This window comes from Paenibacillus sp. MAEPY2 (genome assembly GCF_000499205.1).
GTDB lineage: Bacteria > Bacillota > Bacilli > Paenibacillales > Paenibacillaceae > Paenibacillus > Paenibacillus vandeheii.
The window spans coordinates 1-115,343 of the sequence record NZ_AWUK01000026.1 but is presented as its reverse complement, the minus strand read 5'-3'; the positions used below and the strand labels follow the sequence as shown (position 1 = coordinate 115,343).

The following is a 115,343-nucleotide window of genomic DNA, read 5'->3' as shown; positions in this document are numbered from 1 at the left end:
AATAAGGTTGGAAAAGGGATTGTTTGCTGGCTGAATGAACATCCGGCTGAATTCACTTTATCCAAGGCAGGGGCTGATCGGTTGCGCCAATCCGTCAAAGAAACGATGGAGACCCTTCACGGACCAGAACTAGAGTGGAAATTGAAGCCATATTTCAAAATTAGAAGAGGTCCTTATCTAATCGTATCGATTCTGGATGAGTCGGTCAGCGAAGAGCAGGTGGTCATTTCAGGTCCGATGGTGGATTTGTTTGATTCAAAGCTCTCCGTTCTGAGTCAAGTGGCTCTAAAACCGGGAGAGCAAGCCCTGCTTTACGATATTGAAGCGGGCCGTCCAACAGATGGAGAAGTATCCGTTATTGCTGCTTCCTCCCGAATAGAAGGTCTGTCACAGTCTGCCGCAGGTTTTCGATTCATTGCGAAAGGTCCTGCCAATATGAAGGCAACGGCAAGGTTGTACTGCAAGGCCAGACCCTTTTCTGCCCAGTATGTCGTTCAAGAGCAGACGGCACCCGTTGTGTGGGAATGGGACCCGGATTCAAAGACCGTTCTTCTTCAGTACGAACATGGTGATGAGAACAACGCAGAGGTTTCTGTCCGCTGGACTTCCTGATTTTATATAACCTGATTGATGTAACAGAGAGGAGTACACTAGCATGCCATACGAACCGATAAGGCCTGAACGGTTAAAACAGATGTTAAACAAACTTCGGGAAGCCATATATGAGCCGATTGCCGAGTTGGAAGTGACGGCATGGGTTACCCCAGAGCCCGTATCATACGAGGAACGGATGTCCGGTACAAAAGTGACTCTCACGCAAGGAGAACAATGGGGAGATTTATGGGACTGTGCCTGGTTCCGCTTTGCGGGCCGTCTACGGGCAGGCGAACGACATCAGAATGCAGTCCTCTTGCTGGATGTCAGCGGTGAGCTGTGTCTGGTTGACCATGAAGGCTCACCGATCCAGGGATTAACTACCATTAACTCTGAGTTTGATTTTTCACTAGGTCTTCCTGGTAAACGAGTCGTGCAGCTCCAGGAGATGTCTGTGAATGGGCAGGAAGTTGAAGTGTGGGCAGATGCAGGCAATAATGATCTGTTTGGCAAGTATCGGGGAGGAACATTGAAAGAGGCCGTCATCGCCTTCTGCAGGGAAGATATTCGGGATCTCTATTATGATACCGAGGTGCTTTTGGAAACGGCAGAGCAGCTCCATGAAGGTTCCGCTCGTAAGGAGAAAATTTTTCAAACGCTCTATGACATTTCATTGCAGTTGACAGAATTATCCGAAGATCATGTCCAGCAAGCGAAGAAACGACTGAATGAACAGCTGAGCATGAAGGGAGGCGATCCGGTCTTAACCCTAAGCGCTGTCGGTCATGCCCATATTGATTTGGCCTGGTTATGGCCGATCCGTGAGACGATCCGGAAAGGAGCTAGAACGTTCTCCACAGTGCTCCGCATGATGGAGCGTTATCCCGATTATGTGTTCGGAGCAAGCCAACCGCAGCTGTACGATTGGATAAAGCAGCATTATCCCAAGCTGTACGATCAGATCAAGGAACGGGTACGTGAAGGCAGATGGGAACCGCAGGGGGCCATGTGGGTGGAATCGGATACCAATGTGCCTGGTGGTGAATCACTCGTACGCCAGATTCTGTATGGCAAGCGTTATTTTCAACAGGAATTTGGTCTGGAAATGAAATCACTCTGGATGCCTGATGTATTCGGTTACTCGGCAAGTTTGCCTCAGTTGTTAAAGAAATCAGGTGTGGATTATATGATGACCCAGAAGTTGTCCTGGAGTGAGTACAACCGACATCCCCATCATTCCTTTCTGTGGGAGGGGATTGATGGTTCAGCGGTATTAACACATATGCCGCCTGAGGATACCTACAATAGTCCGGCAGCTCCGCGTTCGATCGTCAAAGCTGAGCGGGAATACCTGGACAAAAATGTATCCAGCCATGCACTGATGCTCTTTGGTATAGGAGATGGGGGCGGCGGGCCAGGTGAGGAACATTTGGAGCGGCTGAAACGGGAGAAAAACCTGCTTGGCTTGTCTCCTGTTATACAGGAACCTTCGTGGAAATTTTTCGAACGACTTAATGAAGAGCGTGAGCGATTCCAAACGTGGCGCGGGGAGCTTTACTTGGAAAAACATCAAGGAACGCTGACCAGTCAAGCCCGAAGCAAACGATATAACCGAAAGATGGAGAAGGCGCTGCGCGAATTGGAGTTCGCCTCTGTACTGGTGACTGCCCAGATAGGTAAGTCTTATCCGTCGGAGACACTGGAAACGATATGGAAGGAAGTCCTCCTGTATCAGTTCCATGATATCCTTCCGGGGTCTTCAATCAAGCGAGTGTACGATGAGTCACTCCTACGATACGAAGAACTTTTGGAGCAGACAGAAAATATGATCAACGCAACCTACAGTCATTTGGCAGACCAGATCTCTTCAAATATCGATTCCTTATCCAACTCCTCCATGGTGATATTCAATTCATTGCCTTGGGAGCGGCAGGAGTGGCTTCACACGAATGGAAGATGGCGCAAAATCCAGGTTCCATCCATGGGATACACCGTGATAGCTGATCATGTGGGCCAGGATGCTATGGATGAAATTGCATCCTCCACTGAGGTGGTCCCGGGAATGCGGGATTCGGGATTTCAGGTTTCTGCTGATGAGCGTGTCGTGGAGAATGACACCTTCATCGTAAGGTTTGATCGGAACGGAGCTATCATCTCCATGCGGGACAAGGCAGAAGCTCGAGAAGTCATTCCGCAAGGTTATCCGGGAAATGCACTTCGTGTGTATCACGACGAGGGAGATGCTTGGGATTTCAGTCATGACTATTCAGCCCATACGGGTATGCCATTAACACTTCATAACATTCACGAGCTTCGTGATAGTCCCAAAGTTGGGTTGATTTTCGAGTATCACTATGGAGAATCCGCTCTGATCCAGACTGTCGTTCTGACAGAGGGAAGCAGACGCATTGATTTTGAGACGACTGTCGATTGGAGGGAGCATGGGAAAATGCTCCGTACTTCATTCCCGCTGAATATCCGTACAGACCAGGTTCACTGTGAGATCCAATTTGGCAGTTTGACCAGACCGACCCATCGGAATACCATGTGGGACTTCGCCAAGGATGAGATATGCGCTCATCAGTGGATTGATTTATCGGAGCCGGATTATGGAGTTGCCCTGCTGAATGATTGTAAATATGGTCATCGAGCCATTGATAATGTGCTTGATCTGAATTTGCTGCGCAGCAGCTCATACCCAGACCCCGAAGCAGATCGCGCGGAGCATAAGTTCACCTACTCGTTATACCCGCATCAAGGCAATCATGTTCAGGCTGAGGTCTATCGAAGAGGTAATGAACTGAACATCCCGCTTCGTACGGTTTCCTTATCATCTGGATCTGCGAAGCAGAACGGCAAGCTCCCGTATTCCAAAGCATTTCTTCAACCAGATCATCCGCACATCATGGTGGAATCGGTCAAAAAAGCCGAAGAGGGTGACGACATCATCGTCCGTCTATTTGAAACTTCAGGAACCCATGCCTCCACAGCATTACACCTTGGATTTCAGGTAGCAGAGGCTTGGACGACGGATCTTATGGAAAATATGATTTCAACCGTTCCAATTGAAGAAGCATCCGAGATCGCTCTGTCCTTTACACCATTTGAAATCATTACGATACGACTGAAGTTAAGCCAGGTATAGCTGGGGCGGTTCTCCGTCCCTTATGAGAAAGGAGAGGTGGGAATGTGATCAAGACACGAGAGAGCAACAATCGATTGATGAAGCGAATCTGGCAGCATAAGCTCTTTTATTTGTTCATGCTGCCCGGCATCGTCTGGTTTTTCCTGTTTTCTTACGTGCCGCTATATGGAATCCAGGTTGCTTTCAGGGATTACAACTTCATTGGCGGTTTCACGGGAAGTCCTTGGGCTGGCCTCAAGTATTTCGAACAGTTCTTCAATTACTACCAGTCCGGTGACATCATCCGTAACACGATTATCATTAGTCTGATGAAACTTCTGATTGGTTTTCCGATGCCGATTATTCTTGCACTCCTGTTAAATGAAGTCCGAATGATCAAATTCAAAAAGACGGTTCAGACCCTTTCCTACTTGCCTTATTTCGTATCCTGGATCGTTGTGGTCACCCTGATGCAACGGCTCCTAACGCCGTATGGGGGTCCAGTCAACGACTTATTGGGGTCATTTGGAGCGGAGTCGATCCAGTTCCTGAACAATCCAACGTGGTTCTATCAGATGATCGTTGGTTCGGACATCTGGAAGAATATCGGTTGGAATTCCATCATTTTTATGGCTGCTATTGCGGGTATTGATCAGCAGCTTTACGAAGCTGCCAAAATGGATGGTGCAGGACGCTTCAGGCAGATGTGGCACATATCGCTTCCGGGTATCCGCAATGTAGCCATCATATTATTCATACTCGCCGTGGGCAGTCTTATGAGCGCGGGGTATGAACAACTGCTTCTCCTGAATGGACCGGCGACCGCAAGTCTGGGCAGTGTACTGGACGTACACGCCATTAACTCCGGGATCCGGGAAGGGCGTCTCAGTTACGCTGCAGCTGTCGGACTATTCCAAAGTGTTATCGCACTCATTCTGGTTGTAACCGTCAATCGCATCGCCCGCAAAGTCAGTGATGTATCCCTGTTCTAAGGAGGTGACCTTATGGAACGAAAATGGTCCTTATTCTCGGTGCTTAACTATACCTTTCTCGCTTTAGTTGGATTCTCCATGATCTACCCATTTATTTACATTTTGGCTTATTCACTGAATGACGGTAAGGACTCGATGCAAGGGGCAATTTATTTTCTTCCTCGCCAATTCACGTTGGATAACTATGCCCAGGTATTCGATAATGCACGAATCTGGAAGGCATATCAAATTACGATTATGCGCACCGTGCTGGGTACTTTCCTTCACGTTGTGTTGTGTACACTCATGGCCTATGCACTTTCCAAAAAATCATTGCCTGGTCGCTCCTTTTTTACCTTTTACATCTTTTTACCCACGATTTTCAGTGCGGGATTCATCCCGTTCTTCATTACGCTCCAAAAGCTGCATCTGATCAATAGCTTCTGGGTGTACGTTCTGCCTATGCTGTTCAACTTCATGCACATCATTATTATTCGAACGTTTCTGCAAGGTATACCGGAAGAGCTGGAGGAATCCGCCCGAATTGACGGGTATGGTGATTTTCAAATTTTTATACGAATCATTCTGCCTCTCTCCGGACCGGTACTGGCAACCATCTCGCTCTTTATTGGGGTAGCCCACTGGAATGACTGGTTCTCGGGCGCTTATTACGTATCCAACAAAGATTTGATCCCGGTGCAGACCCTATTGCAAGAAATGCTGACAGAAGCAGAGGCGCTGTCCAATTCGATGCAGCGTGCAGCACAGCAGGGTGGTCAGACCGTTGGTGGTGTCGGCGGGGCAGGAGCAACTCCTGAATCCCTTCGCATGGCATTACTGGTCATAACGGTTTTCCCGATCTTATGTATATATCCGTTTCTGCAACGATATTTCGTGAAGGGGGTTATGATCGGTTCGGTTAAAGGTTAGATCATCTTGGCCTGAAATTGCTAGAGCTTGACCAGATCATATATTCAAGGAGGCGATTGGTTTGAACAGCATTTGGTCAAAAGGTGTATCCATGTTGCTCGTGTCCATCATGGTTGGAGGTTTACTGAGCGGCTGCACGAGTTCATCCGGGAACGGGGAAGGTGCAGAAGGGGAGAACGGTAGTAAACTCAAAATATTGCATAATTGGAATGGCTCAGGCGGATCGGATAATGGAATGACACCTGTGGAGGAAGTGATCAAAGAGAAAACGGGTGTTACCTTGGAGTGGGAATATACAAAAGGCAGCGAGACGGAGAAAGTGAACCAGATTTTCGCTACACAGGATTTGCCGGATATCTACACCGGGCCTGCATGGGGAGGCGAGCTGGACGGAATCATCAAGGCTGCCAAAGAAGGGCAGCTGGTTGATATATCCGATAAATTGGGAGATTATCCGAACCTGGCCAAATCCATTGCCAAAGAGAATGTACCGCCAGCACTCTATGAGAAAGCAATAGATGCGTATGACGGTAAGAAATATTTACTCTTACAAAATCAGCCCGCGACGAACGAAGATGGCATGGATTGGTTGTATGGCTTCTATGTTCGCAAAGACATTGCCGAGAAAGTCGGCGTTGATCCACAGTCTGTCGTGACCAAGGAAGACTTCTATAACTTCCTCCAAAAAATTAAAGATGCCAATCTGAAGGAGAGCGGTCAGCCCGTATTTCCACTGGGCGGCTTCAGTAACGGATGGTCCGTGGGTATCGGCAACACCATGTTCTATTCGGGCGCAGGCTATGTAGACAAAGGTGACGGAACGGTAGAGCATAACTTTTTCACCAAAGGTTATGAAGAATACACGCTGTTCTATCGTAAACTGGTTGAAGAAGGGCTGATGGACCCTGAAGCCTTTACTCAGACCGATCCCATCGCCAAGGAAAAAATCAATCAAGGACGCATTGCTATCCTTGCTGCACATTACCCGGCCATTTTGGACGCCTCCAAAGAATATGTTACTTCCCATCCTGGAAGCGATTACATCCCAATCGGACCGTTGGAACGGGCAGATGTTGAGCCGAGCCGGCCTGTCGATCTTGGCATTCAAGGAAACAACGTCACGGCTATCACCAGTAGCTGCAAGGGTGCGTGTGTAGATGCAGCACTCAAGTTCCTCGATTACATGGCATCTGACGAAGGCTTCATGCTGGCCCGGTACGGAGTTCAAGGGGTTCATTGGGATATGAAGGATGGCAAACCCGTACCGAACCAGGAATGGTTCGACAAGTTTACAGCAGATCAATCCGGTAAAGCTCGCAAGAACGAGGGCATTACCATCGGACTGGAATCGATCACAGGACTTGATCGCATCAACTCGGCAGCAGGCGGAGACATCTGGGCAGATCAGGATCGGCTCGATGCCATGGAAAATGCCCGGAAAATCCTGCGTCCCAATGGTATCCACGTAATAACAGCCTATAACCCGGGCGATGTGATTACCAAGTCACCGGAATGGGAAATGCTGAAGCCTTCCATGGACCGGATGGGAGATGCCTGGAAGGAAGCCATTTTCGCAAAATCAGATGAAGCGGCCCTTAGCATTATCAACGATCTCAGGGATCAGCTTCGGAAGACCGGATACGATCAAGCGATGCAGTTCACCAATGAGAACCTGAAAGGAAAAGATATCGTAACTGTTCAAATGCCGAACTAATACCGAAAGGGCAGGTTACCGATTAGCACGGGAATTACATAGGCTTTGCAGCGCCTTGGTCAACAAGTCGAGCAAAGCCTATCCCTTTTGAATCAGGAGCACACTTTATGTTGGAAAAAATGAATTGAAGGAGATGTAACCAATGACGACGTTTAGACCACCATCGGTTCCGTTGATCACGGTAGACCCTTATTTTAGCGTATGGTCTGCTGCCGATCACCTCTATGATGATACCACTCGGCACTGGACGAATCATCCGCAGGGCATGGTCGGCATGATTGCCATTGACGGCAAAATCAGAAGGTTTATGGGGAAAGTAGGTGTTCGTGAAGATTCAGCCGTTGACGAGCCGGATGCGCTCATGCAGACGAATCTTACCGTTGAGCCTGTAACTACCCGTTACACCTTTGAAGGAGAGGGCATAGAGCTTGAGGTTCATTTTACCACGCCACTATTGCTCGATGATCTGGAGTTGTTATCCAGACCAGTGACGTATGTTACGTTCCATGTTAGAGCGATAGACGGTCAGGGACATCACGTGAAAATCTATTTTGATGTGACAGGTGAATGGTGTGTACATACCCCTGATCAGCAAGTTACCTGGGCATCTCATGTAATCAATGAGCAGTTGCTTGCATTGTCCATGGGAACAGTGGAACAGCCTGTATTAAAACGTGCCGGCGATGATACGAGAATTGACTGGGGACATATGTATCTGGTGGTTCAGCAGACTTCTCAATGTCAATTGGTCATTCATTCGGTATCCAGCCGTGAACAGTATGCCCGAACGGGTCGTTTGAAGACAGAAGATGACTCTCGTAAGCCGCGGTCCATCACTGGCGATATGCCTGTTATGGCAACCGAAATGGATATGGGATCTATCCATGAAGAGTCAGCCTCACGCTATTTGATGCTCGCCTATGATGATATTCATGCGATTGAATATTTTCACAAACCGCTAAATGCGTATTGGAAGAAAGATGGTATGACATTCCATGCAATGCTGGCAAAAGCAGCGGAGCAATATGAAGAGATTGTACAGCGGTGCAATCGCTTTAATCAGGAGCTCTTAGCGGAAAGTCAGGCCGCAGGCGGGAACCAATATAGAGACATCCTGGCACTGACCTATAGGCAAGCGATTGCTGCACATAAATTGGTTGCTGATGAAGCTGGAGAAGTATTATTTTTCTCCAAAGAGAATTTCAGTAACGGCTGCATCGCTACGGTGGATGTGAGCTACCCGTCAATTCCATTGTTCCTCAGGTATAACACCGAATTGGTCAAAGGCATGATGCGTCCAATCTATAGGTATGCGGAGAGCACGGATTGGACGTTTGATTTTGCTCCGCATGACGTCGGAACTTATCCTCAAGCCAATGGTCAGGTTTACGGAGAGAACAAGCTTGAATATCAGATGCCTATCGAGGAATGTGGCAATATGCTCCTGATGGCAGCAGCGGTATGCAAATATGAGCAGCAGGTGGAATTTGCACGTGAGCATTGGGGGCTTCTTACCACATGGGCTTCGTATTTGCTGCAGCATGGTCTGGATCCGGACAATCAGCTGTGCACAGACGACTTTGCTGGACATCTTGCGCACAATGCGAACCTGTCGATTAAAGCGATTTTGGGTATTGCCGCTTATGCCTACATGAGCGCTGAACTTGGTTTGCCCGATGGTGTCGTTTACCGTGAAGCAGCTGAAAAAATGGCAGATGAGTGGGCATCCATGGCAAGTGCAGAAGATCACTACAAGCTGACTTTTGACAGCTCTAATGAGTCGTGGAGCATGAAATACAATCTGGTATGGGACCGTCTGCTCGACTTCAACCTTTTCCCGAAAGAAGTAGCTGCCAAAGAGTTGGCATATTATCAGCTAAAACAGAATCGATACGGCATACCGCTGGATAGCCGTGAGACGTATACCAAGTCCGATTGGCTCGTATGGTGTGCCTCCATGAGTGAAACGCAAGCCCAGTTTGAGCAGATGATCTCACCACTTTGGGATTTTATGAATGAGACACCGAGCCGTGTACCGGTAACGGACTGGTATGATACCATCACCGGAAAGCAGTTGAATTTCCAAAATCGTTCGGTCGTCGGTGGATTTTTCATTCCATTGCTAACAACAGCATCTGCATCAGATCAACATGAGAACAGGTGATGAATGTGAAATCGGAAATCACGGACATTCACAAATTACTGCAACAATTCAAAAATCCTGAGGCGACGTATCGGCCACAACCCTTTTGGTTTCTAAATCATAAGTTCATCAAGGCTGAGCTTGAAAGCCAAATTCAATCCATGCATGAAGCGGGTGTGGGCGGCGTTGTCTTGCATGCGCGTCATGGAATGCAGACCCCGTACCTGTCCGAAGAGTTCTTGGATACGCTGGAATTTTGCACAAAGGAATGCGAGAAGCGCGATATGATGGTCTGGCTGTATGATGAGGACAATTGGCCGAGCGGAACGCTTGGCGGTAAGCTGACAAGGCAGCATCCCGAATATCGGATGAGATACTTGAGGGTGGAGGAACGAAGATACTTACACAAAGCACAACGGGGAACGTTACCTCTCGATTTTGTCTCCTACGATAACAATGAACTCATCGCTATTCTCGTTTATCGTGCCATCCAGCAAGATGGGGAATGGCTGATATTTGATCAACCGGAAGATATTACAGCGTTATATGGGCAGGAATGGAAACCGGATACGGACGATGATTATATCATACTCGCCTGTTGGTCTTGTGAAATTGCCGAAGGAATCACGTTTGCAAAAGGCTATTACCTGGACACCTTGAATCCGGAAGCCGTTCAGGCTTTCATTCAATTGGCTTATGAGCCGTTTCAGCAATTACAGTCACACTTCGGTGCGACCATTCAAGGCGTATTTACGGATGAACCTGGACTCATGATCCACGATGGTTTTTTTGGCGTAGAAGCCATTCGAACGTCGGTTCAAGATGTGAACGCAACTTTGCCCGGAATGGTGTTTGCCTGGACACACGGGATGGCGGAACGGTATCAACAGGAGAACGGATATGAGCTGATTCCCTGCTTAGGCGCTTTGTTATATGGGATGGCTGATGGTAACAGATCTGTGAGGCAGGATTATTATGATACGATTACCCGTTGGTATGTCGAAGGGTATCATGCGGCTATTCGTACGTGGTGCGAGTCACACAGTCTGCTGTATATTGGCCATACACTGGAGGAGCCAGTGTGGGGGCAGGCTCGGTCGCAGGGCAATCAAACCCGCGTATTGCAACAATTCCATTATGCAGGTGTCGACTACCTGACACACGGGATCGGCACAAGGGAGAATCCGCATCGTATCGTATCCGTAAAGACCGCAGCGTCTGTCGCTCAGCTGAATGGGAAAAAGAGAGTCATCTGCGAGTCCTTTGGTGCGAGTGGTCATGCCTACGCGATGCGACAAAGGAGGCTTGATGCCAATTTCATGGCATTTCTGGGTGTGAATCTGTTTATTCCGCATGCATTCTATTATTCGTTTGCAGGATATCGAAAAACGGATTTCCCGCCTACTGAATTCAAGCATGCTCCGCACTGGCCTCATTATCGGGCTTTTGCCGATTATCTTGGGCGGCTGAGTGTACTGGGGGCTTCCACGAAGCGCACGCCGGAAGTGCTGCTATTGTCACCGATCCATACGGTGTATGAGCATATGTTCGTATCCGGTGAATCGAACCAGCATCCAACTGCGGATCAATTGTTCTCCTTATTGTCTGATCGTATGCTGCGCAGCTCCATCGATTACGATTATGTAGATGAGTGCCAGTTGAGAGAGGTAAAGAATGCTCATGCTGACAGATATCCGTATGCTGGTAATCTAAACGCATATTCGATTTTGATTTTGCCTGAAATTACGGTTATGTCCTCGGATATCGCAGAACAGCTTGTATCCTTTGTCAACAATGGCGGAACGCTGATTGCGGTTGGGGCAATTCCTCGTGATAGTGAAATCCTGCGGCAAGATCCGGAAATATTGAAACCTATGAATGTACTATTTGGTTCCAGTCCTCAGCACGGAAAATTACAAGCAGTCGGCAAAGGGCACAGCCTATTCTATTCCATCAACAATACAGCTCATGAAGATGAGGGAGTGGAAGAAGAAGCGGAGGAGGACCCACATCATAATGATACGCTTATGAAGTTTTGTGTTCAGTTAAGAGAGTTAATGACAGTACAACCGACCATTGCTTGGACACAGGTTGAAGGGCACGCCGAGGATCTAATTAGCGTTGAACGCAAATTCGAAGTCCATGTGTATACATGGCTGATGAATTGGTCGGAGCAGCCCGTGTCCATTCAATTCGATCCGATTCGAATGAACGGTTACATGGAAGAATGGGATTTGGAAAACGGGAGTGTGAACCCGCTAAGTCATGATGCTGTTCTATCATTGGTACCGGGGGAGCTTCGTGTATTATCGGTTAGATATGATCAAGCAACCGATTCATTTGACCCCGATGATCATAGATTTTCCTTACCGCAAGAGCACGTGAAGGGTAAAGCTCAGTGTTCCACCGAGGTGATGGTTTTAGGTGATTATTGGCAGTTTCAGACCGTAGAACCCAACGTACTTGTGCTGGATCAATGGCAGGTAACGTTGAATGACCGCAAGTCCAGGATGAATGCAGCGATGCCAGGTCAAGTCAATACGTACCGTACAACATTTGTCGTGACAGAGAAATGGATCGAGCTTATGAACTCGCAGAAGGGTTCAGAACATGCAAACGAATCAGGAGAGGAACGTCGCTTCATCAAGATGGAGCTGATTCTTGACGAGATTGAGCAGAAGATTCCATCCCATATCGGTTTTCTGCAGCGCAGACGTAATGTTGAAATCTTTGTTAATGGAGTAAGGATGGAAGCACTCCGGCCATCACCGTGGCAAGATATTCATTACAATGGTGTGGACATTAGCAAATACCTCGTGAAAGGCGAGAATGAGCTTGAAGTTCTCACGGTTTCATTGCTGGAGCCTATGCCTGCCATTTCCTTTCCTGCTTACCTGATTGGTTTATTTGTTATAGAAGATCAGACTACGTTAACCGTGGAATCGGAACAACTGGCAGGGGTATGGAATGCCGCCGGTTATCCATTTTATTCGGGAGCAGCATCGTACTCGCAGCAGGTGGACTTGTCCAATGTCAGCTTGAATCCGGCAGATGAACTGTGGCTGGAAGCGGAAGATATTAGAGAGACGGCACGGCTGTATGTGAATGGGGAGGATGCTGGCATCCGCTTATGGCCTCCCTATCATTGGAATGTCACGTCTTATATTTTGCCGGGGATTAATGTAATCGACATTCAAGTGGGCAATACACTGGAAAATGTATACGGAAAGTCATCACAGCCTTCAGGCATGAACGGGTCAGTAAAACTGGTGGCTAGAACCTTAAAATAATGCAATATTCCGGTTCTGGGCAAGTAACTGTTGAGCAAGAATACGCACACATAAAAGTCGCCATATTGGCGGCTTTTTTGGCATTGAACAGGAAAGACTGAAGTTTGCTGCGCTGGAAATAATTATATTTATAGCAGGTTATTCATTAAATCCTTGGACCTCACACGTTATGAAAGCGATTTAAATATGTGTTGACGAAAACCATTTTCATAATTATTATGTAAATGAAAATAGTTTTAGAGAGGTGGATATCACAGTGAAGCAATATTTTGAGAAGGCTCAGAAGTTTGGTAAATCGTTCATGCTTCCTATTGCTGTTTTACCTGCGGCGGGTCTATTACTGGGGATTGGAGGCGCCTTATCCAACGCCAATACAGTTAATTCGTATCCGTTTTTGCAGATCACGTGGCTGCAGCAAGTGTTTACAGTGATGAGCAGTGCAGGAAGTATTGTGTTTGATAATCTGGCATTGATCTTTGCCATTGGTGTGGCGGTTGGACTTGCCAGAGCGGACAAAGGTACAGCAGGTTTGGCTGCAGGTCTTGCCTATCTGGTGATGAATGCATCCATTAATGCGATGTTGGTCAATTCGGGGAAACTTGCCGCAGATCATTTGGCTAGTGCCGGTCAAGGTATGGTACTCGGAATCCAGACACTGCAAACCGGTGTGCTCGGAGGGATCGTCGTAGGATTGGTTACCGCATGGCTTCATAATAGGTACAACAAAATAGAACTTCCACAATTCCTTGGCTTCTTTGGAGGTTCACGTTTCATTCCTATCGTTTCATCTTTTGCGGCCATTTTTATCGGTATTGCTTTGTTCCTGATCTGGCCAACCATCCAGTTCGGCATAACGCAGCTTGGAGGTTTGGTCGATAGAACTGGGTATATCGGAACACTGTTGTACGGATTTGTTTTACGGATGCTGGGTCCACTTGGGTTGCACCACATCTTTTATCTGCCTTTCTGGCAGACTGGAGTCGGAGGAACAATGGAGGTTGCGGGAAAAGTTTACGAAGGAACACAGAATATTTTCTTTGCTCAACTGGGAGACCCTGCAACCGAGAAATTCTTCTCGGGTACATCCCGATTTATGTCAGGACGTTTTATCACGATGATGTTTGGTCTGCTGGGTGCCGCACTCGCTATTTATCATACAGCCAAGCCTGAACGTAAAAAAGTAGTCGGCGGACTGATGTTGTCTGCGGCGCTCACCTCGTTCCTGACAGGAATTACAGAACCACTTGAATTCTCATTCCTGTTTGTTGCTCCAATCCTGTATGTGATTCACGCTGTATTTGATGGTTTGGCATTTATGTTATCGCATATTTTCGAGATTACAATCGGTCAGACTTTTTCAGGCGGATTAATCGACTTTATCTTATTCGGGATACTTCAGGGTAATGCGAAAACCAACTGGATTATCGTTCCTATCATCGGTGTGGTCTGGTTCTTCCTGTATTACTTTACCTTCCGAATTCTGATCGTTAAGCTCAATTTAAAAACTTCAGGACGTGAGGATGAGGGAACAGCGGAGCCAGAAGCCAAAACACAAAGTCAGCAAACGAATACACCGTCATCCGCAAAAGGGGCAGAACGATCGATAGCCATCCTGAATGGATTGGGCGGTGCAGACAATATCAATGAATTGGATTGCTGTGCAACGCGGCTTCGCGTATCCGTGAAGGATATCGAGAAGGTTCAAAAGGATGCACTTACAGCTACGGGGGCCAAAGGGGTCGTCCTGGTCGGTAACGGAGTGCAGGTTATTTACGGCCCTCAGGTAACGGTGATCAAAAATGAAATCGAAGAAATTATGGAAACGGAGTAATTGCAATGAATATAGATAAATTGGGTTTACAAAGCGGTCTCGTCGTATCATGTCAGGCATTGGAGCATGAGCCGCTTCATAGTTCGTTCATCATGGGACGCATGGCAATCGCAGCAAAAGAAGGTGGAGCCATAGGTATTCGCGCCAATACGGCGGCTGATGTGAAAGAGATTAAGGAACAGGTTGATCTTCCGGTCATAGGTATTGTGAAGAGAAATTACGGAACCAATCCGGTGTTCATTACACCAACGATCGTGGAAGTGGATGAGCTTGCCGAGGTGCATGCGGAGATCGTTGCGGTTGATGCGACGCTGCGAGCACGGCCGGATGGTAAAACACTGGATGAATTCGTGCATGAAATTCGTACCAAACATCCTCAACTTCTATTAATGGGGGATATTTCGACCCAAGAGGAAGCAATAAATGCAGAACGGCTCGGCTTTGATTTGATTTCTTCTACATTAGTCGGATATACAGAGGAGACAGCAGGGGTTAAGCTGTACGATAATCAATTTGCGGCCTTGAAGGAAATTCTGGCAAGTGTGCAAACACCTGTTGTTGCGGAAGGGAATATCATGACGCCGGAGATGGCAGCAACGTGTCTCGAAGCTGGAGTCTATTGTGTTGTTGTCGGTGGGGCCATTACGCGTCCTCAACAAATTACGGAACGTTTTGTCGCTGAAATTGCAAAATTGAAGGAGTCTTCTGCTTCTGCTAAATAAAAGGAGAAAACATGAAAACAGCCAACGAATCAAGTTGGCTGTTTGTTTATTCAGCAGAATAAAGAGCTTTTAACGTTTGCTGCCGCGCATGGAGTAAATGTTCATCCTCAAGTAATAGAAGCGAGATTACATCCAGGATGTAAATAATGGCCAATTGGCTGTTAATGAAGTTCACATCTCCGTTTCGCCCGATATCCGGGGTGAAAATACACAAATCCGAAATTTCAGACAGGGGTGTATGATCAAAATTAGTAATTCCCACGACTTTGCTTCCTCTTTTTTTGGCCGTGTTTAATGCGTCGCTGACTTCTAATGTTCGTCCGGAATTAGATAAACCAATAACCAGATCGTCTTCGCCCAGAAGAGAAGCACTCATGATCATCATGTGAGAATCGGTTACCGCATCGATTACGATATCCATCCGCATGAGCCTGTATTTGAATTCCAAAGCAGACAAGCCTGAACTTCCCAAACCATAGACATAAATCTTGCGAGCTTCTTTTATGTACTGGACCACTTGTTCAATTTTGTCGGTATCCAGCATTTCCGCGGTCGCATTTATAATATCATTGTGAATCTGTTGTGTTCGTATAAAAAAATCCGTTTCATTGCGGGGTTGGTGCACTTCGCGGCTAAGCCGAATTTTAAAATCGACAAAGGTGGAACAACCTACTTTTTTGCAAAATCGAGTAATGGTGGACATGGAAGCATTGGTGTACGTAGCCAGATCCCTAATATTGATGTTATTAATGGATGATTTATTGCGCATAACATAATCGGCTATTTCCTTTTCTTTTGCTGAGAAGCGCTGGTATTCAAGCTGTAGCATATCAATGACACTGGAGGACATTCGGATTCTCCTTTCCCAGAACGTGTTAACTTCTATATAGTCTATCCTCATTAGTCTACTTCCTAAAAGCCAATTCATCAAACCTTTATCAATAGACGTATCGTTTCATTCGATGATGTTAAAGACCATATTAATTATTATGTTAACTTAAAAGTATCATACGTGAACAGAATAAATAAATGTCAGAGTTTACATACGTTTTACTTCAAGCTGACTGGATGCTGATTTCCACTTGCTATGCTTGGCCTGTTTGGATTTTGATAATCCAACTAATCATACATAAAAAGGAGAGAATTATGATCAGTCACCTCTACAAAAAGTGTTTACCCATCCTGTTATCGCTTTCTTTGGTATTCGGATGGTTCGCGGGATTTGGGGGAGTCAATTCAGCCCAAGCCGCATCGTCTTCCGAGCCGGATATTCTGTTACAGCGCAACGCCGAATGGAATTATTTTGATCAGGGTCAGGATTTAATGACAGAATGGCGTACCTACGATGATTTGTCCTCCTGGAAAACGGGACAGGCTCCTGCTGGGTACAAAGACAACGGTAATGGCATAAGCACTTCCTATTTTGGAGCTCTCAAAACAGAAGTTAGCTACGGTCTGGACAAAGAATTAAAACCACGCACTACTTATTTCCGCACAAATCTAAATGTTAACAAAGATCAAATCAACAGCTACGGACAAATTCTCGGCACATTCGGCATTGATGACGGGGCAGTTATCTATGTCAATGGTGTGGAAATTGGCCGATTTGGCATGCCGGAAGGCGAGGTTCAGTACTCTACCAAAGCAGCATCGAGTCAGGACTTGCCTGTAATGTATGAGAATATCGACCTGACTGAGCCGATGAAAGCCAATTTGCATGATGGCTCAAACGATATTGCCGTCGAAGTACATCAACAGAGTGACGGCAGCTCAGATTTGTATTTTGATATGGAACTTAAAGCGCTGGCCAATGCACCGACGCTGGATATCAGTAAAGTAACGGTTACTTTCTATGGTGATGCGACAAGTGCCAAAGGTTTCACTTGGTATACTCCTCTTGCATCTACACAGAGCACTGTTCAAGTGGTACCTAACCAGGGAGGTATTGCAGATTTCAGTCAGGCTCAAAGCTTCAACGGACGTGAATCCGTAGCCTCTAACTCCCCGGGAGAAATGGTGCATAAGGCGGAAGCGACGGGTCTTATGCCAGATACCGCTTATTATTTCCGCGTTGGTGATCAGAGCCTGGACATATGGAGTGAGGTTGGAACGTTCAAAACGGCTCCGGTTGATGGAGATTTTACCTTCATTGACCTGACGGATACGCAAGCAAAGGAAGAAGATGAGGCGATTCTGTCCGGCTCTACACTTGCCAAGGCACTCGCGACTGTTCCGAATGCTGAATTTGTCGTCCATAACGGAGACGTTGTAGAGAATGGCACGTCAGAGCAAGAATGGAACTGGCTGCTTGGTCACTCACAAGACAGTCTGATGAACACGACCATTGCACCATCCGCTGGTAATCATGAGAACAAGAATTATGCGTTCTACGAGCATTTTAACGTAAAGCAGCCAGAGGGTGCTGAAACAAAAACAGGCGCATATTACTCTTATGATTACAGTAAAGCCCACTTTATCGTACTGAACTCCAACGAGAATTCAACCGAGTATGCCAATTTCTCAAACGAGCAAGTCGCATGGATGAAGCAGGATGTAGCGGAGGCGAAAGCCGCAGGAGCCGAGTGGATTATCGTTAATATCCATAAAGGTCCGTACACGACATCGAATCACGCCACGGATAGCGACATTATTGGTGCAAACGGTGAACGGAAAAAAATTGCCCCACTCATGAACGAACTGGGAATTGATCTGGTCCTCCAGGGACATGACCATATATATGCTCGCACCAAGCCAATCAAGAGCGATGGCACCGCTGAAGAAGTGTCCAAAATAACGGAGACCTTTAATGGTCAGAGTATTGAGTACTCGGTCAAACCGGATGGAACCATTTATATGATTCCCGCAACCGCAGGGGCCAAAGTGTATTTCAAAAACGTAAAGCCAGAACTGGGTGAAGCATATTTCAGCTTGTTCGAGCGTGCGGAAGAAAACCATGCACGGCAATATGGCGACACTACAAGTTTGGCCAGAGGTCATGTGCAGAACTTTGTCTCCTTGACCATTAATGGAGGCAAGCTGTCCGCCATAACATATGAGATTGACCAAAATAAATATAATGCAGAACCATTTATTGTGGATACTTTTGGAATTATCAAGGAATCGGACACGGTACCTGTTCCTGAGAAAGTCAGCAAAGTAACGGTAACGTTCCATGGAGATCCGACCAATAGCAAGGGTTTTACGTGGTATACCTCTGATCAAGTGACAGAGAGCAACCTTCAAGTTGTGGAGAAAACAGCTGCAGCACCTGATTTTACACAAGCTAAATCGGTTCAAGGGCGCTCTGCCCAGCCTGCGAATGCTCCATCGGAGCTGATGCACAAAGCGGAAGTGACGGGACTCAAAGCGAATACGACCTATTATTACCGGGTAGGGGATGCTTCCCGGCAAGTATGGAGCGAGACAGGAACCTTCCGCACGGCACCGGAAAAAGGCAAATTTACTTTCATCGATCTGGCTGATACACAAGCCAAGGAAGAAGATGAAGCCATCCTTTCCTCCGAGACACTGGCTAAAGCGCTCACCACTTTACCGGATGCACAGTTCGTCGTACACAACGGTGACATCGTGGATAATGGTATCAAAGAGGAACAGTGGAATTGGCTGCTTGGGCATTCGCAGGAAAGCCTGTTGAACACAACCATCGTTCCATCCGCAGGAAACCATGAAGACAAGAACTATGCGTTTATTGATCATTTTAATATCCAGTCACCAGAGGATTCAGCAACGGAGACAGGAGCGTACTATTCATATGATTACAGCAATGCACATTTTGTTGTGTTGAATTCGAATGAGGATTCGGACGAGTATGACAACTTCTCAGTAGAGCAGGTCGAGTGGCTGAAGAAAGATGTCCAGGCTGCCAAGAAAAATGGAGCCCAATGGATTATTGTGAACATTCACAAGGGCCCATACACGACCTCCAATCACGCAACGGATTCCGACATCATGGGAGCAAACGGTGTACGTACCAAGATTGCACCGATCATGGCGGAGCTGGGCATTGATTTTGTTCTCCAGGGACATGATCATATCTATGCCCGCACAAAACCGATCGATCAGAATGGAAAAGCACGTCAGCCAGAGATCATCACGGAGATGCAAAATGGAGAGAAAATCGAGTACTCAGTGAATCCGAATGGCTCAATCTATCTGATTCCGGCAACAGCGGGTCCAAAAGTGTATTACAAAAATCCGAGCCCAAGTCTCGGTGATGCCTATTATAGTCTCTTCGAACTGGCAGAGGAGAATCATGCAGCCAAATATGGCCCGGATCCGAACGACGACCGCCGTCCAAAACGTAGTCAGGTCCAGAATTTTGTGGGCATTACGATTGACGGCAGTAAACTGACAGCTATCACGTACGAAATCGACCAAAATCTGAATGAAGCAACCCCGTTTATTATTGACCAGTTCGGTATCGTGAAGAAAACGGGAACGACAAATCCAGGGACTGATCCATCCAATCCGGGAACATCCAATCCGGGTTCTGGCTCAGGCTCCGGTAACGGATCAGGCAGCGGTAATGGCTCCTCAGGCACTGGCGGCAACACGGGAACCGGTAACGGTTCAAACAACGGTACCGGTAACGGAACTGAGTCAGGCAATGAGCCGGCTACTGGATCAGGCAATAACGGGAACGCAGGGACTACGCCAACGATAAAAGATACAGCCGGGCACTGGGCAAAATCTGCAATTGATAAAGCCTTGGCGGCTGGATTTGTAAATGGCTACGGCGATCAGACCTTCCGTCCGAATCAAAAAGTCACACGGGCCGAGTTCATAACGATGCTGGGTCGTGCCCTGAATATGAATACCGTAAGCGAGAGCATTCACTATACGGATGATAACAAGATTCCTTCATGGGCGAAGTCATATATTACAGCAGCGGCATCTGCTGGCATTATTAATGGTTACGCTAATGGTTCGTTCGGTCCTGGCAAGACGCTGAGCCGTGCGGAGATGGTGACCATGATTGCACGCGCTGGCGGGATCCCAACGGATTCCAATGCGAAGCTGGATTTCAAAGATGCAAAGGATGTTCCGGCATGGGCAGTATCCCATGTAGCTTCTGCCGTGGAGGCAGGTCTGGTAGGCGGTGTTGGTGGCAATCGATTTGCCCCAATGCAGACAGCCACCCGGGGTGAGGCCGTTACGCTTATTATCGGTCTTCTTGAACAAACAAAATAACGTCAAAATAATGCCTCCTAGAAACCAATGTGGAACTTTCCGCATTGGTTTCTTGCTTATTTAGAAGACTTGGAGATAATAATGAAGACGTTGCAAAAGAATCAGAGTCCCTGTACAGTGGATGGATCGTTAATTGAACTTGTAAATCTGATTTCGAACTAAACAATAGTTAAGATAAGGAAGGACATAAATGAAATCTCAAACCTCTGCGCGCATCAAACTCCCGGCGGGATTTTGGACAGGTTTACATCAATTAGGGATTGTCGCCCACGATGTGGCTCGGAAAGCACAACTGCCGCTCACCATCATAACTGAACCAAGCGTCACCACCGCTCAATATTTTGCAATCTGGCAGGCTTATTCCGATCTGGTGGGTGACACTGCCGAAGGGATCATCAAGCTTGCGACTATCTTTGAAACGTCGAAATATCCGCCGAGCGTTTTAGCGACTTATCATGCTCGTGACTACCGGGACGCATTAAATCGAATGGCTCGCTACAAGCAGCTTTGTCCTCCTGAAAGCCTGCGTATTATAGAAGAAGGAGATGACTGTTCCATTGAACTGAATTGGTTGTCTGGTGAGCAAACAGGTCCACCTTTATTGGTTGGCGTCACACTGGCATTTCTTCTGGAACTTGGACGCCGGGGAACAGGTCAACCCTTAACAGCGCGGCTTGTTGAATTTTCGCTCCCTATGGGTGATGTAAAGGCCCTGGAGGATTATTTCGGTTGCCCGATTCGGATGGGTGCAGCATGTAATCGGCTTACGCTGGATCGTAAAGATTTGGACCGGCCTTTTCTTTCATATAACGAAGAATTACTGGAGATCCTTACTCCCATTCTGGACCGATCGCTGGATGAACAGCAGGGCAGTCGCTCCATTTCCGAGATGGTCAAATGGATTATGAAACGCAGTCTCACAGGTGGTCGCCCCGACATTCAGATTATAGCCAAGGAATTGGGTATGAGCGATCGTACCTTGCAGCGCCGGCTAACAGATGAAAACACAAGTTTCAAACATCTGTTGACGCAAGCCAGACATGAGCAGGCACGAGCTTACTTGGCGGACCCCACACTGGATATTAAAGAAGTAGCTTTCCTGATTGGATATGAAGACCAAAACTCGTTCTACCGAGCCTTTCGTTCATGGGAAGGGGATACGCCTACGAATTGGCGTACGGCATATTTGGGAACGAATTCCCTATCCGAAGGATCATCAGAATCATCAACGCTTCATGAAATGAATGCTTTTTAACATTTGGCGTGTTATGCAAGAACTTTGGCGGAATACGCTAGTTACTGAACCATGCGGACCCTGTAATATAAACCTATCCGGAGCACAAGACTGTTTTATAAATAACTACGAATCAGCTTGCCGCTACAAGTAAAAATAAAAGGAGTAGTGTGATATGGATATGGGCTTACACGGTAAAAAAGCATTGGTTACAGGATCGACGAAGGGGATAGGAAAAGCCATTGCCATTGAACTTGCCAAAGAAGGAGTAGATGTACTCATTAATGGACGAAATGATGAGGACGTAGAGCGCACGGTCAATGAAATCAAATCCGATTACCCGACTACCTCGCCCCAAAAGGCTACAGCTGATCTGGTAGATAAGGGGCAAAGAGAAGCATTATTTGAGAAATACCCCCAGATTGACATTCTAGTGAATAATATGGGGATCTATGAAATCATGTCATATGATGACGTAGATGATGAGGTATGGGAAAAATACTTCCGTACGAATGTGCTCGCTGCAAACGGATTATCCAAATTTTATCTGCCTAAAATGGTGAACAATGATTTTGGTCGCATTATCTTTATCGCGAGCGAAGAAGCGGTCATGCCTTCAGGACAAATGCCGCAGTATTGCATGACCAAATCCATGCTATTATCCTTGTCCAAAAGCTTGTCCAAGTTAACCATAGGAACAGAAGTGACCGTCAATACGATCATGCCAGGACCAACCCTCTCTGAAAATGTGCAACAAATTATTGAGAGCATCTACCCTGATGAATCGTTGACTTTTTCAGAAAAAGAGAAGGATTTTATGAAGAAAAACCTTCCACAATCCGAAATACAGCGATTTATCAAGCCTGTGGAGATAGGCAGATTGGCTGCGTTTGTGTGCAGTCCTTATGCATCCGCATTCAAAGGCTCCCCAATTCGCATGGATGGTGGAATGGTGCCAACCATTTTCTAGTGTTACTTTCATTACTGAACGCAAAGAACCTTGAGAACTTATCTCAGGGTTCTTTTTTGTTATAACGATGCACATTTTTATAGAAGGGGAAAGTCGACAGTCTTGTCACTACATATTTTTTCTTACGGTATATATACAGTTTCTTCCGCCTGCCATAATATACTCTCCCCGTTCAATATGAACATGATCTCCAAGCACCGTTTTAAATAAATGTAATTCGTTCTTACATAACCCGGTACATACGGCGGCGGCTTCACAGATGGGACAATGCTTCTCTATAAATAAGAGGCTACCATCGCCTTGATCCCTGACCTCGGCCATATAACCTTCATTTGTTCGGATTTCAGCCAGTTTCTCCAGTCTTTCCTTCACGCCAGTGACATCACCGATGTACTGAAGATATTGGTCTTGCATGTTCTTATTTCGAACACTCAGCAGCTTGTCCAGCCCTTCATTTCCAAAAGCTTCTCTCATGGAATTAATCAGACTGACGGATAACTCTGAATATCCACTAGGAAAAAAACGATCAGCCGCGGGGGTTAGTCTCCATAGCTTGGTTGGTCGACCCATGGGACGAGCCTCTTCTTCGAAAGTAACTAATCCTTCTTCTTTCAGTGCATTTAAGTGCTGCCTGATAGCCATTCCAGATAACGCAAATTGGGAGGAGAGTGCCACAACGTCCATTCCACCTTGCTGCTTAAGCAGGTTAATGATTGCTTTTCGGGTACTGGTTGAGGCAGCCTTTTTCGTTTGGTCCTGGCTCATGGTGAACCTCCTTTTTAAGCAACAGAATTTGCATGATTTCATACATTTTAAACAAAAATATTGACAAAGTCAAAGGCGAGCTGTAGCTTATACTTTATAAATAAAAATGTTTACTAAGTATCCGGTATCCTATACAAATCATGTATGAATTTACCCTCAACGGCGCCGCTCTAGCCGCTCTCATACCCTGTTTGATGGACTGGTGTACTAAAAACATGAATTTAGAAAGAGAAATATCCTGCGATTGCGATCATTTATCCGGAGGTTTTCTGAATGAACCATGTGTTAGTCTTGTCAAATACGCATCACATCGTTAAAAGTTTAAGTTTGTTGATTCGAACCGAGCCCTCCTTGCATGTCCTGGACGCTACGCGTGATGTGGTCTGTGACATTAACCATCTTCCGGATAATACTGTGATCATCGTAGATATGAATTTGGAGAATATTGAGCCGTTTATAGAACAATTTTCCGGGAAATATAGGATCGTTTTATATAGCGGATCTCTTGAAATCATGGATATTCCTAACCATCTGCAAGCAGCAGAATATCGATGTTTTAATGCTTATACGAGTCCTGAAGAAATCATTAGAATTTTAATGGGCAGCGTTTGAACAACACCGATCTAACCCAAAATACGTTTCAAGGAGGTATAAACGATGATTCAGGTCAGTGAAACAGCATCCGAAAAGATCGTTGAAATTCTGGCAAGTGCGGATAGCCGGAATTCATTTCTTCGAGTAGGGGTGGATGAGGGGGGCTGCAGTGGTCTGTCCTATACCCTTATCGTAGATGAACAGCAAGCAGAAGGGGATATCTTATTAGATAAAGGTGTATTTCGTATATTGGTTCACTCAAATACGGTTCAATATATTGAAGGACTTGAGATTGATTACGAAGAAAGCGGGATGTTGGGGGGATTCACCATGAATAATCCTAATGCAAAAGTGTCATGTGGCTGCGGGGCCAGTTTCAGAATGGCGAATTACCGTGGCGAGGTTAAAAAATGTGATTAAATGATATGATGTTCGGAATAATTCCAAGTAAAATCTCATATTAAACATACAATGAAGGAGTTTTCTGTTCGCCGATTGTGCAATCACGTCTTTTCAACTCAGGGAGAGAATGTCATGAATATTTTTGAGAATCACATACCTTTGGAAAAATTGAAATTGAATGAGCCATTAAAGGACCATACCTATATAAGACTAGGTGGTAAAGCAGACATACTTATTCATCCTACTACGAAAGAAGAAATTATTAACATAGTTAACATTGCAAAAGTACATCAAATACCTCTGACTGTCATTGGCAAAGGATCAAACGTCATTATTAAAGATCAGGGGCTGCGTGGAATTACGCTCTCTCTGAGCCAATTCGATCAAATTGAGGTTTATGGTAACAAGATTGTCGCTCAAAGCGGTTCCAATATTATTGACGTTTCACGGATCGCTTTGGATAACAGCCTAACGGGTCTGGAGTTTGCATGTGGAATACCAGGGAGCACAGGTGGTGCTTTATATATGAATGCGGGAGCTTATGGCGGTCAGATGGAAGAGGTCGTCGAGCAAGCGCTGGTTGTTACTAAACATGGAGAACTGGTTAACATGGCCCGAGATGATATGCAGCTCGGTTATCGAAACAGTATCTTCCGAACAGATCAATACATCATACTTGAAGTCGAATTTAATCTCAAAAAAGGCAATAAGGATGTTATCTCCAGTGTCATGCAGGATTTAACGTTCAAACGGGAATCCAAACAACCGCTTGAGTACCCTTCTTGCGGAAGTGTATTCAAACGTCCAGAGGGACATTATGTCGGGAAACTTATTCAAGAATGTAATTTACAAGGCACTCGCATTGGGGGAGCTGAAATTTCGAAGAAACATGCGGGTTTTATCATTAATGCAGATCACGCCACTGCTGAGGATTATTTGGAATTAATTAGATTAATTAAAAAAAGAGTGCACGATCAATTTAATATTGAATTGGAGACGGAAGTCATTATTTTGGGAGAGTAGGCAGAAAACTTAACAGATGACTAAGACTTATTGGAGGTTATGTTGTGAAATTAATAGGATTGTCCGGGTCGTTGATTGGATCAAAGACACCAGTGGGTGTGGATGCTGTGCTCCAATTCGTGAAAAATAATCATCCAGAAATTGAAGTTGAACTCATAGATTTAAGAGATTATAAAGGGATCGAATTTTGCGATGGCCGCAAATTGGAGGATTATAATGAAGACACCCAGTCGGTGATTCAAAAATTGATGGATGCTGACTTTTACGTAATCGGCACACCAATATATCAATCCTCTCTGACAGGTGTACTAAAGAATGTATTTGACCTATTGCCTGTGCAGAGCATTTACAATAAAGTGATGGGTTTTATAGCAACCGGTGGCACCTATCAGCATTATTTGGTTGTGGAAAATCAGTTAAAGCCCATTGCTGGCTTTTTCCGCTCCTATGTCGCCCCAAGCTATGTATATCTGAATAGCGATCATTTTGATGCTGAGAATAACATTAAAGATACGGAAGCCCTGAGTCGGCTGGAAAAATTGGCTGAGGAACTGGTCTTCATGCAGACTCAATTAAAAGCTTCATCCCACTGAACAAGGAGTCGCCAATTGGGCGACTTTTTTGTTTTGAAATCTATTTGAATCGTTTAACAAGAGTGTAACTATTAAGCAATTCAATGCGTTATATTCATAAGGATTATAGGCGATAGCTCTCTAGAAATACACATCTATTAAGGTAACTAATGTAGAAACCATTACAATGGAGGGTAATATGCTCAAAACGAAAAAGAATCAACAGTTTACGAATTGGAAAGGACAACTATTCCGCTGTATCGTCGCAAGCTTTACAGCTGTGGGGCTTCTTGCTCTGGGGATGAACGCCGTAATTTTGTCTCAGGCACATGCAGACGCACCTGATGTTTCGGTACGCAACTGGTATTCCTATATGGGGATATCGGTACCCGAACTTAAGCCTTCCTGGACTGCACAAGTGGACAATTATTTGAATATGAACGAACCTTATATTGGTCATCATGCAGTAGCAGAAGAGGGTAAGGTATTCACTTTCGCCGATAGCAAACTGATTTCATTGGATGCAAAGACAGGTAAACGTCTATGGTCTTACGGAAAAGGATTAACACCCTATGTTGTTTATCATAATAATGTCATTTACGGTCTCACTGGGGATCATAAGCCTTATGCTTTGAACGCGAAGACAGGAAAAGCGATATGGCTATCAGGCTCATCCACCTGGATCGATACACGGAATCGTACAGAAATGTTAGTTCCAACTGGTGATACGCTTTATATTATCCAAGGCAGTACAACATTTGCTTTTGATATGAAGACGGGAAAGCTGAAGTGGAGGGCTGATGAGCCGCTTGGTGAAGGAAACGGTACCGACTACCTGGAGGAATCTAATGGCGTCGTGCTTCGAACCTTTTATGTACAGGGGGCACTTACGTCCATCCAACTAAATGCATATGACAAGAAGACAGGCAAAAAGTTATGGGACGATTTCGGTCAAGGAGAAGCACTTCAAATTAAAGACGGTCTCGTGTATTCGGTTGATTATCATTCTTCCAGACTGACAGAATATCAATCAAAACCGGAACGTAAAGTGAGTGTAAATGCCTATAACCTCAACACTGGCGTACAAAAGGGGAGCCTTGAATATAACTGGAAAATGAACGGTGATCCACCATATGACTATGGGTATGGGAGTGTATTTGCAAGCAATGGAAAGTTATACATTGAACAAGGAGATCGGGTAGCGGAATACAACTTCGACAAATATACATCTAATGCTGATCCACTTCGGACTTATCCTCGCCCTTTTTATAAAGAAAACGGGGTGTCGCTTGGTATCGTGCAGGAAAGGCTGATATACAAAAATGAAACAACGGGTGAACTAGCGGGCATCAAGCTGGTGAATGGACAGGAAATCAAGTGGTATGGCGACGCACCTGTTGCTCAGATTAGCGTGTACGGCAAAGGAATGTACCGGACGCAGCGTAACGGAACAATGTTCGGGATTAATATGTTGACTACTACACCAGTCTTTCGGGTAACCACCGGGGCAGATTTACACGAAGCGACACTGAAGACAGACGGTATGATCATAATACAGGCGGAGGGTAAACTCCTCGGTGTAAAGCTGCCCGCATCGCTGAGATAAGCAAAGACTAGTTGTGTTTCCATAAAAGAAAAGAATAAAGGTAGCCGGTCAGTGCGAACGGTTGCCTTTGTTTGTTTTTCATCTTCATAAAAGCAGAATTCATACTAAAGCGAAGAAGAAGCCAAAAAAATTTTTCCTCATGCGTGGCTTTTTCGCTTCCTCCGGTGTCTAATTAAATGTAAATCAAGAGGAGGTTCACCACCATGTCAGGAGCTCATGACACGAAACCTGTTTATCCGGATGAACAGGAAAGCATCACCATCTTTGAGAACACGTATGAACAATATCGTCAAAGAATCAGTAAATATTTCTCACTGAAATTGAATCCGTTGGTTGCAGATGATTTGACCCAACAGGTGTTTTTGAAAGCGGTCGAAAACATTCATAGCTTTAAAGGGTCCTCAAATTTATTCACCTGGATCTTTAAGATTGCTCAGAATACGGTGAAAAACGAATATCGCAGGTTATCGCGACAAAAAGAATCTCCTTATGATTTTACAGATTATGAATCCCAATCCATCTCCCTTGAATTTACGAAACATGTTGATATCCGAATTGATATTGGCTCCGCGTTAAAAAAGCTGGATGAGATTGATCAAGAAATTATTGCTTTACGCTTTTTCGTTGACTGCACCTTGCCTGAAATATCCAAGATTGTTGGAAGACGGGAGAGTGCAGTAAAGAACAGACTATACCGAGCTTTGGAGAAATTAAGAAAAGAACTGAAAGAGTGGGGGGACATTGCCATCATGTCTATTCAAGACCTGATTTCTATTGTAAATAAAGGTGTAAGCCACGAAACGAATGATCGTACAAAGAAAATGCATCAAGATTTGTTCGATGAGCTCAACAATAGTGTTGAACGAGTGTCGGCCAAATATAAACATCATCCATCACAAAAGGTAGTTATTGAAATTTATCCTGATTTGCCAACGTTCCATCAAGCTGTCGGCGAAACAGATGCCCCCAATTGGTTTATGGGCACATATGAAGGGCGCATTCTGAAAATTGTATCTCCGTTGAACCCGGGACCGGAGCATACGTATCAATCCATTCTGAAAGGCACAGTCCACTTGTTCGCCATGTGGCTAATCAGCGATATTAATCCTGCAGCTCCGAAATGGATCAGACAGGGTATTGGTGGATATGAAGCTAAACAGATGTCCCAAGATTTCATTAAAGGTTCGACGGAAGATAGCATTCGCAACCAGACCATTCCATCTTTTGATGAATTAAATAACGATACGTGGGATTTTGAAACGATGAAAGGCTTTCAATTCTCTTATATGATGGTGGAATTTGTGGTTGAGCGATACGGAATAGAGGCATTAAACAAACTGATACGTAATCCTCAAGATTTCGAAGGGATCTTTCAATGTACTAAGTCTGAATTATATAAGCTATGGGTGGAATATATCAAAATATAATTTGAATACCTTTGAAATGTTAAGTCCGGTGATGAACCGGGCTTTTTTGTGTTGAGATGCCTTTTGAGAGAAAGCTTCTATGTAATAGATGTTTTATAATCGTTTGTTATATATGCCTCCAATGGTCTATTCCGTATAATTCGTTGTAGCTTGGATTCGCTTGCGGATATTTATGGAGGAGGCCAATGATGACATTTTTTCAAAATGGAACGAATGAGGAGCTACAATTACTGCTCGTTCAGGCGAGAAGTGTTTGTCTAAGGGCATTAGATCAGTATGAATTAGCATGGGATTGTATACATTTCATTCAGTTGTCAGATACCATCACGTACAAAATCGATACAGCTCCATCGAAAAGCTATTTACTTCGCATTCATTCCAATCGGCTAAGTAAAGAGGCTATCCGTTCGGAACTTACTTTGCTTCAATCACTGGGCACATCCAATAATCTCTACGTACCTCAGGGTGTAGTGAGTCGCGATGGCTCGTATGTTTTGTTCATGGAGGCAGAAGAAGCGGGAATGTACTTTTATGTTACGATGATGAAATGGGTAGACGGAGAGCATATGGACGGAAATGAGGTTAATGAACGTTGTGCATACCGTATAGGCTCTATGGCCGCAGATCTCCATGAAGCAACAGCCCGTTTTGTACCATCTGTTGATTTTGCTCGGCCCACATGGGGCGAAGAAAGTTTTAAAGTTGATATGGCCAAGCTGAGACGTTATTACACAAGGTTTTTATCCGATCAGGCATGGAAGACGTATCAGAAAGCATCCCGTAAAATATTATCCCAACTTGCAGACTTGGATCAGAATCCACAGCATTACGGAATCATCCACGGAGATTTACATATTGGTAACATCGTATTCAACGATGAACAACCTAATCCAATTGATTTTGGCCGATGTGGCTATGGATATTATCTTTACGATATAGCAAACACGATATTAGGGCTTTTTCCCGCACAGCGTTGGGAGTTCATCAGAGGTTATGAAAGTGTAAGAACACTGCCAACAGATTATGCTGAGGTTCTGGAAAGTTTCTTTATCATGTGCATGATTGAGAACTACAGCCATCATTCGTCCGACCCTAGAGAAACATCACGAATAATAGATGAGCAACCGTACGCACAAGCATGTATCAGAGAATATTTAATGAATGCTCCATTTCTCTTCAATGGGATAGAAGTGCAGGAAGTCACCTAAATGGTGGCTTTTTTCATAAACAGATCGTTACGGAGCAATACAAGATAGACAACTATCACCGAAATGAATATCCTGAAATCAGCGCATCAGCTTCTTATATTGCTCGATTATATCCTTGTATTTATGAAGTTATAAGAAGTAACAGATTTAATTTTTAGTGTAAGGTCCTACTTGTTTCTGTGAAAATGGATGACTGGAGTTCTTGTTTTTAAGCCACATGTTACCTTTCACAATTAATATATACACAGCTACGACAAAATAAATGGTGCTCAAAATCCAATTTGTTGGTGTTAATATATTTTGTTCATAGGTATATTTAATGTACCAGATCCCAATGGGCAAATGCAGAAATATCGCTGAAAACAATCCGGGATTGTACAGGCTTCTTGTTTTTATATTAGCGAAGATGCCATGCCAAATAATCTGAAAAAAACCCATCAATATAGGCGCCAGACCCAGCCAAACAATGGAAGGGAAGAATACACCCGGCAAATAAAATATATAGGCGATAATCAGATTAATAATCATAGCTGATTGCTGATTTAGCGGATATCTCTCAGGTGCATCACTATGGAACAAAGCTTTATTAAATAAGCCTGCAAAATAACCCGGCCAACGGTATTCTTCGAATTGATGCAGGAGTATGGCAACAAAACTTAACCATAAAATGCTGTTAACACGCGGCAACGTTCCCCAATTCATAGTGACATAAATGCATACAAGTAATGCAATGATCAATCCCAAGTCCTGCCAATGTTTTCGTAACATGTTCATCTGAATGACCTCCAAAAATGTTTTTTAATGAAAGTATTTTTCAAAGAGCAAGTCAATTTGTTCATCTATCGGTGCGATCTTCACAGAGGCTCCTTTTTCCAGAATAGGACTCATTAGTGCTGGGAGAAAAAGCGCTCCAAAAATTTGCGTCATCATTGTGGTCAGTCGCTCCGGTTGTTGTTCTCCGGTTAACTCTTTTAACGTATTTTGAACCTTGGGGAATCCCATTACATTTAAAATTGAACCGTACTCCTGCTGAGAATCGAGGTCTGCTGAACCCATGAGAATAATTCTGGATAACAATTCGGGGTACTCACGGATGACTTGCAAATAATTCACCAAAAATTGCTTTAATCGTTCTCGGGCGGGGATGGAAAATTCGTCAAGTATATCAAAGGTATGCTGAAAGCTACTCAGAATCATTTTAATAGATTCGCTAATCAGATTTTCTTTGGAGCCGAAGTAATAGTTAACAAGGGAGACATTTGTACCGGAAGCTTCAGCAATTTTCCGTATGGTGATGCTTTCAAAGCCATTTTGTTTGGTGAACTCCAGCGTAGCTTGCATGATCTTTTCTTTGGTTTCACTTTTTTTGTCTGGTTCCATAGTAACCCTCCTACAAGTGGTTTAAACAATGTTTTAAACGTTGTTTAAACTCATATTAGCACTTATTCTCAATATTGCAAGACATAACTTTCACGTTTTGTTGAACTAAAAGCGCTATACCTGTGGTATGTTTTACCTAGGGATATCCCGCTTTAATGTGAGAGGAGATTGTATGCCACAAGTGAAAAAGGTAATCCGAAGCAAGTGGTTCCTATGGATAACGGGTGTTGTCGGTATTTTGATCGCTGCATTTTGCGTACTATCCTTCATCCTCGTAAATTCGGTATCGGCTACTTTCGAAGTCGGAAGTGTTGAAGAAAAATATGCTCTATCCGGCACATACGAGGTAGATACACTGGAGATCAAGGACAAACAAGGCGAGAAGCTCTACAGGGTTTATTCTCCGCAATCAACGGATGTCTTGCACCCGCTCATCGCTTGGGGCAATGGAACGGGGGCATTACCTGACAATTATGATCAGTTGTTAAGACACCTGGCCGGTTGGGGATTTATTGTCATCGATACATATAGCCAAACCACGGGTACAGGAAAAGAAATTATGGCTGCGATTGAATATATGCTCAGTGAAAATGAAGCGACGGTCAGCCCGTTCTACCACAGGATCCAAAAAGATCGAGTTGGTGCGGCAGGGCATTCGCAGGGATCAACGGGTGTGATTAACGCTCATACGAATTTTGAGAATGGGGATCTCATCAAAACGGTTGTATCGATTGCTCTGCCTGATCTGAAATATTGTGATCCAGAGGATGTGTATGATACATCAGCGCTGAAGGTACCATTTTTTGTTATAGGGGGAACCCGAGATTTTATCATCTCCCCGTCAGATTCCAACCAATTGGCCTTACGTAATGCCAAACCGGATCTTCCGGCCTTAATGGCTATGGCTAAGGGCGCTGCACATACAGCGATAGAGCAGGATGGCGGTCAGCATCGAGGTTATTTGACAGCTTGGATGAGATATCAATTAATGGATGATTCGGAGGCAAGTGGTGCTTTTGTTGGCAATAATGCTGAAATAGAAGCGAATGATCATTGGAAGGACGTTACTTCCGCAAATTTGCAATAGTTATCGTTCACATCATTCGAAGGACCCTTCCCATTTCGGGAAGGGTCCTTCTTCAATAAATGAACTGAACATCATGTAGAGACAATAAATCGCAGTTTAATACACACTGCAACTGTCAAAAAAGTAGATTTCATTCGTTTACTATAAACGTTTTCAGAAAATTGAGCTTGTTTAACTTCAGGCGAAGGTTTCTATGATTTCGCCTTTGCTGTTGACTGTCTGGGAATAAGCATCGTGGGTAACTTAACCTGAAGGTACTCGCTGCTAGGATTCTCTACTTGTTTCAGGATGACTCTGCCCGCTTCTCGTCCAAGCTCAAGTTCCTGCTGGACCACAGCCGTAGGCGGAATAATACAGTAGTCCGGAAATTCCACATCATCGAAGAACACGACGGATAAATCTTCCGGTACAGAGATTCCCATCTGCATCGCCGCTTGAATAACATGAGGGCTGAAATTGGAGGAAAGAAGGGCTGTCATCTGCGGATTCGCCTGTAAAAACTTCTGAATCATCATGATAACCTCTTCATCACTGTCACTCATGGCCAGACGTGTCATCTGTATACTCCGATCAATCAGAATATGACGGTCCTCCAAGGCTTTCTCATATCCATGCAATCTATCCTCAATACTCGATGTGCCCTCAGCTAGAGTGGAAATAAAGCCAATTCGACTATGTCCAAGTTCATGAAGATGGTTAACTGCCTGAATAGCCGCCTCATGGTTGTCCGAGCTGATAGAGTTGGTCTCCACCCCTTTTAGATTGCGGTCCAACAGGACAAGGGGGAAGCGATTTAGCGTAAGCGCAAGAATCTCATTATTATAGTGCTCACCCTCAACGGGATAGATAATTAGTCCTTTGACACCTGCCTGTTTCATTTCCTGGATTTTGATAATCTCCGTCTCTTGTGAATCATTTGTTTTGGCGAATAACAATTGATAGCCATTCTCTGAAAGGGTGTCCTCAATTCCGCTCAGCAGATTGGCGGTAAACCGATTGTCGAGACGGGGGAGAAGGAACCCGATTGTTGGCACAGTGAGCTGCTCTTTAACCGCTGAAGTGATGTTGCGAATTTCCTCCGGGCTGTGATCGTTAACAAAGGTGCCTTTACCTTGAAGTCGGTAGACCACCCCTTTATCGACCAGAGCGGTAAGCGCATTTTTCACCGTTATACGGCTCACACTGAATTGTTCAGCCAGTTCATTTTCGGAAGGAATTCTACTCTCTGGTTTCCAATTCCCGCTTCGAATCTGGTCAATGATATATGTCTCGATTTTCTTGTACATTGGCTTGAAGGTTCTCACCATCGCATTTTATCTCCATTCACTATTAGTTCGTTCTAAATATATTATATTAATACAACATATACAAGTGCTAAAAATCAATATCAAGTGAGTAAGACAAGAAGATTTAAATTACAAACAAATATGATAAAAAAACCTTATGAACAAACAACTTATTAGGAATATTCCATCTAAGGTTGTATCTAAAAATAAACATTTACAAGTAAAAGTATGTTGTTTATATTGTTTTTAAAGTTTGTTGGATGAAGCGTTTCCAACGATCCTTCACAATCTTATCCATGCCAAAAATTTTATCTCACATGTTCCTGAATTCAAAAAGGGGGTGCAGCGTTTCTTAATGGCAATTGGTAGCCGTGAAATATTCATTAAGCTAGGAATGATCAAAATTCAAAGATAAGGGTGGTTGCAGGATGAAAAAAAGAGCAGGCATGATCGTTACTTTGTTAACTGTTTTCTCACTCATTGTAAGCGCTTGCGGTGATGCGCAATCCGGAGGAACAGAATCCAATTCGAGTAAGGAGCTTACGATGTGGACGTGGAAGGTTGCTTACACGCCAGGAATTGAAGCTGCAGCAAAATTGTATGAAGAGAAAACGGGGATCAAAGTGAAGCTGGAGACCTTTACACCAGATGATACGTACCGCCAAAAGTTCCAGGCAGCAGCGAACTCCAAAAATTTGCCGGATATCGTCAACTGGTGGGCAACGGCGGGAGATTCCATTGAGAACTCGGTGCTTGAACTGTCTGGTGAAGTGGATGATGAGCTGTTGAACAGTTACTACAGTGCTGCAATGGACCCGATCATTGTTACGCAAAGTCAGGTTGACTCCTGGAAAGAAGACAAGAATGCCACTACGATTCAAAAGTCATTGAAAACTGGTCAGTTCTACGGACTGCCGCTCGATATCGGAGGATTCTTTACTTTCTATGGAAACAAGAAGCTGATCGAAGAAGCAGGGCTGACAGCGGAAGCACCAAAAACGTGGGAAGAATTCGTCACAATGATGGAGACCGTCAAAGAGAAAACAGGCACTCCTGGGCTTGTATTTGGTGCAAAGCTGCCTGACCTATGGGAAAACTGGGCCGGTTCGGCACTGTCCATCATGCTGAACGAACCTCAGGGTTATATTGATCTGCTCGAAAGAAAATCCAAACTAAGCGACCCTTCCAATCTGCCGGTTGTGAAAGCGATGGAGACATTGGCAAATAAGGATTTGCTTATGCCGGGAATTTTATCAACGGATATTGATGGAGCAGACCAGGCTTTTGCTGCTGGCAAAGCCGCTTTCGATCTTGGTGGTTCCTTCACGATGTCTACGTTACTCGCTATGGGAATGAGTCCTGACGATATTTTCACCTTCCCTGTACCACCGCTTGAAGGGTCGAAAATGAACAGCTGGACGACTGATCCATTCACATTAACGATGTTGTCGGTGAACAAGGATTCGCAGAACAAGGCTGAAGCGCTTGATTTCATTAAATTCCTGACGGGTGATCCGGATGCTGCTGTTGCTTTTGCCAATGCGGCATATACCGTACCTGCTCTGAACTTGGGTGATCGTGCCAAGGATCTGGATCCGAACCTGAAATCAATTTCAGATGCGTTCGCTGCCGAACCTGGTCCATTCAGTCAAGCTTCACCGGCGATTAATACGTATCGTGGCAAGCATAAAGAGTGGGAAGTGTACGCCCAGTCCATGCAATCCATGATCGAGAAAAAGATGACTGCTGAACAAGTCGCCAAGAAGTTCGACGACACCATGGAAAGTTTGAAAGCGAGCGGGAACTAGTACAACCAAAGTAATTGGCGAGACCCGCAAGGGTCTCCCGATTGCCAAATTGAGAGCAAAAGGTGATTGATCATGATAAAAAGTCGAAATAAGTGGATGCCGTATCTTTTTTTACTGCCCGGTGTGCTTTTGTTTCTTGCCATCGGCGTGTATTCGGTCGGATTCTCGATCATGCTCAGTTTTTATAACTGGTCCGGGATCGATTTTTCCACCGCACGGTTTGAAGGTTTGGCGAATTTTCGTCAGTTCCTGCTGGGTGATGATCCGATTGTAACCCGAAATTTCTATAATGCCGTTCTGCACAATCTGATCATTGCGGTTTCACAGGTTGTGGTTGTCGTTCCGATCGCACTTGTGCTGGCATTTGTACTGCAAAATACAAAAGCAGCCACTTGGTACCGGACGATTTATTTTCTGCCGATGATCGCATCTGGCGTAGCTATCTTTTATGTATGGAAAGGCTTGTTTGAACCAAGTGGAGCATTCAACTCTCTCTTCCTATGGATGGGCTTGGATTTCCTAGCGGTACCTGGTGGGATGCTTGGGAGTTCGTCCACTTCTTTACTCGGTATTATTTTGACATCGATATGGGGTGGTCTGCCAGGAACACTGATTCTGTACTACGCTGGTCTGACTTCCATTGATCCAACACTCTATGAAGCGGCAAGTGTAGATGGTGCCAAGAAAACAACCATGATATTGAAAATTACTTGGCCGTTACTGAAGCCAATCACACTGATTGCCGTCATTCAGATGGTGAACGGGGCATTCCAGGCCTTTGAGAATGTGTTCATCATGACAGGCGGCGGCCCGGCTGGCAGTTCGGAAGTTATTGGTACACTCGTGTACCGTACCGCTTTCCTCAACAATGATTATGGTCTGGCCAGCGCAATCGGGTGGGTTTCATTCCTGATTACAGGTGCCATCGCCATATTCAGTATTCGCTCATTCAAGGCAGACATCTAAAAGGAGGAGCACATGGTCAAATATATTAAGCATATCATTCTAATCCTGTACGGATTGACCTGCTTGTATCCTTTTGTCTGGATGATCGGCACTTCGCTGAAGACATCACAGGATGCATTAGCCAATCCACAGAGTCCGTTTCCACAAGCCGCACCGATGTGGTCCACATTCGGGGACGTATGGAATAAATTGAACTTCTATCAGTTTTTTATAAACAGCGTGATCGTAAGTGCAGTCGTAATTATAGGTGTCATTCTCATCTATACCATGATGGCCTATTCGTTTGCCAAATTTGTCTATCGGGGCAAAAAATTTATCTACTATACGTTTATTGCATTACTGCTCGTTCCAGGTGTAACGACATTGATTCCGCTTTATATCAACATGACTAATCTGGGTTTGCAGAACACGTACATTGGTATGATCCTGCCCATGATTAACGGTGCTGCACCATTCGCCATTTTTCTATTCACCAGTTATTTCCGCACGATCTCACATGAGCTATATGAGAGTGCCGTGCTGGATGGATGCAACAATTTTAAAATCTACTACAGAATCTATTTGCCATTGGCCTTGCCTGCGATCGGAACCATTGCCATTCTGAACTTTATCGGAAGCTGGAACAATATTTTGTGGCCGATGATCATTGTGGATAGCCGGGATATGTTTACGTTGCCGATGGGACTCATGTATCTGGATTCTTCTTCATTCAAGAAATGGAATGAACTCATGGCAGGGGCTTTAATTACAGTCATTCCAATCCTGCTTGCTTTCCCGTTCATGCAGAAGATGTATGTCAAAGGAATGACGGTAGGTTCTGTGAAAATGTAATTTTTTGATGGTGCGTTATAGCAAATACACAACAACTAAATCATACAAGATTGGAATGAAATGAATGACTACAAAAACCGCGCATATTGTCGCACATTCTCACTGGGACAGGGAGTGGTATCTATCCTTCGAGAAGCACCGAATGTTACTCGTTCAGCTTATGGAGGATTTAATTGAGACGTTTGAAAAAGACCCGGAATTTACGAGCTTTCACCTAGATGGGCAATTTATTGTGCTGGAGGATTACCTGGAAATTATGCCGCACCGATCGAATCAGGTCCGCAAGTTAATTGAACAGGGCAAGTTGATCGTTGGTCCCTGGTACATCCTTCAAGATGAATTCCTCGTCAGCAGTGAAGCTAATGCGCGGAATCTGTTAATTGGTATTCAGGCCTCTGAACAAATGGGGGGATATGCCAAAATCGGATATTTCCCGGATTCCTTCGGCAATATGGGTCAAGCACCACAGCTCATTAGTCAGGCGGGCATTGAGGTAGCTGTATATGGACGGGGAGTAAAGCCGGTCGGGTTCAATAACGAGATTCAGTCTGGCAACGAACATACCTCCAAATACTCGGAGATGTATTGGGAATCACCCGACGGTACTCGTGTACTGGCGATCCTGTTCGCCAATTGGTACAACAATGGCATGGAGATCCCGGTGGAACCTGGGAAGGCGAAATCTTACTGGGCCGAACAGCTGGCTGCGACAGAAGAGTTTGCTTCAAGTTCGGAACTCTTGTTCATGAACGGATGTGACCATCAGCCGCTCCAAAAGGATCTGACACAAGCGTTAAAGACGGCCGCCGAGATTATGCCAGATGTGACGTTTCGTCAATCCAGCTTTCCTGAATACATTCAGGCTTTGCAAAAAGCGAAACCACAGTCACTGGACGTCATTCGTGGTGAACTTCGAAGCCAATGGGATGACGGCTGGATCACACTTGTAAATACAGCTTCAGCAAGGGTATATATCAAGCAGCAAAATGTAAAAAGCCAGACGTTACTGGAGAAAGTGGCTGAGCCGCTGGCAGTCATGGCCTCTCTGTCCACAGGCACTTATCCACGCCATGAGCTGTTATATGCCTGGAAAACGCTGCTGAAAAATCATCCTCATGACAGCATCTGCGGGTGCAGTGTGGACGAAGTCCACAGGGAAATGATGACTCGATTTGCCAAGTCGCAAGAAGTGGCTGAAGCTATATCGGTTCAGAGTGCTCGTAGTATAGCTGAATCCGTGGATACCTCTGGCTTTACCGCAGATGTTGCGCTGCCTTTTGTAGTATTTAACACCTCGGGACATCTTCGATCCAATGTAATTGTAGCGAGGGTGGACGTTGAGCGACGTTACTTCGATCACCAGCCTCCGCATGAAAAGTATCAGGAATTCAAGCATGAATATGAAGCCTTTAACCCGAACGAATGGGTGGTATTGAACTCGGAAGGCAAGCAAGTGGAAGCCGTAATCACATCTGTTGGACCGACATTTGGATATGATTTGCCGGATAACCGGTTCCGTCAACCATACTGGGCGTATCAAGTGGATGTGGAGCTTCACGTCCAGAACATCCCGGGTTTTGCATATCACACTTTTGCGCTTGTGCCTCAGAGTGCCGTTGCAGATGCTGTGGCAAATGAGTCAATAACCCCTGAACTTGTTGCAGGAGAGCAAGGGATGGAAAACGCTTATCTGCGTGTCGAGATTGCGGGGGATGGATCGTTTACTATGTTGGATAAAGTGAACGGTCGTAATTATACAGGGCTTGGCATTTATGAGGATACCGGGGATATCGGAAATGAGTACATGTACAGACAACCGGATCAGGAAGCACCGCTGACTACGAAGGGATTGCCTGCCCAAATTAAGCTGGTGCATCATACACCTCTTAAAGCCGTTTATGAGATCGTGCATAATTGGAAGCTCCCGGTCGGCGCAGATAAACTGCTGGATGAAGAGATCCGCTCCATGGTTCCGTTTCGTTACCGGAAATCCCGGCGGCTTGATGAAACAAGGGAAGTGACCATTCGTACAGAGCTGAGCCTTGAAAAAACGGGTCGTTCCGTTGGCATTAAAAGCTATATCGATAACACGGTTCAGGATCATCGTATTCGCATGCTGTTCCAAACCGGACTCGAAGCAAGTCACGTTACCGTTGACTCTATTTATGAACTGGCGCAGCGTCCGATACAGCCGGAAGCAGCATGGAGCAATCCTAGCAATGCACAGCATCAAAACGCGTTTGTCAGCATCAGTAATGGTCGTGAAGGGCTGACGATTGCGAATAAAGGTCTGAATGAATATGAAGTGTTGGCTAATCAGAGCACCATAGCTGTGACACTGCTTCGCGGTGTTCGTGAGCTTGGAGATTGGGGCGTATTTGCAACACCTGAGGCCCAATGTCTCGGACAGCATATGCTGGAAATGGAGCTCATCTCACATGATCTGGATGTTATTCAGTCCGATGCTTATGTGCAAGCGTACCAATTCCCGGTACCCTGGACTGTTCAACAGACAGGTGTACACGGCGGCACGTTACCCGCTACCCACGAGTTTTTGCAATGGGAGGGCGATCATCTCGCATTTAGTGCACTTAAACGGGGCGAGGCCAATGATGACCTGCTGTTCAGGGTGTTCAATGTATCATCTGAGACCACTTCACTGAAGGTAACGCCTACGTTTAAAGCTAAGGAAGTGTACGAAAGCACCATTGTTGAAGAGCAAGGTGGAGCCATAAAGGCAGCTGATAATGGACGTTATGTTTTGGGAGTGGGATCGGCAAAAATTCAGACGATTGGCATTCAACCCACAACAAGTTTCATATAAGCAAGCCAGTTTAGAGAGTTCTCTCCACTGCTGCGGATTGAAAACGGATGCATCATGTTCCACATACGACAACCCTGTTTTCGTGCAGCTTGATTACATGATCAAGTTAATGGGAGGTATATTGTGAACAAACGATTAAGGTCAGGTGCCAGATGTACTATTTCAGTGCTGTTGACGATTGTCATGCTATGTTCGGGACTTTACATCACACCAGCAACCACACACGCGGCAGCAGAGAGGGAAGATCATATTGAACAAGGAGATGTTCCTCTAAATGATGTGTCTTCTGACTCGGTAAGTATAACGCTCGGAGAAGCCCCTGTTCAGCAGGGTATAGCTGCTCGTCCCGGCGATGGACCTCCAGCAGGTCTTCAAGTGGGGGCGCTTGACGGTAAGGCGTATTGGAAAACCAATCAGACGGTGAATCCATCGAATCCGGCGGGTAATATCCTGTATTTTTACTTCAATGTTGCAGATGAATATCTGTTTGAAAATACCGATCAGGACGTATTCGTCACTGTTGAATATTACGATACCGGTAGTGGCGCTATGGTTCTCCAATACGATTCGAAGCAATCCAGTTTCAAGGATGCCCCTTTGTTCCGGTATGAAAACACGGGAACGTGGAAGTCGCATACCTTCAAGCTGAGTGATGCCAATTTCGGTAACCGCACGCATGAAGCGGATTTTCGAATCGGGGTTAGCGGCGCAGGCGCGCCAGCCAACAATCCGGAACTTCATCTGGCCAAAGTAACCGTCCATAAGCAACCTCAGCAGCAGGCGGGTGCTCAGACCAAGGTCTATGAAACGGAATTCCCTACATCAGATATCGTCATTGCAGATCGGAGCGTAACCGATTATGGAGCAATAGGGGACGGAGTTTCAGACGATACTCAAGCGTTCAAGGAAGCGCTGGCAATAGCGGGAAATCAAGGCGGCGGAGTTGTGTTCGTGCCATCCGGAACCTATAAATTAACCGGAGAGCTGGTTATTCCAACAGGCGTTACGCTTCGCGGAGATTGGGGGAATCCCGATGAGCATGACGGATTAGTCAAAGGAACGATCCTTGCTGTATATGGTGGCAAAGGTCAATCTAACGGGAACAGCTTCATTAAGCTGGAGCCTTCAAGTGGGGTAACACATTTGTCTATTTGGTATCCCGAACAGAATATGAATAATCCGGTGGCCTATCCATGGACGATGGAGCAACTACCTGGTGACAGTGCCACGGTGAAAAATGTAACACTCGTCAATGCGTACCAGGGGATTAAGATTGGCCCGGAGTGGAACGAACTTCATTATGTGAAGGATGTATACGGCACTACACTGAAAACCGGTATCTTTCTGGATTTCACAACAGACATTGGGAGACTGGAAGAGCTTCACCTGTCCCCGGATGTATGGGCGAACTCAGGTTTGCCAGGAGCTCCTGAACGGACACAACTGCGTGAATATATGACACAGCAGTCAGAAGGCATCGTAATGGGACGTTCGGATTGGGAGTACATGTCGAATATTCATATTTCGGGTTATAAAATAGGTATACGAATTACGACGAGAACAGGCAGCCTCGAAACAGCCAATGCGCAGCTGTACAAGATCCAGATCGACGATTGCAATGTAGCGCTGAAGATTGAAGGTGTCAATGATTATGGATTGCTGGTGACGGACAGTCAATTCGAAGCGAGTGCTGGTCAGAATCCTATTGCCATTTATGCAACGGAAGGTTTTCACTCCATTGCCCAGTTTAACAGCGTTACGGTGGGTGGGGAGCCCAAACATGCGGTTGTGAATGAAGGGCGTGGAACGCTGTCTTTTGAGAGTAGTTCCTTCGAGAATTGGGGTGAAGGAAGCGGAGATTATGCCATCGTTGCCAAGAGTGGTTCGCTTATACTGGGCAGTTCTACCTTCGCCAAGCCAGATCGGCATCTGCTTCTTCAGGGAGATGTGGCAACAATTAATGCCATTCATTCCGGATATGAAGGGAATCTTGCGGTGAACGACCAAAGTACATTGGCGGAACTGAACATCCATCAGGAAGAAGGTTTGGTATTGGAAACCATCCCTGACGTTCCTTCTGTGGACATTGCTGCACAACCCAAGCCAGGTACTCGTGAATTGTTTAACGTGGTGAGCCAGCCCTATCTGGCTGATAACACAGGGAGTGCTGATTCATCCCAGGCGATCCAACAAGCATTAAATGATGCGGAGGCGGCAGGTGGGGGAACAGTTTATATGCCGGCTGGCATATACCGCGTTGAGCAGGCATTGGTGGTCCCAACGGCTGTGGAACTGAGGGGTAATTATGATGTGCCCCATCATACCATCGGTAATGGAACGGTAATTTTCACGAATTATGGAGAAAACGACCCCGATGCCGATGCATTCATTCAACTGGAGGAAGCAGCAGGGTTACGCGGATTATCTGTTTATTACGATCAGCAAACATGGTCTGATACCCATCCAGTGAAGCCATATGCCTGGACTGTGCAAGGCCAAGGGAAGAACATATATCTGATCGATACAACCTTGGTTAATCCATATCAGGCTGTTGACTTCGGAACTTATGATACAAGCGGTCATTATATCGATTATGTAGCTGGATCTCCGCTCAAGGAAGGCATATACCTTGGAGGCGGGTCTGACGGGGGATATATGCGGAATGTGCAGTTCAACCCGCATTATTATGGTCGGAACAATTATCCGAATCATCCATCCAATGATGAAGAATTTAATCAAATTTGGAATTATCAAAAAGAGAATTTGGACGCCTTCCGTATTGGTGATGTTACCAATCAGGTTATTTTCAATACATTTGTGTACGGTTCAAAGTACGGTATTCATTTTGAAGAACAGAATGGAAGAAGGCCCGAAGCTGTCGTTATTGGTCATGGCACCGATGGCAGCAAAAAGGGAGCCGTATTACAACATGCGGGATCAGCAGGTCTTTCGTTTATCAACACAGAGCTTGTTTCCATGAGTACAACAGACAAGGTTTACGTGGAGGTTGGGCCAAATTTTGGATCGAAAGCAGTGTTCTTCAATACGTCCATGTGGGGAGACACAACAAGGTCCTTTGATATTCACGGAGGAGATATCCGCATACAGCAGGGCAACTTCACGAACGTTGGTGAAATCGGCATTAACGCCATTGGTGGTGATATTACCCTCTACAATTCCTATTTTCAACAGCCTCGTACGAATCATGTGGTTGCAGGTCCAGATATAGAGAAGATGGTGATATCCAACAACCTGTTTAATGGCGGTTTTCAAATTGAGAATGAGGCACCTCCTGGAAAAGTGACGGGTACAAATCTGTTTCCTTTAGGGCTCAAGTTGAACCAGCTGGGGTATGATCCATCCAAACCTGGTGAACCTGGAAGCACGCTGACTTTGACGAATATTGCAGGTGCGGCTTTGCTGAAAGGGCAGATCGAATTGATTGAGCCGAGTGGGTATCATGGGATGTTTAAGCCAGTTCGTTTTGAAGGACTCGGTATTGGAAAAAGCATGGATGCGGCGCTTCCCTATATATCAAGTGACTTGCTCAAATTCAGAGTAACGCTTGAGAACGGGTTCCGTTATGACACTTCAGTCAAGCTTTCACAATCCTTTGCTGCGAAGAAGGATGCTGTTGGAACGTTGCCGTTCATTGAGGTGTCCAGTCCGGAGCATTACAACAGCGTCGGTGGAAGCTGGGGAGGACCGAATGATCTCAGTATTCAAGCTAAAGCAAGTTGGGATTCGGAAAATCTGGTACTCAAGGTAGACGTCAAGGACGATGTTCACCATCAATCCAATACTAATGGCGACATATGGCAGGGGGACAGCTTGCAGCTGGGTATTGATCTTGGCAAAGAAGATGGGGCCGCAAGCAAACAGGTGAATGAGCTTGGTTTTGCAGTGAATCAGGAAGGTGTCATCACGAAATGGAGATGGAGAGCTCCGGAAGGTGTTGCTACAGGTATATTGGAATCCGCTTCCGCTACCATTATCCGGGATGAGACGACCCATATTACGCATTATGAAATTACGTTGCCTTTCGCTGCACTTCATCAGGAAGGGTACACGTTCCGACCGGATAAACCCATAGGCTTTGCATTGCTTGTCAATGAAAACGATGGGGAAGGGCGATCAGGCTTTATGGAGTTTAATGGAGGAATCGGTACAAGTAAAGATGCACGATTATTCGGAAACTTGTACCTGCTCACGGGTGATTATGTGACATTGCTGGAGAAATCGGCTGAGGTGAGTGTTCGTACTGCGGAGCAAAAGAAAGATGTTACCTCTTTAGATACAGCATCCAACTTTGTCAATCTGCTACCGGGTGGAACGTTGAAGTCATCATTACTTGCGAGACTCGCTGCTCTTACATCAGGTTCCAATCCAAACCCCGGGGGACCAAATCCACACCCTGGCTCGGGTTCGGGATCAGAACCAGGCGCTGGGGCAGGCTCTACGACTGGAGGGAAGAAAGAAGAAACACCTGCCACTCCTAAGGCTACATTGCAGCTCCAGCCCAAGCTGGATAAGTCTGCTACATTGGCAACAGCCGAGCTCACCAACAAGATGATGGAGGAAGCCTTCCAGCGCATCACTCCTGATCAGGACGGGAAAAAGAAGCTGATTGTGGATTTGGAATATGTGGATGGTGCTCAAGGTTATGCTCTGACACTTCCATCGAGCTTTTTGCAGGAAACATCGTCTACTCAGTGGCTGGAAATTCGAACAGCATTGGGAGGACTTCTGGTTCCGAGCAGTTTGCTCGTCAATACCAAAGAAAAGCTTGGAGAGAGTATTACCTTGGAACTAAGCAAGGCGGACCAAAGCCATTGGAGTGCCAAAATGAAATCAGACTTCGGAGAGAAGCCTGCGATTACATTATCTGTGATATCGAATGGCAAATCTGTTGCCTGGCAAAATCCCATGACGCCAATCACAGTACGTTTACCTTATCAGCCTAACGAAACTGAACTTCTGGACCCGGAAAAACTCGCAGTGCGACGTATAACGGAGGACGGACAAGTGATCTCCGTTCCGAATGGGAAGTTTGATGAAAAATCGGAGCAAATGGTATTTAAAGCACGGCAAAACGGGGTTTACACAATTACACATGATAATCAAACATTCCAGGATATCCGGCAGTTATCCTGGGCCCGCCATGCCATCGAAGTTCTGGTGTCCAAAGGGGTCATTCGTGGAATGTCAAAGGCAGAATATCAGCCTCAATCCATGATCCGCCGAGCGGATTTCATAACGTTGCTCACCAATGCCTTGGAACTATATTCAGAGCAGGCAACAAACGTGAAACGCTTCGTGGATGTTCCTGAGCATGTTTATTACGAACAGTCCGTGAATACCGCCAGAACACTGGGTATCATTCAAGGATCAGGGGCCAATCTATTCTCGCCAGCGTCTCCAATTACCCGGGAAGAAGCAGCGATTATGATCTACCGAGCTATGGAAGTTATCGGGATGCAGCCTCTTCCTGAAGGTGAATCCGGTCTGGATGATTATAAAGATAAGCACTTGATCAAGGCTTATGCCCGCGATGCCATTGATTCGTTAACCAGATCAACCATTATGGAAGGGAGTAATGGCCATTTCCATCCGGAAAATACACTGACTCGTGCTGAGACAGCAGTGCTACTGTATCGCTTATACAACCGTTTGCCTTAAATCTTTCAGGAGGATCGAAATGGAGCAGAGGAGAGTGAACGCATGGCTAAAATTACACGGATAGAATGTATACGCACAAGGCACGACGGAAGCTGGACAATTGTGAAGATTTCGACAGATCAGGATGGTCTTTACGGACTGGGGTCTGCTTCTGATCTTTATAACCCCGAAGCGGTGGTACAGGTCATAGAACAATTGCTGGCACCATTACTCTTGGGGAGGGATGCATCTCAAATTGAAGATTTGTGGCATCTCATGCATATGAGCGGATATTGGAGAAACGGGGCAATTCTTCATACAGCCATTGGTGGAATTGACATGGCTCTGTGGGATATCAAGGGCAAGGAAGCGAATTTGCCGGTTTATCAATTGTTAGGAGGCGCCTGCCGTGCGGCGGTTCCCTGTTACGGCCATGCCGGAGGCGCTGATATCAGCGAGTTGAAAGAAGATGTATCTCGTTTTATGGAAGAAGGGTATACGGTCATTCGAGTGCAGATGGGAGGCTACGGTGGCGGGGGATTTATCAGCGGCAAGGAAGCGAATTTACCACGCGAGCCATGGAGCAGCGGTCCTGTATTCGATGAACATGCGTATCTGCATGCCATCCCTGACATGTTCGAGAAGCTTCGTCTGGAATTTGGCAATGGGATTCAGTTTACCCATGATGTGCATGAACATCTGTCTCCCATTCATGCCATTCAGCTGTCGAAACGACTTGAGCCCTATCATCTTTTCTTTTTGGAGGATGCACTTGCTCCGGAACAGATCGGATGGTATCGACAGCTTCGTCAGCAGAGCGCGACGCCGCAGGCAGTGGGAGAATTATTTGTTAATCCCGAGGAGTGGACCGGTCTGATTCAGGAGAAGTTGATCGATTTCATTAGAGTTCGCGTATCCAAGGCAGGCGGAATTAGTGCTTGCCGTAAGATTGCCACGCTGGGCGAATCCTACGGTGTACGAACAGCCTGGCAGGAGGGCGGGGAGAATGATCCCGTTAACCAGGCGGCAGCTGTCCATCTGGATATGGCCCTGTGGAACTTTGGTATTCAGGAAATCAATCATTTTAAATCCCATGAGCTGGAAGCTTTCCCGGGACACGTCGTGAGAGAAGGAGGATATCTCTACCCGTCCGAGAAGCCGGGGCTGGGCATTGATCTGGATGAAGTGAAAGCCAAATCGCTGCTGAACGACTCGTGGGATCCTAACAAATACTATCGGCCGTATCCTCTGGACCGCAAAGCAGACGGGACATTGGTGCGACCATAACCAAGTGACAAGAACAGACAGGAGAGATATAGGAATGAAGACGATTGCAGTTACAGGCGGAGGCGGAAAGCTGGGTTCACAGGTCATTGAGAAGCTGCAATTACAGGGTCATGATGTCGTATCGCTGGATAATCATCTGTCTGATCGGGTCCGTTGCAGGCAGATCAATGTCGATCTGAACGATTACGGTCAAGTCGTGGGAGCGCTTGCCGGAGTGGATGCCATCATCCATCTGGCCGCGATTCCTGCGCCGCTTCACTACCCTCACACCTACATTTTCGCCAATAATACTCTTTCCGGATACCATGTGCTGGAAGCAGCTTCTATGCTCGGTATACAAAAGGTGGTCATGGGCTCCAGTGAATCATCCTACGGATTTGCCTGGGCAAACAAACGTTTTTCGCCCGATTATTTCCCGGTGGATGAACAGCATCCGCAGCAGCCACAGGAATGTTACGGTCTGTCCAAAATCGTAAATGAGATCACTGCCGAAATGTTTCATCGGAGAAGCGGGATGCAGGTGATTTCACTCCGTTTTTCGATGATTGTTGGACCGGGAGAGTACAGACATCTGGCTATTGCGAAGGCCGAAACGTTCAAGCATATATTGTGGAGTTACATTGATATCAGGGATGCGGTTGATGCTTGTCTGGCTGCTCTGCATGTCGATTATGATGGGGCTGTTCATGTTAATGTTACCGCTAATGATACGTTAAGTGATCGCCAAACGGCAGAACTGCTGGGCACCTTTTATTCCGATGTAAACGACCTGCGGACAAAATTCCCTAATCGAGAAGCCATTGTCAGCAATGGACTGGCGAAAGAGGTTCTATCTTGGGGTCCGAAGCATTCGTGGACAGATGATCAACAGGAGTAACTCGCACGCAACTAAAATGAATAGGGGGATATTATGCTAAATTTCATGCAAAAAAGCAAGAGAGTATTGGCTTTTGCAAGTGCGGCATTATTGATTCTTACGTTGTGTTTGTCTATTTCTCCTTCCATCGTGTCGGCAGCATCCGCTTTTAATCAAACGCAGGCTTCCAGCTACAACAGCCAATCCGGAGTCCAACTGGAAAGCTCCAGCGAGGGCGGGCAAAACGTCGCATTTATAGACAATGGCGATTACATCGTATTTAACAATGTAGATTTTGGCAGCGGTGCCAATTCGATCGACGTGAGAGTGGCCAGCAACAACAGTGGCGGTACCATTGAGGTTCGTCTGGATAGCCTTAATGGAACACTCGCAGGAACTGTTGCTGTTCCGAGTACGGGCGGGTGGCAATCGTGGCAAACCAAGTCGGGGTCGATCAGTGGTGCCACTGGTGTCCACACGGTCTACCTTAAATTCACTGGAGGAACCGGGAATTTGTTCAATCTGCTCTGGTTCAAATTCAGTGCCTCCGCCGCTGGCGGCGGAGGAGATGTCGTAGGCAAACTGTATGCCGGGTATCAAGGCTGGTTCAACGCAGCGGGAGACGGTTCGCCGAACGGAGGCTGGGTGCATTGGTCCAAAAATAGCAGTGCTCCATCAGCAAATAACAATGTGAATTTCGAACTGTACCCGGACCTTCGGGAATATTCCAAGCTGTATCAGACAAGTTTGGCGAACCTCGGCAATGGTTCTCCTGCCAAGCTGTTCTCCACATATGATCAGGAGACGGTCAACAAGCACTTTGAATGGATGCAAACCTACAATATTGACGGTGCAGCATTACAACGGTTCGGCGCAGATGAGAGCGACACACCTAACAATTGGAAGAGCAACCGGGACAGCGTAGCCGTCAAGGTTAAGAATGCTGCGGAAGCTTACAATCGCAAGTTCTATGTCATGTACGACATTACAGGAATGAATGCGAGTAATTGGGTGCAGGCGGTTAAGCATGACTGGACGACCAATGTCGTGAACAACATGCACCTTCCATCATCATCCGCCTATGCGAAGCAGAACGGCAAGATGGTTGTCTGTATTTGGGGTATTGGGTTTACGGATCGTCCTGGTACTGCTGCAGAAGCAGCCGATTTGATCGGTTGGTTCAAAAATCAGGGAATCTATGTCATTGGTGGCGTGCCTACGTATTGGAGAACGGGCAATAATGACTCCCGATCTGATTTTATGAATGTCTACAAATCATTGGATATGATCTCGCCTTGGTCTGTTGCCCGCTTCGGCACGATTCAGCAAGCGGACAGCTTCAAAACCAATCAGCTTCAGCCCGATCTGACCTTTACCCAGCAGAATGGAATTGACTATCAACCAGTGATCTGGCCTGGCTCAGCTTGGTCAAACATGACTGGTGGCCCAAGAAATGAGAACCCGCGTCTGCATGGGGACTTTATGTGGAGGCAGGCCTACAATCTGAAGAGCATCGGTATCAATACCGGATATATTGCAATGTTTGACGAATACGATGAAGGTACAGCCATTGCCAAGATGGCAGAGAACAGCTCCATGATTCCAACCAATCAATATTTTCTGACGTTGGATGCCGACGGTGTTTCCGTATCATCGGACTTTTATCTCCGACTTGCAGGGGATATTAACCGTATGTTCAAAAACCAGATTCCATTGACGGCAAATCATCCAACGAGTCATCAATAGAGCAAAGTATGCATGATTTTAACAAGGAAATATACGTTCAGGAGGATTTAAAATGACTACGAACCATACAGGCTTTGAAACCACACGCCAAAAGACGACATCCCTGAATCCAGTAATTACATCCATATATACAGCGGACCCGTCCGCTCATGTATGGAATGACGGTAAAATTTACATTTACGCATCTCATGATATGGACCCAGCCAGAGGATGCGATCTCATGGACAGATATCATGTATTCTCCTCGGAGGACATGGTTAACTGGGTAGACGAAGGGGAAATACTTCGTTCGGATGATGTTTCCTGGGGCAGGCAAGAGGGAGGTTTCATGTGGGCGCCAGACTGTGCGTACAAGAATGGAACCTATTACTTCTATTATCCGCATCCGAGCGATTCGAACTGGAACGATTCCTGGAAAATCGGGGTTGCCACGAGCAGTTACCCCGCACATGGATATACGGATCAGGGGTATATCGAGGGTCTTGGCGGGTTTGCATTGATTGACCCGTGTGTACTTGTAGACGATGACAACAGTGCTTATATCTATTATGGTGGCGGAAGTGTCTGTCTGGGAGGCAAGCTCAATGAAGATATGGTGTCCCTGGAAGATGGCATGACAGGAATGCTAGGGCTCGAGGATTTTCATGAAGCGGCCTGGGTGTTCAAGAGAAACGATCTGTACTATCTAACCTATGCCGATAATTTGGAAGGTAACAACCGCATGAGATACGCAACAAGCGAGAATCCGCTTGGTCCATGGACGTACAGAGGCATTTTTCTGGAGCCGACCGGCTGTTCTACAACCCATGGCTCTGTAGTGGAATTCAAAGGACAATGGTATCTTTTTTATCACAATCAAGCTATCTCTGGTGAAGGTACACTTCGCAGCGTATGTATTGACTATCTGGAGTTCGATAAGGATGGTTCCATCAGACCTGTGGTTCAGACAAGGGAAGGTGTGTCCTCCGTCGGTCCAGCTCCGGTCCCTGCCCAGCAACGGAAGGTTTATGCGGGTGCAGCCAGTCAGGTTTTTGGAGGAGCTGAAATCAGGGAATTGCAATCCGGTCAAACTGTGGTTGGGAATCTTCAATCCGCAGAAGCGTATGCTTTATTTAAAAACGTGGATGGAGGCGAAGGCGGCAGAGCATCCGTTGAGCTTCATTATGCAACAGGCGAGCGACTGGCTAAATTGCATCTGACGATCAATGACCAGGACTATTCCTTGCTGAACGCGCTATCTACTGGCGGTTTGCAGGAGTTTGGCGGGATTACGAATATTACCGTTCCTTTGGAGCCGGGAAATGTCAACACAATCAAAATATCAGGTGGACATGGGGAGATCAACCTTTTATGCCTCACTGTCAGCCCGCTCGTGGATTAATACGTAAGTAACTGGATAGACGTCAAACCCTCAGGAGAGTTCTCCTGAGGGTTTTTTTGTATGTATGAACGAGCGAGCTCTAAATTAAAGATAAGCACTTTTTTCCAACAAAATGCCAAATAAATGACAACGAAATGTTATTTCTATTTGTAACGGCTTACTTTATGCTAGATTTTAACACCGACTGAAGAGTCTGAATTTTCTCTGCTAATACTGCTATGACGGTTAATCAATGGTAGATGAGAACAAGACCTTCAGACGTAAGAATGCAAACGCACGTAAAGAGTTTTGATGTATTTGTAAGGATAACAAAACACGGACTAGGAGGAAATAACGTGAGGAAGAGTCGATTCATGTTCACGCTGATGGTCATTTTATTAATGGTTTCTTCGGTGCCGATCACTGCCACAGCGTATCAAAATCCACAAACGTTACCGGATGAATGGGGACAATACGGATTGGGAGATCCCTATGTATTGAAATTTAATGGATACTATTATCTGTATGTAAGCACAAGAGATACGGACGATGGTGTCAAAGTATGGAGCTCCAAAAACCTGGTGAATTGGTCGTACCGCGGCTTGGCTGCAACAGATCCCATTACGCATGGAGCTTATGCTCCTGAAGTCGTTTACTGGAACGGAATGTTCTACATGTATACATCACCTGCCGGAAAAGGACATTACGTACTGAGCAGCACGAGTCCTACCGGACCTTTCAATGTAGTGACTGGCAATCTTGGAAAGTCGATTGACGGTAATGTGTTCATTGACGATGATGGCTCGTTCAGCTTCTATCATGCCGCGCAAGGCCGCATAGATGCTGCACCGATGAGCAGCCCCACTCAGATCGGAACGAGTGCGTCAACAGGAGTGGGCATGGGAGGCTGGACGGAGGGCTCGACCGTCTTCAAACGGAATGGAAAATACTATATGACCTATACAGGCAACCACGTATTTAGCAAAGGATATCGGGTGGATGTGGCGGTTAGTACCACAGATCCGAGATCCGGATATGTAACTGATAGCACCAACCCGGTATTAATTCGTACGGAGGGCCCAACCGTGGGATTGGGACACAATACCGTAGTAACGGGACCCAATCTGGACACTCACTATATGATGTATCATAATTTGGAAGGTAACGGAATAATTGGACCGCTGCGGCATCTGAACATGGACCGAATTGTATGGAACAACGATAAGATGATCGTGCTTGGTCCAACTTCTACGGATCAACCCAATCCGGAAATGCCTGTTTTCTACGACTATTTCGACCGTTCTGCCATCGGGAGCAATTGGAACAACGTGAACGGTGGTAATTGGGGCATCTTCAATCAAGAGCTCATGTGGCAAAATTCATTGGGCAGCTCAACTTGGTACAAACAAGTGACAGCTTCGACCAGCGCATCCGATTATACGGCAGAATTTAACATGAAGGAAATGAATCGGGGAACTTCCACCAATCCGAGATATGGCGCTACATTCTCCTATACGGATGAGAACAATTATGGTGTTGCACTGATCAGTTCAAAGAACAAGAGACTGGAAACATTTTTCCGGGTTAACGGAGTGGATCAGGCTTGGCAAACATTCAATTTGCCCGCGGACTTCAATTATGCGAAATGGCATAACATACGCATAGAGAAGTCGGGATCAACGTTTAAATACTATGTAGACGGCATGTTCAAAGCTACGCGTTCAGCCAATGTAGGAGCAGGCAAAATCGGTGTGCTAACAGAGGATACGCATGCGGATTTCGGCTACACTGCCTTTAATAACGATGTGAATGGAAGCAGTGCATGGAACGCTTCCAAGCCGATTCCGGGCACGATCGAGGCTGTTCATTATATGAAAGGTGGCGAAGGTGTCGCTTATCACGATACAACGCCTGCTAATCTTGGTGGGGCTTATCGGACTGATGCCGGTGATATTCGCTTGAATAGTGAAGCACTGTTTAATTTAGGCTGGAATCAGACCGGAGAATGGTATAAATACAAAGTAAACGTGGAGACAAGCGGATATTATGATATTGATTTTCGTATGGCTACCGCGTTGGACGGGGCTCAAATCCGGCTGTGGGATGGTGCGACTGACTTGACAGGTATCGTCAATGTACCTAATACGGGTGACTGGGAGAACTGGAGAAACATATCCAAGAAAAAGGTCTATTTAAATGCAGGGCAACGGGAATTAAAGGTTGAATTCGTAACAGGTGAGGCCGACTTCTCAAGAATGACGTTTCATAAAAATGTCGATGTGACCAGCGTAAGCGATAATTTTAACGACGGGGACGATAATGGATGGACCCGGTTTGAAGGAACCTGGGCGGTAGAGAACGGTGAATACAGTGCAGCGAGCACTGGGCCTGCCAAATCTACAATCGGGGATTCGCAATGGGCAGATTATACGGTGGAGTCCGATATCAAGATGATCGATACAGGCGGTGACGGTGGCTTGCTTGTCAGAGTGTCCAATGCATCCCACGGTACGGAGCGAGGGCAGAACAATTATGATGCTTTACAAGGATATTATGCCTATCTGACTACAAGCGGAGTCAGTCTGGGCAAGATGAATTATAATTGGGCGCTGCTCAAGAGCAATGCGCAATCGTATTCAACCAATACCTGGTATCATATGAAAGTTGTCGTTAAGGGCACCAACATCAAGGTGTTTGTCGACGATATGGTCAATCCGAAGATCGACTATACCGACAACAGCTTGAATCCGTTCACGCATGGCAAAATCGGTGTCAGAACGGCAAATAAACACACGCATTTCGATAACGTATCCGTTTCTCCTTGAGGAAGCAGCATGAGAATCAAGAATGAAACGGTTGTTCTGAGAATTGAGGTGTATAAAAGAGTCGCCAATCGGCGGCTTTTTTGCCTTCCTCTGATCTCCTTCACCACCGCCATTTCCCATTAGCCAATTCATCAAATTTCACTGATAATGAAATGATGGAATCCAAGGAGGAAGTGGTTGGTAATGAAAAGGTGTGATCTGCTCATTGGATCTCATGTATCCTTTGGCGGGAAAGAGATGCTTCTGCAGGCGAGTAAGGAAGCCGCTTCTTATGGGGCATCTACTTTTCTGATGTACACAGGTGCACCGCAGAATTCGAAACGAAAACCTATTTCGCAATATAATATAGAAGCAGGCCATATGCACATGAAGCAGCAGGGCATTTCCAACATTGTTGTGCATGCTCCGTTCCTGATAAATTTGGCTAATAGCTACAAACGAGAGGTATTTGATTTTAGCGTACAATTCCTGCGGGATGAGATTGAGAGAACGGCTTCACTTGGATCAAATCAGCTTGTTCTTCATCCCGGTGCCCATGTTAACGCTGGGGTAGACATCGGCATTCGGCAAATTATCCAGGGATTAAACGAAGTATTACAGGACGACAATTACCCTGAGGTCCAGATTTCGTTGGAGACGATGGCCGGAAAAGGAACAGAATGCGGAACAAGCTTTGAAGAACTGGCACAGATTGTCAATGGCGTGCAACGGAATGAACGACTCTCCATATGTCTGGATACTTGTCATGTTCATGATGCAGGATACGACATCGTTCATCATTTTGACGGGGTACTGGAGCAGTTTGATAAGGTCATTGGCCTAGAGCGATTGAAAGTACTGCACATCAATGATTCCAAAAATGTGCGGGGATCGAGGAAAGATCGCCATGAGAACATCGGGCACGGACATATCGGGCTTCAGGCTTTGGATTATATCGTGCACCATCCCCAGCTCGTGTCGCTTCCGAAACTACTCGAGACGCCGTCGATTGGCAAAATAAAATATAAAAATGCTCCTTATCGACATGAAATTGCGCTATTAAGAAGAGAGTGCTCCGAACCTGTGCAAAAAGAAGAGGATTCTATAGAAAGCAGTCAGTAAAGAGTGCTAAAAACATTCGCTCACTCATTCCATGTTTATTCTCACGGGACATATGTTAAAATGGTTGTAGCACGTTACTTTTTACTCAAAAGGAGGCCGCCATGCAGCCAATAGAGCCTCAAGACATCCAACACCGGATCAATCAACTTCTCGATCAGGACCTATATTTACACCTCGAACTCACGTCAGGTGCTTACGCCAGTCACTTTGATAGCACCAGGCACCCGGGGTCGGCATTCATTTCCAATGCGGTCATACGATATACGCAAGGATCTATATCGGGCACGGGCCCATACCGAGTTGGCTTAAAGACTACTCACGGCTGGATTTACGCTGAGGGACTTACACACATTGACGAGCTGGAACAAGAACGACTCATTCTGGCTGGTCACGATAGTCAAGGAAAGCTGGTTGTAGCCTTACAACTTAGTCGGGAATTGTTCTGATGAAAGCGGAGGATCAAATAAGCATGAATAACAAACAGATTGAACATCAACGCATTTTAGTTGTGTTTCCCCATCCTGACGATGAAGCGTTCACTGCATCGGGAACGTTGGCGAAATACATAAAAGGCGGTGCTCAAGTCACTTATGCTTGCCTGACTCTAGGGGAGATGGGACGTAATATGGGCATCCCTCCATTTGCCAACCGTGTCACCTTGCCAATAATTCGTAAGGATGAACTCATAGAGTCCTCCAACGCAATTGGCATTCAAGATTTAAGGATGCTCGGTTTTCACGATAAAATGATCGAGTTTGAAGACCCTGAACTGCTAGATGGCCATATCTTGGCGCTGATCAAAGAGCTTAATCCGTCACTGGTCATTACTTTCTATCCGGGGTATAGTGTGCATCCCGATCATGATGCAACCGGAGCTGCGGTTACGCGAACGATTGGTCGATTACCCGCTGAAGAGAGACCTATTGTATACTGCTGTGCATTCTCCAACAATCATGAGGAGAGCATCGGGAAAGCGGATGTGATTGAAGATGTGAGCGGATTCCTTGCCGAGAAAATGGCGTCGATCCGAGCTCACCGTTCGCAATTCCAGGCGCCGGAACTTGTCGGCAAGCGGGAATTGGATGATGAACAAATTCGGAATCGATTTGGAAGAGAAGCATTCTGGACGTATAAATTCAATTAATTTTACTACAGTTTGCCAACATCTAATTTGCCTAAAAGTCGCCATTATGGCGACTTTTTTTGTTATAAGCAGGGTTTGTTCTCCCAATAGAGTCTTTCCGCAAGTGGTGAATGGAGAAGGAGGGGAGAGTCATATCATGAGAATAGGGAGATGTTTGCGATATTTTATAAGTAAGTTAAAGGGATTTACAGTATGTGTATAAATCTATAAAGTATAAATACGGGTTTCCAGCCGCTTCCATGGGTAATAACGTATTAACAATTAACTTGGAAGGAGTACTACAAATGAATGAATTTCGTTCTGTTTATATGAAGATCCCGATGTTTGTCATGTTACTTGCACTTACAGCTTGCTCTGGGGAAACAGAGCCGTCGGCAAGCCCTGAACCATCCGCAGTAACCAATGAGTCAGTTTCAACTCCCACGACAGAAAATGAGGTAACCTCTGAAACGCCGCGACCGGAGACTGAACGTTTTGATTTGATGACAGGGGAGGGGAATACATCACAAACGGCAACGTTGCATCAAGGAGAAGGTTTTTCACTGTACGTGTTCGAGAAATTTTCTTTTGACGCTGCCAAAGGCCGCTTGTCGCTGACAAGCAATTCGGACTACTATGTGGATATTGAACCACTGCCCTCTGATTATGATCTAAAAAAACTTGAGACAACAGGGCGAGAGGATTTGGAAAAAGCGGGAGAATAGTAATTAGCGTTATCTGAAGGAGTGGACGTAGTAATGCAAACAATGCGAAGCAAACGAAGCATTCGAATTACAGCAATAGTCATCTTACTTTTCCTCATAGTGTGCATCGCATTTATTTATGTTAATGACAAGGCTGGTGGATTGTCCGATTGGCGTATGTCCAAGGCAATGGGAATGAGTGAAACCATGCATATTCCTATAGGAAAAACTCCTGAAGAAGCGATTGAGCGGTTTAGAGGTCATAATGATTCATTACAGATCATTCATCAAGAACCGGTAGACGGGGGAATGGTTTTGTTTAAACAAAAAACGAGTCAGGCAAATAGCAGCAATCTTCAGATGGAGTATGCGCGTAAAATAGTATTCGGCTGGAAGTGGGCGTGGGGTGGCGGATATTCCATTGGTGAATCATCTCAATTCACGTCAGCGCTGGATTATATGAGCATACCTCAATTGAGTCATATATCGAAACCTTTCCCTATGATGTTCGGACATATATTAGACCCCGCTATTAAGCGTGTTACCGTCGAGTTCAAAGAAAATGATAAACCGGTAGTTACCGAAGCCAAGCTGGTGGAGGTGGGCCCGGAAAGCATAATCTGGTTTGTATTCCTGCCCTCCTCTGCAACTATTCCGTATGAAATCAAGGGATTCAACGACAGAGGAGAGCTTATAAACCATAAACAAATTGAAGATTCGAATGATATGGGTTCCATGGTTCTTGGAGAGAGTTAAGGAGTGGACGTACGGAGGGTAATAAAAAGGGAACAACCCATTGTATAGAGGTTGTTCCCTTTTACGTTACATTTAGCTCCTGTTTTACAAAAAGATAAGTAAAAGAATTCCGACTACGAAGCAATAGTATGAAAAATAAATCAAGTTCCCTCTAGCCATAATTCCCATGAACCATCTCATTGAAAAATATGTAACGATAAGCGTAGTGATGAACGCTAAAATGTAAGGTATAGCCAATTGCGTACGGTGCGGATCGGTTACGATATCAGATGCACCTAATATTACCCCGCCGATGCTAATCGGAATATAGAGCATAAAGGAAAATTTCAATGCCGTTTCTTGTTTCATCCCGACAGCGATAGATGCAATGACTGTTGCACCAGAGCGGCTTATCCCCGGAATAAGAGCCACGGCCTGAGCAAGACCTACCAGTACTGCGTCTTTCACCGACAAATCGCCATCTCTTTTCCGCCCGCGAAGGTTTCGAATGAGCCACAGAGCAACCCCTGTGATCAGTAAACTAATCGCAACCGTATAGACAGAAGTGAATATTTCTTCAATTTTATCCTTGAATAGCACAGCTCCGATCGCAGCAGGGAGAGTACCAATGATTATGTATAGACAAAACATGAAATCTGCTCTGTACGCTGCATTGCGAGAGATTAGGAATCGCCAGCCTCCGACAATAAGTTTTTTGATATCTTCCCTAAAGATAAACATAATGGCAATCAGTGAGGCTGTGTTTGTCAAAATTTCAAAGGATAATCCATTCTGCTTCATGCCAAGCAATCGTTGAGCAATAATTAAATGTCCGCTTGAAGAAACCGGAATAGGCTCAGTAGCCCCTTGTACGATACCTAATAATACATATTTCAACCACAAAATAATGTCTTCCATTGTATCCTCCTACTCATATTTTCTTCATTTACCAACTCAGCATTCCATACAATCATAACGGTTATCTTTCAGAACTTGCAAATGTATAGAACCTATTTTCGATTGGCTTTGACATATTTAAGCTGGGCAACAATGATGACACTAATAATCACGAGTAGGAACCACGAACTGATTTTGCTAAAACTAACCAGCTGCCAGGAGTCATGTTGATCAGGGTATTTCCAGCCATTAAAAAAAGTAGCTATATTTTCAGCTGTCCAGATGAAAAAACCTACGATGATGAAAGCGAGCGTAAGCGGCATTCGATAGGTCGTCAATCGTACCCGATAGATAATCCATGTTTTCCGAAAAACTATAAATACAAGAGCCGTCAACCACCAACGAAAATCGGGAATAAAATGATGTGTAAAAGAGTTGATATAGATGGCTCCTCCTAACAGAACCGAAGATGCAAACCCGGGCCATCCAGTCATGTCCATACGCAATCTGCGCCATATTTGACACATAAAGCTTGCTACACTTGCATACATAAATCCACTATAAAGGGGAACACCAAAGAGCTTGGTATATCCAGGCTCAGGGTATGACCAGGATCCCATCCACACTTTATACATCTCCAGCACCAAACCAATCACGTGAAATATACATATGACTTTGATTTCATCACGTGTTTCCAATCCGCTCCGGTACATAAGGTATTGCACTGCTAATAAAATCAGCAGAATGGCATCATAGCGATAAAAAAAGGGGATCTGAATTACGCTAGAGAGGGCCAACGTTCCAAAGATCGCCACAGGAAAAATGCAACTCATCGCTTGATGATAACCAAAATGCAGCAGCTGTACTAAAGGTTTCAAGTTATGTTTATCTCCTTCCCAAGCCTTGTTCATAATAATATAGATATGATCCGTTTGTAAAAAGAGAAAAAAAGCTATATATATGTTCTTATTTTCAATTATAGCCGTATTCAAAGACTAACAAGGCCCCTCGTCAATCGGAGGGACCTTGTTTTTTGCGCTATTTCATTTATGCATTTTCAGATAGCTTATAGGCAGATTTAATCGTATGTTCGATGAGCGTTGCAATTGTTACAGGACCAACGCCGCCCGGTACAGGTGTAATGGCTGAAGAAGGAACAAAGCAAGCTTCATAGTCCACATCTCCGACATTCCCTTTGTTATAACCTGCGTCAATAACGACAGCACCCGGTTTAATCCAGTCTCCTTTGACAAACAGGGGTTTACCCACGGCTGCAATGACGATATCACCAAGCTTCACGATCTCTTCCAGATTCATAGTTTTGGAGTGGCAGGTCGTCACCGTTGCATTTCGGTTTAGCAGCATGGCTGACACAGGCTTGCCCAGGATGGGACTTCTTCCGATGACAACCGCGTGTTTGCCCTCAATTTGAATATTGTAGAAATCCAGAATACGCATGATAGCCTGTGGTGTACAGGAAGGGAATTCGGCTTCTCCAAAAGCATTAAGTGCAAAACCGAGGGTCGTTACACCATCAACGTCTTTTTCGATACGAATGGCGTCAAAAGCTGCTCTTTCATCGATATGATTCGGGACAGGGTGCTGAAGCAAAATACCGTGTACGGAAGGGTCATCATTTAGTTTGTTAATTTCTTGAATCAATTCATCCGTGGTGGTATCCGCAGAAAGAACGACCTTAATGGAATGCACGCCTAAGCGAGCACAAGCATTTCCTTTCATACGCACATAGGTCGCTGAGGAAGGATCATCTCCGACGAGAATTGTAGCGAGACAAGGCTGAATGCCTTTTTCCTTAAGGATGCCAACCTTTGTGGCCATGTCTTCCTTCATAAAATCTGCTACCGTTTGTCCATTCAAGATCAGTGTGTCTGTACTCATTTTCACATCGCCCTTTCAACATAAAAAAGAGGCAAGGAAATAAATATTCCTTACCTCTGCCCAGGCGTACGGCTTATTACAAACCATATGCTCCCTCACGGTTCACCGTGTTCGCCAGTTACATATGATCATTTGAATTGTTTAAATTGATAGTACTTGAAAAAGAGCAAATGTTCAATAGGTAATGGATCTCTCTAAAATCCCAAATTTCCATGGCCAGAGTTTAAAGTTGATAACCGTTATCACTCGTGATATATTGTTAACAGGTAAACTATTTAAGATTAAATTAGTGAATAAGATTTATCATTTGAGGTTTTTTTATTGTTTACAAGTAAATAAGGAGCGATAGCAGAATGGATTCAAAAGATCGAACAAAACAGTTACTGTATGACCAATTTATCCGGTTTTTACATGTATATGAGAATCACAAGGATACGGAAATTGAACATTTTCTAAGTATCGCCCAGCGGGAAAGCATCGACAAAATCCCTCAGCATTTGACCGCTGTTCACATGATAGATTGCATCGGCAGGCATGAGCCCATTAACAATACGGGCATTGCCGAGGCGATGAATTTGTCCAAAGCAAGTATTACCAAGATCGGCAACAAACTGCTGGAGGAAGGATTCGTTAAACGCACGAAAATGAATGACAACAAGAAGGAGAGCTACTTCCGGTTATCCCCACAAGGAAAGAAGATTTTTGAACTGCATGAACGTCTGCATGTACATGAGGCTGAACGTTTCTATCGTTCCATGGACAAATATTCGGAAGTGGAGCTAAAGATAATTCATCAATTTCTTCATGACAACAGTATGGATATGGAATCCAGATAAACCAAAGGAGAGTGAAGCGCTTGAGTCTGGCGGAATTGATTAGGGAACGCAGAAGTATTCGTAAATGTAATGCAACCCCAGTGGAACAGGAGCTGGTTGTTGAATTGCTGCACAGGGCCACACGGCTTCAACCAATCGTTGACGCTGGTTCGTGGCGTGTTGTATATGCCGGAACTCCAGAAGCACGCAAACGGCTGGTGGACTGCATGCTGGAACAGATGTCGCAGAGCAAGCTCGGTAAGCTGATTCCGGGAAAACTGCTGGATGTGTTTAAAAAGAGATTCACTGATATTCCTGCCCATGTCATTGTTATGTCTGCTGTAGGGCCGGATCGTCTGACTAATGACCGCAATTATGCCGCTGCCTGCGAAATGATGCAGAGCTTCCAACTGCTGGGATGGGAACGAGGGTTAGGCATGCTGTGGGATACAGAGTCCATGATTCAGCATGAAGGATTTTTTAAAGGAATTGGACTGCGCGAGAATGAAAGATTTGTTGGCATTCTTCATATAGGATACTTTGACAAAGCGCCAAGAAGCCGGAAAAGAACACCCGCTGAGCAGAAGTGGACTGTTTTGCAGGGCCAGACTACGTAAAAGGGGAAGGTGTAAAAATGAAATTGTCTGAGCTGGAAGAGGATCTGGGCAGTCCGAGTGATTTTTTAGATCGACCGGTATCGCAAGAGTTAATCCTTGAATTGCTCAATCACGCCGTATGGGCACCGAACGATGGGCTCCGTGAGCCATGGCGGTTTATTTTTGCCGATAACCATAATGGGATACTCATGCAGGGTTTGCAGGAGCACGCGCCAGCGTATCTTCTGGTCTTAGTGAAGGAAGAGGCGGATCACCATAAGCGGGAAGAGGACTTTGCAGCCGTATACTGCCTAATCCAAAATTTTCGCTTGCTTGCCTATGAACAGGGACTTGGTGTACGCAGCACGTTGCATGACTGGATGTACGACCGGAGCCGTGCTGAAACGTTTGGCGTACTTGGCAACGAGCGTATTGCTGCGGTTCTGGAATTGGGATACGCTGCTGAACAGCCCAAAGGGAAAGCTCAGGTACCTGAACCTCAGCTTCAGTTCGAACTGCTGTAGTGGTGAAGATGTAGGGAAGAGAATTTAAATGAGTGAGGAAAGACCATGCCTTGAAAGGGATTGTCTTTCCTTTTTTTATGCGCTTGTCAAAATAATTATACATCTCCGAGCTATCATAAGCGCAGAACAACATTGATTCTTCAAAAGATCAACCTTGGATGAGGTCTGATATCTGATCTTTCACATTTACATGACTTAATCCCCCGTGGAAACAAATCACGGATGTGATGTCTAGATCTAAGTACTTTTTCAACGAGAGCCTTGCTGAATCCATGTCCGGTGTGGTCGGTTCATGAATTCCCCCAAGCATTCCGTCTACACTATACATCGAATCCCCGGCAATCAGCGTTTTACTTTCCTTCAAATAAAGACTGATATGACCTGGCGTATGCCCAGGCGTGTGAATAACACGAATCCCGCCACAAAACGGTAATTCCTGACCATCTATTAAGGTATTGTTCACTGTACCCGTCGGGGGATTTTCCAGGTGACCATCTTTTAAAAGAGGTAGTTCTCCCTCTATGTACGGCTTATCCAGTTCGTGTGCATATACTTTAATTTCATTTCCACACGTTTGCAAAATCTCCGGAAGATTCCCTATATGATCGACATCCTGATGGGTCAAAATCACCGTATTTAGTTTGACTATAGGAACGCCAGCCATGTCCATTGCCACACATAAATCCTTGAATTGACCTGGAAAACCAGTGTCTATTAGAATAGTCATTTCTTGATCCTTTAAAAGAATGGGGTGGATGACATTCCCGTGATAATCCAGATGAAGCATTTCGACTCCCTTTGAAATTTCCATATTATTAGTCCTCCATAGAAAGAAATATATAAATAAGGTATCTCTTTGTAAACGAACCAAGTACGTAGAAAGATACGGGGGTAGAAATTTTGCGAACGGTTTGTTAAATTTTGTGTTTTCTTGTGAACCAAACCAAGTATAGGATGATCTAATGGATAGAAGGAATGAGAAGAAAGGGGGAACCACTAGTGGATTTATCAGAAAAAGCAGAACTTGCAAGCCATGGGGATAAGGAAGCTTTTGTGTATTTAATACATGCTGTCCAGCAAAGCCTATTTGTTATAGGAAGATCAATCGTTAAAACAGATGAAGATTGTGCAGATGCGATACAGGAGACCATTGCCAAAGCTTTTTCTAATGTACATACACTGAAAGAGCCCGCTTATTTTAAAACTTGGATTATTCGGATTTTAATTAATGAGTGTAATCAAATTATTAAGAAAAAGAAGCGAGTATCCCTTGTCCCTTATGATCTGAGAAAGACATCATATAAGGGGGATTTTGAACAAATTGAGCTGTTTGAGGTGATTGACGAATTGGATGAACAGCTTCAAACTATCGTAACACTTTTTTATATCGAGGATTTATCGGTCAAAGAAATAGCAAGAGTGCTTGAAGTTTCCGAAGGAACAGTAAAATCACGGTTATTCAGGGCCAGACGGCAATTATCCGAGCTGGTTATAGGGAAAGGAGAGGGCAAATATGAATTTTCATGATCCGGTTGACCGTGAGATCAAGCAATTATTTAATGCTAAAAGAAAAGACCTGATCATTCCTGATACAGTACAACTTGCTATGGAGAACGCACTTTCTTCCCTTTCTGAGCAGAATACAAAAAAGAGATATCCCCATAAACGATGGAGGTGGGTAGCAGCTGTCATAGCCCTCTTTTTCATCCTAGGAACAGTTTCGGTTTATTCAGTGCCCACATTTGGTGAAATGATCCGGTCTTTATTTGCCAAGGATAACCCAGATATTGGACTTATGCGGGCACAAGAATTGGGACTAGTTCATAATCCTCATATCAAAGTAAGGGACAAAGGTTATACGCTGGTAATTGATGAAGCTGTTGCAGACCCTACCCGAGTGACGCTGGCTCTTCAACTCTTTGATAAAAAGGGGAAGCACAATCGTGATAAGTTACTTCTTGGAGATCTGAACAACATTACGATTAAAGATGATAAAGGTAACGAATTGGATACCATGTACGATATGGGGTACACAAATGATTTTTATTATATGGTTGCTTTCTTTAATGAGCCATTGCAAACAGACAAGATTACAATAGAAGGAAATATTGGCACGCTTGGTAACAGGAACGAGCCTTTCATTGAAGGAGATTGGGACTTTAGCTTTGATATAGATATGAGAGAGGCTAACCAGCAAACAAAAATAGAGGAACTGTCCGGTAGCTATTCTACGCCACACGGAATGACTGTCACTTTAAAAAGGTTAACGAGAATGGTACAAGGGGTCCGTTTTGAACTGGAGACTGAACTTGATGCCGCTGCAATGGCAAGATCTCCCGGTGATTTATGGAAAAAGCAGATGTTGAGCTTTCACTTTGAAACTATAGAGAATGAAGAGATTCATTCGGTTAACCCGAGGAAAATGGGTTACATGGATAGCTTGATGTCAACTGATCATGCAGTGATTGAAGAAGGAAAGATTCGTTGGAGTTATATTTTCAAGTACCTGCCGGAACATGAACCGTATCGTTTTATCTTGGATGGATATTCGATCGCGGAAACAGACGGCAGCAGAATTTCCTTTAAGCCTTCAGAGCTGATAGAACCCAAATCTTTTCAAATATTAACAGATCGCATAGAGGTGGTTGGGACTACGCTTAAGGACTCACAAAACCGCGATGGCACATATGAAACGGCCGTATCGTTCTATGGGGAAATGGATAATGAAATACGAAATGAAGAATGGAAAGCATACGATTCAGAAGGCAAGCAGTATGAAGTTAGTAAGAGAGGAGCATCATCCTTAGAGGGTGCGCTTGCAGATAATTGGAGAGAGGGAGTTATTAGCATGGGGGATCGCAGTATGCGGCAGCCTTATGAATACCGGATCACGGGATTAGACTACATCCCGGACGAACTTATCCTGATAAGACAAGTAGTCGATAAATGGTACAAAGACCCTGACTGGTCTGTATTGTTAAAATAACTTATTAATATGTAGTCTAAAGATCACCAATACCCTCATTATAATTTCCATGCCGCCCGAATGGGCGGCTTTTTGCATATTTGTTTCTTGTAGATACAAGTCGATTTTTAGAATACAAGCAGAACATATATAAACATATTAGAGATTATTCTATAGTTTGTCAGGTTTTTATGTAAACGCTATCATTCTATAATTTAGTCAGAAAGGAGGTAAAAGTAAAAAAAAGTCCAATGAGTAAACCGGACCGGACACATCCCAGAGAATCAAACTAAACGAGTTTTATAGTGAAAATACAATCATATCGGGAGGTAGAGTATGTTTAAATTCAGTAAAAAATTGTTGACGGTCGTTCTTGCGGCTTCTATGAGTTTTGGTGTGTTTGCAGCAACTTCAAGTGCGGCAACAGATTATTGGCAAAATTGGACCGATGGCGGCGGAACAGTCAATGCTGTTAATGGATCAGGCGGTAATTACAGTGTAACGTGGCAGAATACAGGGAATTTTGTAGTTGGTAAAGGTTGGAATGTCGGATCTCCAAACCGGACAATTAATTATAATGCAGGTGTCTTTGCACCATCTGGCAATGGGTATTTGACCCTTTACGGATGGACGAGAAATGCACTTATCGAATATTACGTTGTGGATAGCTGGGGTACGTATCGACCAACCGGAACGTTTAAAGGTACCGTAACCAGTGACGGGGGTACCTATGACATCTATACAACCATGCGATACAACGCACCTTCCATTGACGGGACACAAACCTTTGCGCAGTACTGGAGTGTAAGACAGTCGAAGAGAGCGACCGGGGTTAACTCCGCTATTACATTCAGCAACCATGTGAACGCATGGGCAAGCAAAGGCATGAATCTGGGTAGCAGTTGGTCTTATCAGGTGTTAGCGACAGAAGGATATCAGAGCAGCGGAAGTTCCAACGTAACGGTGTGGTAACCAATCCACGGTAAGTCTTTCTATGAAAGTAAAACAGATTTTTATACATTAGGGCAGGCCCATGGCCTTCCCCTCAGATTCAGCCAGTCCGTCCTAATTCGTTGAAGGCCGTTTCTTATCGAGCAAATGGCCTTCAACGTTAACGGATGGCAGGTATCATAGCCTGTTATTTTCCCATTAGCTTAAAGGAGATCGTTCAATGAAAAAGCTATTAATGTTCTTTTTAATAGCAACAATGGTAGTAATCAGCGCTTGTTCGCAGGATAAACCCGAACCGAAGGATAACCTTGTATTCGTGCAAGGCGGGACGTTTAAGAACAACAAGTCTAATTTTGCTGGAAGAAATGTGACCCTGTCGAACTTTTATATCGGGAAATATGAGGTAACTCAAAAAGAGTGGGAGGATGTCATGGGAAATAATCCTTCCGGATTCAAAGGAGATCAATTGCCAGTAGAAATGGTGAGTTGGTATGACGCGGTAGAGTTTTGTAACCAAAGAAGTATACAAGAGGGCTTGAAGCCGCATTACAACATCGATAAGGATACCCAAGACCTGAATAATAAGAATGATAACGATAATTTAAAGTGGACCGTAACCATTAATGAGGGAACCAACGGTTACCGACTGCCTACAGAAGCGGAGTGGGAGTATGCCGCAACCGGAGGTCAGGAGAGCAAGAATTACACATACAGCGGCAGTAATAATGCCGACGAAGTAGCATGGTATTGGAAGAACGCCGGGGACAAAATCTTAACTGGAGATTGGAACTGGCCTGCCATAGAGAGCAACAAAAACAAAACCAAATCGATTGGTACACAAAAGCCGAACGAGCTTGGAATCTACGATATGTCCGGTAATGTAAGAGAATGGTGCTGGGACTGGTACATCGACGCGGAGAGTCAAATTGCTTCCTTCCGGGTTGTGAAGGGCGGAGGCTGGATCGGTGGTATCAACAATAACGAGATCGCTTTTCGAGGGAAATTTGATGCCAATGGGTTTGGTCCCGATCAGGGTTTTCGTGTTGTTCGCGGAGAATAGCTAAGGAACAAGGGAAACTGCCTAAAACAATTGCAAGCCCTATCAAAAGAAACAGGTTAAGCACCAAACGTTAAGACAAGAACGGTCAATCAGAAAGTCGCCTAATAGCGGCTTTTTTCTTCGTTTTATAGCAGGATCAAAAAGTATCCTACGACACAAAAATGATCGGATCATACAAAAAAGTGCGTACTACTCAACCATCAGAGAACCTGATAATCTAACAATCGAACGGTAAGTTGAATTGTCGTTCAATATAAAATCGTACTGATGGGGTGGGAAAAATGGCAGAGTATCAACTTCATTTGAAAGATAAACGTATCGTATGGGGGAAAGCAATAGATGTAGAGTCTCTCATTGGCACATATCCACAGGACTCAATTAGACCAGGCGAGAATGCGGTTTTGGATTGGAAATTGCCTGATGGCATATATAGAGCAAAAGAGGTCGTCATTGAGCTGGATAAACTGCTTGAGGCGATACTTGTTCAGCTGGGAGGACCGATAAACGGTAATCCTTCGGTGTTGTTGGACAGTCTTCAGGCCAATTTGGCGATCTCTGGCGATGTGTCATCGCTACCACTTGGACCGTTGGCTTTGAAGGATAAGGCAGGCGTCGAACTTACAGCACAGGCGGCACGCATTGGTGAACAATTGGTTTTCTGGGCACGAGAGATTAATTCAGAAAAGAGGGCACTCGCACAATATGGACGGGAAACTCTTGGTGAACTGGAATTTAGAAGTCATTGCTACGGTCATACCCTGATACCAGAAGCTATTGCTCAGGTTTTGGGACCTGTTGGGGGACCAAGGGTCATGCAGTTGTATAATGAATACCTGCACCAGTTTGTATTGCTGCGAGATGCATTACTTCCCTTTGCCAATTGGGAACAAGTACCGTTTGAAGTCATGGAACACACGCAATTCAAAGGACTACGTTTTCTAGAGCCTGCCCGTAAGGTATTTCTAACTCAGTTGATTGGGAAGGAATTAACTCACAAAGCGATTGTCCAGTATGCACAGAGTGTGCTTAGCTCGGGTTTGACCTCTGCGGGTTATGGTTTTCAATACCTTTTGGGGACCGTGTTGCCAGCTGGATTGGGAGAGTCGGCCGGTTCAGCCGCGCGCTATCTATTGAAATGGCATCCTGTACAAACCATTCAGGCAGAAGATACACAAAATATAGTTGCTGTCTCGTTCGAATATGAATATGACGATTATTATGCTGCACCGCGTAACGAAGCAGGAGCGGGTATATCGGGTAGCAAGGATCATCTTCAATTTTCAGGAGAGCATACGGATTTTCCATCCATCGCAAGGTTGGTGCCGAATACAGGTACTGATCGAACAACCGTGCTTTTCAGTCTGGAGAGGGAGGGTCATGCATTTACTGTAGATCTCGGTCAGCTCTTTAGGGGACATCGATTTTCATATCGGCCTAAAGGGGAAAACCATTCCAACGGTGCAAAGGTGAATCGCACAGCTATTAGCTTGCACCGGGTAACAGACATTCTGTCCCATACCGGATTGGTAACGAACACGGATGATGGAATTCACTTCATTCCGACCAGAGGCAATGAGCTTGTACTATGGGCTTTGTTAGGGAGGTTGTATCCCGAAAATGTGGTTTTACTGGAGAAGGAAAATGAAGAGGAACTGGAATTAGCTTTTCGTTCGGGAAAGGGCTTTGGCACGCAATTTTTAGTGCTATAATTCTTTAAACCTTCCATGTCACAATATTGACGGCAGGGCTTTGGGTGTAGGGCTGCTGCCGTCAAATCATGCCAACATTGCTTGATTAATTTATTGCGATAAAACGGTTTCTCAAAGAGAAGAGAGCTAGGGGCATCGGGTTTACCGCATGTTAACGGTGTCACGGCGAGAGTCATCATTGTCGCATGATACTTCGTCGGGAAATTTCTCGATATAGGTCGATCCAAACTTGCACAGCATCTGGAGCATGGGAGCCAGTTCCTCCCCCAGATCGGACAAATAATATTCTACTTTTGGTGGGGCAACCGGATAGACCTTGCGAATAATGAGACCGTCGCTTTCAAGCATTCTAAGCTGCATCGTAATCATGCGTTGGGTTGCGTCAGGCAGAAGTCGCTGCAGCTCATTAAACCGAACGGGACCTTTAGTTAAGTGATTCAGTATAGATATTTTCCATTTACCACTCAGTAAGCTCATAACAATCTCGGAGGTGCAGCGATACGTTTTATTTCTAAAGTTAATCATTCTCGAGCACATCTCTTTCACTTTGATTTTTAACTCCCCACTCACATAAGCCTTCCAAAACGGGCAGTAACGTTTCCGCTTTGTCTGTCAGCCTGTACTCCACTTTAGGAGGAACTTGAGGATACTCTTTCCGTTCGACCATACCATCCGCTTCCAATTCTTTGAGTTGTGAACTCAATGTTTTAAACGTTATCGCTCCAATTTGTCTTTTCAGTTCATTAAAGCGCACCGGTTGATTTTCTGCCAAAAGATAAATAATGACCATCTTCCACTTGCCGCCAATGACAGACAATGTGTAGCCAAAAGGCGTATCTTGAATATGTTTAACCTTACCTTGATATTCAGCCATGCTCATATTTATGCTATCCTTTCGGGTAGTACCTGTCATAATAGTGCGTACTACTTTTTGATTTGGGTTCAGTTTATACTAACCTTACTTTGAAGTAAAGGAGAGAAAAACATGAATCAAAAAACAATACGTCTGTTAATGCCACAATGGCAGGGGGGAAACAATCCTAATTACTCTTTTGGGGCGGAACTGCTTGCCTGGCTGGCTCCTGATAATGATCAACCACTGATTCAAGTGCCTGTACAAGCATATGATGGAACTCCACTGGAAAACGAGAATGGTGTACATGGCAGAAAACAGCTCATTGAACAATTGGAGGCGGCCCAACATATCATTGATGCTCACAAGCCGGACCGCATCGTCATGTTTGGTGGGGACTGCTTGGTTGAACAAGCCCCGTTTGCCTATTTAAACGAACGATACGACGGGGAATTAGGATTGATCTGGATTGATGCGCACAGTGATTTGGTTGGATATACGGGGTATGATAACGGACATACGCTACCCCTGGGGAACCTTTTGGGAGAAGGGGATGAGGAGTTTGCAAAACATGTGAAAATCCCTCTCAAACCTGAAAATATCTTTATCGCGGGGTTGGCAACGCCTACGGAGCAAGAAAGCGAAGTCATCTCAGAAGCATTAGAAAGATTAGGTATAACTACTGCAGAGTCAGATACAGAAATGATTCAAAGACTCGGCATCAGAACAGCCGGAGCCGAAGAATTAATGAGAAGTACACAATCCATAAAAGAGTGGATCAAAGAAAGCGATATTAAGCATTTGGCTATTCACCTTGACTTGGATGTGCTGGATCCTAAAGCTTTTCGTTCTTTATTATTTGCGAATCCTGAAGGACCTTACACCTTTTCTCCTGCGGGAGCCTTGCAAATTCCTCAGCTTCTTCATCTGCTCAAAGAGCTATCGGAAGAAACAGATGTGGTTGGTTTGGGTATAACTGAGCATATGCCATGGGATTCGATTAACTTGAAGAATTTGCTTGGAGAGATACCTATTTTAAATAATCGATAATGTCATTTACGTTCCCGGAAAATGAGTTGGCGGGTTTCAAAGCACCAATAGTCATTCACCTACATACATTATCTCAGGACAAATGACTATTGAAGTCAGCCATGGAGGGAATCTAATGTCAGTTAATAATCATTCCAATACAACACATCCTTATTGGATCGAGAATATGGGGGGGAGAGAAAGGGAAGCCGTGATGCCTCATCCTGTTATTGTGGAGGTTAGGCAAGTTGCATCCAATCAAATTGTAGTGACGTATGATCAGCCAGCGGATTTAGCATCAGCAACAAACATTTCGAATTATTGGATAAGAAGTAATATGTCTAGTCCATCAGACATAGCCAGTGTAGGAATGGGAGAGGCCATTTCTAAAGAAAATACGATTCGTGCTGATCGGGGAATGATAACTCCAATCAATAATTCCAAAACGAGATTTGTTATAACCTTCAATGTTAACGCGACGATGGGTGTTCTTTATATTTTGCTTCCATGCTTTGTGAACTTGGAAGGGAGATCCGGATACACTGGTGGAAATTGGGGACCGTTTAGCAGAAATATGTTTATTGGATTGTAGTAAACAGTTTATCTAACGTCTTGAGTATCCTCTGGCGTTATACTGGATAAAAGGGCATAAACATGAAAAAAAGTCGCCAGAAATGGCGACTTTTTTATATAAATAGCCAATCCTTAAAGCGGATCGAAAGAAATAAGCTTGCTTCTTACAGCTTGACCCAGGCCACCAGCCCATCGGGTTGATCCGGGTTAATCCCATGGCGTTCAGCATTGGCCAGAGCAGCGATCTGCGAGATGAAAATGAAAGGGATACCTCGTACCGCTGTATCAAGTGGGCGATCTGTCGTGATCTCAAGGTCAAAGAACTCCTGCGGAATGTCCTTCGCCCGATCGGCAAACGTAATAATGGTGGCTCCGCGCTCCTTAATATCCCTCAACAGATTGCGCTGATGCTCAATACCGCTGTCCGACAAGGCTGCGATCACTAACGTATCCGAATCCACTGTGACCATCGGCCCGTGCCGTACGTCAAGAAGATGGTATGCGTGTGCTTGTGTCTTGGCAATTTCGGTCAAAGCGATGGCGCCCTCGGCTGCCATTCCTTGTAGTTCACCATCTGCAAGCAGGACCACGTTCGTCCAATTGAAGTCGGAGACACGGCGGATGCTGTCCTCTACACGTTCCATGTAGGCTTCGCCTTGATGAATCGCCTCCTGCATGTCGATAATCAGGTCCTCATCTCCAGCAAGAAAAGCGGCAAGAAGGAGATTGGCTGCATACAGATTGGTTACTGTGCGGGTCTGACAAACGCTATGATCGAAAGCCCAGGGCAGTTCCAAAGGGAAATCGGCGCTTTTAGATAATGGCGAGTCTGTTACACAAGAAATTGTTAATAAAGGAATGCGTTGATCCGACTGAAGTAAACGCAGCGCTTCAACCACTTCACTGGTGCTGCCAGATCGAGACGGCGCTATGATCAGGCTGCGCTCCAACATGGGACGGTACCGATCTGCATGGAGCATGAGATCACCAGCGGCAAGTGACATTGAGGGTAGGCCAGCACGCAAACGGAAGGAAAAAGCGGCCGCTTCGCTCAAGCAATAGCTGGACCCGGCGCCAACAAAGGTTACGGAGGTAATTGCTTGAGCTTGGACAAAGGCCGTAAATTCCGTGCGTTTGGCCAGTAAATAGTTGTAAGTCTGCTGCAAGGCCTTATATTGTTCTTTTACTTCACGATACGTCAAACTCATAAAAATACCTCCCGGGAATGTTTTAGATTGATAACATCAGTTTGTGATCTTTTTGATCAAATATATAGTTGTATGATTGTGTTAATCATAATTATGCCGTTATAACTCTCTAAATTGCAATAGTTTTCCAAAATAATGATTGATTTAATCAAATAAAAAGATTATTATGATCACAAGCAAGAAAAGTTCAAATGTTTTCCAATCTCATCTGACCCGTGAAGGGAGGTGCAGGATCGTTCTAATCGTCGCTATGTAGCCTGCTGATAGAGGATAACCATTGATTCCTAGAAGCAGGGAGCGGCGCAACCTTTTAAGGGGGAATGGATATGCCACTGATCTCGTCCACTGAACTGCTGCAAACAGCTCGCAGGGACCATTACGCCATTGCTGCATTTAACGTACACACTCTGGAGATGCTTCAGGCTGTCGTTGAAGCAGCAGTAGAAACCGAATCACCGCTGATTATTCAAACCACGGTGGGCACAGTCAACCATTTGGGTCCGGAATACATCGCCCATGCGGCTAAAACCGCAGCGGACTTGACGGATATCCCCATCGCACTTCATTTGGATCACTGCACTGATTTTTCGACAATTATTCGATGCATACGAGCAGGCTATACATCCGTTATGATCGATGCATCCATGTACCCTTTTGAAGAAAACGTGAATCTAACTCGTAAAGTGATGGAGGTTGCCCAAGCATCTGGTGTAAACGTGGAGGCGGAGCTTGGCAAAGTCGGAGGCGTTGAAGACGATATTGTCGTTGAGGAACAGCATGCGTCCTTGGCTGATCCCGAAGATTGCGTACAGTTTGTTGAACGTACCGGCGTAACTACCCTTGCTCCGGCAATCGGAACTGCGCACGGTATATACAAAGGCCTGCCGAACATTGATTTCGAACGAATCGAAACCATTGCGAATCGTGTAGCGGTTCCTCTGGTATTGCACGGTGGTTCGGGCATTCCAGCCGAACAAATTCATCGGGCGGTCGCGTTGGGGATGTCGAAGGTAAACATAGCTACTGAGCTGCGTATTGCGTTTTCCGAAGCCATCAAGGATGTATTCTTAATTCACCCGGAAGAGGATGATCCACGCAAATACATGGCTCCGGCGAAGGAAGCAGTTAAACGGCTTGCCATGGAGAAAATGCGGTTATGCGGATGCACTGGCAGAGCCGGCGTGGCCCGATGATTACCACAGTCACACTCCATGCGGCCATTGACCGGACGTTGTACCTTGATAAGTTTGGCGTAGGCAAGGTGCATCGGGTTACACGGGAGGTTAATGAACCGGGTGGCAAAGGTAATAATGTAGCCAAAGTGATTCGGCAGCTTGGCGGTCAAGTCACAGCTACAGGCATTATTGCAGGCAATAACGGCGGATTTATTGAGAGCAGTCTGACTGAACGGGGGATACGAACTGCTTTTATCCAATCCGCAGGAGACTCGCGAGTCTGCTTTAACATTCTGGACGATTCCAGTGGGAGCTCTACCGAGCTGCTTGGGCAGGGTCCAACCATGTCAGAAGCCGAAGTTGAAGCGATCAAGAACAAAGTACAGGAGCTTGCCATCCAGTCCAGTGTGGTCGTCATGTCTGGGAGTTTACCCCCAGGCGCACCGAACACATTGTATGCAGAACTGATTCGCATTGTCCGTTCAGCAGGCGCGAGAGCTTTTCTGGATACAGGTGGAACAGCTTTCAACATTGGGTTGAGTGCAACGCCTCATTTCGTGAAGCCTAATGAGCACGAGCTAGCCGAATGGCTGGGACAGAAGCCGAGAGACGTAAGTGAGTGGACTCGAGCAGCACATATGCTGGCGGATCAGGGAATTGACGAGGTGTGCATAACACTAGGCAGTAACGGTGCTCTGGCCATTCTAAACGGAACAGCGTATATGGTGAAGCCTCCAGCCATTCAACCTGTAAACACGGTAGGATGCGGGGATGCCTTTGTTGCTGGCATGGCATATTCGGCAGAGCGCGGCGATTCGGCTGAGTCCAGGCTGCGAACAGCTGTCACGGCGGCAGCGGTCAATGCCATGTCTTCCAAAGCAGGTGACATCGACTATGGTCTTTTTGAGGAGTACGAACAACAGGTGCAGATTATACTTTTATAAAAGTTGAAGGTTGTACAAATCAGCTTCACATCCCGCATGAATAATCGCCAGAGAGATGCTTTTCTGATGGAATGCAGTTCACGTCGGCATATTGCAATCCATCCTTTCATCCTACACAATAGAGCTAGCACGGGCTGCAGTTAACGGATTCTTACAAGCCCAGACATAATAAAGGAGAGACTTATGCAATATTCAAAGGGTGAACTGCGCAGAGCACAAACATTGGAACTGATTAAATCGCATGGGAAAATATCGCTGCTAGAGATTGTCCAAACGGTCGGTTGCTCGGAAGCTACCGCAAGACGGGATTTGGATGCGCTGGAAAAAGCGGGCGAGATTATTCGAACAAATGGGGGAGCCATTTATGAAGGGAGTCTGACGTCGGCGGTATCGGAGCTGCCTTTTGCAGCAAAACGCGATTTCAGACGGATGGATAAGGAACGGATCGCCGCCACGGCCGCCGCCCTCGTTGAAGAGGGGGACATTATCTGCCTGACAGGAGGTACAACGACGTTCTTTATTGCGAAAGCACTCAAAAAGCACCGTAATATTACGATTGTCACGAACGCGGTGAATATTGCTTATGAACTGGCTGATGCCGAAGATATTCAGGTCGTGGTTATTGGCGGCGTTATGCGGTCCAAAAGTTACGAATTATGCGGTCCGCTGGCGGAAAGTGTAATTGATAAAATTAACATTACGAAAATGTTCCTCGGGGTGGACGGAGTAACGCAGAATTTCGGCTTTACGATGCATTCCGAGCTTGAAGCCCGTATAGCCCAATTAACAATGGAACGTTCCAGCGAGGTTTATGCTGTATTCGATCAAAGCAAGGTTGAGAAAAGTGCTTTGTTTACCATTGCTCCCTTGAATCAGGTGACAGGAGTAATTACGAATAAGCAGCCGGAGGGATGGTTTGAGCAAGCGTGCAGGGAGCAGCAGATTGCTATACATACAACTACAGATCACAATGCTTCTATATAAGTACGCCTGATTCTCAAACGACCCTCTCTTCAGATGCTGGCTAATTTGCAGAACAAGGGAGGATATGCGAATGCATTTTTCCAAGTTTATGCTGATCCTTGCGATGATTTGCGTTGTAATCGCTGAAGCGGGCTGTTCCAGTTCTTCCACTTCCGGCGGCGAACCATCTGCAGACTCGCAAGGCAAGGTGAATCTGGTCTTTTGGAGTCATCAGGAAGACGCTATAGTGGGCGCTTACAAGAAATTAATATCCAAATATCAGAGCTTACACCCCGATGTAACGATCGAGTATCAGACCTTTCCGTATGATGTGTACAGCCAGAAGCTGAAAGCTTCATTCTCCGCGAAGAAACCACCCGACATTGCCGAATTCTTCGGCACCTGGGTGCCCGAATATTCCAAGAACAACCTGCTTGTTGAAATTCCTGATAGTGAAAATGTAAAAAAAGCATATTATGATGCCCCCCTGGGGGGATATTTGCGAGACAACAAGTTATATGGGCTGCCGCTCGAATACAACATTGAGAACGGTGGCATGCTGATTCATCCGCAAATGCTCAAAGAACAAGGCTTGGATCATCCACCTACAAGCTGGACAGAACTTGTGGATTACGCCCAAAAACTAACCGTACGTGAAAGCGGTGTCATCAAAGTGAAAGGCTTCGATTTTGTATCGGCAGACAATATTACGTTCACTTTCCTATCGCTCATTTTACAGCAGGGCGTAAGTTTTATGGGTGAAGACGGACATGTTAATTTTCACACGCCGGAGGCTCAGAAAGCGATGTCCACCTTGGTTTCGCTCGTGGCTGATGACAAAGTTGCGGATTTAACCACTTTCGGTGGTGAGCTGGATACCTCTGACTATTTTTTTCAGGGGAAATCAGCGATGACCTATCGCGGCCCCTGGACCATTGCTGCGGGGCAGAACAACTATAAGGTAGATGATTTTGAATATGTTTCCGTGCCTTCCTTTACGGAGAATCCACCTGTTTTTGCTGCCGAATCCGGTTGGGGGCTCGCAGTATCTAAGCAAAGCAAACAGCAGGAGGCTGCACTTGATTTCATCCAATTCATCTCGGAGAAGGACAACCTTACGACATGGAATACGGACACCTTTACCGTTCCAGCCAAAAAGGAAATTGCTGAAAATCCGGAATTCCTGAAGAACAATCCCCATTTAAAGCCTTCACTGGCTATATTGGCGTTAGGTCAATGGATTGGTCCTATAGCAGACCGGGATTTCTTCTTCAAGCAGATCAACGACAATTTTCAACTGATGGCTGGTGGACAGCAAAGTGTTGAAGACGGATTGATGAACATTGAACGGACGATCAACGATAATCAGGATCAACATAAGTGATAGGGGTGCTGGGGCATGAGTACTGCTATATCTACCAAAAAGGCCGAAAAGGGTAACCCAGCGGTAAAGTCGACAGCTTACAGGGCAAAACGAAGGTTCATCATCATTTCACTTGTACCGATCTTGCTTCTGTTCGGGGTGTTTGCTTTCCTTCCCATCGCATGGAGCCTGGGCTTGTCCGCATTCAAGTATGACCCGCTTAGCTCAAACGCGATATTCGTGGGGGCGGAGAACTATATCCGTATGTTCCAGGATTCCATATTTCTGAAGTCACTATGGGTAACCTTCAAATTTGTATTTATCGCTGTACTGATCAACATTGTCATTACGCTTTTGATCGCTTCAGCGATTCAGCGAGTCCGCATCCCGTGGCTCAAAAATGGCTTTCGAACTATATTCTTTCTTCCCACAATCGCTCCGCTGGCGGGAACAGCCATCGTATGGAATACCATGTTCAATTACAATGACGGCTTGTTCAACATGATTCTTGCCAAGCTGAATATGGCTCCAATCCAGTGGCTCAGTGATCCACATTATGCGCTCTATTCCGTCATTATGATGACCTTGTGGGCTGATATTGGGTATAACATCGTTCTTTTCATTGCCGGACTGGATTCCATCCCGGATATGTACTATGAAGCAGCGACACTGGAGGGGGCGGGCCGATGGCATGTCTTTCTTCACATCACACTGCCTTTACTGCGCAGAACGACGCTATTTGTTTCTATCACGACAGTTGTTTCCTATTTTCAGGCCTTCCCGCAATTTCAGATTATGACCAAGGGCGGACCCTTCAACGAAACACGAGTGCTATCCCTGCAAATTTATGAGCAGGCATTCTCCAGTTCCAACATGGGGTACGCCTCCGCTATGGCAACAGTGTTTCTAATGATCATCCTGCTTGTGACACTGCTGCAGCTGCGATGGGGACGCACACAATGGGAACATTGAGGAGAACAGGAGGAGAAGCCGATGCGACGTAAAGTAAGTCTATGGGAAGGCGTCACGATCGCAGTTCTTGCAGTCATAGCCTGTATTATGCTTTTGCCTTATGCCTGGATGGTGTTGTCATCTCTGAAAAGCAACATGGACATCGTCTCGGGTTCTGGCGGGTTGTTTCCAAGCAAGCCGAGCCTCGACGGATACCGAACGGTTTTTAGCGAGGCGCCATTTGTTACGTGGCTGCTTAACAGCCTGATGACATCTGTCATCATAACGGTAGTCACCTTATTTACCAGTGCTCTAGCCGGATATGTATTTGCCAAGCATCAGTTTAAAGGCAAGAAACTGCTGTTCATTCTGATCCTGGCAACGATGATGATTCCCTTTCAGGTTATTATGATTCCAACTTATCTGATTACCGCTGAGCTTGGACTGGTTAACCATTTGCTCGCGATCATTTTGCCCAATCTGGTCAGCTCCTACGGTGTATTTCTGGCTAAACAATTCATTGAAGAGATTCCACAAGAGCTGCTGGAAGCAGCCAGGATGGACGGTTCAGGCGAATTCAGGCTGATGCTTCGCATCGTTATGCCGCTTATTATGCCCATGCTGTCAGCCTTGGGGATATTCACATTCATGAACTCCTGGAATAACTACCTGTGGCCACTGATTGTATTAAATGATGAGAGCAAAATGACCGTTCCGCTGGCATTGGTCTACTTTAACGGAACGCATCAGGTCAACTACAACGTCGTCATGTCAGCTGCGGTGCTGATTACGATACCGGTTATTATAATATTCCTGATCTTCCAGAAGCAATTCATTAAAGGCCTGGCGATGACAGGCATGAAATAACGGGCGAGGAGAAAAGTGATGACTAAAATCTCAATTATCGGAGCAGGCAGTGCATTTACGCGCGAGATCGCTATGGATATTCTGCTGATTGAAGGCTTGGAGGGTGGTACCATTGCCCTGGTTGATATTGACGAACGTCGGCTTGAGTTGGCACGCAGGCTTGTACTTCAGATCGTGGAAATGACAGGGAAAACGTGGGAGGTGCTTGCCTCCACGGATCGCAGAGAAGTAATCGGCGGTTCACAGTTCGTAATTAACCAAATTGAAGTGGGCGGGCTGGAGACGGTTCGTTATGAATATGAAATTCCGCTGAAATACGGGGTAAAGCAATGTATTGGCGATACGTTGGGACCGGGAGGACTATTCAAGACACTCCGAACCCTTCCCAGTTGGGTAGAGATTGTTCGGGACATTGAAGCGCTCTGTCCAGACTGCATCATTCTGAACTATACTAATCCGATGTCTGCGGTTACACTCCTGACTTCCCGCATTACGGACATTCCGGTAGTGGGATTATGTCACTCCATCCAGAACACATCGGCTCAACTGGCCGAATATGCCGGAGTTCCTTATGAAGAGATGTCATGGAAAGCCGGAGGTATTAACCACATGTCATGGTTCGTGGAGCTGTCTCACGAGGGGAGAGATCTGTACCCTGTTCTTTTGGAGAAAATACAAACCACTCCTGAACTGCTGCGACAAGACCCGGTCCGCTTGGATGCCATGAAGTATTTAGGCGCTTTTGTCTCGGAATCCAGCGGCCATTTCTCGGAATATATCCCGTATTACCGAAAACGCCAATCGCTTATCGATCAGCACTGCAGCTCAGGTTATAACGGAGCCACAGGGTTCTATGCGGATAACTGGCCGATCTGGCGGAGAGAAAATGATGAGCAGATCGTTTCGCAGCTTGAAGGTACGGTACCGCTTGAGCTTCAATCGAGTAATGAATATGCAGCCATTATCATCGAAGCGGTATTGAAAAATGAGCCGAAGGTCATTTATGGTAACGTTCCAAATCGAGGGTTGATTGAAAATTTGCAGCCTGACGGTGTGGTGGAAGTGGCCTGCCTCGTTGACGGGAAAGGCGTTCAGCCTTGCCGCTTCGGAAGACTGCCTGAACATTTGGCTGCCTTGTGCCGCTCGAATATGGCTTTTTTTGATCTGGCTGTGGAAGCTGTACGGAGAAATGACAAGGAAATGGCACGCCATGCACTGATGCTGGACCCGCTAACTGCTGCCGTATGCTCCCTGGAGGAGATCGGAAGCATGTTCGATGAACTGTACGAGGCGGAACAGGGATTTGTTCCGGTATTGAAATGATGAAGAAACAGGAAACAAGTCCCGTTGTTGTCATTGCTGGTGAGCTAAATGTAGACGTCATTGTATCCGGAAGGGACGTGATGCCGGAATGGAATCGGGAAAAAATGGTCGATGGCTTCGAGGTGGTACTGGGCTCCTCATCGGCAATTACCGCATGTGCTCTGGCAAGCTTGGGAGCGGATGTGAGATTCGTCAGCGTCGTGGGGGATGACGATTTCGGAAAGTTCTGTATAGCTGAGTTACAACGTATGGGCGTAAATACAGAGCATGTAACCCGATTGTCTCGCATCAAAACAGGTGTAACCCTATCCCTCTCCACACCTGTGGACCGCGGACTGTTAACGTACGCTGGCAGCATCCCGTTGTTGACACCGGATTATATACCAGAATCACTGTTGCAGCAGGCCACGCATCTTCATTTTGGTTCTTATTATTTACAGGATGGAATGAGACCCCATTGGGCTGGGCTTTTTGCAAAGCTGCGGGCCAATGGGATCAGCACATCTTTTGATACAGGCTGGGATGTATCCAATCAATGGGACCGCGAGGGAATAAGTGCACTACTGACGGTAACTGATTTGTTTATTCCCAGCGAGGATGAACTACTGCACATTTACCCTGCGGATGGGGTAGCCGATGTGCTTGACTCCATGCTTCCTGCTGTGGCGGGAATTGTAGCAGTCAAACAAGGGTCAAAAGGTGCTACACTGCGCGACCTGGACGAAAGTACAATATCTGCTGGATCTTACACTTTGTCTCCTATCGATACGACGGGAGCAGGCGACTGTTTCAATGCTGGGATCATATATGGATACTTACTGGGAATGCGAGGGGGCGAACTGCTGCGCTTTGCCAATGCATGTGGTGCATTGTCCACGCTTGGCATCGGTGGCACAGGCAGCCTGCCGACGATGGAGGCTGTACTTCATTTACAAGAAGGGCTTAAATCGTAAAGTCTGGCTTTATTCTGCGCAACCCATTAATCAAAGGGAGTTGAGGGTATGTTGAAATTCGGTAAAACATTGCTGGTAGGATTAAGTATGGCAGTAGGTATAGGAATGGTTTCAGGGATTGAATGGTCCTCATCCGCTGCCGCAGCAGGCACGGATTACTATGTGGCGACAAGTGGAAATGACTCCAATGCGGGCACGAGCAGCGCGCCGTGGAAAACACTTCAGCACGCAGCTGATGCTGTTCCTGCAGGCAGTACAGTGCATGTTCGTGGCGGTGTTTACAACCAGAAGCTGAAGATCACCCGCTCTGGCTCTGCTTCACAGGGACCGATTGTATTCACTAACGACGGCACAGAGACTCCAATCATTGACGGCACCGGACTTTCCGTTAGCGGGATTGAAGGGTTGATTGACCTGACCGATGTAAATTACGTTACCATTCAGGGTTTTGAGATTCGCAATTATACCACGGCAACCAAGGACGTTATGCCCGTAGGCATCTATGTTCACGGATCAGGCAGCTTTATCAATTTGTCCAGCAACAAAGTTCATGATATCAAAAACACAGCCACCCCAACCGGTAGTGATCTGCTTGGACGTGACGCACATGGGATCGCCGTATATGGCACAAAAGCGCCGGACTCCATTCACGATATTACGATTAACGGTAATGAACTGTACAATCTCGTTCTCGGCTCCAGCGAATCACTGGTTCTGAATGGTAACGTAGATACCTTTTCGGTGACCAATAATGTCATTCACGATAACGATAACATCGGTATTGATCTCATCGGTTATGAGGGTAAAGCGCCAAATACGGCATACGATCAGGTGCGGAACGGACTCGTGAAGGGTAACCGGGTATATAATATTTCTTCTAATAATAATCCTTCGTACGGGAAGTCACTTCCGAATAACAGTAATGCGGCCGATGGTATCTATGTCGATGGCGGCAAGGACAGTATTATTGAGCAGAACTACAGCTATAACAACGATATCGGTATCGAGATTGCATCCGAGCATGCCGGTAAGTCCACCAGCAATATAACGGTGCGCAGCAATGCAGTCTACAACAACCGACTCACCGGCATTGCTATGGGTGGCTATGATACCAAACGTGGCTCCACAGTAAACTGCAAGATCGTCAACAATACGGTTTACAAAAATGACACGCTTGGCGATGGCAGCGGCCAGCTTTACGTTCAGTTTGATACACAAAATAATGTAATTAAGAACAACATTTTCGTAGCCAGTTCCACAGATGTGTTGATTTACAATGAATACACCAAAAATTCTGGAAACGTTGTGGATTACAATCTCTATTTTGCTCCTGCGGGCAGCACTGGGGCGAACTGGACTTGGAAAAATAAAGACTACACCGGTTTCTCCGCTTATAAAGCGGGAACAGGCAATGACGCACACTCCTTGTTCGTCGATCCCAAATTTGTGAATGCTGCAGCTTACGATTTCCATCTCCAAACTTCGTCTCCAGCGATCGATGCCGGGAACACGGACAATGCAATCATTGGAACACTGGACATTGAGGGGAAACCGAGAGTACAGGGAGCTGCTGTAAATATCGGCGCCTACGAGTGAGACGTATAATTTAACGAAATATTCTTCCCTGAAGATCCAACAAAGGCAGCTGATTACTCAGCTGTCTTTGTTCTATTTAAATATAAATAACCCTCTTTATATGGCTGTGCCTGTGTTAGACCCTACCTAAACCACAATATTTAGGTAAGGAGCTGCATTTCCATTTCGATCCATGGATAGTAAAATTGGTATAGCATAATTAATGCTAAGGTTAATTCATAACTGTAACAAAGAAAGGAGGATATATGAAATGAAAACCAGTTTGATCAAGCACTGTATGCTCATCTATTGGAGCATAATCCTGATGCTAGTCTTGGCAGCGTGTTCCGGGTCAGAGCAAAGTGGAAATCTGTCACCCCCACAACCTGCTCATCCTATACAACAGTCAGGTGAATACAAGTCGAACCCCGATGAACCTGCATGGAAGCTTGATACCACGCCTGTGGATTTGACCTGGTTTGTTGGCGCGAATTGGTATGGTCACACCTGGGGTGAAAGTATGACCTCCAAGTATGTAACAGAAAAAACAGGCGTTCATATCAAATTTGAAGTGCCATCCGGGGAAGCGGGCGAACAAATTACGCTGATGATGACCTCCGGCAAAATGCCGGATTTGATGACAATGGGCTCGTGGGAAAGTGCGATTAATAAGCTGTTGGAGAGCGATCAGGTATATGCTTTAAATGAATTGGCGGAGCAGTATGATCCCTACTTTTTCAAGGTCGCAGGCGATGGTACATTGAAGTGGTATCGGCAGAAGAACGGAAATACATATGGCATTCCAAATGATTCATACAGTCCCAGCCAGATGCAAGCAACTGGTTTGACGGCTGCCAACCAAACCTTTTTGGTGCGAAAAGATCTGTATGAAGCTATGGGCAGACCGGATTTGAGTACTCCGGAAGGCTTTCTGAACGCATTGCAATTGTTAAAGGATCAGTATTCCGTGTATAAAGGCCAGCTCATCAGTCCCTTCTTTGCTCAGGGAACTGTCTCTTACGGGATGACCGAGTACCTGCAGAACCTGCTGGCTATTCCACATGAAAAGGACGGCAAATATAACGACCGTATGACCGACCCGGACTATATCACCTGGCTGAAAACTTTTCGCACAGCCTATGAGAGTGGCTTGATTAATGTAGATTTTCTGGTGGACTCGAATGCTCAGGTAGAGGAAAAAACCAGTAATGCCCGCTATTTTATGATGATTCGTGAGTGGACTGGCATGGCGGCGATCAATCCGATATTGGCCGCAGGTGCATATCCGAATTCGTACTACATCGCTGTGGATGGCCCGCAAAACAGACACGGTGATTCCGCAACACTGTTCCCGGGCAATATGGACGGCTGGATGGTTACGATGATTAGCAAATCCACCAAAAACCCTGAACGAGCCATCCGCTTCCTGACCTATCTCGCCAGTGAAGAAGGCCAAAGGGATGTATTTCTGGGCAAAGAAAGCGAAACATGGGTGATGAGGAATGGTAAGCCGCAGTTGAAAGCCGAGATGGTCCAATTGCTTGATACGGACAGAGAGAGGCTGGAAAAGGAGTACGGCATCATGGATACCTACTGGATGCTGCGAAACCCTGCCTTCGTTAACCCATGGAGACCAGAGAAGGCCCCATCCGTTAAGCAAATGGAGGAGTTCGCTAACAAACAGGCCGATATGGACAGCGGCATCTATAAGGGAATAGATCCTGTAGGAGATTCCGATATAGCGTTAGCCTGGTCCCGTATTTCACAGAATTGGGAGGAAGTACTACCGGAATTGATAACCGCCAAGGATGAAGCTGCTTTTGATAAGATATTCGAAAATTTCCTAGCCCGTCGTGTGAATTACGGATTTAATCAGGTAATGGAATACCGTCAGGCCGAGCTAGATGCGCGAAAAGCCAAGATGTCGGAATAACCATTCCCTATCAGCCTCGTTACCTATCAGACAACTTGTAATATATGGTATAACAAAGGTGGGGAGGGCATCAGAATGAAATATTTACGGACTAGACTGAGGAAGCTTTACCGTAATTCCCGTATTTCCCAAAAGCTGTTTCTTGCGTTTAGCCTGATGATTGCTATACCTGTTATTTTGGTATCCTTTTTATATATTCGGATGCAGGAAACCCAGCTATACAAGGACGCTATGGCGACGGGCAACAGCCACGTTTCATGGCTAAACGAACAATTACGCAGCAGAATGGACATCATTGAGAGCGCTTCCACAACTGCACTTACTCAAAAGGCATTTGTGGATTTTATTCATTCCAACATGATTGTGGATGGCCTGCGACTGGTGAAATTCAAACAAAACCAATTTGAGCAGATGCAAAATATCATTCAAAGCAATGCGATGATCAGTGAGCTCAGCTTTTACGTGGATAATCCGAACTTATATGAAATCTGGCCTGAAATCTATCATTACAAGAAATTTTGGCCGCAGGATTACTGGGCAAAGCTTCGGGATGAAGGCGGGGCCGCTTACCGTTTGTTTTCCTTTAAGGATGGTGAACATACGTTATCCTATTACCGGCTGGTTCGCCTACAGGGACAGGAGCAGAAGCGTCCCAGTATTATGGAAATTCGTGTTCAGCACAGTATGTTTTTCAGCGACCTGCTCCAGGAGAGCAAGGGAGACTTCTTCTCTGTTTTGATGAATGAAAGCGACCCTCCGCAATATGTATACAATTCCCAGCATGAGTTTTCTCGAAAGGCCGGGGATGGTCTGGACGAGATCCTTGGCAGTATTCATCGTCAACTGGATGTACTCCCGCAGGAAAGTCCCGTTAAGATTAAGGTAGGTGATCAGAGCTACTATGCACTATACCGCTACATTGCTCCGCTGAACACTTATGTGGTTGATATTGTCTCCCATCAGGCGTTGATGAAGGGGCCGCGCAGCTGGTATGCATTTGTAGTAACGATTACATTGTGTGTACTGCTACTGCTGATGTTACTTGTATCACATACAACTCGGCGCATTTTCCGACGATTGGATAGCGTACTGGCTTCAATGCGTCAGGTACGGAAAGGTGAGCTGGATGCAATGATTGATACAGGCCTTGATGAGAACGAAAGAGGGGATGAAATCGACGAGGTGGCTGTGAGCTACAACAAAATGTTATATGAGGTCAAACGTCTGATGACACAGGTCGTGGATAAACAGTTAATCGCGAAAAACGCGCAGCTGCACTCCCTTCATTCCCAGATCAACTCTCATTTTTTGTATAACGCACTGGAATCTATTCGTATGCTCGCTGAGGTTCAACGGCAACCCGCTATTGCCAATTCTTTGGTATCGTTAGGTTCGCAACTTCGCTACAGTATGCAATGGCGCAGCGATACGGTTGCCCTTCGTGAGGAGCTTGCTAATATCCAAAACTACATTCAATTTATCAATCTAATGGAAGGCGGCAGCATCCAATTGACGTCAGATCTCCCACAGGAAGTGCTCCGCTATGCTATTCCGAAGATGTGCATGCAGCCCATCGTTGAAAATGTAGTTCATCACGCAGCGCCTTCGGGCGGTAAGGTGTGTATTCAGATTACGGTTTCAGTGGAGAATGACCACGTACTCCTTATTAAGATACAAGATGATGGAGTGGGGCTAGATCCTGAGATGTTAGTCCGACTGCAAGCGGCACTGCGGGGAGATTTGGATACGCCTATTGTTACCAGTAAGAACGGACTAGGTCTGGAAAACGTGAATAAGCGGTTGCAGCTTCATTACGGTAAGGATTGCGGTCTTTGGATTGATAGCACGCAGGGCAATTATACGTGTGTCACAATACGGCTGCCTTGGGAAAATGTAAATCTTGGAGGGTGGTAGGAAATGATGAATATTCTGATTGTGGATGATCAAAAGCATATACGTGATGGTCTGCAGGCGATGCTGCTTCAATTTCCTCTGGAACTGAACAACATTTACTGTGCCGCGAGCGGAATTGAGGCGCTAAACCTTTTGCTCCAGCACAGCGTCCACATCGTTATAACCGATATTAGGATGCCGGATATGGATGGACTTGCTCTCATGGCAAAAACCAAAGAGGAGCGCATTGAGGTGGAATACCTCATTATTAGCGGTTATAGTGATTTTACATATGCCCAAAAAGCTATTGAACTGGGGGCAAAGGGGTACTTGCTAAAACCCCTGAAACGGGAGGATCTGCAAACTTCGTTAGAGCATATATGGCAAGAACTCCAAACACGGCTGGTACTTAGGCATAATATGCAGCATGTATCCCGTCTCGCCCGAGAGACAGATCGTAAAGAATTACGAATGTTTATGCAGGGAGCATTAAACGAGGAGACTTGGATTCTGCAAATCCAGGAACAAAATCCTTCCTTATGGTCCAATTATCGTCTATGCCTGCTGCGGGAGAAATGTTGGATTAATCAGCCCGGGGCGAGCAACGTCCATAGCATGGAAGCTATTGCCTATGGTGTGTTCGGTAGACAAGGTTGTATTTGTCTGCAACACAGCCCTTATCTGATCCTCGCAGTGGATGCAGCCATAGACCCGGATGCTTTGTCAGCGGCGCTTAAGGAAGGAATGATCGATGCCGTAACCATTATGACTGACCCTCAGCAGGGATTAAAGGTGCTGCCAGGCAGCTATACACAAGTGCTTGAGCTATACCGCCATAGTTACCTGTTTCCAGATCAGTACAGCATCCTGCCAGCACATATTGAGCATATGGAGCAGCAGTGGCAGCTTCCCTATGAGGAGCTCTATGATCTGTTCCAGTCCGTTGGGACCGACAACAGTGGTAAAATCGCTCAGGGCATTTCCATAATATTTCACAAAAATGTGCTGCAGCGCTATCATATTCGCTATACGCAGCAGCTCTGTGGCGCTACCGTGCAGATGATGGAAGAATACGAGCGTGTTATTCGCCCCTATATGGGGGAGGAGGCGCTGGATCTTGAGTCTTTGCGTAATCTCTTTGATTATCCGGGGATGCGCGATTATATTCAAGCATTGCAGCAGCAGCTGCTTCGGTTAAATCAGTTCTATTTTGAATATAAATGCAGCTATCGCAATTCGCAGGACTTAAATGAAGCCATACGTTTTATACATGAGAGCTACCATAAGCCGCTGGACCTCGCAATGGTATCCAATCATGTGTCACTTAATTATGCCTATTTCTCAAATCTGTTCAAGAAGAATGTTGGCAAAGGCTTTGCCGAATACTTGCGAGATGTGCGTCTGGATAAAGCGCGGCGGCTCCTAGCCGAAACCGATTATAAAATTGTTGAGGTAGCTTCTATGGTAGGCTACGAAAGCTACAAAAGCTTTACACGGGCTTTTCGCCTCGTGATGCAGATTCAACCCTCAGAGTACCGACAAATGATGAGGCGAAAGGCAGAACGTGAAGTGAAGTACCACAGCTCAACACCCTGAGGCAGCATGCTTACTTGGGAAATACCATGGGGTGAGTATGCATATGCATCAAAACCCAAAAAAATGGGATACAACAAAAATAAATGTACCTTTTCAGCAGATTATCCTATTCGATAGAATAAAGATATTCCCCCATGTAAGCGATTTCCTTTATACGCATAGATTGGGAGAAACTATGATTCTATCAAAGGAGGGCAATTATGAAACCATCTCACTTTGCGGAGAAACGGTTGATGAAGAAGGTATTTGGTTTATTCTTAGTGGTTGTGATGCTGGCTAGTGTTGGCATTTTGCCAACTTCGAAAGTTCAAGCAGCTGGAACCACAGTTACTTCAATGGAGTACTTTTCACCAGCAGATGGACCTGTTATTTCAAAATCTGGAGTTGGCAAAGCTAGCTACGGATTTGTTATGCCTAAGTTCAATGGAGGCTCCGCTACGTGGAACGATGTATACAGTGACGTGGGTGTCAATGTGAAAGTGGGTAACAACTGGGTTGATATTGACCAGGCAGGTGGTTATATCTATAACCAAAACTGGGGGCACTGGAGCGATGGCGGCTTCAATGGCTATTGGTTCACGCTTTCTGCAACAACCGAAATTCAACTGTACTCCAAAGCCAACAATGGTGTTAAGCTAGAATATCAACTTGTATTCCAAAACATTAACAAAACAACCATTACGGCTATGAACCCAACACAAGGGCCGCAGATTACAGCAAGTTTCACAGGTGGTGCAGGCTTTACATATCCAACGTTCAACAATGATTCTGCGGTAACCTATGAAGCCGTAGCTGATGATCTGAAGGTGTATGTAAAACCTGTAAACAGCAGCACATGGATTGATATTGACAATAACGCAGCCAGTGGCTGGATCTATGATCACAACTTCGGCCAATTCACCGATGGTGGGGGCGGATACTGGTTTACCGTAACGGAGTCGATCAATGTCAAATTGGAATCGAAGACTTCTTCGACTAACCTCATTTATACAATTACCTTTAATGAACCGACAAGAAATTCATATGTCATTACGCCATACGAAGGAACAACTTTTACAGCAGATGCAAATGGTTCCATTGGGTTACCGCTTCCCAAAATTGACGGGGGTGCGGCAATAGCCAAGGAACTGGGCAATTTCGTATACCAGATTAACATTAATGGTCAATGGGTGGATTTGAGCAACTCCAGTCAGAGCAAATTTGCATACTCCGGTAATGGCTACAACAATATGTCTGATGCCAATCAGTGGGGATACTGGGCTGATTATATCTATGGCCTTTGGTTCCAGCCAATCCAGGAAAATATGCAAATCCGTATCGGCTATCCGTTGAACGGACAGGTGGGTGGAAATATCGGCAACAACTTCGTGAACTATACCTTCATCGGTAATCCAAATGCTCCTCGCCCGGATGTATCGGATCAAGAGGATATCTCCATCGGAACACCAACCGACCCGGCTATCTCGGGTATGAATCTCATCTGGCAGGATGAATTCACCGGAACTACGCTCGATACAAGTAAATGGAACTATGAAACAGGCTATTATCTCAATAACGATCCTGCTACCTGGGGTTGGGGCAACGCAGAACTGCAGCATTACACGAACAGCACCCAAAATGTATTTGTACAGGACGGAAAGCTGAATATCAAAGCCATGAACGACAGCAAATCTTTCCCGCAGGATCCGAATCGGTATGCACAGTATTCCTCCGGTAAGATTAACACCAAGGATAAGCTCTCCTTGAAGTACGGCAGAGTAGATTTTCGTGCCAAGCTGCCTACGGGCGATGGAGTTTGGCCGGCACTATGGATGCTTCCTAAAGATTCTGTATATGGCACATGGGCAGCATCGGGTGAAATCGATGTCATGGAAGCGAGAGGACGTCTGCCTGGCTCTGTAAGCGGTACCGTACATTTTGGTGGACAATGGCCTGTGAACCAGTCTTCGGGCGGCGATTATCACTTCCCAGAAGGCCAAACTTTTGCCAATGATTATCATGTATACTCGGTAGTATGGGAAGAGGACAGCATTAAATGGTATGTCGACGGCAAGTTTTTCTATAAAGTCACCAACCAACAGTGGTATTCCGCAGCTGCACCGAATAATCCGAACGCACCTTTCGATGAGCCGTTCTATCTTATTATGAACTTGGCAATCGGCGGGAACTTCGACGGCGGCCGTACTCCGAACGCGTCCGATATCCCGGCAACGATGCAAGTGGATTATGTACGTGTGTATAAAACACAGTAATAAGACAGACGTCTCCACGATTGCGGTGGTGTATAGGTCATTCACCATAACTGTTACTGTTTGAGAAGGGAAGCCATTCAATTCAAATAGTATCTCTCTTCTTAAAATAATGAAGCAGCCTTCGTTTAATTGTTGAACGAAGGCTGCTTCAATTTTGTATACAATGCCTAGTTATTTGCAATTCGGTGGAAAATGATTTTAATGTCTATTAGAAGCTTCTGTCGCTGGACTACGGACTACAGAAGGTTCCTCACGGACCTCTGTTTGCTCCGATGGACGTGACACCACAGAAGATTCCGCACGGGCCACCGCCTGTGCCGATGGTCGTGTTACTACAGGAGTTTCTTCACGAGCAGTCCTTTGTGCCGACGGACGTGCTACCACAGAAGTTTCTTCGCGCACTGCCGCTTGTGCTGCCGAACGAGTTACCACAGGAGTTTCTTCGCGGACCACCGCCTGTTCCGATGAACGTGTTACTACAGGAACCTCTTCACGGGCAGCCGCTTGTTGTGATGGACGTGTTACCTGGGAAGCTTCCTCACTCGCAACCACCCTGGGAGTATTGCTGGAAGCCCAAGCCGTTGACACCGTAGTAATTGCAGTTACTAGAAATAGTGTTGATATCGCTATAACAAAGGTTTTCTTTTTCACATTCTTTACGTTAAGCATCATAGTTAATCTCCTTTTTAGTTGTTTCCCATCCCCGGATAAAGAGGAGCAGAATTGTAAAGGTAAACTCCTTGATCCGGCCACTACGTTAAGAATTGTTTCTCCATAGCGTTTACGATCCGCATAGGACATTCCCTTTACAACTTCTTCGTCGCAGGACAGTTCACTCCATGTGTGAATATCTTTGGAAAGCATATGAACCAATGGATTGAACCAATGCAATGCACGAGCTATTAATATGAGCGCCTTGATCCATAGGTCTTTCCTTTTCAGGTGGATCAGTTCATGATGGAACACCATACCGATATCCACATTTGTAGAATTCTTCGCAGGCAGATAAATAGTAGGTTTTCTCAGCCCGATTAGAAAAGGACTGCGAATCATAGCGCTGTAAGCAAGCCTAACCTCGCTCTTGAGACCCAGATTGCCCTTGATTACCGGGAGCAGCATAGCCACTTCACTGTTATTCGGAACAGTGGTTCGCGTAAGTTTTAATTTCTTGAGAAACCTGCGATAACAATAGATTTGCCATGCTATAAAAGCTATGGCTCCGATTACCCATAAGCATATAAAAGCGAGAGCAACGTTTGCCGAAATGGTCTGTACCTGAATGGCAGGAGCCGGATTTAATGCTCCAGGCAATACATGATCAACCTTTAAGGGTGCCTCGTTTACTGTAGTACTAGATGTGAATAATGAAAAAATCCAGTTAAAAACAAGAAAGACGGGCAATAGATATAGACCTAAAGCCATTTTCCCAATTCCAAAACGCCATTTTGCAGGGAAGACTTGAAAGGGAACAAGGCTTAATGACAAAATGAAAGCAACGATGACACTTCCGGCAACAGTTAGAGTAGACAGTAATACAAGAAGGGTATTCATAGACTACACCTACTTTTCCGAAAACCATTGTCTCAGCTCTGCAATATCTTGGTCAGAGAGCTTGTCGCCATCATACAAAGCTGAAATCAAATTTTTTACCGAGCCTTGATATAATCCATCCAGGACTTGTTGTGTCTCCAACAGCTTGTAATCTTCGGGGGAAATACGGGGGACATACTTATTGGTACGTCCATGCCTTGTAGCTGTTAGCGCCCCTTTGTCTACCAGCCGAGAAAGAAACGTGGAGATCGTTTGTGCTTTCCATGCTTTACCTCTTTCAGAAAACATGTGCAATAGTTCGGTGGAGGTGACAGGTGGCTCACACTCCCAGATGACTTCCATCAGCTCCATTTCAGTATCTGATAATTTTTGAAGTTGGTTCACGGTGAACACTCCTTACATCGCTATGCGTCCATAACGAATGGTATTACTACACTACGTAGTACGACCAATTTACTACATCACGTAGTAGATGGTCAAGTGTCGAAAATGTTGAGGAGCAACAGATGATGGATTGTAATAGCTATAAATATCGATCGGAAGGTTGTACGGTCAGGGGAGTATCAGTGTACATAGTAAGCTCAATCAGCGATTTATTTTAATGCAGAGACGAATGTCTGGAGTATATACTTAGGCATACATCCTGAAATCACAATAGGGAGGAACCCCATGAATCTGTTTCATATACAATCCATACTGCAAGAGATCGACTGGAATGCTTCGTTTCTGGAGAATAACTTTATCGGCATTGGTTGGCCTGCAACAGGAGATTTGGAGCATAAGCCTGCAGAAGAATGGAAAGAGCAACTGGTTCAACACTATAGGATAGGAGAGACGAAACTTAGTGATGTCCTGGAAACTCTCCATACTTTTGTGTATATCATGCAGGATGGAGACTACGTCTTGGTAAACGATGATGAATGGGCTTACGTTGGAGATTTGGGCGATTATTTTTACGATGATTCCAATGGTACCGGAGAGGAATACATATGCCACCGAAGAGGAGTTACCTGGCTAGGTCGTCTTCCCTTATCAGAGTTAAATGATAAAGTATTGGCACTAGTTAGTCATGATTCAATCATTGCGAAATTCGAACATGCAATTACTCAGGCGCAATTGGACCCCTGGATTTCAATCCCCTCTGCAACGACTGCAGGAGAAAATCATTCTTCAGTTAGGGTAGTTGAAGACACAATTCAAGAAGCACTCCATGTTCTAAAAAAGGCATTGCAGAGTGAAGAAGAAGACCTGCGAATTCGTGCAGCAACCGCAATTTTGCAATATGCAAAAGCCTAGAGAGCTCAGGGCTTGGCGCCATGCGGTGGGAAAAGGACACTTTGTATATAAGCTGAATCACAGCTAGTCTTGACCAGACAGCAAATGGTGTCATAATATTTAAGCGACGCTACATGGTGTTGAATGAAATGAACGGCTTTTTCTTGGCAATCATATGTAGAGAGCACGTTACGAACGAGAATAACCATTCGCTGGATGCGTTTGTCGCCATATGATTAGAATGATGAAGGATGGTCCCTGATGACAACGAATAAAACAAACCCCAAAGTTGATGGATATTTAAACAAAGCAAAGAAGTGGAAGGAAGAATCGGTAAAGTTAAGAGAGATTATCCTTGACTGCGGTCTGACCGAAGACTTTAAGTGGATGCATCCCTGTTACACGTTGGAGAATAAAAACGTCGTGATCATTCATGGATTTAAAGAATATTGTGCGCTGCTGTTTCACAAAGGTGCCTTATTAAAGGACAAGCAGGGCATTCTAGTCCAACAAACAGAGAATGTACAGTCCGCCCGGCAAATTCGGTTCACCAATATTCAACAGATCGTTGAAATGGAAAACATCTTGAAAGAGTATATTCAAGAAGCTATTGAGGTTGAAAAGGCCGGCTTGAAAGTAACTCTTAAACAGCATACAGATTATGATGTTCCAGAAGAGTTTCAACATCAATTGGATGAAAATCCTGCTTTGAAAGAGGCTTTTGAAGCACTGACGCCTGGACGTCAACGAGCATACCTGTTTTATTTTTCCCAACCCAAGCAATCCAAAACCCGGGTCTCAAGGGTTGAGAAATATACGCAGCAAATTCTGGACGGAAAAGGTTTAAATGATTAATGTACTTCAACCCTTTGGTGAATGTAGGCCAAAGGGTTTTTCAAAATCATTTTCATGATAATATGAGATGAAGTATGCGAAATAAATCTTGGTTAGGAGAAGATATGATGGAAGTTTTTGCGGAATATTTAGCACGTATTGATAACCTTGGACATCGGGATCGAACGGAAGAAGTTCTAGAATGGATTACCAAGAAGTACCCAAATTTAGTGCCAAAGATAGCGTGGAATCAGCCCATGTTTACCGATCATGGCACATTTATTATCGGTTTTAGTGTATCGAAGCATCATTTGGCTGTGGCGCCTGAAAAGGCTGGCATTAATCATTTTTCCGATGAAATTGTGAAGGCCGGCTACGATCATACCAAAGAATTGGTTCGTATTCGGTGGGATGGCCCGGTTGATTTCTCATTACTGGGGAAAATGATTGAATTCAATATTACGGAAAAGGCAGACTGTTCAACCTTTTGGCGGAAATAGGCATCGCGGATACTACATCAGAAAAGACCTCGCTCAGACATTCAATGATGAGCGGGGTCTTTGCAATGGTCAATCATAAATTGGTTGGTACATTGCACCAAAATAATCTATAACAACGCTGCGAAACGCGACAGCTGCTTTCGAGATATATCTGTTTTTAAGCGACAATAAAGCAATTTCCCGCACAAGGTTCTGATCCTCGATTGGAAGATATACAATGCGTTCCTGTGGATTTCTTGCTGTACCTGGTATAAAGGCAAGCCCAATCTCGGCTTCCACAAGTGCAGTTAATCTTGCAGGTTCATCTCCTTCGTAAACATACTTCGGTACATACCCGGCCGACAGGCATTTGGAGTCCACCAGATCACGAATACCATATCCTTTTTTCACCCCCACAAACGACTCATCCTTAAGTTCTGCTAATGTTATGCTGCTTCGATCCGCATATCGATGACCCAGAGGCACAGCTACGACAATAGGGTCCAAGAACAGCATCTGACATTCGATGTCATCACCCTGGATTGGAGGGGAGGACAGGCAAAAATCAATTTCGCCTCGATGAAGAAGTGTGGACATGTCTTCCAAAGTAACCATTTGTACATGAAACTGAACATTCGGCTTATTTTTGCGGAATTCCCGCAAGATCCCTGGTAATGTGCTTGCTGTAGTGACCGCCAACTGAAGTTTGCCGTGATCCGGGTTGGAGAGATCCGCTATTTCCTGTTTTCCCTGTTCTAATTCGAATAGGGCTTTTTCGGTCCGTCGAAGGAATGTTCTTCCGAATTCGTTTAAACGCAGCTTTCTGCCCAATCGATCAAATAATGGTGCTCCCAAGTCATCCTCCAATCGTTGTATCGTTTTACTCAATGAAGATTGAGTGACATGCAACTTACCCGCTGCCTCCGTAACATGTTCACACCGGGCTAACGTCAAAAAATAGCGTAGTTGAAGAAGCTCCATTTCGCACCACTCTCTTATTCCTTTTAGTTCATCAAATCATAACATAAAATGCGTTGGAATAAATAAAGAAATTCCATTAAGATGACAACAGATGAAGGAGGTGCACACATAATGAACACTCGAAATATATGGTTAATGTCAGCTGTCGGCTTGGGAATCATGCTGAATCCGTTAAATTCCTCCATGATATCTATAGCGATTGCAAGACTTCAACAAGTATATCTACTTGATGTTACAGCAGTTTCGTGGATCATTTTTTCCTTTTACATTGCCAGTGCTGTGGCTCAACCTGTCATGGGCAAGTGCAGTGATCTGTTCGGCCGCAGAAAGATATTCCTTACTGGTCTTGTTGTTGCCTTCGTTTCCTCCATGTTAGCTCCGTTATCTCCAAATTTTTCATGGCTCATCGTAATCCGCATCATTCAATCTGTTGGCACAAGCATGATGGTAGCCGTTGGCATGGCGATTGTAAAAATCCATGTTACTGAGAAACAGGCTGCCGCCTTGTCAGTCCTCGCAATGTTTCTGTCTGGTGCAGCAGCGGTAGGCCCTTTTATTGGTGGTGTATTGATTCACTGGTGGGACTGGCCAAGCATTTTCCTTGTGAATATTCCATTGGTAATCGCAAGCTTTATAATCGGTTGGAAAACGATTCCCAAAGATGGAGCACTCAAATCCAACCATGACTTTTCCATCAGGAAATGGTTCCTGCTGATTGATGCGCCAGGCATACTTTTGTTCACAATCGCTTTGGTAACTCTGCTAATGAGCTTGCTTTCAGTTAATTCAACCGGACATCTTTCAACATGGCATCTTATGGTAGGCGGAGTCGGTTTGATTGCATTAGCGACTTTTATACGGCATGAATGGAAAACGGCGTCCCCCTTTATTCCGCTTCGGGTATTTGCCAAACATCCCGAGATGACATGGGTAAATGTACAATTTATGCTGGTTAACACTCTGTTTTACGCTCTGTTTTTTGGCATACCATCTTATTTGCAGCAGGTTCGCCATCTCAACGAAGTTCATACAGGAATAATCATGCTCACCCTCGGTTTATGTTCACTCATCAGCTCTCCTCTAGCAGGACGCTGGATTGACAAATCAGGGACACGACCAGCCTTGATCGTTTCTGCCGTGTTAATGACGCTCGGGTCCATCATGATTGTGATATTGGATAAAGCTTCGCCGGTTGTGAATGTAATCATGCCCCTAGCTGTATTTGGTATAAGTAACGGGTTGAACAGTGTCGGTATGCAGGCGGCATTGTTTAAGAGCACACCCGGAGAAATGATTGGTGTCGCATCGGGTATTTTTAATACATCGAGATATCTGGGTACTATTTTGTCGTCATTGTTGATTGGCATTGTCATGGGAGATACTTTCAGTTTTATCGGTTTCCAAACGCTCGGAATCATCCTGACGATATTAGCTGCATCTTTAATCTTGATGACCGTACGACGCCAGAGAATTTCAGGAACGCAGGTGTTATAGCGTTAAATTAATCATTATGAGTAACTGAAAAAAGGACGGAGCATAACGAAAACCGACTTCTCCCAACCTGGATAATCGTTCATCATGCTCATTTAATACAAATAGCCACTTTTTTTAAACGAAATTTAAGATACACATTAAATCAGTGTAAGGTTGGTCTCCTATACTTGCATTTGTGCTTCAAAAATCATTCGAGGGAGAGATTTATATCAATCATTCACGTTCCTTAACATCCAATCGAGTCAAAATAACAGCAGTCACCGCACTCGCTTTGATTCTGACCGCATGCCCATTAATAAGTACGGGTAGTGCTGCTGCTCAAGCATCTCCTGTATCTGCTATTTCACAAGCCACAGAAGACGTTAATGCTCAGGCGCCTATTCAATACCGAATTCAAGCCCGGCTGGATGAGAAGAAGATGACGATTCAGGGCAATGAATCCATTACTTACCGAAATACAAGCAAAGATACATTGAATCAGCTGGTTCTTCATACTTACGCGGATGCCAACCTTTCGAAGTCGACACAGACGACCATGTTTACACGTTCAAATGAAGAAATCAGCAAAAATAATCCTGATAAGAAGCCGGAAGACTTTCTTGGAGGCATTGATATTGAGAAGGTGACGACCGGTGGGCAAGCCCTTGATTTTAGTAATAAAAACCAAGCCCTGAAGGTGAAACTGGCGCAGCCTATTCAGCCCGGAGAATCCGTTTCGGTTCAAGTCCATTTCAATCTGAAGATTCCCTATGGCTCACAGCGCTTGTCGTATTACAAAGATATTATTAATGGGGCTCACTGGTTCCCTGTAATGTCAGTTTATAACGAGGCCAAGCATGAATGGGATAGCAAACCATATAGTCAAACCTTTGAAACGGATTATTATACGTCCGCGGATTATGAAGTTCAGTTCAATGTTCCCGATCAATATCAGGTAATGATGCCTGGTGCGTTAACAACACAAGATGACGTGGAGAAAGGACGGAAAGTGGTATCCACCGTGGCAAAGAATACAAGGGAGTTTGTTTTCTTTGCCAGCCCCAACTTCAAAGTGGACAGCGTAACCCGGAATGGCCTCACAGTAGAGTATTATTACTTTGATAACCAGCCAGGTAAGAAAAAGATCGTTGATGGATATATTGACCAAGCATTCAAAGCCATTGATTTTTTCAGCGACAAATACGGTAAATACCCTTATCCTGAATTCCGCATTGTTGAATCGTATGTGGAAGGTGTGGCTATCGAGTATTCTAGGGCCATTCAAATGGGACAAATCGGAATAAACGCGGCTCCTGAACAGGACACGGTATTTGTCCACGAAATTGCACATCAGTGGTTCCATGCGTTAATCGGAAATGATTCGGAGACGGAGTCATTCCTGGATGAAGGCTTTGCGGATTTTTCCAAAGTTTACTTTGCTGAGAAGCTGGGAGATAAGTTGAATGGCTTTAAATCCATCCAATTTGACGATTCCACTGTGGATAAGGCCATTGCTTCAACCAATGACGAGGTAGGAGATTTGGCAAGTCCTGTCTATTACGATAAAGGCCGCCAAGCGATATACCAATTGTACCGCTCCGTCGGGGAAGAGAAATTTGATGCATTTATGAAAGAGTATTTTAAACGCTATGTGTATCAAAACGCGACGATTGACCGATTTCTCCAAACTATAGAAGATGTACTGGGGGAAGAGGCGAGAAAGGAAATGAAGACGGCTTTGTATGAGCCCAATTTTGTGCTGAAGTCTGAATATCAACTGTCCAAGGAGGAGAAAGCTGCATATCTGCATGATCAATTTCAATTGCTGTATGAATCAGCCTTAACTCAGGTTCCGAATTTACCTTTTGAAACCATGAGCCGCGTGATGGATAAAACCCTTCAAGGTGAGCCATTAGCCATTGTGCTGAGTGATCAGGTTAGCAAGTCAGCGAGCAAACAACAGGAAGCTATGGTTAACCAATTGACAACTCTTCTGGATTTGAGCGGAGTGAAGTATGACGTGATTCGGGACCGTTCGGTATTAAAGCAAAAAATGAAAAAGGAGCTGGCCACCAGCAATCTGATTGTAATTGGTAATGCCAAATCCAATGGTTTTGTACAAGCTTTGAAACCCAGCATCATGGACCGTGCCACCCGTATCGGCTTTCAATGGAAGACGACCATGAATCAACCGTCGGCAGCCGGAGCGTATATAATCAAACATCCTTATAATCAGAATCGCTTAATGCTGCACTATTTCTGGAATGAAGATCTTCTTAGCGGTGGCAGTCTTGAATCGTTTATGATGAAAATGCAGGAATCCATTGGATTCACGAATGCTTATTATCAGTACTATGTACTTGATAAGACCGGCAAGGTAGCTCTGGAGAAAAAAGTGGAAAATCCTCTTTCAAAATTTTTTGCTGAAGAATAATTCGAAGTGTTCAATCTAATAAAGAAAGATTAAAATCCTTTGGCAATTGTTATGGGAAGATCATAATATCATCTGTTATAGAGTCGCCTATATGGCGACTTTTTTATTTAAGTTGAATTTAGGTTTTTAAAAGCTGTCCTGAAGGGTAAATATAACGTGGATCTTTAAATGGATGTAAAATATAACGTTGCGGAGGAAAGTGAAGAGTGTAAGGGAGAGCATTGATTGTTAATTTGTTAATATCCTGCAAATAATAACAATATAATGTGTGAAGACACCTGAAAATGTACGAGAGTAACATGAACGACAAGAAAATGATCAGAATTCGGAGAACACCGAGATGAGGAGGACATATGAAAAAAACCAAGGTCTCATTTTTTGTACTATCACTAATTCTGCTCCTAGTAGCGGGGTTATCCGGATGGTCGGGGGATGCCAATGCAAACTCCAATTCAGGAAAAACGTATGTGATCGGCACGGACATTACATTTGCACCGTTTGAATATCAAGATGTGAATGGAGATTTTGTGGGTATCGACATGGATTTGCTCGATGCCATTGCAAAGGACCAAAATTTCAAGTATGAAATTAAAGCCCTGGGATTCAATGCTGCTGTGCAAGCTCTTGAGTCCAATCAGGTGGATGGCGTCATTGCCGGGATGAGTATCACAGATGAACGAAAACAAAAGTTTGATTTCTCAGAATCTTATTATCCATCAGGCGTTGTAATGGGTATTAGCGCAAATAACGATACCGTGAAAAGTTATGAAGACCTTCGAGGAAAAAAGGTTGCCGTGAAAACAGGGACAGAAGGATACAGTTTCGCAGAGTCGATATCCTCCAAATACGGCTTTACGATCGTTCCGTTTGATGATTCTGCGCAAATGTATGATGATGTGAAAACCGGAAATTCCGTAGCCTGTTTTGAAGATCATCCCGTATTGGCCTATGGGGTGAACCAAAACAACGGTTTGAAAATCGTTACGAAGAAAGAAGAGGGAGCCTCCTACGGATTTGCGGTAAGCAAGGGTAAGAATCAGGAACTACTTGAGATGTTTAATACAGGTTTGACGAATATCAAGGCTAATGGTGAATATGAGCGCATTACTGAAAAATATCTTGGTGAAAATGCTCCAACTGCTAACCTGGGTCGCTGGGAATTGATTCAGAAATCGCTTCCTTCGCTGTTCAAAGGTTTGGGAAACACACTCTTATATACGATTGTATCTCTGTTTTTTGCCTTTATCATCGGCTTGATATTTGGCTTTATGAAAGTGGGACAAAATAAATTCCTTCGTGGGGTTGCTACGGTCTTTGTAGACATCTTCCGCGGAATTCCGTTGATTGTCCTCGCGTTCTTTATCTATTTCGGGATTCCGCAGGCTATGGGCTTTACGATGCCGCTGTTCCTGGCCGCCATTCTGACACTGAGTCTGAACGCAGGGGCATACGTAACCGAAATTATTCGTGGCGGGATTCAATCGATTGACCGTGGACAGATGGAAGCCGCCCGTTCACTGGGTCTTCCTTATCGTAAAGCAATGATAAAGATCGTAATTCCTCAAGCCATACGGGTTATGATCCCTTCATTTATTAATCAGATGGTCATTACACTGAAAGATACGTCGATCTTATCCGTCATTGGCCTTGTGGAGTTGACGCAATCCGGTAAAATTGTCATCGCAAGAACGTTCGCCTCTTTTGACATTTGGTTGACTGTTGCGGTCATGTACCTGATTGTTATCATCACATTGACTAAAATCGCTGATTATCTGGAGGTGAAGGTTCGTCGTGGGTAAAATTATGGTTGAAGGATTAAAGAAAAGTTTCGGTTCGAATCAGGTTCTAAAGGGAATCGATATGTCCGTCCTCGAGGGTGAGGTTGTCTGTGTCATCGGACCTTCAGGTTCGGGCAAAAGTACGTTTTTGCGTTGCATTAACCAATTAGATGAGATTACGGCTGGACGGGTTATTGTGGATGATCGGGATCTGAATGATCCCAAAACGAACATTAACAAAGCACGGGAAAATATTGGCATGGTATTTCAGCATTTTAACCTGTTTCCCCATTTCAGCGTGCTTAAAAATATCATGTTTGCACCCAGAGAACTGGGGATATTAAATGAAAAAGAAGCTCGCGATACCGCACTTCGTTTGCTTGATCGTGTTGGTTTGTCGGATAAAGCAGACAGCTATCCAAATCAACTATCAGGCGGACAAAAACAACGTGTAGCTATCGCAAGGGCGCTTGCCATGAACCCGGATGTTATGTTATTCGACGAACCAACATCGGCGCTTGACCCCGAAATGGTAGGCGAAGTACTCGGTGTAATGAAAGATCTTGCGAGCGAAGGCATGACGATGATGATCGTCACCCATGAGATGGGGTTCGCCCGTGAAGTGGCGGATCGGGTTATCTTCATGGATGGTGGATTTATCGTAGAACAAGGGACTCCCGAAGAGATATTCGGAAATCCGAAGAATGAGCGCACGATCAGCTTCCTAGAGAAAGTACTCTAAAATGCCAAATTAAAACCCTTTTTAAGATCAGTGAAATGCACCCCTTAGAATAGACATTGGATAAACCGTCAGGTTACCGATGAAATTCTGAGGGGTGTATTTAGCATTCTTTTCAATCAACACTGGCCTTTTCGGCCGTCGCATAAACCAATCGGTTGCGAACAAGTGAGGGGAGGGCGATATCTCCCATCTCCCAGAAGCTTTATGATGCAATGCAGGCGTATCACATGAATGCGAATTACTCTTCCAAATGGAAATTCTTCAACGAATATGTAGTCATTTGCATGTTTTTGGTGTAGTCGATTTGAAAAATACAGGAGTAAATCACGTTTAATACGTAATCGAAGGCAATTTGTGATGAAAATGTACCGATCTTTGCGTGTTTTGTTTCATCATTCGGCACCTGAATACAGATCGTACTCATTTTGGCCAACTCACTTTGATGATTAGCGGTAATCGTGATGAATGGAATTTTTTCTCGCGAGAAATGTTGAGCTGCTTTTAGGAAAATGGGCGATTTTTCATGGTAGGTCAAAAAAATGGCGCAATCCTGTGTCGTCAGATTGATGGTGTGGTAGGCCCATTCGAATAGCTCTGTTGTGATCACGACGTATTTATTGATTTTAATCAGTTTATTTTGAAAGCTCTTCGCGCGAATTTGAGAATCACCCAATGCATAGATGAAAATTCGTTTCGCCTGATCCAGCAAATGTGCTGCTTCTGATAGAGAGGTTTCATCCATAAAGGCAAAGTTTTTCTCAATCGTTTCTTTCATTAATTCAGCAATATCTTTTGCTACCTGGAGTGAGGATTCACCAAGAGCGAATGGATAATTGGGATCGATATTGGAGATGTTCTGAGCATCCTGCTGAAACTCTCGAGCAAGCTTAATGCTGAACTCCTTGAACCCCGTCAGTCCAAGCTTATGAGTCAATCGGTTAATGGCAGAATGTGATGTGTATGTAGCTTTGGCAAGCTCTTGAATATTGAATTGAAGCATGAGCTCCTTATGCGTCAGAATATAAGATGCAATGCTTTTTTCATTTGGTGTAAAGTTGGTCATGTCTGTTAATTGAGTCAATATTTTCAAAAGGTTCACCCCGGATTCATTGAAATAACGTTGATGTAGAGCGTTCAGTAAACATTTTGTTTGAAAAAAGGGCATTAGGAATACATAACAGTGGTCAAAAGTACCGTAATTTCTTCAAAGCTCCTATGGAGGATTTTGTTCTTCTATAATAATTGAAAAAGAGGTTCAGGGGGAATTCATATGTTGACCATAGGTTAGTGATTCAATACAAAGAAAACATAGCAGTTATTGAAATATTGGAAAAAGATATGAAGGAGTGTAACTAACATGAAATTAGGAATTGTCGGAGCCGGAATGATTGTAAGGGATCTATTAAGCTTTATTCATGAAATTCCTGCGATTACGTTGGAGGCCATATGCTCCAGACCCGGTCATTTGGAACAATTGCTGTCTCTGCAAGAGCAGTATGGTATTACGCGTATATATTCGGAATATGGCGATATGATTGCCAATGACGAAGTAGATACGATCTATATCGGACTTCCAAATCATCTTCATTATGCCTATGCCAAAGAAGCGTTATTGGGTGGCAAACATGTCATCTGTGAGAAGCCGTTCACTTCCAATCTGCAAGAATTTCTTGAACTCAAAGAGATTGCACAGCAAAATGAGCTTGTGTTGGTTGAAGCCATCTCAAACCAATACTTGAAGAATTATTTGTCCATGAAGGAGTACTTGCCCAAGCTGGGTGACATCAAAATCGTGGAGTGCAACTATTCCCAATATTCATCCCGCTATGCTGCTTTCCAGGCTGGAGAAGTGCTGCCGGTATTTAATCCGGAAATGTCTGGTGGAGCCTTAATGGACATTAATTTATATAATATTCATCTGGTCGTGGGGCTTTTCGGGAGCCCGCAGAAGGTCGATTACTGGGCTAATATGGAACGCGGGATTGATACTTCAGGCATGTTGCTTCTGGACTATGGTGAATTCAAGTGCGTTTGTATAGGCTCTAAAGACAGCTCAGCTCCCAATGCAATGAACATACAAGGTAATAAAGGATATATCCACATGACGAGCTCGGCGAATAAATGCGAATCCTTTGATCTAGCGCTTCATATGGAAACACTGGTTCGAGTAGATCATAAGGATCACCCTCATCGGATGTATGACGAGTTTGTTGAATTCGAGCGTATAATCCGTGAGCAAGATCTGGAGAAGGTTACCGCTATGCTTAAGCATAGTGAGAAGGTGATGGAGGTTATTGAACAAGCCAAACAGTCCGCGAATCTTGTATTTGGACCTGATCTATAATATATCCTTGAAATTTTTGATCGATTGTATCTTTTTGTGCATTTCCCAAGATGACGTGTTAAAATGCGGTGAATGAGATAAAATGCATTTACTAGTGAACCAATAACAGTCTTCTTGGGGAGTATTTCATGATAACGATTAAAGATGTAGCAAGGTTAGCGGGTGTCGCAAGTTCAACCGTATCCTGTGTACTTAACGGCAAGAAATATGTAAGTGAGCACACAAGACAGAAAGTACTTGCAGCGGCAAATGAGCTTAATTACATCAAGCATGGAGCCGCATCCGAATTAAAGCGAAAAAATACACAAACCATCGGTATTATTGTTCACGATATGTCCGTCCCCTATTTTTCCGAATTGGTCAGTGCGATTGAATCCGTCGCCATAAGTCAGGGATATGACCTGATCGTATGCAGTTCTTTAGGTGGAGAACGATCGACAGCCGCACGCTTCATCAGGGAGAGAAGGCTGGACGGCGTGATTGTAATCGCTGAAAATATTGAAGATGAATTGTTGCTGCAGGCTGCTGACACGGAGTTTCCTATTGTTGTGATGGATCGGGAACTGCACAGTGAACATATAGTAAATGTTCTGATGGATGATGAGCAGGGTGGTTATATGGCAACCCGTTTCCTGCTGGATAAAGGGCACCGTGCAATAGCGTATATCAGTGGACCTTTAAGTTCGGACTGCAATTTGATGCGATATCAGGGTTATTTGAGAGCTATGCATGAAGCAGGAATGGAAGAGAATAAGAATTGGAGATTAGGCGGACAATTTATAAAAACAGGCGGCTACAACGCAGCCAAGATGTTATTGGAAGGAGAACTTCCAACCGCAGTCTTTTTTGCAAATGATGAAATGGCCATTGGAGGCTTGCAGGCATTTAAAGAAAATCAGGTCTCCATACCCGAAGATCTATCCATCATCGGTTTTGACAACATACATTTATCCGAATACCTAAATCCACCGCTTACCACTTTTCGACAACCCAAAACAGATGCCGGATCCCTGGCCGGACACGTATTATTTCAAATGTTAAAAGGTGAGGCTGTAGAATCGACTTATAAGGTCAATATACAGTGTGTCGAACGTGACTCTGTTTCCTGTTATTCTATAATGAAAAGCTAAAAAGGCGGGTCTGCTCATGTCCGTGAGAAGCAAAAATGTCATCAAGGCACCACAAGAGCTGGAACGTGCACCAGACAAGCAAGGAAGCTTAAAGCAGAACGGGTTATCCGTCATTAAATTTTGCTTGCACACACAAGGGACAACAGGTTCCTATTTTCTGAAAGAACACATGTTGCTGTTCGTCATATCTGGCGTGTACACGGTTCGATTCAAGGATCAGGAATACACCGTGCGCAGTAATGAAATGGTTTTTCTTCACAAATCCATTCGAATTGATTACATAAAGTCGGGAGAACCCGGCTCTGAATTCATGCTGGACTACATGATGTTTTTCCTGAACGAAAATATGCTTGAGGAATTTGTTCAGTTCTCTGGTTTCAAACCGACAGAGATCGTAAATGAGTTCATTCCAGTATCCGTTATTCCGGTCAATGAGCTCACTCGCTCTTATATAACGTCATTGAAACCCTATTTTGAAACACCGGAAGAGGTAAATGACGGGCTGGTACGGATCAAATTCATGGAACTCCTGTTTCATCTGGCGAATGCCAATGAGCATTTCTTACAGCAACTCCTACAGCCGAATCATGATAAAAACAGTAACTTCGGCAAAATGATAGAGGAGAATATCACCAATCCCATATCCATAAGTGATCTGGCTTATTTGTCCGGCAGAAGCCTGTCTACCTTCAAAAGGGACTTTCAGGCTGTATACCATACTTCACCTCTGAAATATATTCGTAATCAGAGACTGTATAAAGCCAAAAAACTGCTGGCAGAGACGTCTCTGTCTGTCACGGATGTCTGTTTTTCAACAGGTTTCGAAAACGTTGCCCATTTTTCCAAAGTATTCAAACTTCATTTCGGGCTTCCACCGTCGGAGTATAGGCTGCAATGCAAGCACAGTGTGGAATAGATAAAATAAGCTCATCTGGACCTCTTCAGCCTTTAGAAAAGATAGTTATCGTTAGGTAACGTTCCTGTGTAAAGCGCTTCGCGATAAAATGTCGTGAAGCGCTTTTTTGTTTATCTATAGAGACAAATGGGCTAAATAAACAAATCAGATGAACTTAATAGCAAAGAAACGTATCTGTTTTCTTGTTATTCTTGACTCATGGGTACGACGTTGTAGCAACCAAAAAGAACTGAGGAGAGGATTAACTAATGGAATATGTTAAATTAGGAAATACAGGTATGGATGTATCTCGGCTTTGTCTTGGCTGCATGGGTTTTGGTGAACCAGGGCGTGGATTTCATCAATGGGTATTGGATGAGGAGCATAGTCGTCCCGTCATTCAAAAAGCCTTGGAGATCGGCATTAATTTCTTTGATACGGCAAATGTATATGCAGGTGGAACAAGTGAGGAGATCCTGGGGCGGGCTCTCAAGGACTATGCAAATCGGGATGAAATTGTCCTTGCGACAAAAGTGTTTTCCCGCATGCATGATGGTCCGAATGGCGCTGGACTTTCTCGAAAAGCAATTATGAGTGAGATCGACAAGAGCCTCAAGAGACTGGGAACCGATTATGTGGATCTGTATCAAATTCACCGTTGGGACAACCATACCCCGATCGAAGAGACTATGGAAGCATTACATGATGTGGTGAAAGCAGGGAAGGCAAGATATATTGGCGCTTCTGCCATGTCCGCATGGCAATTCCAAAAGGCTTTATATGTCGCTGAGAAAAATGGATGGACCCGTTTTGTATCAATGCAAAACCACTATAATCTGATCTACCGTGAAGAGGAAAGAGAAATGATGCCTCTTTGTCAGGAAGAGAAAATCGGTGTGATTCCATATAGTCCGCTTGCTTCTGGTCGACTGACCAGAGATTGGGCGGAAACGACAAAACGTTCTGAGACGGATCAGGTGCAAAAGGCAAAATACGATGCAACAGCCAGTACCGATCGGTTGGTGGTAGAGCAGGTTGCAGATATCGCAGAAAAACGCGGCGTTCCCCGGGTCCAAATCGCCCTTGCCTGGTTACTGCACAAGGATCCGGTTACAGCTCCAATCATTGGCGCTACGAAGATATCCCATCTCGAAAATGCAGCTGAGGCTCTGGCGATTACGTTAACTTCTGAAGAAATTGCATGTCTGGAAGAGCATTATGTACCTCATCCGGTATATGGACTTAATGTTGGTTTTAAGTAATAGCAGTTGGAATGGCAGTGTATTTTTGGGCAAAATCCGTGCCTCGTCGAATCGCCGGTTTCAATTCAGGAGTATTGGTTCTGGGAGGAATACCCCAAAAAGGTGATGTTGTTCAATTAAAACCAGATATCGAACTGCTCGATGGGACACCGATTGGTTAATAGAGCGTTTTGTCATATTGGTGTAACAGACAACGGGTAAGATGGCTATCGAGGTGATTGATTATGAAGAAAATATCAACGAAATCGAGTTGGCCAATCGGAAAAAATGTTTTACTCTCGGCGGTCATTATGGTTGCATTGGCTGGTTGTAGTTCTAACTCAGCCTCTCCGAAACCATTGGAGGTTTCAGGGATGAACAGCCATCAGGAGGAGAAGGCCGCAGTTGCTTCAGAGAAAATGAGCTATTGGAATGAACAGCGGAAAGGGACAAATTTTATGAATTCCACGTCTCTTCCCGAAAACTATGAAGCGGCCAAGGATGAAGGCATAGCGTTCGTCCGGCTCGCGCCGGATAAGTGGAGCAAAGATCGGGATTTTTTGTTTAACGATCAGCCGGATAAACATATGAATGCAGATTTTTTGATCGGGAGCTCGGATAAGTACGAAGGTATCGTGGAAGCGGATTTTGCCCGCCTCAAAGCGGACCTGGATGCCGCCGAGGCTAAAGGGATGAAGGTTGTGGTTACAGTGCTTAGTTTGCCGGGAGACCGTTGGCGACAGTTCAATGGAGCCAAAAATGATGATCGGATCTGGAATGATGTTGAATATCACAAGCAAGCTGCTCAGTTCTGGAAGGATCTTGCGACACGATTGAAGAATCATCCTGCCGTCATCGGCTATAACCTGATTAATGAGCCTCATCCGGAAACGGCAACGGGCTTCCACGACTTCTGGACACAGGATTATTTGGAGTGGTATACCAAAGTGGAACATACCGCAGCGGATCTGAATTCACTCTATGACACAATCGTAAAAGAGATCCGGACGGTTGACCAGACGACCCCCATTATTGTAGATTCTGGACTCTATGCAACGCCTTGGGCCTTTACGTATTTGAAGCCGATTGATGATCCTAACGTGCTGTATGCTTTTCATATGTACGAGCCTTATGAAATGACAAGCCAAAACAAGAAAAAAGGATTTACGTACTCTTATCCGGGAAGTGTAAAGGTCGGGAATGACCAGACTGAAAAAGAGTTTAACCGCCAGGCTCTCAAACAATTTGTTGAGCCAGTTGCCAAGTGGGCATCAGATCATGACATACCTGCGAACCGGATTATTGCTTCGGAATTCGGAACGAACCGAATGGTTCAAGGTGCAGATCGCTACATGGCAGATCTGATTTCTATCTTTAATGAGTATGGATGGCATTGGGCTTTCTACGCATTTCGTGAAGATACGTGGGACGGGATGGACTATGAATTAGGCAATGAGAAGCCGAACTGGAAGTATTGGGATGCGATTGAAAAAGGGGAGCTGCCTGCCCGCAGTAAGGCAGATAATCCAACTTGGAATGAAATAAAGGGAAGCTTGACGAAGTGAACCCGTTATTGTGTTATTTACAGGCAAGCAGAGGAATTATTAAAGGTGGTGCGTTCCTAGTAAAATAATCTTGTCAAATCATCCGTATCGTGATATCGTTGATAACGATTATCAATATCAATGAAGAGGATGGGTTTATTTTGCTGAAACGAACTAATTCGATATTTCTTGTGCTTGCACTGATGGCCCTTCTCATAGTGAGTGCGTGCAGCCAGTCTGCAACGACGGATAAGGCGACTGAGACCAGCACAAATGCAGTTGCGGAGACAGGTACAACGACTGATGCAGCATCAGCTGATGAAGTAGGAGAAACCATTGCGTATCAATCGGATGCAGGAGAAGTACAAGTTCCTAAAAACCCTAAGCGCATTATCGATCTAACTGCATTTTCGACAGGATACTTTGTTGCTCTGGACGCTCCGGTAGTCGGGGCGCTGTCAGGTGCGATGGACAACAAGTACATTAAGGATCAGCTGACTAATGAAGGTACAACAGATCTGGGTGAGAAGCCAACAGCCGAGCAACTGGTTAGCTTAAAGCCTGACTTGATCATCGTTTATACAGGTGCAGAAGGAATTGATCAGTTGTCACAAATTGCACCTGTAGTACAGATCAAGTATGGTGAGCGCAACTATAAAGACCTCATGCTGGAACTAGGTAAGCTGACGAATAGAGAAGATGCGGCGAAAGACTGGATCACGAAATGGGAAGCACAGATTAACGAGCTGAAGCCGAAGGTGCAGGAGGTCGTAGGCAATCGCACAGTCTCGATCTTGAATCCATATACCAAGGGATTGTATGTTTTCGGCCATAATTTCGGTCGTGGCGGCGAAATCATCTATGGTGAATTTGGCCTTAAAGCCCCAGCCAAAGCTCAGACAGAGGCGATTGACAGTGGTACAGGTTGGGCCTCCATTTCGATGGAAGTGTTAACGGATTATGCCGGTGACATCATCTTCACCAGCCCGTGGTCGGGAGATACAAGCGATCCGCAGATTGTTTACGATAATGCTCTGTGGAAAAATCTACCTTCAGTCAAGGCAGGCAATGTGTTCCAGCTTGATCCGACATCCGACACATACAACGACCCTGTATCACTGGAAGGCCAGTTGAAGTTTATTTCGGACAGCCTTCTTTCGGTGAAGTAAGGTTTGTACCAAAGAAGCTTCAAAACTATTTAGCAATTCGTGCAGGAGCAACGTTGATAGTTACCATTGCTCAGAACACGATTGTAGAGAACTCATCAGATTGTTTAATTTTATCTATCAACTTCAATGGAAAGTCGCTAAAACAGCGGCTTTCTTTGTTTGTTTTTTGTCCTGAATTTTAGATCTCCACCATAGATTCCAAAAGGAATATCCATAAAGTTATAATAAAGTGAAGTTCTTCTCATCCATAGACCCTAACCGGACAAATCAAAGCACATCCTGACAGGCTCTTGCATACCCCTTCGTCTATTATTGAAATTAAGGAGTGATTAACCGTATGAACTGGATCGAATCATTACAACAAGCTATTCAATACATGGAAGATCACTTACTGGAAAATATGACTATCGAGCAGATATCGGCTCAAGCGCATATCTCTCCTTTTCATTTTCAACGTACGTTTGCGTTGTTAACGGATGTTACTGTCGGCGAATATATAAAGCGGAGACGATTGACTTTGGCGGCAAATGATCTTCTGTTGACCGATCAAAAAATCATTGATCTGGCGTACAAATATGGCTATGACACTCCTGAATCTTTTTCCAAAGCTTTTCGGAGACTACATGGAATTTCACCTAGTGAAGCACGTAAAAATAGTACCTCCGTCAAAGCGTATAATCGTCTGGTTATTCAAGTCAGTCTGAAAGGAGCAGAGCACATGAATTACAAAATTGTTGAACATCCCGGAATGACGTTAGTTGGAATAAAGCAAACTTTCTCCTATGTAGAGGGTAAACATTTACGAGGAATCGGGCAGATGTGGCAAGAAGCATATACGAGTGGTATGGAAGATCGTTTATTTGAATTAAATAATGATGGGATCAAAGGATTACTTGGTGTCTGTGTGGATCAGAGCGAAATCCAGGAGAAACAAATGGAATACTGGATTGCTACAGCCTATGAAGGTAAAGTGCCGGAAGGACTTGCCTCATTCACGATCCCTCCTTGCAAATGGAGTGTATTTGAAGTGCAAGGACCGATGCCCGAGAGCATGCAGAGCCTATGGAAACAAATTATTTCCGAATGGTTCCCTTCGAATCCATATGAGCATGCGGGCATACCCGAACTAGAAGTATATCCAGGTCCGGGTCATCCTCCGCAAATCTGGATTCCAATTAAATAAAGATGCTACATACTGCCGCACTGCGTTCCAGCAGTGCTCAGCCTGTTGCGAAATGCCCCTGGAAATATTCCAGGGGCAATTTTATTTCTCTTGTCTTGTCGCTACTTTCTCTCACTTACCTTGCAAAAGATTGAAGGCTACACTCCGTTTGAAACAGGTCTTGCTTTGTTGCCGATGGCTAGTATACTAGCTATTGCCGCGATTCTTTCCCGGCGTTTGGAAGATGCAGGCTTTCATAAGCTTCCATTCTTTGGTGGTCTTCTGGCTGCGGCTGGATTCATCTGGTTAAATGAGCTGCCAATGCATCCGAACTATGTTACTCAATTACTTCTTCCGAGCTTGCTCATTGGAGGTGGCTTGGGGTTGATGTTGATGACAGCTACTCATGCCGTACTTGCAGGCATTCCATCGCAAGACTCCGGCATCGCCGCAGGACTTCAAAACACAGCCCGCCAGCTCGGCGGCGCGCTCGGAATTGCGGTACTTGTAACGGTGACGCATATAGCGGCAGGGGGACAAACGAATCAAGGTGATATAACTGCAGCTTCACAGCTGGCCGGATATCATGCTGCTTTCCTGGCATGCGGCGTAATTAGTGGACTATCAGCTCTAGCTTCATTGTTTCTGCAGCATAATGAAGACTAGTAATCTTCGTCCAATAAAAGACAAAAAGGGCAAGCGATCATAAGCGATCGCTTGCCCTTTTGTTTCTAGCTGGCAGGAGATACAAAAATAAAAATTGAACAAGAAATAACGCTATGATATAATCATTAGCGTCATCGGCAATTCAACATAAAAGGTGTATACATTCTAATTCCTAATTTAATTTTACATCTGGAACTTTGATTTGTCAATGCTCTTTTTCATCCCAAAAAAAGGAATAAGGAGTGTGTTGGGAGAGATGGAAACGAAGGATTGGCGATTGGAACAGGAACGGTTGGAATGGGTAAGAGAGAAACTTCAGGCGAGAATTACCGAACTGGAGCCTGAAGTTACGGGAATGCACGATCAGGCTGCGGACATCCGCAAGCGGTTTTGGGAAGAAGTTACGATTAACACAAGCACTCATGAAGATTTCGAAGAGACCTTTTACACGATTAACCAGCAGTCAGCGGTATTGGCCGAGCGGGAAAGAGGTCACAAGCGTTTGACGCAGCAATGGAATAGCATGAAACGTCTGCTCCCGTCTCCTTATTTCGGACGCATCGACTTCCAGGAGAAGGGGCTTGGCATCAGCGAGCAGATCTATATCGGGGTATCCTCTTTCGTCGACGAAGACGGCTTGAGCTTTCTGATCTATGACTGGCGTACGCCGATTGCGAGCATGTATTATGACTCCTCCCCAGGTCTGGCGTCTTATATGACGCCGATCGGACGAATTGACGGAACGATGGAGCTCAAACGGCAATTTCAAATTCAATATGGTCAGATTCGGAACATGTTTGATGCGAGTGAAACGATTGGAGACGACTTGCTGCAGCAGGTGCTTGGCAAAGGAGCCGACTCGCAAATGAAGAGTATCGTGGCAACCATCCAGAAGGAACAAAATGCCATCATTCGTGATGATAAAAGCCGGATGCTTATTGTACAGGGAACGGCCGGCAGCGGTAAAACTTCCGCAGCCCTGCAGCGGGTAGCGTATTTGCTGTACAAACACCGTCAAACGATCAGTGCTGATCAGATTGTTCTTTTCTCACCGAATCCGATGTTTGCGAGTTATATTTCCACCGTCCTTCCGGAGCTCGGTGAAGAGAATATGCAGCAGACCACATTTCAAGAGTATCTCGACTATTGGTTAGGATCTTCGTTACGGCCAGAGGATGCCTTTGATCAGATTGAGTATGTACTGACTGCAAAAGGAACGCCAGGGTATGAAGCTCGTCTTCAGGGAATCGAGTATAAAGCTTCCGATGCTTTCCTGCACGCTTTGCAGAACTATGGAATATGGCTGGGTCGGGAAGGCATGCAATTCAACAGTATTCGGTTTCGGGACCACGATTTGATTACCGCAGAGCAGATCAGAGCAAAATTTTACGGTTATGATCTTTCCTTGCCGCTGTCCAATCGTGTCGTTCTCTTGCAGGAATGGTTGCAAAATGAACTGACTATGTTGGAACGCATGGAACGGGAGGCGCCTTGGGTACAGGAAGAAATGAATTATCTCGACACCGAGCAATATGCAGAAGTGTTCGGAGTGCTGCATAAGGATAGGGAAGTATTCGACGTTGCGGAGCAATATGCCAAAGTTCGTGAGATAATGAGCAAGACGCGCCGGCAAGATGAAGGCGACTTTGACTTTGCCGGGAAGGAAGAAGATATGCTCCGCCGGAAGATCGTGAAAGAAAGCTTTAAACCGCTAAGGAAAAGTGTGAGGAAATTCTCATTTGTAGATGTCAAAGGCATATATGAACAATTGTTTGTAGACGAAGCTGCTTATCGGGAGAAAACAAATGGTGCTGTTACCCCCACGCTGTGGCCTGAGATATGCAAGCAAACGAGGGAAAGCATGCACCGGAACGAGTTGTTTCATGAGGATGCGACTCCCTATTTGTATGTAAAAGAAATGATTGAAGGCATCCGGACAAACACGGAAATTCGGTATGTCTTCGTTGATGAGGGTCAGGATTATTCATCGTTTCAATATGAATATCTCAAAAAGTTGTTTCCACGTGCCCGCATGACGGTGCTTGGCGATTTCGGGCAAGCGATCTTCACACAGGCTACAAATTTGGCCGCAGCCGATTCACCCCTGATCCGCCTCTTTGGCGAAGCCGAAACCAATCTGATCTCCCTTGTACGCAGTTATCGCTCAACCAGAGAAATCGTTGAATTTACAAGAGTGATGCTTCCAGACGGAGATGAAATTGTACCATTTGAAAGAAAAGGCCAGAAGCCACTGTTGACGAAGCTCAACGACAAAGATGACCTAATTGCACAAATGGTGGCAAATATCGCTGCTCTAAAGGCAGAGGGCTTTGATTCCATTGCCGTCATTACGAAGACTGCCGCCGAAAGCCAGAAGGCCCATGAATCGTTACGGATTCAAGGAGGTGCAGATTTGCAGCTCATTACTAAAGAGACGTTCAACTTCGAAAAAGGCGTAATGGTCATTCCTGTGTATCTCGCCAAGGGTGTTGAGTTCGATGCAGTCTTGATCTACGATGCTTCGTCTGAGATGTATGGTCAAGAAAATGAACGCAAGCTTCTTTATACGGCATGTACGCGAGCTATGCATCGACTTCAATTGTACACGACAGGCGATTGGTCGCCTTTCGTGCAGGCATTGCTAGCGGATTTGTATGAGGAATGGAACTCCCATACATCGGAATAAACATGTCGGCATTGACGGAGGTAACCCTATAAAGAATCACACGAGTCGCCTTTCTGGCGACTTTTTTTTCATTTCTAAGTAATTGTAGAGGTGAAATTTGGTTAACGTCTTTCTTTGAATTATTTCCGTATTGTTATACTCAGCATAATTATTATTATATGGGTGGACTAAGATTACAGTTATA

At 45.1% G+C, this 115,343-nt stretch carries 90 protein-coding genes, 1 pseudogene and 1 riboswitch (1 of these 92 running past the window's edge); of the genes and pseudogenes, 75 read left to right on the top strand and 16 right to left on the bottom strand.

The genetic code is table 11. The features are described from left to right. The 9 genes from P364_RS0119380 to P364_RS0119340 all read left to right on the top strand — a co-directional run. A protein-coding gene (locus P364_RS0119380) for a hypothetical protein (protein WP_024631737.1) crosses the window boundary here: on the top strand, positions 1-612 show its 3' end. 1,593 nt of this gene lie to the left of the window's left edge; only the last 612 of its 2,205 coding nucleotides appear in the window; its start codon lies beyond the left edge, outside the window; its stop codon occupies positions 610-612. A gap of 43 nt (positions 613-655) precedes the next feature. Beyond that, the gene (locus P364_RS0119375; protein WP_024631736.1) at positions 656-3,739 is read left to right on the top strand and encodes an alpha-mannosidase; all 3,084 of its coding nucleotides are present in this window, start codon (positions 656-658) and stop codon (positions 3,737-3,739) included. Positions 3,740-3,783: 44 nt separating this feature from the next. Continuing rightward, the gene (locus tag P364_RS0119370) at positions 3,784-4,710 is read left to right on the top strand and encodes an ABC transporter permease (protein WP_024631735.1); all 927 of its coding nucleotides are present in this window, start codon (positions 3,784-3,786) and stop codon (positions 4,708-4,710) included. A 12-nt stretch (positions 4,711-4,722) separates the two neighbouring features. Next, entirely contained in the window at positions 4,723-5,619 is an 897-nt protein-coding gene (locus P364_RS0119365) for a carbohydrate ABC transporter permease (RefSeq protein WP_024631734.1), read from the top strand. A gap of 61 nt (positions 5,620-5,680) precedes the next feature. Beyond that, entirely contained in the window at positions 5,681-7,333 is a 1,653-nt protein-coding gene (locus tag P364_RS0119360) for an extracellular solute-binding protein (RefSeq protein WP_024631733.1), read from the top strand. Between the two features lie 142 nt (positions 7,334-7,475). Beyond that, the gene (locus tag P364_RS0119355; RefSeq protein ID WP_024631732.1) at positions 7,476-9,497 is read left to right on the top strand and encodes a glutaminase family protein; all 2,022 of its coding nucleotides are present in this window, start codon (positions 7,476-7,478) and stop codon (positions 9,495-9,497) included. Next, positions 9,497-12,766 (top strand): glycosyl hydrolase, encoded by a 3,270-nt coding sequence (locus tag P364_RS0119350; RefSeq protein WP_024631731.1) that lies wholly within the window; start codon positions 9,497-9,499, stop codon positions 12,764-12,766. The genes P364_RS0119355 and P364_RS0119350 overlap by 1 nt, the downstream gene beginning before the upstream one ends. A gap of 256 nt (positions 12,767-13,022) precedes the next feature. Further along, positions 13,023-14,597, top strand: coding sequence for a glucose-specific PTS transporter subunit IIBC (gene ptsG / locus P364_RS0119345; protein WP_024631730.1), 1,575 nt, complete (start codon positions 13,023-13,025; stop codon positions 14,595-14,597). 5 nt (positions 14,598-14,602) lie between these two features. Beyond that, positions 14,603-15,319: an N-acetylmannosamine-6-phosphate 2-epimerase gene (locus tag P364_RS0119340; protein ID WP_024631729.1), complete on the top strand. Its 717-nt coding sequence runs from the start codon at positions 14,603-14,605 to the stop codon at positions 15,317-15,319. 46 nt (positions 15,320-15,365) lie between these two features. Here P364_RS0119340 and P364_RS0119335 read toward each other — a convergent pair whose 3' ends face one another. Further along, positions 15,366-16,169, bottom strand: coding sequence for a MurR/RpiR family transcriptional regulator (locus tag P364_RS0119335; RefSeq protein WP_024631728.1), 804 nt, complete (start codon positions 16,167-16,169; stop codon positions 15,366-15,368). 296 nt (positions 16,170-16,465) lie between these two features. On the opposite strand from P364_RS0119335, the gene P364_RS0119330 reads away from it, so the two are divergent. From P364_RS0119330 to P364_RS0119320, 3 genes are all read left to right on the top strand, one after another. Beyond that, positions 16,466-20,530, top strand: a complete 4,065-nt coding sequence (locus P364_RS0119330) for an S-layer homology domain-containing protein (RefSeq protein ID WP_029881116.1) — start codon at positions 16,466-16,468, stop codon at positions 20,528-20,530. A gap of 190 nt (positions 20,531-20,720) precedes the next feature. Further along, a complete protein-coding gene (locus P364_RS0119325) occupies positions 20,721-21,785 on the top strand; it encodes an AraC family transcriptional regulator (protein WP_024631727.1) in 1,065 nt (354 codons plus the stop codon). A gap of 154 nt (positions 21,786-21,939) precedes the next feature. Further along, on the top strand, positions 21,940-22,734 hold the full coding sequence (locus P364_RS0119320) for an SDR family NAD(P)-dependent oxidoreductase (protein WP_024631726.1): 795 nt from the start codon (positions 21,940-21,942) through the stop codon (positions 22,732-22,734). A gap of 108 nt (positions 22,735-22,842) precedes the next feature. Here P364_RS0119320 and P364_RS0119315 read toward each other — a convergent pair whose 3' ends face one another. Beyond that, the gene (locus P364_RS0119315) at positions 22,843-23,499 is read right to left on the bottom strand and encodes a helix-turn-helix transcriptional regulator (protein WP_024631725.1); all 657 of its coding nucleotides are present in this window, start codon (positions 23,497-23,499) and stop codon (positions 22,843-22,845) included. A 273-nt stretch (positions 23,500-23,772) separates the two neighbouring features. Between P364_RS0119315 and P364_RS0119310 the strand changes: the two genes are divergently transcribed. The 7 genes from P364_RS0119310 (at position 23,773) to P364_RS0119280 (ending at position 30,331) form a co-directional block, all read left to right on the top strand. Further along, entirely contained in the window at positions 23,773-24,111 is a 339-nt protein-coding gene (locus P364_RS0119310) for a hypothetical protein (protein WP_024631724.1), read from the top strand. A 45-nt stretch (positions 24,112-24,156) separates the two neighbouring features. Then, positions 24,157-24,513 (top strand): HesB/IscA family protein, encoded by a 357-nt coding sequence (locus tag P364_RS0119305; RefSeq protein ID WP_024631723.1) that lies wholly within the window; start codon positions 24,157-24,159, stop codon positions 24,511-24,513. Positions 24,514-24,627: 114 nt separating this feature from the next. Further along, a complete protein-coding gene (murB, locus tag P364_RS0119300) occupies positions 24,628-25,518 on the top strand; it encodes a UDP-N-acetylmuramate dehydrogenase (protein WP_024631722.1) in 891 nt (296 codons plus the stop codon). A gap of 44 nt (positions 25,519-25,562) precedes the next feature. Then, the gene (locus tag P364_RS0119295) at positions 25,563-26,111 is read left to right on the top strand and encodes an NADPH-dependent FMN reductase (RefSeq protein WP_024631721.1); all 549 of its coding nucleotides are present in this window, start codon (positions 25,563-25,565) and stop codon (positions 26,109-26,111) included. Between the two features lie 178 nt (positions 26,112-26,289). Then, on the top strand, positions 26,290-27,696 hold the full coding sequence (locus P364_RS0119290; RefSeq protein WP_024631720.1) for an outer membrane protein assembly factor BamB family protein: 1,407 nt from the start codon (positions 26,290-26,292) through the stop codon (positions 27,694-27,696). 203 nt (positions 27,697-27,899) lie between these two features. After that, positions 27,900-29,123, top strand: coding sequence for an RNA polymerase sigma factor (locus P364_RS0119285; RefSeq protein ID WP_024631719.1), 1,224 nt, complete (start codon positions 27,900-27,902; stop codon positions 29,121-29,123). A 185-nt stretch (positions 29,124-29,308) separates the two neighbouring features. Further along, a complete protein-coding gene (locus tag P364_RS0119280) occupies positions 29,309-30,331 on the top strand; it encodes a phosphotransferase enzyme family protein (RefSeq protein ID WP_024631718.1) in 1,023 nt (340 codons plus the stop codon). A gap of 147 nt (positions 30,332-30,478) precedes the next feature. Here P364_RS0119280 and P364_RS0119275 read toward each other — a convergent pair whose 3' ends face one another. Both P364_RS0119275 and P364_RS0119270 read right to left on the bottom strand, forming a co-directional pair. Continuing rightward, positions 30,479-31,105 (bottom strand): HXXEE domain-containing protein, encoded by a 627-nt coding sequence (locus P364_RS0119275; RefSeq protein ID WP_024631717.1) that lies wholly within the window; start codon positions 31,103-31,105, stop codon positions 30,479-30,481. Positions 31,106-31,129: 24 nt separating this feature from the next. Next, entirely contained in the window at positions 31,130-31,711 is a 582-nt protein-coding gene (locus P364_RS0119270) for a TetR/AcrR family transcriptional regulator (RefSeq protein WP_024631716.1), read from the bottom strand. A 172-nt stretch (positions 31,712-31,883) separates the two neighbouring features. On the opposite strand from P364_RS0119270, the gene P364_RS0119265 reads away from it, so the two are divergent. Beyond that, on the top strand, positions 31,884-32,798 hold the full coding sequence (locus P364_RS0119265) for a poly(ethylene terephthalate) hydrolase family protein (RefSeq protein WP_024631715.1): 915 nt from the start codon (positions 31,884-31,886) through the stop codon (positions 32,796-32,798). A gap of 191 nt (positions 32,799-32,989) precedes the next feature. Here the strand turns inward: P364_RS0119265 and P364_RS0119260 are convergent, their stop codons facing one another. Next, entirely contained in the window at positions 32,990-34,105 is a 1,116-nt protein-coding gene (locus P364_RS0119260) for a GntR family transcriptional regulator (RefSeq protein WP_024631714.1), read from the bottom strand. A 407-nt stretch (positions 34,106-34,512) separates the two neighbouring features. On the opposite strand from P364_RS0119260, the gene P364_RS0119255 reads away from it, so the two are divergent. The 15 genes from P364_RS0119255 (at position 34,513) to P364_RS0119185 (ending at position 57,929) form a co-directional block, all read left to right on the top strand. Then, entirely contained in the window at positions 34,513-35,892 is a 1,380-nt protein-coding gene (locus P364_RS0119255; RefSeq protein ID WP_024631713.1) for an ABC transporter substrate-binding protein, read from the top strand. 72 nt (positions 35,893-35,964) lie between these two features. Next, positions 35,965-36,858, top strand: a complete 894-nt coding sequence (locus tag P364_RS0119250; RefSeq protein ID WP_024631712.1) for a carbohydrate ABC transporter permease — start codon at positions 35,965-35,967, stop codon at positions 36,856-36,858. 12 nt (positions 36,859-36,870) lie between these two features. Continuing rightward, entirely contained in the window at positions 36,871-37,689 is an 819-nt protein-coding gene (locus P364_RS0119245) for a carbohydrate ABC transporter permease (protein WP_024631711.1), read from the top strand. A 64-nt stretch (positions 37,690-37,753) separates the two neighbouring features. After that, the gene (locus tag P364_RS0119240; protein WP_024631710.1) at positions 37,754-40,513 is read left to right on the top strand and encodes an alpha-mannosidase; all 2,760 of its coding nucleotides are present in this window, start codon (positions 37,754-37,756) and stop codon (positions 40,511-40,513) included. Between the two features lie 123 nt (positions 40,514-40,636). Next, entirely contained in the window at positions 40,637-46,192 is a 5,556-nt protein-coding gene (locus P364_RS0119235; RefSeq protein WP_024631709.1) for a glycosyl hydrolase family 28-related protein, read from the top strand. 42 nt (positions 46,193-46,234) lie between these two features. Further along, positions 46,235-47,458: an enolase C-terminal domain-like protein gene (locus P364_RS0119230; RefSeq protein ID WP_024631708.1), complete on the top strand. Its 1,224-nt coding sequence runs from the start codon at positions 46,235-46,237 to the stop codon at positions 47,456-47,458. Between the two features lie 34 nt (positions 47,459-47,492). After that, positions 47,493-48,335: an NAD-dependent epimerase/dehydratase family protein gene (locus tag P364_RS0119225; protein ID WP_024631707.1), complete on the top strand. Its 843-nt coding sequence runs from the start codon at positions 47,493-47,495 to the stop codon at positions 48,333-48,335. 33 nt (positions 48,336-48,368) lie between these two features. After that, positions 48,369-50,060 carry a carbohydrate-binding protein gene (locus P364_RS0119220; protein WP_024631706.1) on the top strand — a complete coding sequence of 564 codons (1,692 nt, stop codon included), beginning with the start codon at positions 48,369-48,371 and terminating at the stop codon, positions 50,058-50,060. Between the two features lie 52 nt (positions 50,061-50,112). Further along, the gene (locus P364_RS0119215; RefSeq protein ID WP_024631705.1) at positions 50,113-51,441 is read left to right on the top strand and encodes a family 43 glycosylhydrolase; all 1,329 of its coding nucleotides are present in this window, start codon (positions 50,113-50,115) and stop codon (positions 51,439-51,441) included. A gap of 335 nt (positions 51,442-51,776) precedes the next feature. After that, entirely contained in the window at positions 51,777-54,245 is a 2,469-nt protein-coding gene (locus P364_RS0119210; RefSeq protein WP_236642193.1) for a family 43 glycosylhydrolase, read from the top strand. A 183-nt stretch (positions 54,246-54,428) separates the two neighbouring features. Continuing rightward, entirely contained in the window at positions 54,429-55,346 is a 918-nt protein-coding gene (locus tag P364_RS0119205; RefSeq protein WP_029881111.1) for a deoxyribonuclease IV, read from the top strand. 101 nt (positions 55,347-55,447) lie between these two features. Further along, positions 55,448-55,792, top strand: coding sequence for a YojF family protein (locus tag P364_RS0119200; RefSeq protein WP_024631702.1), 345 nt, complete (start codon positions 55,448-55,450; stop codon positions 55,790-55,792). A gap of 23 nt (positions 55,793-55,815) precedes the next feature. Continuing rightward, positions 55,816-56,490, top strand: coding sequence for a bacillithiol biosynthesis deacetylase BshB2 (gene bshB2 / locus P364_RS0119195; RefSeq protein WP_029881110.1), 675 nt, complete (start codon positions 55,816-55,818; stop codon positions 56,488-56,490). Positions 56,491-56,774: 284 nt separating this feature from the next. Beyond that, positions 56,775-57,194 (top strand): hypothetical protein, encoded by a 420-nt coding sequence (locus P364_RS0119190; RefSeq protein ID WP_029881109.1) that lies wholly within the window; start codon positions 56,775-56,777, stop codon positions 57,192-57,194. Positions 57,195-57,227: 33 nt separating this feature from the next. Further along, a complete protein-coding gene (locus tag P364_RS0119185) occupies positions 57,228-57,929 on the top strand; it encodes a hypothetical protein (protein ID WP_236642194.1) in 702 nt (233 codons plus the stop codon). 84 nt (positions 57,930-58,013) lie between these two features. On the opposite strand, the gene P364_RS0119180 is transcribed toward P364_RS0119185, so the two are convergent. The 3 genes from P364_RS0119180 to P364_RS0119170 all read right to left on the bottom strand — a co-directional run bounded on the left by P364_RS0119180 (position 58,014) and on the right by P364_RS0119170 (position 60,704). Further along, positions 58,014-58,826 (bottom strand): undecaprenyl-diphosphate phosphatase, encoded by an 813-nt coding sequence (locus P364_RS0119180; protein WP_024631700.1) that lies wholly within the window; start codon positions 58,824-58,826, stop codon positions 58,014-58,016. A 92-nt stretch (positions 58,827-58,918) separates the two neighbouring features. Further along, complete coding sequence (locus P364_RS0119175; RefSeq protein WP_052016685.1) at positions 58,919-59,716, bottom strand: DUF817 domain-containing protein; 798 nt, start codon at positions 59,714-59,716, stop codon at positions 58,919-58,921. A gap of 136 nt (positions 59,717-59,852) precedes the next feature. Continuing rightward, positions 59,853-60,704 (bottom strand): bifunctional 5,10-methylenetetrahydrofolate dehydrogenase/5,10-methenyltetrahydrofolate cyclohydrolase, encoded by an 852-nt coding sequence (locus P364_RS0119170; RefSeq protein WP_024631698.1) that lies wholly within the window; start codon positions 60,702-60,704, stop codon positions 59,853-59,855. A gap of 51 nt (positions 60,705-60,755) precedes the next feature. Then, positions 60,756-60,836, bottom strand: a riboswitch (ZMP/ZTP riboswitch). Positions 60,837-61,057: 221 nt separating this feature from the next. On the opposite strand from P364_RS0119170, the gene P364_RS0119165 reads away from it, so the two are divergent. From P364_RS0119165 to P364_RS37390, 3 genes are read left to right on the top strand one after another with little or no spacing between them, the layout of a single operon-like run. Then, positions 61,058-61,540 carry a MarR family transcriptional regulator gene (locus tag P364_RS0119165; RefSeq protein ID WP_024631697.1) on the top strand — a complete coding sequence of 161 codons (483 nt, stop codon included), beginning with the start codon at positions 61,058-61,060 and terminating at the stop codon, positions 61,538-61,540. Between the two features lie 20 nt (positions 61,541-61,560). Beyond that, positions 61,561-62,136, top strand: coding sequence for a nitroreductase family protein (locus tag P364_RS37395; protein WP_024631696.1), 576 nt, complete (start codon positions 61,561-61,563; stop codon positions 62,134-62,136). Positions 62,137-62,153: 17 nt separating this feature from the next. Continuing rightward, positions 62,154-62,639 (top strand): nitroreductase family protein, encoded by a 486-nt coding sequence (locus P364_RS37390; RefSeq protein ID WP_024631695.1) that lies wholly within the window; start codon positions 62,154-62,156, stop codon positions 62,637-62,639. Positions 62,640-62,787: 148 nt separating this feature from the next. Here P364_RS37390 and P364_RS0119150 read toward each other — a convergent pair whose 3' ends face one another. Beyond that, positions 62,788-63,450, bottom strand: a complete 663-nt coding sequence (locus tag P364_RS0119150) for an MBL fold metallo-hydrolase (RefSeq protein ID WP_024631694.1) — start codon at positions 63,448-63,450, stop codon at positions 62,788-62,790. A gap of 188 nt (positions 63,451-63,638) precedes the next feature. On the opposite strand from P364_RS0119150, the gene P364_RS0119145 reads away from it, so the two are divergent. From P364_RS0119145 to P364_RS0119125, 5 genes are all read left to right on the top strand, one after another. Then, positions 63,639-64,166: a sigma-70 family RNA polymerase sigma factor gene (locus P364_RS0119145; RefSeq protein ID WP_024631693.1), complete on the top strand. Its 528-nt coding sequence runs from the start codon at positions 63,639-63,641 to the stop codon at positions 64,164-64,166. After that, complete coding sequence (locus P364_RS36955; RefSeq protein WP_029881106.1) at positions 64,153-65,625, top strand: DUF4179 domain-containing protein; 1,473 nt, start codon at positions 64,153-64,155, stop codon at positions 65,623-65,625. The genes P364_RS0119145 and P364_RS36955 overlap by 14 nt, the downstream gene beginning before the upstream one ends. Before the next feature lie 315 nt (positions 65,626-65,940). After that, entirely contained in the window at positions 65,941-66,576 is a 636-nt protein-coding gene (locus P364_RS0119135) for a glycoside hydrolase family 11 protein (RefSeq protein ID WP_024631692.1), read from the top strand. A gap of 199 nt (positions 66,577-66,775) precedes the next feature. Further along, positions 66,776-67,615, top strand: coding sequence for a formylglycine-generating enzyme family protein (locus P364_RS0119130; RefSeq protein ID WP_024631691.1), 840 nt, complete (start codon positions 66,776-66,778; stop codon positions 67,613-67,615). Between the two features lie 281 nt (positions 67,616-67,896). Continuing rightward, entirely contained in the window at positions 67,897-69,324 is a 1,428-nt protein-coding gene (locus P364_RS0119125) for a hypothetical protein (RefSeq protein WP_024631690.1), read from the top strand. Between the two features lie 141 nt (positions 69,325-69,465). On the opposite strand, the gene P364_RS0119120 is transcribed toward P364_RS0119125, so the two are convergent. Together P364_RS0119120 and P364_RS0119115 are read right to left on the bottom strand one after the other, a co-directional pair. Then, complete coding sequence (locus P364_RS0119120) at positions 69,466-69,849, bottom strand: winged helix-turn-helix transcriptional regulator (protein ID WP_024631689.1); 384 nt, start codon at positions 69,847-69,849, stop codon at positions 69,466-69,468. Continuing rightward, positions 69,842-70,204, bottom strand: coding sequence for a winged helix-turn-helix transcriptional regulator (locus tag P364_RS0119115; RefSeq protein ID WP_024631688.1), 363 nt, complete (start codon positions 70,202-70,204; stop codon positions 69,842-69,844). Before P364_RS0119115 ends, P364_RS0119120 begins: the two co-directional genes overlap by 8 nt. 105 nt (positions 70,205-70,309) lie before the next feature. Between P364_RS0119115 and P364_RS0119110 the strand changes: the two genes are divergently transcribed. After that, positions 70,310-71,227: an arginase family protein gene (locus P364_RS0119110; protein WP_024631687.1), complete on the top strand. Its 918-nt coding sequence runs from the start codon at positions 70,310-70,312 to the stop codon at positions 71,225-71,227. A 115-nt stretch (positions 71,228-71,342) separates the two neighbouring features. Beyond that, positions 71,343-71,798, top strand: coding sequence for a hypothetical protein (locus P364_RS0119105; RefSeq protein ID WP_306440231.1), 456 nt, complete (start codon positions 71,343-71,345; stop codon positions 71,796-71,798). A gap of 145 nt (positions 71,799-71,943) precedes the next feature. On the opposite strand, the gene P364_RS0119100 is transcribed toward P364_RS0119105, so the two are convergent. Further along, on the bottom strand, positions 71,944-72,987 hold the full coding sequence (locus P364_RS0119100; RefSeq protein ID WP_024631685.1) for an SIS domain-containing protein: 1,044 nt from the start codon (positions 72,985-72,987) through the stop codon (positions 71,944-71,946). Between the two features lie 326 nt (positions 72,988-73,313). Between P364_RS0119100 and fba the strand changes: the two genes are divergently transcribed. The 13 genes from fba (at position 73,314) to P364_RS0119035 (ending at position 90,775) form a co-directional block, all read left to right on the top strand. Beyond that, a complete protein-coding gene (fba, locus tag P364_RS0119095; RefSeq protein ID WP_024631684.1) occupies positions 73,314-74,180 on the top strand; it encodes a class II fructose-1,6-bisphosphate aldolase in 867 nt (288 codons plus the stop codon). Further along, the gene (locus tag P364_RS0119090; protein ID WP_081718021.1) at positions 74,144-75,106 is read left to right on the top strand and encodes a 1-phosphofructokinase family hexose kinase; all 963 of its coding nucleotides are present in this window, start codon (positions 74,144-74,146) and stop codon (positions 75,104-75,106) included. Before fba ends, P364_RS0119090 begins: the two co-directional genes overlap by 37 nt. A 183-nt stretch (positions 75,107-75,289) precedes the next feature. Next, the gene (locus tag P364_RS0119085) at positions 75,290-76,090 is read left to right on the top strand and encodes a DeoR/GlpR family DNA-binding transcription regulator (protein ID WP_029881104.1); all 801 of its coding nucleotides are present in this window, start codon (positions 75,290-75,292) and stop codon (positions 76,088-76,090) included. Positions 76,091-76,160: 70 nt separating this feature from the next. Continuing rightward, entirely contained in the window at positions 76,161-77,453 is a 1,293-nt protein-coding gene (locus P364_RS0119080; RefSeq protein WP_024631681.1) for an ABC transporter substrate-binding protein, read from the top strand. A gap of 15 nt (positions 77,454-77,468) precedes the next feature. Next, positions 77,469-78,404 carry a carbohydrate ABC transporter permease gene (locus tag P364_RS0119075; protein WP_024631680.1) on the top strand — a complete coding sequence of 312 codons (936 nt, stop codon included), beginning with the start codon at positions 77,469-77,471 and terminating at the stop codon, positions 78,402-78,404. 21 nt (positions 78,405-78,425) lie between these two features. Then, positions 78,426-79,250 (top strand): carbohydrate ABC transporter permease, encoded by an 825-nt coding sequence (locus P364_RS0119070; protein WP_024631679.1) that lies wholly within the window; start codon positions 78,426-78,428, stop codon positions 79,248-79,250. Positions 79,251-79,268: 18 nt separating this feature from the next. Next, positions 79,269-80,573, top strand: a complete 1,305-nt coding sequence (gene melA / locus P364_RS0119065) for an alpha-galactosidase (protein WP_024631678.1) — start codon at positions 79,269-79,271, stop codon at positions 80,571-80,573. Beyond that, positions 80,570-81,526 (top strand): carbohydrate kinase family protein, encoded by a 957-nt coding sequence (locus P364_RS0119060; protein ID WP_024631677.1) that lies wholly within the window; start codon positions 80,570-80,572, stop codon positions 81,524-81,526. Before melA ends, P364_RS0119060 begins: the two co-directional genes overlap by 4 nt. A 48-nt stretch (positions 81,527-81,574) precedes the next feature. After that, positions 81,575-83,122, top strand: a complete 1,548-nt coding sequence (locus P364_RS0119055; RefSeq protein ID WP_024631676.1) for a right-handed parallel beta-helix repeat-containing protein — start codon at positions 81,575-81,577, stop codon at positions 83,120-83,122. 250 nt (positions 83,123-83,372) lie between these two features. Continuing rightward, entirely contained in the window at positions 83,373-85,034 is a 1,662-nt protein-coding gene (locus tag P364_RS0119050; RefSeq protein ID WP_024631675.1) for an extracellular solute-binding protein, read from the top strand. 75 nt (positions 85,035-85,109) lie between these two features. Beyond that, entirely contained in the window at positions 85,110-86,948 is a 1,839-nt protein-coding gene (locus tag P364_RS0119045; RefSeq protein ID WP_024631674.1) for a sensor histidine kinase, read from the top strand. A 3-nt stretch (positions 86,949-86,951) separates the two neighbouring features. Next, on the top strand, positions 86,952-88,523 hold the full coding sequence (locus P364_RS0119040) for a response regulator (RefSeq protein ID WP_024631673.1): 1,572 nt from the start codon (positions 86,952-86,954) through the stop codon (positions 88,521-88,523). A gap of 200 nt (positions 88,524-88,723) precedes the next feature. After that, positions 88,724-90,775, top strand: a complete 2,052-nt coding sequence (locus P364_RS0119035) for a glycoside hydrolase family 16 protein (protein WP_024631672.1) — start codon at positions 88,724-88,726, stop codon at positions 90,773-90,775. A 198-nt stretch (positions 90,776-90,973) separates the two neighbouring features. On the opposite strand, the gene P364_RS35475 is transcribed toward P364_RS0119035, so the two are convergent. Continuing rightward, a complete protein-coding gene (locus P364_RS35475; protein ID WP_024631671.1) occupies positions 90,974-92,326 on the bottom strand; it encodes a M56 family metallopeptidase in 1,353 nt (450 codons plus the stop codon). A 9-nt stretch (positions 92,327-92,335) separates the two neighbouring features. Continuing rightward, a complete protein-coding gene (locus P364_RS0119025) occupies positions 92,336-92,710 on the bottom strand; it encodes a BlaI/MecI/CopY family transcriptional regulator (RefSeq protein ID WP_024631670.1) in 375 nt (124 codons plus the stop codon). Positions 92,711-92,995: 285 nt separating this feature from the next. On the opposite strand from P364_RS0119025, the gene P364_RS0119020 reads away from it, so the two are divergent. The 3 genes from P364_RS0119020 to P364_RS0119010 all read left to right on the top strand — a co-directional run bounded on the left by P364_RS0119020 (position 92,996) and on the right by P364_RS0119010 (position 94,935). After that, on the top strand, positions 92,996-93,622 hold the full coding sequence (locus tag P364_RS0119020; RefSeq protein ID WP_024631669.1) for a hypothetical protein: 627 nt from the start codon (positions 92,996-92,998) through the stop codon (positions 93,620-93,622). A gap of 240 nt (positions 93,623-93,862) precedes the next feature. Then, positions 93,863-94,456 (top strand): YdeI/OmpD-associated family protein, encoded by a 594-nt coding sequence (locus tag P364_RS0119015; protein WP_024631668.1) that lies wholly within the window; start codon positions 93,863-93,865, stop codon positions 94,454-94,456. Between the two features lie 107 nt (positions 94,457-94,563). Next, entirely contained in the window at positions 94,564-94,935 is a 372-nt protein-coding gene (locus tag P364_RS0119010) for an iron chaperone (RefSeq protein WP_024631667.1), read from the top strand. A gap of 69 nt (positions 94,936-95,004) precedes the next feature. On the opposite strand, the gene P364_RS0119005 is transcribed toward P364_RS0119010, so the two are convergent. Then, the gene (locus tag P364_RS0119005) at positions 95,005-95,895 is read right to left on the bottom strand and encodes a LysR family transcriptional regulator (RefSeq protein ID WP_024631666.1); all 891 of its coding nucleotides are present in this window, start codon (positions 95,893-95,895) and stop codon (positions 95,005-95,007) included. A gap of 111 nt (positions 95,896-96,006) precedes the next feature. Between P364_RS0119005 and P364_RS0119000 the strand changes: the two genes are divergently transcribed. From P364_RS0119000 to P364_RS0118985, 4 genes are all read left to right on the top strand, one after another. Next, positions 96,007-97,389: an MFS transporter gene (locus P364_RS0119000; protein ID WP_024631665.1), complete on the top strand. Its 1,383-nt coding sequence runs from the start codon at positions 96,007-96,009 to the stop codon at positions 97,387-97,389. Positions 97,390-97,597: 208 nt separating this feature from the next. Continuing rightward, positions 97,598-99,802 carry a M1 family metallopeptidase gene (locus P364_RS0118995; RefSeq protein WP_024631664.1) on the top strand — a complete coding sequence of 735 codons (2,205 nt, stop codon included), beginning with the start codon at positions 97,598-97,600 and terminating at the stop codon, positions 99,800-99,802. Between the two features lie 353 nt (positions 99,803-100,155). Continuing rightward, positions 100,156-101,601: an amino acid ABC transporter substrate-binding protein/permease gene (locus P364_RS0118990; protein WP_024631663.1), complete on the top strand. Its 1,446-nt coding sequence runs from the start codon at positions 100,156-100,158 to the stop codon at positions 101,599-101,601. A gap of 4 nt (positions 101,602-101,605) precedes the next feature. Then, complete coding sequence (locus P364_RS0118985; RefSeq protein ID WP_373456367.1) at positions 101,606-102,322, top strand: amino acid ABC transporter ATP-binding protein; 717 nt, start codon at positions 101,606-101,608, stop codon at positions 102,320-102,322. Between the two features lie 238 nt (positions 102,323-102,560). On the opposite strand, the gene P364_RS0118980 is transcribed toward P364_RS0118985, so the two are convergent. Then, positions 102,561-103,412 carry a MurR/RpiR family transcriptional regulator gene (locus tag P364_RS0118980; RefSeq protein WP_024631661.1) on the bottom strand — a complete coding sequence of 284 codons (852 nt, stop codon included), beginning with the start codon at positions 103,410-103,412 and terminating at the stop codon, positions 102,561-102,563. A gap of 267 nt (positions 103,413-103,679) precedes the next feature. On the opposite strand from P364_RS0118980, the gene P364_RS0118975 reads away from it, so the two are divergent. From P364_RS0118975 to helD, 10 genes and pseudogenes are all read left to right on the top strand, one after another. Further along, on the top strand, positions 103,680-104,666 hold the full coding sequence (locus P364_RS0118975) for a Gfo/Idh/MocA family protein (protein WP_024631660.1): 987 nt from the start codon (positions 103,680-103,682) through the stop codon (positions 104,664-104,666). Between the two features lie 128 nt (positions 104,667-104,794). Beyond that, the gene (locus P364_RS0118970; protein ID WP_024631659.1) at positions 104,795-105,796 is read left to right on the top strand and encodes a LacI family DNA-binding transcriptional regulator; all 1,002 of its coding nucleotides are present in this window, start codon (positions 104,795-104,797) and stop codon (positions 105,794-105,796) included. Between the two features lie 16 nt (positions 105,797-105,812). Beyond that, positions 105,813-106,712, top strand: coding sequence for a helix-turn-helix domain-containing protein (locus tag P364_RS0118965; RefSeq protein ID WP_024631658.1), 900 nt, complete (start codon positions 105,813-105,815; stop codon positions 106,710-106,712). A gap of 248 nt (positions 106,713-106,960) precedes the next feature. Then, positions 106,961-107,953 carry an aldo/keto reductase gene (locus P364_RS0118960; protein WP_024631657.1) on the top strand — a complete coding sequence of 331 codons (993 nt, stop codon included), beginning with the start codon at positions 106,961-106,963 and terminating at the stop codon, positions 107,951-107,953. Positions 107,954-107,994: 41 nt separating this feature from the next. Further along, positions 107,995-108,114 (top strand): annotated as a pseudogene (locus P364_RS38275) (tRNA-binding protein); the annotation flags it as partial. Between the two features lie 192 nt (positions 108,115-108,306). Beyond that, the gene (locus P364_RS0118955; protein WP_024631656.1) at positions 108,307-109,497 is read left to right on the top strand and encodes a glycoside hydrolase family 5 protein; all 1,191 of its coding nucleotides are present in this window, start codon (positions 108,307-108,309) and stop codon (positions 109,495-109,497) included. Between the two features lie 140 nt (positions 109,498-109,637). Continuing rightward, positions 109,638-110,645, top strand: a complete 1,008-nt coding sequence (locus P364_RS0118950) for an ABC transporter substrate-binding protein (protein ID WP_029881100.1) — start codon at positions 109,638-109,640, stop codon at positions 110,643-110,645. A gap of 337 nt (positions 110,646-110,982) precedes the next feature. After that, complete coding sequence (locus P364_RS0118945; RefSeq protein ID WP_024631654.1) at positions 110,983-111,828, top strand: AraC family transcriptional regulator; 846 nt, start codon at positions 110,983-110,985, stop codon at positions 111,826-111,828. A gap of 90 nt (positions 111,829-111,918) precedes the next feature. After that, a complete protein-coding gene (locus P364_RS0118940) occupies positions 111,919-112,473 on the top strand; it encodes an MFS transporter (protein ID WP_052016682.1) in 555 nt (184 codons plus the stop codon). Between the two features lie 256 nt (positions 112,474-112,729). After that, positions 112,730-115,159, top strand: coding sequence for an RNA polymerase recycling motor HelD (helD, locus tag P364_RS0118935; RefSeq protein ID WP_024631652.1), 2,430 nt, complete (start codon positions 112,730-112,732; stop codon positions 115,157-115,159). Positions 115,160-115,343: the final 184 nt, after the last annotated feature.

What these genes read in the sequence shown, in the direction of transcription:
- P364_RS0119375 (WP_024631736.1), top strand. Translation starts at nt 656, where the DNA reads ATGCCATACGAACCGATAAGGCCTGAACGGTTAAAACAGATGTTAAAC.
- P364_RS0119365 (WP_024631734.1), top strand. Translation starts at nt 4,723, where the DNA reads ATGGAACGAAAATGGTCCTTATTCTCGGTGCTTAACTATACCTTTCTC.
- P364_RS0119355 (WP_024631732.1), top strand. Translation starts at nt 7,476, where the DNA reads ATGACGACGTTTAGACCACCATCGGTTCCGTTGATCACGGTAGACCCT.
- P364_RS0119350 (WP_024631731.1), top strand. Translation starts at nt 9,497, where the DNA reads ATGAATGTGAAATCGGAAATCACGGACATTCACAAATTACTGCAACAA.
- P364_RS0119340 (WP_024631729.1), top strand. Translation starts at nt 14,603, where the DNA reads ATGAATATAGATAAATTGGGTTTACAAAGCGGTCTCGTCGTATCATGT.
- P364_RS0119335 (WP_024631728.1), bottom strand. Translation starts at nt 16,169, where the DNA reads ATGTCCTCCAGTGTCATTGATATGCTACAGCTTGAATACCAGCGCTTC.
- P364_RS0119330 (WP_029881116.1), top strand. Translation starts at nt 16,466, where the DNA reads ATGATCAGTCACCTCTACAAAAAGTGTTTACCCATCCTGTTATCGCTT.
- P364_RS0119325 (WP_024631727.1), top strand. Translation starts at nt 20,721, where the DNA reads ATGAAATCTCAAACCTCTGCGCGCATCAAACTCCCGGCGGGATTTTGG.
- P364_RS0119320 (WP_024631726.1), top strand. Translation starts at nt 21,940, where the DNA reads ATGGATATGGGCTTACACGGTAAAAAAGCATTGGTTACAGGATCGACG.
- P364_RS0119315 (WP_024631725.1), bottom strand. Translation starts at nt 23,499, where the DNA reads ATGAGCCAGGACCAAACGAAAAAGGCTGCCTCAACCAGTACCCGAAAA.
- P364_RS0119310 (WP_024631724.1), top strand. Translation starts at nt 23,773, where the DNA reads ATGAACCATGTGTTAGTCTTGTCAAATACGCATCACATCGTTAAAAGT.
- P364_RS0119305 (WP_024631723.1), top strand. Translation starts at nt 24,157, where the DNA reads ATGATTCAGGTCAGTGAAACAGCATCCGAAAAGATCGTTGAAATTCTG.
- murB (WP_024631722.1), top strand. Translation starts at nt 24,628, where the DNA reads ATGAATATTTTTGAGAATCACATACCTTTGGAAAAATTGAAATTGAAT.
- P364_RS0119290 (WP_024631720.1), top strand. Translation starts at nt 26,290, where the DNA reads ATGCTCAAAACGAAAAAGAATCAACAGTTTACGAATTGGAAAGGACAA.
- P364_RS0119285 (WP_024631719.1), top strand. Translation starts at nt 27,900, where the DNA reads ATGTCAGGAGCTCATGACACGAAACCTGTTTATCCGGATGAACAGGAA.
- P364_RS0119280 (WP_024631718.1), top strand. Translation starts at nt 29,309, where the DNA reads ATGATGACATTTTTTCAAAATGGAACGAATGAGGAGCTACAATTACTG.
- P364_RS0119275 (WP_024631717.1), bottom strand. Translation starts at nt 31,105, where the DNA reads ATGAACATGTTACGAAAACATTGGCAGGACTTGGGATTGATCATTGCA.
- P364_RS0119270 (WP_024631716.1), bottom strand. Translation starts at nt 31,711, where the DNA reads ATGGAACCAGACAAAAAAAGTGAAACCAAAGAAAAGATCATGCAAGCT.
- P364_RS0119265 (WP_024631715.1), top strand. Translation starts at nt 31,884, where the DNA reads ATGCCACAAGTGAAAAAGGTAATCCGAAGCAAGTGGTTCCTATGGATA.
- P364_RS0119260 (WP_024631714.1), bottom strand. Translation starts at nt 34,105, where the DNA reads ATGGTGAGAACCTTCAAGCCAATGTACAAGAAAATCGAGACATATATC.
- P364_RS0119255 (WP_024631713.1), top strand. Translation starts at nt 34,513, where the DNA reads ATGAAAAAAAGAGCAGGCATGATCGTTACTTTGTTAACTGTTTTCTCA.
- P364_RS0119250 (WP_024631712.1), top strand. Translation starts at nt 35,965, where the DNA reads ATGATAAAAAGTCGAAATAAGTGGATGCCGTATCTTTTTTTACTGCCC.
- P364_RS0119245 (WP_024631711.1), top strand. Translation starts at nt 36,871, where the DNA reads ATGGTCAAATATATTAAGCATATCATTCTAATCCTGTACGGATTGACC.
- P364_RS0119240 (WP_024631710.1), top strand. Translation starts at nt 37,754, where the DNA reads ATGACTACAAAAACCGCGCATATTGTCGCACATTCTCACTGGGACAGG.
- P364_RS0119230 (WP_024631708.1), top strand. Translation starts at nt 46,235, where the DNA reads ATGGCTAAAATTACACGGATAGAATGTATACGCACAAGGCACGACGGA.
- P364_RS0119225 (WP_024631707.1), top strand. Translation starts at nt 47,493, where the DNA reads ATGAAGACGATTGCAGTTACAGGCGGAGGCGGAAAGCTGGGTTCACAG.
- P364_RS0119220 (WP_024631706.1), top strand. Translation starts at nt 48,369, where the DNA reads ATGCTAAATTTCATGCAAAAAAGCAAGAGAGTATTGGCTTTTGCAAGT.
- P364_RS0119215 (WP_024631705.1), top strand. Translation starts at nt 50,113, where the DNA reads ATGACTACGAACCATACAGGCTTTGAAACCACACGCCAAAAGACGACA.
- P364_RS0119205 (WP_029881111.1), top strand. Translation starts at nt 54,429, where the DNA reads ATGAAAAGGTGTGATCTGCTCATTGGATCTCATGTATCCTTTGGCGGG.
- P364_RS0119200 (WP_024631702.1), top strand. Translation starts at nt 55,448, where the DNA reads ATGCAGCCAATAGAGCCTCAAGACATCCAACACCGGATCAATCAACTT.
- bshB2 (WP_029881110.1), top strand. Translation starts at nt 55,816, where the DNA reads ATGAATAACAAACAGATTGAACATCAACGCATTTTAGTTGTGTTTCCC.
- P364_RS0119190 (WP_029881109.1), top strand. Translation starts at nt 56,775, where the DNA reads ATGAATGAATTTCGTTCTGTTTATATGAAGATCCCGATGTTTGTCATG.
- P364_RS0119185 (WP_236642194.1), top strand. Translation starts at nt 57,228, where the DNA reads ATGCAAACAATGCGAAGCAAACGAAGCATTCGAATTACAGCAATAGTC.
- P364_RS0119180 (WP_024631700.1), bottom strand. Translation starts at nt 58,826, where the DNA reads ATGGAAGACATTATTTTGTGGTTGAAATATGTATTATTAGGTATCGTA.
- P364_RS0119175 (WP_052016685.1), bottom strand. Translation starts at nt 59,716, where the DNA reads ATGAACAAGGCTTGGGAAGGAGATAAACATAACTTGAAACCTTTAGTA.
- P364_RS0119170 (WP_024631698.1), bottom strand. Translation starts at nt 60,704, where the DNA reads ATGAGTACAGACACACTGATCTTGAATGGACAAACGGTAGCAGATTTT.
- P364_RS0119165 (WP_024631697.1), top strand. Translation starts at nt 61,058, where the DNA reads ATGGATTCAAAAGATCGAACAAAACAGTTACTGTATGACCAATTTATC.
- P364_RS37390 (WP_024631695.1), top strand. Translation starts at nt 62,154, where the DNA reads ATGAAATTGTCTGAGCTGGAAGAGGATCTGGGCAGTCCGAGTGATTTT.
- P364_RS0119150 (WP_024631694.1), bottom strand. Translation starts at nt 63,450, where the DNA reads ATGGAAATTTCAAAGGGAGTCGAAATGCTTCATCTGGATTATCACGGG.
- P364_RS36955 (WP_029881106.1), top strand. Translation starts at nt 64,153, where the DNA reads ATGAATTTTCATGATCCGGTTGACCGTGAGATCAAGCAATTATTTAAT.
- P364_RS0119135 (WP_024631692.1), top strand. Translation starts at nt 65,941, where the DNA reads ATGTTTAAATTCAGTAAAAAATTGTTGACGGTCGTTCTTGCGGCTTCT.
- P364_RS0119130 (WP_024631691.1), top strand. Translation starts at nt 66,776, where the DNA reads ATGAAAAAGCTATTAATGTTCTTTTTAATAGCAACAATGGTAGTAATC.
- P364_RS0119125 (WP_024631690.1), top strand. Translation starts at nt 67,897, where the DNA reads ATGGCAGAGTATCAACTTCATTTGAAAGATAAACGTATCGTATGGGGG.
- P364_RS0119120 (WP_024631689.1), bottom strand. Translation starts at nt 69,849, where the DNA reads ATGATTAACTTTAGAAATAAAACGTATCGCTGCACCTCCGAGATTGTT.
- P364_RS0119115 (WP_024631688.1), bottom strand. Translation starts at nt 70,204, where the DNA reads ATGAGCATGGCTGAATATCAAGGTAAGGTTAAACATATTCAAGATACG.
- P364_RS0119110 (WP_024631687.1), top strand. Translation starts at nt 70,310, where the DNA reads ATGAATCAAAAAACAATACGTCTGTTAATGCCACAATGGCAGGGGGGA.
- P364_RS0119105 (WP_306440231.1), top strand. Translation starts at nt 71,343, where the DNA reads ATGTCAGTTAATAATCATTCCAATACAACACATCCTTATTGGATCGAG.
- P364_RS0119100 (WP_024631685.1), bottom strand. Translation starts at nt 72,987, where the DNA reads ATGAGTTTGACGTATCGTGAAGTAAAAGAACAATATAAGGCCTTGCAG.
- fba (WP_024631684.1), top strand. Translation starts at nt 73,314, where the DNA reads ATGCCACTGATCTCGTCCACTGAACTGCTGCAAACAGCTCGCAGGGAC.
- P364_RS0119090 (WP_081718021.1), top strand. Translation starts at nt 74,144, where the DNA reads ATGCGGATGCACTGGCAGAGCCGGCGTGGCCCGATGATTACCACAGTC.
- P364_RS0119085 (WP_029881104.1), top strand. Translation starts at nt 75,290, where the DNA reads ATGCAATATTCAAAGGGTGAACTGCGCAGAGCACAAACATTGGAACTG.
- P364_RS0119080 (WP_024631681.1), top strand. Translation starts at nt 76,161, where the DNA reads ATGCATTTTTCCAAGTTTATGCTGATCCTTGCGATGATTTGCGTTGTA.
- P364_RS0119075 (WP_024631680.1), top strand. Translation starts at nt 77,469, where the DNA reads ATGAGTACTGCTATATCTACCAAAAAGGCCGAAAAGGGTAACCCAGCG.
- P364_RS0119070 (WP_024631679.1), top strand. Translation starts at nt 78,426, where the DNA reads ATGCGACGTAAAGTAAGTCTATGGGAAGGCGTCACGATCGCAGTTCTT.
- melA (WP_024631678.1), top strand. Translation starts at nt 79,269, where the DNA reads ATGACTAAAATCTCAATTATCGGAGCAGGCAGTGCATTTACGCGCGAG.
- P364_RS0119060 (WP_024631677.1), top strand. Translation starts at nt 80,570, where the DNA reads ATGATGAAGAAACAGGAAACAAGTCCCGTTGTTGTCATTGCTGGTGAG.
- P364_RS0119055 (WP_024631676.1), top strand. Translation starts at nt 81,575, where the DNA reads ATGTTGAAATTCGGTAAAACATTGCTGGTAGGATTAAGTATGGCAGTA.
- P364_RS0119050 (WP_024631675.1), top strand. Translation starts at nt 83,373, where the DNA reads ATGAAAACCAGTTTGATCAAGCACTGTATGCTCATCTATTGGAGCATA.
- P364_RS0119045 (WP_024631674.1), top strand. Translation starts at nt 85,110, where the DNA reads ATGAAATATTTACGGACTAGACTGAGGAAGCTTTACCGTAATTCCCGT.
- P364_RS0119040 (WP_024631673.1), top strand. Translation starts at nt 86,952, where the DNA reads ATGATGAATATTCTGATTGTGGATGATCAAAAGCATATACGTGATGGT.
- P364_RS0119035 (WP_024631672.1), top strand. Translation starts at nt 88,724, where the DNA reads ATGAAACCATCTCACTTTGCGGAGAAACGGTTGATGAAGAAGGTATTT.
- P364_RS35475 (WP_024631671.1), bottom strand. Translation starts at nt 92,326, where the DNA reads ATGAATACCCTTCTTGTATTACTGTCTACTCTAACTGTTGCCGGAAGT.
- P364_RS0119020 (WP_024631669.1), top strand. Translation starts at nt 92,996, where the DNA reads ATGAATCTGTTTCATATACAATCCATACTGCAAGAGATCGACTGGAAT.
- P364_RS0119015 (WP_024631668.1), top strand. Translation starts at nt 93,863, where the DNA reads ATGACAACGAATAAAACAAACCCCAAAGTTGATGGATATTTAAACAAA.
- P364_RS0119010 (WP_024631667.1), top strand. Translation starts at nt 94,564, where the DNA reads ATGGAAGTTTTTGCGGAATATTTAGCACGTATTGATAACCTTGGACAT.
- P364_RS0119005 (WP_024631666.1), bottom strand. Translation starts at nt 95,895, where the DNA reads ATGGAGCTTCTTCAACTACGCTATTTTTTGACGTTAGCCCGGTGTGAA.
- P364_RS0119000 (WP_024631665.1), top strand. Translation starts at nt 96,007, where the DNA reads ATGAACACTCGAAATATATGGTTAATGTCAGCTGTCGGCTTGGGAATC.
- P364_RS0118990 (WP_024631663.1), top strand. Translation starts at nt 100,156, where the DNA reads ATGAAAAAAACCAAGGTCTCATTTTTTGTACTATCACTAATTCTGCTC.
- P364_RS0118985 (WP_373456367.1), top strand. Translation starts at nt 101,606, where the DNA reads ATGGTTGAAGGATTAAAGAAAAGTTTCGGTTCGAATCAGGTTCTAAAG.
- P364_RS0118975 (WP_024631660.1), top strand. Translation starts at nt 103,680, where the DNA reads ATGAAATTAGGAATTGTCGGAGCCGGAATGATTGTAAGGGATCTATTA.
- P364_RS0118970 (WP_024631659.1), top strand. Translation starts at nt 104,795, where the DNA reads ATGATAACGATTAAAGATGTAGCAAGGTTAGCGGGTGTCGCAAGTTCA.
- P364_RS0118965 (WP_024631658.1), top strand. Translation starts at nt 105,813, where the DNA reads ATGTCCGTGAGAAGCAAAAATGTCATCAAGGCACCACAAGAGCTGGAA.
- P364_RS0118960 (WP_024631657.1), top strand. Translation starts at nt 106,961, where the DNA reads ATGGAATATGTTAAATTAGGAAATACAGGTATGGATGTATCTCGGCTT.
- P364_RS0118955 (WP_024631656.1), top strand. Translation starts at nt 108,307, where the DNA reads ATGAACAGCCATCAGGAGGAGAAGGCCGCAGTTGCTTCAGAGAAAATG.
- P364_RS0118945 (WP_024631654.1), top strand. Translation starts at nt 110,983, where the DNA reads ATGAACTGGATCGAATCATTACAACAAGCTATTCAATACATGGAAGAT.
- helD (WP_024631652.1), top strand. Translation starts at nt 112,730, where the DNA reads ATGGAAACGAAGGATTGGCGATTGGAACAGGAACGGTTGGAATGGGTA.